The 115,343-nt window shown below is 39.1% G+C and carries 98 protein-coding genes, 4 tRNA genes and 1 other RNA gene (2 of these 103 only partly in view); 74 read left to right on the top strand and 29 right to left on the bottom strand.

Annotation, left to right across the window (positions count from 1 at the left end; translation table 11 throughout):
• Positions 1 to 818 carry the 5' portion of an EAL domain-containing response regulator gene (locus tag IV514_RS08475; RefSeq protein ID WP_206484507.1) on the bottom strand. It extends 346 nt beyond the left edge of the window, so only the first 818 of its 1,164 coding nucleotides appear in the window; it begins with the start codon at positions 816 to 818; its stop codon lies beyond the left edge, outside the window.
• 402 nt (positions 819 to 1,220) lie between these two features.
• Here IV514_RS08475 and IV514_RS08470 point away from each other — a divergent pair, with 402 nt between their 5' ends.
• On the top strand, positions 1,221 to 2,093 hold the full coding sequence (locus tag IV514_RS08470) for an NAD(P)-dependent oxidoreductase (RefSeq protein WP_206484506.1): 873 nt from the start codon (positions 1,221 to 1,223) through the stop codon (positions 2,091 to 2,093).
• 170 nt (positions 2,094 to 2,263) lie between these two features.
• Here IV514_RS08470 and sbcB read toward each other — a convergent pair whose 3' ends face one another.
• Complete coding sequence (gene sbcB / locus IV514_RS08465; protein ID WP_241242256.1) at positions 2,264 to 3,721, bottom strand: exodeoxyribonuclease I; 1,458 nt, start codon at positions 3,719 to 3,721, stop codon at positions 2,264 to 2,266.
• 159 nt (positions 3,722 to 3,880) lie between these two features.
• On the opposite strand from sbcB, the gene IV514_RS08460 reads away from it, so the two are divergent.
• A complete protein-coding gene (locus tag IV514_RS08460) occupies positions 3,881 to 4,627 on the top strand; it encodes a transporter substrate-binding domain-containing protein (RefSeq protein WP_206484505.1) in 747 nt (248 codons plus the stop codon).
• Here IV514_RS08460 and IV514_RS08455 read toward each other — a convergent pair whose 3' ends face one another.
• Positions 4,628 to 5,095, bottom strand: coding sequence for an Lrp/AsnC family transcriptional regulator (locus IV514_RS08455; RefSeq protein WP_206484504.1), 468 nt, complete (start codon positions 5,093 to 5,095; stop codon positions 4,628 to 4,630).
• Positions 5,096 to 5,375: 280 nt separating this feature from the next.
• On the opposite strand from IV514_RS08455, the gene nhaA reads away from it, so the two are divergent.
• The 4 genes from nhaA (at position 5,376) to IV514_RS08435 (ending at position 8,618) form a co-directional block, all read left to right on the top strand.
• Positions 5,376 to 6,551 carry a Na+/H+ antiporter NhaA gene (nhaA, locus tag IV514_RS08450; RefSeq protein ID WP_206484503.1) on the top strand — a complete coding sequence of 392 codons (1,176 nt, stop codon included), beginning with the start codon at positions 5,376 to 5,378 and terminating at the stop codon, positions 6,549 to 6,551.
• A gap of 108 nt (positions 6,552 to 6,659) precedes the next feature.
• Positions 6,660 to 7,211, top strand: a complete 552-nt coding sequence (locus IV514_RS08445; RefSeq protein WP_206484502.1) for an elongation factor P hydroxylase — start codon at positions 6,660 to 6,662, stop codon at positions 7,209 to 7,211.
• A complete protein-coding gene (locus tag IV514_RS08440) occupies positions 7,204 to 8,331 on the top strand; it encodes an ATP-NAD kinase family protein (RefSeq protein WP_206484501.1) in 1,128 nt (375 codons plus the stop codon). The genes IV514_RS08445 and IV514_RS08440 overlap by 8 nt, the downstream gene beginning before the upstream one ends.
• Before the next feature lie 17 nt (positions 8,332 to 8,348).
• Positions 8,349 to 8,618 carry a YfcL family protein gene (locus tag IV514_RS08435; RefSeq protein WP_206484500.1) on the top strand — a complete coding sequence of 90 codons (270 nt, stop codon included), beginning with the start codon at positions 8,349 to 8,351 and terminating at the stop codon, positions 8,616 to 8,618.
• A gap of 23 nt (positions 8,619 to 8,641) precedes the next feature.
• Here IV514_RS08435 and mnmC read toward each other — a convergent pair whose 3' ends face one another.
• Complete coding sequence (gene mnmC / locus IV514_RS08430) at positions 8,642 to 10,648, bottom strand: bifunctional tRNA (5-methylaminomethyl-2-thiouridine)(34)-methyltransferase MnmD/FAD-dependent 5-carboxymethylaminomethyl-2-thiouridine(34) oxidoreductase MnmC (protein ID WP_206484499.1); 2,007 nt, start codon at positions 10,646 to 10,648, stop codon at positions 8,642 to 8,644.
• 175 nt (positions 10,649 to 10,823) lie between these two features.
• Here mnmC and fabB point away from each other — a divergent pair, with 175 nt between their 5' ends.
• The 10 genes from fabB (at position 10,824) to purF (ending at position 23,837) form a co-directional block, all read left to right on the top strand.
• Positions 10,824 to 12,035: a beta-ketoacyl-ACP synthase I gene (gene fabB, locus IV514_RS08425; RefSeq protein WP_206484498.1), complete on the top strand. Its 1,212-nt coding sequence runs from the start codon at positions 10,824 to 10,826 to the stop codon at positions 12,033 to 12,035.
• Between the two features lie 89 nt (positions 12,036 to 12,124).
• Positions 12,125 to 13,258, top strand: a complete 1,134-nt coding sequence (locus IV514_RS08420) for a 4-phosphoerythronate dehydrogenase (RefSeq protein WP_206484497.1) — start codon at positions 12,125 to 12,127, stop codon at positions 13,256 to 13,258.
• 35 nt (positions 13,259 to 13,293) lie between these two features.
• Positions 13,294 to 14,313 carry an aspartate-semialdehyde dehydrogenase gene (locus tag IV514_RS08415; protein WP_206484496.1) on the top strand — a complete coding sequence of 340 codons (1,020 nt, stop codon included), beginning with the start codon at positions 13,294 to 13,296 and terminating at the stop codon, positions 14,311 to 14,313.
• 237 nt (positions 14,314 to 14,550) lie between these two features.
• On the top strand, positions 14,551 to 17,814 hold the full coding sequence (locus IV514_RS08410) for a FimV/HubP family polar landmark protein (protein WP_206484495.1): 3,264 nt from the start codon (positions 14,551 to 14,553) through the stop codon (positions 17,812 to 17,814).
• Between the two features lie 196 nt (positions 17,815 to 18,010).
• Positions 18,011 to 18,793, top strand: a complete 783-nt coding sequence (truA, locus tag IV514_RS08405; RefSeq protein ID WP_206484494.1) for a tRNA pseudouridine(38-40) synthase TruA — start codon at positions 18,011 to 18,013, stop codon at positions 18,791 to 18,793.
• 163 nt (positions 18,794 to 18,956) lie between these two features.
• On the top strand, positions 18,957 to 19,814 hold the full coding sequence (gene accD, locus IV514_RS08400; RefSeq protein WP_206484493.1) for an acetyl-CoA carboxylase, carboxyltransferase subunit beta: 858 nt from the start codon (positions 18,957 to 18,959) through the stop codon (positions 19,812 to 19,814).
• Positions 19,815 to 19,826: 12 nt separating this feature from the next.
• Positions 19,827 to 21,095, top strand: coding sequence for a bifunctional tetrahydrofolate synthase/dihydrofolate synthase (gene folC, locus IV514_RS08395; RefSeq protein WP_206484492.1), 1,269 nt, complete (start codon positions 19,827 to 19,829; stop codon positions 21,093 to 21,095).
• A gap of 8 nt (positions 21,096 to 21,103) precedes the next feature.
• Entirely contained in the window at positions 21,104 to 21,727 is a 624-nt protein-coding gene (locus tag IV514_RS08390; RefSeq protein ID WP_206484491.1) for an SPOR domain-containing protein, read from the top strand.
• A gap of 84 nt (positions 21,728 to 21,811) precedes the next feature.
• Complete coding sequence (locus IV514_RS08385) at positions 21,812 to 22,300, top strand: CvpA family protein (protein ID WP_206484490.1); 489 nt, start codon at positions 21,812 to 21,814, stop codon at positions 22,298 to 22,300.
• 19 nt (positions 22,301 to 22,319) lie between these two features.
• Complete coding sequence (purF, locus tag IV514_RS08380) at positions 22,320 to 23,837, top strand: amidophosphoribosyltransferase (protein ID WP_206484489.1); 1,518 nt, start codon at positions 22,320 to 22,322, stop codon at positions 23,835 to 23,837.
• 73 nt (positions 23,838 to 23,910) lie between these two features.
• Here the strand turns inward: purF and IV514_RS08375 are convergent, their stop codons facing one another.
• On the bottom strand, positions 23,911 to 24,510 hold the full coding sequence (locus IV514_RS08375; protein WP_206484488.1) for a Yip1 family protein: 600 nt from the start codon (positions 24,508 to 24,510) through the stop codon (positions 23,911 to 23,913).
• A 229-nt stretch (positions 24,511 to 24,739) separates the two neighbouring features.
• Complete coding sequence (locus IV514_RS08370; RefSeq protein WP_206484487.1) at positions 24,740 to 25,018, bottom strand: hypothetical protein; 279 nt, start codon at positions 25,016 to 25,018, stop codon at positions 24,740 to 24,742.
• Between the two features lie 150 nt (positions 25,019 to 25,168).
• On the opposite strand from IV514_RS08370, the gene miaE reads away from it, so the two are divergent.
• A complete protein-coding gene (gene miaE / locus IV514_RS08365; protein WP_206484486.1) occupies positions 25,169 to 25,927 on the top strand; it encodes a tRNA isopentenyl-2-thiomethyl-A-37 hydroxylase MiaE in 759 nt (252 codons plus the stop codon).
• A 321-nt stretch (positions 25,928 to 26,248) separates the two neighbouring features.
• Positions 26,249 to 27,937, top strand: coding sequence for an ATP-binding protein (locus tag IV514_RS08360; RefSeq protein ID WP_206484485.1), 1,689 nt, complete (start codon positions 26,249 to 26,251; stop codon positions 27,935 to 27,937).
• A 244-nt stretch (positions 27,938 to 28,181) separates the two neighbouring features.
• Here IV514_RS08360 and IV514_RS08355 read toward each other — a convergent pair whose 3' ends face one another.
• From IV514_RS08355 to IV514_RS08345, 3 genes are all read right to left on the bottom strand, one after another.
• Positions 28,182 to 29,183, bottom strand: a complete 1,002-nt coding sequence (locus IV514_RS08355) for a GGDEF domain-containing protein (RefSeq protein ID WP_206484484.1) — start codon at positions 29,181 to 29,183, stop codon at positions 28,182 to 28,184.
• A gap of 138 nt (positions 29,184 to 29,321) precedes the next feature.
• Entirely contained in the window at positions 29,322 to 30,083 is a 762-nt protein-coding gene (gene lpxH, locus IV514_RS08350; protein ID WP_206484483.1) for a UDP-2,3-diacylglucosamine diphosphatase, read from the bottom strand.
• Positions 30,084 to 30,098: 15 nt separating this feature from the next.
• Positions 30,099 to 30,590, bottom strand: coding sequence for a peptidylprolyl isomerase (locus IV514_RS08345; protein WP_206484482.1), 492 nt, complete (start codon positions 30,588 to 30,590; stop codon positions 30,099 to 30,101).
• Between the two features lie 135 nt (positions 30,591 to 30,725).
• Here IV514_RS08345 and cysS point away from each other — a divergent pair, with 135 nt between their 5' ends.
• Both cysS and IV514_RS08335 read left to right on the top strand, forming a co-directional pair.
• Positions 30,726 to 32,111, top strand: a complete 1,386-nt coding sequence (cysS, locus tag IV514_RS08340) for a cysteine--tRNA ligase (RefSeq protein WP_206484481.1) — start codon at positions 30,726 to 30,728, stop codon at positions 32,109 to 32,111.
• A gap of 208 nt (positions 32,112 to 32,319) precedes the next feature.
• Positions 32,320 to 33,933: an alkaline phosphatase gene (locus tag IV514_RS08335; protein ID WP_206484480.1), complete on the top strand. Its 1,614-nt coding sequence runs from the start codon at positions 32,320 to 32,322 to the stop codon at positions 33,931 to 33,933.
• 92 nt (positions 33,934 to 34,025) lie between these two features.
• Here IV514_RS08335 and folD read toward each other — a convergent pair whose 3' ends face one another.
• Positions 34,026 to 34,880: a bifunctional methylenetetrahydrofolate dehydrogenase/methenyltetrahydrofolate cyclohydrolase FolD gene (gene folD, locus IV514_RS08330; RefSeq protein WP_206484479.1), complete on the bottom strand. Its 855-nt coding sequence runs from the start codon at positions 34,878 to 34,880 to the stop codon at positions 34,026 to 34,028.
• 286 nt (positions 34,881 to 35,166) lie between these two features.
• Here folD and IV514_RS08325 point away from each other — a divergent pair.
• The 10 genes from IV514_RS08325 to IV514_RS08280 all read left to right on the top strand — a co-directional run bounded on the left by IV514_RS08325 (position 35,167) and on the right by IV514_RS08280 (position 45,392).
• Positions 35,167 to 35,243: transfer RNA gene (locus tag IV514_RS08325), tRNA-Pro, on the top strand.
• Positions 35,244 to 35,303: 60 nt separating this feature from the next.
• Positions 35,304 to 35,380, top strand: a tRNA-Arg gene (locus IV514_RS08320).
• 21 nt (positions 35,381 to 35,401) lie between these two features.
• Positions 35,402 to 35,477 (top strand) — tRNA-His (locus IV514_RS08315).
• Positions 35,478 to 35,494: 17 nt separating this feature from the next.
• Positions 35,495 to 35,571, top strand: a tRNA-Pro gene (locus tag IV514_RS08310).
• 741 nt (positions 35,572 to 36,312) lie between these two features.
• Positions 36,313 to 37,620 carry a trigger factor gene (gene tig, locus IV514_RS08305; protein ID WP_206484478.1) on the top strand — a complete coding sequence of 436 codons (1,308 nt, stop codon included), beginning with the start codon at positions 36,313 to 36,315 and terminating at the stop codon, positions 37,618 to 37,620.
• Positions 37,621 to 37,707: 87 nt separating this feature from the next.
• The gene (gene clpP / locus IV514_RS08300) at positions 37,708 to 38,346 is read left to right on the top strand and encodes an ATP-dependent Clp endopeptidase proteolytic subunit ClpP (protein ID WP_206484477.1); all 639 of its coding nucleotides are present in this window, start codon (positions 37,708 to 37,710) and stop codon (positions 38,344 to 38,346) included.
• An 81-nt stretch (positions 38,347 to 38,427) separates the two neighbouring features.
• The gene (gene clpX / locus IV514_RS08295; RefSeq protein ID WP_206484476.1) at positions 38,428 to 39,708 is read left to right on the top strand and encodes an ATP-dependent protease ATP-binding subunit ClpX; all 1,281 of its coding nucleotides are present in this window, start codon (positions 38,428 to 38,430) and stop codon (positions 39,706 to 39,708) included.
• 579 nt (positions 39,709 to 40,287) lie between these two features.
• On the top strand, positions 40,288 to 42,645 hold the full coding sequence (gene lon / locus IV514_RS08290) for an endopeptidase La (RefSeq protein ID WP_206484475.1): 2,358 nt from the start codon (positions 40,288 to 40,290) through the stop codon (positions 42,643 to 42,645).
• 377 nt (positions 42,646 to 43,022) lie between these two features.
• The gene (gene hupB / locus IV514_RS08285) at positions 43,023 to 43,295 is read left to right on the top strand and encodes a nucleoid-associated protein HU-beta (protein WP_085299093.1); all 273 of its coding nucleotides are present in this window, start codon (positions 43,023 to 43,025) and stop codon (positions 43,293 to 43,295) included.
• A 189-nt stretch (positions 43,296 to 43,484) separates the two neighbouring features.
• On the top strand, positions 43,485 to 45,392 hold the full coding sequence (locus IV514_RS08280) for a SurA N-terminal domain-containing protein (protein WP_206484474.1): 1,908 nt from the start codon (positions 43,485 to 43,487) through the stop codon (positions 45,390 to 45,392).
• Positions 45,393 to 45,656: 264 nt separating this feature from the next.
• On the opposite strand, the gene IV514_RS08275 is transcribed toward IV514_RS08280, so the two are convergent.
• From IV514_RS08275 to pspF, 6 genes are read right to left on the bottom strand one after another with little or no spacing between them, the layout of a single operon-like run.
• Positions 45,657 to 46,439 carry an ATP-binding cassette domain-containing protein gene (locus IV514_RS08275; protein WP_206484473.1) on the bottom strand — a complete coding sequence of 261 codons (783 nt, stop codon included), beginning with the start codon at positions 46,437 to 46,439 and terminating at the stop codon, positions 45,657 to 45,659.
• 1 nt (position 46,440) lies between these two features.
• Positions 46,441 to 47,430 carry an oligopeptide/dipeptide ABC transporter ATP-binding protein gene (locus tag IV514_RS08270; RefSeq protein ID WP_206484472.1) on the bottom strand — a complete coding sequence of 330 codons (990 nt, stop codon included), beginning with the start codon at positions 47,428 to 47,430 and terminating at the stop codon, positions 46,441 to 46,443.
• Positions 47,430 to 48,323 (bottom strand): ABC transporter permease subunit, encoded by an 894-nt coding sequence (locus IV514_RS08265; protein ID WP_206484471.1) that lies wholly within the window; start codon positions 48,321 to 48,323, stop codon positions 47,430 to 47,432. The genes IV514_RS08270 and IV514_RS08265 overlap by 1 nt, the downstream gene beginning before the upstream one ends.
• Positions 48,310 to 49,341 carry an ABC transporter permease gene (locus tag IV514_RS08260; RefSeq protein ID WP_206484470.1) on the bottom strand — a complete coding sequence of 344 codons (1,032 nt, stop codon included), beginning with the start codon at positions 49,339 to 49,341 and terminating at the stop codon, positions 48,310 to 48,312. Before IV514_RS08260 ends, IV514_RS08265 begins: the two co-directional genes overlap by 14 nt.
• 1 nt (position 49,342) lies before the next feature.
• A complete protein-coding gene (locus IV514_RS08255) occupies positions 49,343 to 50,968 on the bottom strand; it encodes an ABC transporter substrate-binding protein (RefSeq protein WP_346776906.1) in 1,626 nt (541 codons plus the stop codon).
• Positions 50,969 to 50,977: 9 nt separating this feature from the next.
• Positions 50,978 to 52,069: a phage shock protein operon transcriptional activator gene (gene pspF, locus IV514_RS08250; protein ID WP_206484469.1), complete on the bottom strand. Its 1,092-nt coding sequence runs from the start codon at positions 52,067 to 52,069 to the stop codon at positions 50,978 to 50,980.
• A gap of 188 nt (positions 52,070 to 52,257) precedes the next feature.
• Between pspF and pspA the strand changes: the two genes are divergently transcribed.
• From pspA to IV514_RS08185, 13 genes are all read left to right on the top strand, one after another.
• Complete coding sequence (gene pspA / locus IV514_RS08245) at positions 52,258 to 52,929, top strand: phage shock protein PspA (protein ID WP_206484468.1); 672 nt, start codon at positions 52,258 to 52,260, stop codon at positions 52,927 to 52,929.
• Between the two features lie 47 nt (positions 52,930 to 52,976).
• Positions 52,977 to 53,204, top strand: a complete 228-nt coding sequence (pspB, locus tag IV514_RS08240) for an envelope stress response membrane protein PspB (protein ID WP_206484467.1) — start codon at positions 52,977 to 52,979, stop codon at positions 53,202 to 53,204.
• The gene (pspC, locus tag IV514_RS08235; RefSeq protein WP_206485287.1) at positions 53,204 to 53,647 is read left to right on the top strand and encodes an envelope stress response membrane protein PspC; all 444 of its coding nucleotides are present in this window, start codon (positions 53,204 to 53,206) and stop codon (positions 53,645 to 53,647) included. Before pspB ends, pspC begins: the two co-directional genes overlap by 1 nt.
• Positions 53,648 to 53,790: 143 nt before the next feature.
• Positions 53,791 to 55,245, top strand: a complete 1,455-nt coding sequence (locus IV514_RS08230; protein ID WP_241242310.1) for a YcjX family protein — start codon at positions 53,791 to 53,793, stop codon at positions 55,243 to 55,245.
• On the top strand, positions 55,242 to 56,255 hold the full coding sequence (locus IV514_RS08225; RefSeq protein WP_206484466.1) for a TIGR01620 family protein: 1,014 nt from the start codon (positions 55,242 to 55,244) through the stop codon (positions 56,253 to 56,255). The genes IV514_RS08230 and IV514_RS08225 overlap by 4 nt, the downstream gene beginning before the upstream one ends.
• A gap of 297 nt (positions 56,256 to 56,552) precedes the next feature.
• Positions 56,553 to 57,374: a phenylalanine 4-monooxygenase gene (phhA, locus tag IV514_RS08220; RefSeq protein WP_206484465.1), complete on the top strand. Its 822-nt coding sequence runs from the start codon at positions 56,553 to 56,555 to the stop codon at positions 57,372 to 57,374.
• A 9-nt stretch (positions 57,375 to 57,383) separates the two neighbouring features.
• Positions 57,384 to 57,722 (top strand): 4a-hydroxytetrahydrobiopterin dehydratase, encoded by a 339-nt coding sequence (locus tag IV514_RS08215; RefSeq protein ID WP_206484464.1) that lies wholly within the window; start codon positions 57,384 to 57,386, stop codon positions 57,720 to 57,722.
• Between the two features lie 155 nt (positions 57,723 to 57,877).
• Positions 57,878 to 59,428: a transcriptional regulator TyrR gene (tyrR, locus tag IV514_RS08210; protein ID WP_206484463.1), complete on the top strand. Its 1,551-nt coding sequence runs from the start codon at positions 57,878 to 57,880 to the stop codon at positions 59,426 to 59,428.
• A gap of 129 nt (positions 59,429 to 59,557) precedes the next feature.
• Positions 59,558 to 60,196, top strand: a complete 639-nt coding sequence (gene maiA, locus IV514_RS08205) for a maleylacetoacetate isomerase (RefSeq protein ID WP_206484462.1) — start codon at positions 59,558 to 59,560, stop codon at positions 60,194 to 60,196.
• Between the two features lie 174 nt (positions 60,197 to 60,370).
• Positions 60,371 to 61,240: a DUF3014 domain-containing protein gene (locus IV514_RS08200; protein WP_206484461.1), complete on the top strand. Its 870-nt coding sequence runs from the start codon at positions 60,371 to 60,373 to the stop codon at positions 61,238 to 61,240.
• Positions 61,241 to 61,290: 50 nt separating this feature from the next.
• Positions 61,291 to 61,827 (top strand): lysophospholipid acyltransferase family protein, encoded by a 537-nt coding sequence (locus IV514_RS08195; RefSeq protein WP_346776905.1) that lies wholly within the window; start codon positions 61,291 to 61,293, stop codon positions 61,825 to 61,827.
• An 82-nt stretch (positions 61,828 to 61,909) separates the two neighbouring features.
• Positions 61,910 to 62,006, top strand: an RNA gene (gene ffs / locus IV514_RS08190) — signal recognition particle sRNA small type.
• A 219-nt stretch (positions 62,007 to 62,225) separates the two neighbouring features.
• Entirely contained in the window at positions 62,226 to 62,918 is a 693-nt protein-coding gene (locus tag IV514_RS08185) for a PilZ domain-containing protein (protein ID WP_206484460.1), read from the top strand.
• A gap of 8 nt (positions 62,919 to 62,926) precedes the next feature.
• Here the strand turns inward: IV514_RS08185 and IV514_RS08180 are convergent, their stop codons facing one another.
• The 3 genes from IV514_RS08180 to IV514_RS08170 form a co-directional block, all read right to left on the bottom strand.
• Positions 62,927 to 63,193 carry a late competence development ComFB family protein gene (locus IV514_RS08180; protein ID WP_206484459.1) on the bottom strand — a complete coding sequence of 89 codons (267 nt, stop codon included), beginning with the start codon at positions 63,191 to 63,193 and terminating at the stop codon, positions 62,927 to 62,929.
• A 101-nt stretch (positions 63,194 to 63,294) separates the two neighbouring features.
• The gene (priC, locus tag IV514_RS08175; RefSeq protein WP_206484458.1) at positions 63,295 to 63,897 is read right to left on the bottom strand and encodes a primosomal replication protein PriC; all 603 of its coding nucleotides are present in this window, start codon (positions 63,895 to 63,897) and stop codon (positions 63,295 to 63,297) included.
• A gap of 6 nt (positions 63,898 to 63,903) precedes the next feature.
• The gene (locus IV514_RS08170) at positions 63,904 to 64,680 is read right to left on the bottom strand and encodes a TSUP family transporter (RefSeq protein WP_206484457.1); all 777 of its coding nucleotides are present in this window, start codon (positions 64,678 to 64,680) and stop codon (positions 63,904 to 63,906) included.
• 686 nt (positions 64,681 to 65,366) lie between these two features.
• On the opposite strand from IV514_RS08170, the gene IV514_RS08165 reads away from it, so the two are divergent.
• From IV514_RS08165 to IV514_RS08120, 11 genes are all read left to right on the top strand, one after another.
• Positions 65,367 to 66,146 carry a DUF3450 domain-containing protein gene (locus IV514_RS08165; protein ID WP_206484456.1) on the top strand — a complete coding sequence of 260 codons (780 nt, stop codon included), beginning with the start codon at positions 65,367 to 65,369 and terminating at the stop codon, positions 66,144 to 66,146.
• On the top strand, positions 66,146 to 67,495 hold the full coding sequence (locus IV514_RS08160; protein WP_206484455.1) for a MotA/TolQ/ExbB proton channel family protein: 1,350 nt from the start codon (positions 66,146 to 66,148) through the stop codon (positions 67,493 to 67,495). Before IV514_RS08165 ends, IV514_RS08160 begins: the two co-directional genes overlap by 1 nt.
• Positions 67,495 to 68,019 carry a MotA/TolQ/ExbB proton channel family protein gene (locus tag IV514_RS08155; protein ID WP_206484454.1) on the top strand — a complete coding sequence of 175 codons (525 nt, stop codon included), beginning with the start codon at positions 67,495 to 67,497 and terminating at the stop codon, positions 68,017 to 68,019. The genes IV514_RS08160 and IV514_RS08155 overlap by 1 nt, the downstream gene beginning before the upstream one ends.
• Positions 68,020 to 68,031: 12 nt before the next feature.
• Complete coding sequence (locus IV514_RS08150; RefSeq protein WP_206484453.1) at positions 68,032 to 68,433, top strand: biopolymer transporter ExbD; 402 nt, start codon at positions 68,032 to 68,034, stop codon at positions 68,431 to 68,433.
• Between the two features lie 4 nt (positions 68,434 to 68,437).
• A complete protein-coding gene (locus IV514_RS08145; RefSeq protein ID WP_206484452.1) occupies positions 68,438 to 69,052 on the top strand; it encodes an energy transducer TonB in 615 nt (204 codons plus the stop codon).
• Between the two features lie 2 nt (positions 69,053 to 69,054).
• A complete protein-coding gene (locus IV514_RS08140) occupies positions 69,055 to 70,302 on the top strand; it encodes a hypothetical protein (protein WP_206484451.1) in 1,248 nt (415 codons plus the stop codon).
• 168 nt (positions 70,303 to 70,470) lie between these two features.
• Positions 70,471 to 70,593 carry a hypothetical protein gene (locus IV514_RS17615; RefSeq protein ID WP_277601495.1) on the top strand — a complete coding sequence of 41 codons (123 nt, stop codon included), beginning with the start codon at positions 70,471 to 70,473 and terminating at the stop codon, positions 70,591 to 70,593.
• A gap of 18 nt (positions 70,594 to 70,611) precedes the next feature.
• The gene (locus IV514_RS08135; protein ID WP_206484450.1) at positions 70,612 to 70,995 is read left to right on the top strand and encodes a response regulator; all 384 of its coding nucleotides are present in this window, start codon (positions 70,612 to 70,614) and stop codon (positions 70,993 to 70,995) included.
• Positions 70,996 to 71,050: 55 nt separating this feature from the next.
• On the top strand, positions 71,051 to 71,596 hold the full coding sequence (gene apt, locus IV514_RS08130; RefSeq protein ID WP_206484449.1) for an adenine phosphoribosyltransferase: 546 nt from the start codon (positions 71,051 to 71,053) through the stop codon (positions 71,594 to 71,596).
• Between the two features lie 9 nt (positions 71,597 to 71,605).
• Positions 71,606 to 73,771: a DNA polymerase III subunit gamma/tau gene (gene dnaX, locus IV514_RS08125; RefSeq protein ID WP_206484448.1), complete on the top strand. Its 2,166-nt coding sequence runs from the start codon at positions 71,606 to 71,608 to the stop codon at positions 73,769 to 73,771.
• 63 nt (positions 73,772 to 73,834) lie between these two features.
• The gene (locus IV514_RS08120) at positions 73,835 to 74,164 is read left to right on the top strand and encodes a YbaB/EbfC family nucleoid-associated protein (protein ID WP_206485284.1); all 330 of its coding nucleotides are present in this window, start codon (positions 73,835 to 73,837) and stop codon (positions 74,162 to 74,164) included.
• A gap of 164 nt (positions 74,165 to 74,328) precedes the next feature.
• Here IV514_RS08120 and pgi read toward each other — a convergent pair whose 3' ends face one another.
• The 3 genes from pgi to tal all read right to left on the bottom strand — a co-directional run bounded on the left by pgi (position 74,329) and on the right by tal (position 79,063).
• Positions 74,329 to 75,993, bottom strand: a complete 1,665-nt coding sequence (pgi, locus tag IV514_RS08115; RefSeq protein WP_206484447.1) for a glucose-6-phosphate isomerase — start codon at positions 75,991 to 75,993, stop codon at positions 74,329 to 74,331.
• Between the two features lie 9 nt (positions 75,994 to 76,002).
• Positions 76,003 to 78,021 carry a transketolase gene (tkt, locus tag IV514_RS08110; RefSeq protein WP_206484446.1) on the bottom strand — a complete coding sequence of 673 codons (2,019 nt, stop codon included), beginning with the start codon at positions 78,019 to 78,021 and terminating at the stop codon, positions 76,003 to 76,005.
• Positions 78,022 to 78,109: 88 nt separating this feature from the next.
• On the bottom strand, positions 78,110 to 79,063 hold the full coding sequence (gene tal, locus IV514_RS08105) for a transaldolase (RefSeq protein WP_206484445.1): 954 nt from the start codon (positions 79,061 to 79,063) through the stop codon (positions 78,110 to 78,112).
• Between the two features lie 253 nt (positions 79,064 to 79,316).
• Here tal and IV514_RS08100 point away from each other — a divergent pair, with 253 nt between their 5' ends.
• The 9 genes from IV514_RS08100 to IV514_RS08060 all read left to right on the top strand — a co-directional run bounded on the left by IV514_RS08100 (position 79,317) and on the right by IV514_RS08060 (position 89,694).
• A complete protein-coding gene (locus tag IV514_RS08100; protein WP_206484444.1) occupies positions 79,317 to 80,030 on the top strand; it encodes a FadR/GntR family transcriptional regulator in 714 nt (237 codons plus the stop codon).
• 191 nt (positions 80,031 to 80,221) lie between these two features.
• The gene (locus tag IV514_RS08095; protein WP_206484443.1) at positions 80,222 to 81,955 is read left to right on the top strand and encodes an IlvD/Edd family dehydratase; all 1,734 of its coding nucleotides are present in this window, start codon (positions 80,222 to 80,224) and stop codon (positions 81,953 to 81,955) included.
• A gap of 56 nt (positions 81,956 to 82,011) precedes the next feature.
• Positions 82,012 to 82,782 carry an SDR family oxidoreductase gene (locus IV514_RS08090; protein WP_206484442.1) on the top strand — a complete coding sequence of 257 codons (771 nt, stop codon included), beginning with the start codon at positions 82,012 to 82,014 and terminating at the stop codon, positions 82,780 to 82,782.
• A 42-nt stretch (positions 82,783 to 82,824) separates the two neighbouring features.
• Positions 82,825 to 83,889: an aldose epimerase family protein gene (locus tag IV514_RS08085; RefSeq protein WP_206484441.1), complete on the top strand. Its 1,065-nt coding sequence runs from the start codon at positions 82,825 to 82,827 to the stop codon at positions 83,887 to 83,889.
• Between the two features lie 72 nt (positions 83,890 to 83,961).
• Positions 83,962 to 84,900 carry an ABC transporter substrate-binding protein gene (locus IV514_RS08080; protein ID WP_206484440.1) on the top strand — a complete coding sequence of 313 codons (939 nt, stop codon included), beginning with the start codon at positions 83,962 to 83,964 and terminating at the stop codon, positions 84,898 to 84,900.
• Positions 84,901 to 84,954: 54 nt separating this feature from the next.
• Positions 84,955 to 86,457 (top strand): sugar ABC transporter ATP-binding protein, encoded by a 1,503-nt coding sequence (locus tag IV514_RS08075; RefSeq protein WP_206484439.1) that lies wholly within the window; start codon positions 84,955 to 84,957, stop codon positions 86,455 to 86,457.
• Positions 86,458 to 87,582: an ABC transporter permease gene (locus IV514_RS08070; protein ID WP_206484438.1), complete on the top strand. Its 1,125-nt coding sequence runs from the start codon at positions 86,458 to 86,460 to the stop codon at positions 87,580 to 87,582.
• Positions 87,579 to 88,541 (top strand): galactofuranose ABC transporter, permease protein YjfF, encoded by a 963-nt coding sequence (gene yjfF / locus IV514_RS08065; protein WP_206484437.1) that lies wholly within the window; start codon positions 87,579 to 87,581, stop codon positions 88,539 to 88,541. Before IV514_RS08070 ends, yjfF begins: the two co-directional genes overlap by 4 nt.
• Positions 88,542 to 88,644: 103 nt before the next feature.
• Complete coding sequence (locus tag IV514_RS08060) at positions 88,645 to 89,694, top strand: glycoside hydrolase family 43 protein (protein WP_206484436.1); 1,050 nt, start codon at positions 88,645 to 88,647, stop codon at positions 89,692 to 89,694.
• A 180-nt stretch (positions 89,695 to 89,874) separates the two neighbouring features.
• Here the strand turns inward: IV514_RS08060 and IV514_RS17610 are convergent, their stop codons facing one another.
• From IV514_RS17610 to IV514_RS08040, 4 genes are all read right to left on the bottom strand, one after another.
• The gene (locus IV514_RS17610) at positions 89,875 to 91,266 is read right to left on the bottom strand and encodes a family 43 glycosylhydrolase (protein WP_206484435.1); all 1,392 of its coding nucleotides are present in this window, start codon (positions 91,264 to 91,266) and stop codon (positions 89,875 to 89,877) included.
• Positions 91,267 to 91,568: 302 nt separating this feature from the next.
• Entirely contained in the window at positions 91,569 to 93,914 is a 2,346-nt protein-coding gene (locus tag IV514_RS08050) for a glycoside hydrolase family 127 protein (protein ID WP_206484434.1), read from the bottom strand.
• Positions 93,915 to 94,064: 150 nt separating this feature from the next.
• Positions 94,065 to 95,012, bottom strand: coding sequence for a family 43 glycosylhydrolase (locus tag IV514_RS08045; RefSeq protein ID WP_206484433.1), 948 nt, complete (start codon positions 95,010 to 95,012; stop codon positions 94,065 to 94,067).
• Positions 95,013 to 95,030: 18 nt separating this feature from the next.
• Entirely contained in the window at positions 95,031 to 96,437 is a 1,407-nt protein-coding gene (locus IV514_RS08040) for an MFS transporter (protein ID WP_206484432.1), read from the bottom strand.
• A gap of 207 nt (positions 96,438 to 96,644) precedes the next feature.
• On the opposite strand from IV514_RS08040, the gene IV514_RS08035 reads away from it, so the two are divergent.
• From IV514_RS08035 to IV514_RS08015, 5 genes are all read left to right on the top strand, one after another.
• Positions 96,645 to 97,640 carry an arabinan endo-1,5-alpha-L-arabinosidase gene (locus IV514_RS08035; RefSeq protein WP_206485283.1) on the top strand — a complete coding sequence of 332 codons (996 nt, stop codon included), beginning with the start codon at positions 96,645 to 96,647 and terminating at the stop codon, positions 97,638 to 97,640.
• A gap of 15 nt (positions 97,641 to 97,655) precedes the next feature.
• A complete protein-coding gene (locus IV514_RS08030; RefSeq protein ID WP_206484431.1) occupies positions 97,656 to 99,575 on the top strand; it encodes a family 43 glycosylhydrolase in 1,920 nt (639 codons plus the stop codon).
• A gap of 73 nt (positions 99,576 to 99,648) precedes the next feature.
• Positions 99,649 to 100,617: a glycoside hydrolase family 43 protein gene (locus IV514_RS08025; protein ID WP_206484430.1), complete on the top strand. Its 969-nt coding sequence runs from the start codon at positions 99,649 to 99,651 to the stop codon at positions 100,615 to 100,617.
• Positions 100,618 to 100,669: 52 nt separating this feature from the next.
• Positions 100,670 to 101,641 (top strand): glycoside hydrolase family 43 protein, encoded by a 972-nt coding sequence (locus IV514_RS08020; protein WP_206484429.1) that lies wholly within the window; start codon positions 100,670 to 100,672, stop codon positions 101,639 to 101,641.
• Between the two features lie 48 nt (positions 101,642 to 101,689).
• Entirely contained in the window at positions 101,690 to 103,267 is a 1,578-nt protein-coding gene (locus IV514_RS08015; protein ID WP_206484428.1) for a carboxylesterase family protein, read from the top strand.
• A gap of 134 nt (positions 103,268 to 103,401) precedes the next feature.
• Here the strand turns inward: IV514_RS08015 and IV514_RS08010 are convergent, their stop codons facing one another.
• The gene (locus tag IV514_RS08010) at positions 103,402 to 103,731 is read right to left on the bottom strand and encodes a hypothetical protein (protein ID WP_206484427.1); all 330 of its coding nucleotides are present in this window, start codon (positions 103,729 to 103,731) and stop codon (positions 103,402 to 103,404) included.
• Positions 103,732 to 104,227: 496 nt separating this feature from the next.
• On the opposite strand from IV514_RS08010, the gene IV514_RS08005 reads away from it, so the two are divergent.
• Positions 104,228 to 104,608: an HNH endonuclease signature motif containing protein gene (locus IV514_RS08005; RefSeq protein WP_206484426.1), complete on the top strand. Its 381-nt coding sequence runs from the start codon at positions 104,228 to 104,230 to the stop codon at positions 104,606 to 104,608.
• Between the two features lie 148 nt (positions 104,609 to 104,756).
• Here IV514_RS08005 and IV514_RS08000 read toward each other — a convergent pair whose 3' ends face one another.
• Positions 104,757 to 105,737, bottom strand: coding sequence for an aldo/keto reductase (locus IV514_RS08000; RefSeq protein ID WP_206484425.1), 981 nt, complete (start codon positions 105,735 to 105,737; stop codon positions 104,757 to 104,759).
• Between the two features lie 223 nt (positions 105,738 to 105,960).
• The gene (locus IV514_RS07995; RefSeq protein ID WP_206484424.1) at positions 105,961 to 108,753 is read right to left on the bottom strand and encodes a TonB-dependent receptor; all 2,793 of its coding nucleotides are present in this window, start codon (positions 108,751 to 108,753) and stop codon (positions 105,961 to 105,963) included.
• Between the two features lie 369 nt (positions 108,754 to 109,122).
• Here IV514_RS07995 and IV514_RS07990 point away from each other — a divergent pair, with 369 nt between their 5' ends.
• The 5 genes from IV514_RS07990 to araA all read left to right on the top strand — a co-directional run.
• Entirely contained in the window at positions 109,123 to 111,564 is a 2,442-nt protein-coding gene (locus tag IV514_RS07990; protein ID WP_241242252.1) for a LamG-like jellyroll fold domain-containing protein, read from the top strand.
• Between the two features lie 92 nt (positions 111,565 to 111,656).
• Positions 111,657 to 112,553 (top strand): SMP-30/gluconolactonase/LRE family protein, encoded by an 897-nt coding sequence (locus tag IV514_RS07985; protein ID WP_206484422.1) that lies wholly within the window; start codon positions 111,657 to 111,659, stop codon positions 112,551 to 112,553.
• A 305-nt stretch (positions 112,554 to 112,858) separates the two neighbouring features.
• Positions 112,859 to 114,523, top strand: a complete 1,665-nt coding sequence (locus IV514_RS07980; protein WP_206484421.1) for a ribulokinase — start codon at positions 112,859 to 112,861, stop codon at positions 114,521 to 114,523.
• Positions 114,520 to 115,212, top strand: coding sequence for an L-ribulose-5-phosphate 4-epimerase (locus IV514_RS07975; protein WP_206484420.1), 693 nt, complete (start codon positions 114,520 to 114,522; stop codon positions 115,210 to 115,212). Before IV514_RS07980 ends, IV514_RS07975 begins: the two co-directional genes overlap by 4 nt.
• 45 nt (positions 115,213 to 115,257) lie before the next feature.
• On the top strand, positions 115,258 to 115,343 hold the 5' portion of the coding sequence (gene araA / locus IV514_RS07970) for an L-arabinose isomerase (RefSeq protein WP_206484419.1). Its footprint extends 1,417 nt past the window's final position; the window shows 86 of its 1,503 coding nt (coding positions 1-86); the start codon lies at positions 115,258 to 115,260; its stop codon lies beyond the right edge, outside the window.

The raw sequence follows: 115,343 nt of genomic DNA, 5'->3' as shown, positions 1-115,343 counted from the left end.
AGCTCTCCCATGACCGCACTTTCAGTGAGTTCTAAAGTAATATCTTTACTATGAAGGTTATTAGTGTCTGCGATGCTTTTTAATAGCTCAGGAAATTTTAATGAGATAATATTTTCAGAGGTCACATTGACAGATATCTTGAGTGTCGGATGCTGCGCATGTAATTGCTTTAAGCTATTGCATGCAAGGGTTAAGACAATAGAGGTTAATTGATCAATTAAGTGATGTTCCTCTATTAAACTAATAAATTTGTCTGGGTAGACCAAACCTAATAAGGGATGTTGCCAGCGCACAAGGGCTTCAATACTTGTGACCTTGTTTGAGGCAATACTTATTTGAGGTTGATAATGTAAAACAAACTCGTTGTTGTCTAAAGCATGTTGTAATTCTTTTTTTGTAAAGGTAATGCTATGACCGTGAATAAACTCTTTCTTGGTGTAATTAACTTTTATATCATTTAATAAATTAATAAAACGGCTGATTTCAAAGGGTTTTGTTAATGTTGCGATGACAGGCATATTATGTGCTTCAGCCAGCTGTTGCGCAGAATGTAATACTTTATTATCAAAGCCACTGATCAGAATTAGTGGGCAATAACATTTACGTTTCGCTAAGGCTCTGATCACTTCAATACCATCGACTTCCGGTAAAATGAGATCGAGAATCAAAATGGTCTTTTCACTAATATCTTGCGTGAGAAAATCAATAGGATCACTTGATGCTTCAACCTGCCAGCCTTCTTCTCTGGCAATTGTTGCTAATAACTCCGCAAATTCTGGCTCATCATCCAAGATGACAACGTTATAATCGTCCAACATGAAATAAACTTTTAATGTTCCGTCAAGCAGCTTTAATCTAAATATAGAACATAATATTCAAAATAAAATTTTTGTTAGAAATTGTGCCTTTTTATTAATAGATTAACTGAGAATAAATGCACAAAAGCGATCAAATCATCGGAAAAATTAGGAGGAATCACTCCTATAAATGTCACTATCAGTGATAAAGTCATTAAAACCGTACAAAAGTGCAATATTTGGCTATTGTGTTGTTGAACTATAGGGTGATGAGCCATGTGCAAGAGTTACTTCGTCTGCTGTTAGTTTTTGGATAATATCTTAAGTTATATGATTTTATTCTGGTCATTTATTGCAAGAAGATATCGCCAAGTGAAGGTGATTTTTATACACTTACAACAGGTTGAAATGATAGGAAATACAATGAAAAAAGTTGCTTTTATAGGCCTTGGCGTGATGGGCTACCCAATGGCAGGGCATTTACAAAAAGCAGGGTATGAGGTTTGTGTATATAACCGCACAACTGCTAAAGCACAGCAATGGGTTGATGAGTTTGGTGGTCGACTGGCAGTAACGCCTCAACTTGCCGCTAAAGAATGTGAAATGGTGTTTTGTTGTGTTGGTAACGACGATGATGTTAGGCAGGTAGTGTTAGGAGATGATGGTGTATTATCTGGCTTAGCTCCAGAAAGCATATTGATTGACCATACCACAGCATCCGCAGAACTTGCTCAGGAACTAGCACAGAAAACAAAAGCACAACAGGTTGATTTTATCGATGCGCCTGTTTCGGGCGGACAGGCTGGTGCTGAAAATGGCGTACTTACCATTATGTGTGGTGGTGAACAAACGGTATTTGATAAAGTCGTTCCTGTGATGGATGCCTACGCTCGTTTCAGCCAACTAATGGGAAAAGTTGGTTCTGGACAATTAGCAAAAATGGTTAATCAAATTTGTTTTGTAAATACCGTACAAGGTTTAGCTGAAGGACTTAATTTTGCACAAAGGGCAGGGTTAGATACAGATAAATTACTTGCGACGATTTCAAAAGGTGCTGCAGGTTCATGGCAAATGGATAATCGTGGTAAAACCATGTGTGCAAGAGAGTTTGATTTTGGTTTTGCTGTAGATTGGGTACGAAAAGATTTGGCTATGGCATTTGCTGAGGCAGACAAGTTAGGTGCAGATCTCACTATCACCAAGCAACTTGATAATTATTATCAAGAGGTTCAGAACATGGGAGGGAATCGCTGGGATACCTCTAGTTTAATTGCACGATTTAACAAGCCTGAATAGTTTATTGGCTAGCGATGATGGTTAAACAAAAGCGACATAATAATTAAAGAATTCATGATAAAGGTAACGGATATTTAGTTATTGAACTCGTCTTTATTTGTTAAGTTATACTTGGCCAAACACGAACAGAATAGTCAAAGGCACTATAAGGTGCCTTTTACTTTATTTGATCATTGGTTACTGCCCTGCAAGTACTGGTATAGCGCTTTTAAAATCGACATTTTATGTGGATCACTTTCATGCTCATGTACCAAATTTTCTATTTTGAGCATGTACTCATCAGCGGATAATATGCCTTTGCCGCCATATTGTAATTTGCTTTGACAATAACTTTGCCATTTTTGTTGTTCTTCAGCTGAGAGCGTTAAAGGGTAATTGCGGGCGCGATAGCGAAATAACAATGTTGGTAAGCGTTCATCTTGAAAATTAAATGGATGATCGCCAAGTTTTTCGGGCGCTAATTGATGTAATATTTCCATTTGCGCTTTATCACTGTGCGAGAAAAAGTTACCGCCGTATAAGGCCTGCTCAGCCTCAGGCTGCTCATCTTGATAATCTTCATTAGTGAACACATCAGTGAGTTTTTCTCTAATTTCTGCATGCTGTTTTAATTGTGCTAAATGTTGTAGGCAGAGCTCTCTAGGGATAGCTAATCGTTCAGCGTTTTCAGGTAATAAGGTTTTCGCTGGTGCAACTACTGGACATTTATTAATGTGAATAAGTTTTACCGGAATAGGTAATTCATCATCGGCTAACTCATCATAGCGAGTATACAAACGAGTTTTGATCTCATCGCTGGTAAGATCAAATAATGGCGTTGGATCGCGTGCTAGATCAACAGCAATAACCGCATTCTTATTTACTGGATGATAAGCAACAGGAGCGAACCAGCTGGTGCATCCGTGTATTGAAGGTACTTTACTTGAAGTATGCACGATTGGTGTCATGTTATAGACATCAATTAATTCACTGACCTGCTTTTTATTACGTAAATTAAAAATATAGTGATAGAGTTTTGGCTGCTTTTCTTTGATAAGTTTTGCCATGGCAATGGTGGCGTAAACATCACTCATTGCGTCATGCGCTGCTTCGTGGCTGATGCCATTGGCCTTAGTCAGTAATTCCAAGCGAAAACTGACGACTTCTTCACCTGTTTGTTCATTGGTGACTGTTGGCCAATGTATTCCTTCTGGGCGCAGTGCGTAACAGGCCCGCACCATATCAATAATATCCCAGCGACTATTGCCATTTTGCCACTCTCTGGCATAAGGATCATAAAAATTACGATAGAGCAGGTAACGGGTGACCTCATCATCAAAGCGGATATTGTTATATCCGGCAACACAAGTGTTTGGTTCGGAAAATAATTGATGAATACGTGCAGTAAATTCAGCTTCTGTCAGTCCTTGTTGCTGGGCTTTTTGCGGCGTGATACCCGTGACAAGAGCAGCTTCTGGCTGAGGCAAGTAATCTTGGGGAGGCTGACAATAAAACATTTCAGGTTCACCAATAATATTAAGCTCATGATCGGTACGTATACCTGCAAATTGCGAGGGTTTGTCGTACTTAGGACTAACGCCCCAGGTTTCATAATCGTGCCAGAGGATGGTTGCTTTGCTATTGACCAACTTAATACCTAAATTACTTAATATTCTGTTTGGGCTATGGTATCAGATTACATACTATAACCAAGATAAAATACTGAAATTAAGGGTTTATTAGATCATTAGTAAACTAATTGATAAGGGGCTATACTGACGTTAAATGATTGAGATAACGAGTATAATTTGAATAAATTAAGCTTTATATTCATATTTTTCTTAGTATATACCTTCCAAGTCATTGCAAATGATACATTATTGTTTGTTGTCAATGATCGGGGGGCAGCACCGTATATTTATCATAATAAAACTGATTGGGGCTATTCCGGCTTGATACCTGACGTACTAAAGGAGTTAACCGATACAGGGAAGCTCAGTATTAGGTATGTATCTAACAGTCGTCAGCGAGCTGAAGAGAGCTTATATGAACATAAAGTCGATATGATGATGCTCAGTGAAGCTTGGTTAAAACATCCCGAAAAGGTAATAGTCTCGGAACCCATTCATATGCATCGCAGTTTTTTATATGGTACAACTCCTTTTCCAGAAAATTTTTCGTTGATTGATAATCAAAACAGCGAGTTTGTCTGTACGCGTAAGGGGTATGTATACCCTTATTTACAAGAGTTTCTTGAGAGTAAACGATTGATTCGCGTTGATTCTAATTCGCAAGTTTCAATGATGCGAATGCTGTATAAGCAACGCTGTGATTACCTAGTGATGAATGAATTTAATGCTATTCAAATCATGAATCTCCCTGAATTTAAAAATAAGAAGTTATATCACACCTCAAAGCCCACAAGCTCAGTCCCTTTAAATATTGTTTTACAGAAAGAGCTGTATTCGGTTAAAAAAATGATAGATCGCCATATTCGAAAACTAAAAGCTAACGGGGAGATAACGCGTCTGCTTCATCACCATGTGAGCCAATGATCATTCATCAAAGTTAGGTAATACCCCACTGCGACTATGTTCAAATACTAAAGATGTTTCTACAGTGGTGACTTCGTCTCTTGATGTAATGGCATTAAATACAAACTGACGTAAGTGTTCACTATCTCTTACAGCCATATGAATAAAATAGTCATAGCTGCCACCCATATGATATAAACTGACAATTTCTGGCAGTTTTAATAGATCATCTCTTAGTTGATTAACAATTTCTTCAGAATAGGGTTGCAAACGGATGGCTGCGATAGCTTCAATGTTACCGCCAATATTTTTAAAGTTAATATCAACAAATGCCCCTTTAATGATGCCGTTTGTTTTCATGCGTTTTACGCGCTCTAAACAGGTTGAGGGAGCAATGCCAATTTGGCCAGCGAGTTCTTTGTTGGTAATGTCGGCATTTTTATATAAGATGGTTAAAATACGTAAATCAATGTCATCTAGCTTTTTCATGGTGGAGTTATAAAATTTATCAACAGTCTTTTTCAGCCATACTACACTTACTATTAACAGAAATACTAGTGTTTATCGTAATCGAATAAAATTTTTTTCGAAATTATTTCTATTTTCCGAATTTACTACATAATTAGTCGAGAGTTGAAACAAAATCAAAGATATTATCTCTTTCGATCAACTCGATGAAAAATACCTCTACACTTTTTAGTGTCAGATCTTTGTTATTTAGTTCGCTTTGACATAATATGTCTTTTTTTGATTGAGGAAATGTTCATCTATGCCAATAAAAACGATTCAAGACTTTTTAAAACTAGAGGCTGCTAGCGGTATCATCTTAATGCTTGCGGCAATCGTCGCTTTAATTGTTGCTAATTCCCCGTTATCACCTTACTACGATTTGTTACTTAATGTACCAGTGATGGTAGCAATTGGCAGTTTTGAAATAGCCAAACCTTTATTATTGTGGATTAATGATGGTTTAATGGCACTGTTTTTCTTTTTAGTTGGCTTAGAGTTAAAAAGAGAGTTTTTAGAAGGCGATTTATCGAAGCCTGGGCAGATCACTTTACCTGCTATTGGCGCCGTAGGTGGTATGTTAGTGCCAGCCTTATGTTTTGTCGCATTTAACTATCAAGATCCTGAAGCATTAAATGGTTGGGCTATTCCTACGGCAACTGATATCGCATTTGCTTTAGGCATTTTAGCTCTCCTTGGTTCGAAAGTGCCGTTACAACTGAAAGTATTTTTAACGTCATTGGCCATCTTTGATGACTTAGGTGCCATTATTGTCATCGCCATGTTTTATACCGATCAATTATCTATGGTGTCATTACTCTTTTCATTAGTGATGATCAGTTTGCTGTTTATTTTAAACAGGAGAGGGGTTGTTGATACCGCTCCTTATATTTTTATCGGGATTGCACTTTGGGTGGCCGTGTTAAAGTCTGGGGTACATGCCACCTTAGCTGGCGTAGTGTTGGCCTTGTTTATTCCTATGAAAGGGAAAGCTGGCGAACCTTCACCGTTAAAATCATTAGAGCATAATTTACACTCTCTAGTGGCGTTTATTATTTTACCTATTTTTGCTTTTGCCAATGCCGGTATTAGTTTTAGTGGTATTGGCATGGAGCAGGTGTTATCACCTGTACCGTTTGGGATCATTGTTGGTTTAGTTATCGGTAAACAGCTAGGAGTATTTGGTTTTTGCTTTATTGCGATAAAACTTGGTTTTGCAAAACTGCCGGAACAAGTGAATTGGTCATTATTGTATGGCGTTGCTGCTTTGTGTGGTGTTGGCTTTACCATGAGCTTGTTTATCGGAACGCTGGCGTTTGAGCAAAGTAGTGCATCGCCGTTGTTTCAAGACCGGTTAGGTATTGTCATTGGCTCGTTGATTTCTGGTATTTTAGGCTATTTATTTATTAGGCAAGCATTGAAAAAAATACCCGATTAAAAGCCTGCGTTAATTAGAGCGTGTTGATTTTTATTAATGGCGATGTATTTATCGCCATTATTGGTTAGAATACGCGCCAATATTTTTTGTTGTTCTTTCGTTGTATTAATGTCTCATAATTACCAAGATTTGATCGGGCTATTCGAGCAAACATTTTATGCAAATTATCGCACTAAATTGATAAAAGGTGATGATGAACCTATTTACTTGCCCGCCAACGAGCAGTGCCCCTATCATCAAATAGTATTTGCCCATGGTTATTTTTCCAGTGCATTGCATGAAATTGCGCATTGGTGTATTGCTGGTGCCGAACGTCGATTACAGGAAGATTTTGGTTATTGGTATATACCTGATGGTCGAACGGCTGAGCAGCAGCAAACATTTGAGCAAGTAGAAATTAAACCTCAAGCCATTGAATGGGCATTTTGCCAGGCAGCTAAGAAAAAGTTTTATGTGTCTGCCGATAACCTTCATGGTGCTCAAGCGGATACCACATCATTTAAACACCATGTTTATCAGCAGGTGAAGCAATACCTACAGACAGGGTTTCCACCCAGAGCGCAAATGTTTATTGAAGCACTTGCCCGTTTTTATCATGTTGAACTTCCACTGACGATTGAACAGTTTCAGTTAGATAAGGATTTATGTACCGATGTTTAAATTAGGCTTTATCGTTAATCCGATAGCAGGTATCGGTGGTAGTGTTGCGTTAAAAGGCAGTGACGGTGAAGGTATTGCTGAAAAGGCCCTTGCCTTAGGTGCTGAAGCGAAGGCTAATCAACGGGCAAAGTTAGCTTTAGAAATGCTCGTTCCTTACCAAGAAAATATCACTATTTATTGTGCTAATGGGTTAATGGGGGAGCAAAGTGCTCGTGAATTAGGTTTTAATGTGAAGGTGATTTACCACTGCAATGCCGAACAGACTACAGCGCAAGACACTGAAAATGCAGTTGAGGCGTTAATTGCACAACAGGTGGATATTTTACTCTTTGCGGGCGGTGATGGCACTGCAAGAAACATTTGTCATAAAGTGTCTGATAGTTTTCCAGTGTTAGGTATTCCAGCAGGCTGTAAAATTCATTCAGGCGTGTACGCGGTAACACCGAAGGCGGCTGGGCGAGTTATAGAATTGATGGTGACCAACCAGTTAGTCACTTTAACAGAAGCCAATGTGATGGATATTGACGAATCATTGTTTCGTCAAGGTGTTGTTAAGGCCAAGCGTTTTGGTGAGATGCAAGTGCCAGCTGAGCTACGTTATGTACAAGCGGTCAAATCGGGAGGAAAAGAGTCCGATGAACTGGTGCTACATGATATTGCTGCGGATGTTATCAACCGGATGGATGATGAGCTATTTATCATTGGTTCAGGGTCAACCACGGCATTTGTAATGGAAGAATTAGGCTTAACCAATACCTTGTTGGGCGTAGATTTAGTTAAAGAGCAATCATTATTAGCTAATGATGTAATTGAATCACAACTATGGCAAGCGATTAATGAAAACAAAGCTGATGGTGTGAAATTAGTGATCACTTTAATTGGTGGTCAGGGACATATCTTTGGTCGAGGAAATCAGCAATTAAGCCCTCGGATTATTCGTGCTATTGGTAAGGACAATATCATTATCATTGCGACAAAAACCAAGCTCACCGCATTAAATGCCCGACCTTTAATAGTAGATACCGGTGATAGCGAATTAGATAAAGAACTGACGGGTTATCTGCCTGTCACCACGGGTTACCATGATCAAGTATTATACCCAGTGGCAAGTCCCCAATAAGATAGATGAAGGAAAGTATGAAAAATATTACACAATTATATCAATACTTTGATGATTTAGTGTCACAAGAATGCAGTAATGATGAGTTGTTTGCCAGCAGTTACTTACGAGGATTTATTTCGCTCGCGGCCAGCCAGTTTGGTGATGATTCACAATTACTCACTAAGGCGCTTGCAGAGGATGTTGATGATAAATTGCATGCCGCAAGAACCGAGCTCTCTCCTGAAGATCGAACAGTTGTGAATCAATATTGGCAGAATTTACAGCAATACTTTGTTCATAGTTAACTTATGAAGTTATACCAATGGAATTAATCATTTACTTCAATTTTGCGCTTAATGATATCGCGGATGATAAAACGATTAGGCGCTAAGTTAAATAACATCTCACTATCTACCGGGTAAGGTTTACCGGTTAAATCAGCAGCAAGAATATCGGCTAATAATGGCGCGCTACATAGCCCTCTGGCACCAAGCCCCGTTAGTAAGTATAAATTTTCGATAACAGGTGCTGGCTCATTGACTCGCCAATTTTTATCTTTTGCTAAATGGCCATATAGGGTTTTATGTGCAGCTATATCTGGCATTGCACCGACCATCGGCAAATGATCGGGTGTCATGCATCTCAGCCTTGCTTTGCTCATGGCAATGTTATCTTGTGTCCAAGAAGTAAGATCAGGTAGGCATTTGTGTAACATATCAAGATTGAATTTATCATCTTTATCAGTTGCAGCCACACTTGAATTTTGTTTATCAAAGGTAGCGCCAATGCAATGCATATTGCGATGAGCAGGGGTTAAATAGCCTTTATGACAAAGCACAGTATTGAGTGCTTGCATTGTATTATCTGTATGAACAGAGCTGACTTGTCCTCGTACATATGACAGCGGTAATTGTTTAACATAAGGTAAATCAATCGATTCTGCACCACCACAAAAAATGACTGTAGAAGCATTAAACTTGCTTTTATTGTTATGAAGTAACCAGTGTTTATTTTCAAGTTGCTCTACTTTGCTAATATCAACAGAGGTTTTTATTTTTAATAATTGGGTATCTTGTGCTGCTTTAAATAGCTGTTCGACTAGCTCTGCCGGCGCTATCCAGCCGGCATTTGGCATAAATAATCCGCCATACGCTAAAGGTACTTGAGCTATGGTAGAGGCTTGTTGTTGATTGACACCATGAATGAGGTCTTTAGGCCAAGGTTGCTGTTGTTCGAAAATTTGCTGTCGCTTAACTAAAGCTTCTTTATAGGCGACTTCGAGTAATCCGCACCATTGGTGGCTAAAGTGATAGCCCTGCTTATTGAGTGATTGATACAAGTTGCGGGCATGCCAAAATGCGTGCTGATAAAATTGACTGATGTCATCGACTTGTTGATGCAATAAAGGATACAGAGCGCCAATGGCATTACTGGATGCGCCTTGAGCGACTTGTTTGTCACGGCAATACAAGGTGACTTTAATGCCTTGTTGCGTTAGTGCATAAGCGGTACAGGCAGAGGCGATACCGCCACCGATAATTGCCACATGTTGTGGTTTTACAATAGTAGAACGCAGCTGATAACCTTTGCCCGCTAAAACATTTTGTTGATATTTTCCAACCAAAATCTCTTTTTTCTTTCCCTGATAGCTTTGCTTTGTTAGGCGAAAACCAACTGCTTGCAGTCCTCGCCTGATAAATCCTGCAACGGTAAACGTACTGATGCTTGCTTGGGGCTTTGAGAGCCGCGCTAATTGGGTGAATAATTCATTCGTCCACATTTCAGGATTTTTGGCTGGCGAAAAACCATCAAGGTACCAAGCATTGATCAACCCTGGTGATGTTCTCGCTAAGTTCAATTGACGCAAACTTTCGGTGGCATCACCTATATAGATAGTAAGTGAAGCATTGCCCTCCAATAACGAGATGTCTATCGTACCGTTAACATGCTCTGGGTAATGGGCTAATAATAATGAGACTTCAGATGATAATTGTGGAAAATTTGTCAGCGATTTTGTCAGCTGCTCGCGAGTTAATGGGTACTTTTCTGTACTAATAAAGGCTAATTTTGGCAGTTGGTGATGCAGAGCTAATCTTTGATAACATTTTAGTGTTAGCAGAAAGTTGAGCCCTGTGCCAAAACCTGTCTCACCGATAGTGAAAGTATCGCAAGCGTTAAGTTTTTCAGATAACAGCTGTTCTGCGATGTTATTACCGTTGATAAATACTTGTTCACTTTGTGAAAAGCCTGACTCGGTATCAAAATAGATATCGTCAAACTGTTCAGAGTAAGGGGAGCCATCTGCTTGAAAAGTTATTTTATTGATAGAAGTCACTGATCAGTCTTTTTTTCTAAATTAGCGCTATACATAGTGAATATTTTACCTATACTTGCCTACCATTGTCATGGTTTGAAAAAATCAGTGTACAAGTGTACACTGAGCAGACCAGTATGAGGGGTAAAAATCTGTATGATACGCCCGAATTTTTAAATTTTAGATGGTTAGTTAAATGAAACGAGTAGTGATCACCGGATTAGGTATTGTATCAAGTATCGGTAATAACGCGGAAGAAGTTTTAGCTTCGTTAAAAACAGGGCGTTCAGGAATTACAAAGTCGGAAAGCTTTGAAGAGAAAGGATTACGCAGCCAAGTATGGGGTAATCCAACGTTAAATACAAAAGATCATATCGATCGTAAAGCTATTCGTTTTATGGGTGATGCCGCGGGTTTTGCTTATGTAGCAATGCAAGAAGCTATCGATGATGCTAAGTTAACCGAAGAACAAGTGTCGAACTTCCGTACCGGTATCGTAGCAGGCTCTGGTGGAGCTTCATCTGATAACGTTGTTAAGGCAGCAGACACGTTACGTGAGAAAGGCGTGAAGCGTGTTGGCCCTTATGCGGTACCTAAAACTATGTCTAGTACCTGTTCTGCTTGTTTAGCAACACCGTTTAAAATTAAAGGTGTTAATTACTCTATTAGCTCAGCTTGTGCAACGAGTGCACACTGTATTGGTCATGCGGCAGAGCTTATTCAATTAGGTAAACAAGATATTGTTTTTGCTGGTGGTGGTGAAGAAGTTGATTGGTCATTAGCCATGATGTTTGATGCCATGGGCGCATTATCCACCCAGTATAATGACACACCAGAAAAAGCATCGCGTACTTATGACGCTGACCGTGACGGTTTTGTCATTTCTGGCGGTGGCGGTATGGTAGTTGTTGAAGAGTTAGAGCATGCTTTAGCACGTGGCGCACATATCTATGCGGAAATAGTCGGCTATGGAGCAACTTCTGATGGCTTTGATATGGTAGCACCAAGTGGTGAAGGAGCTGTGCGTTGTATGCAGCAAGCCATGCACGGTGTTGAAGGTGAGGTTGACTATTTAAATACTCATGGAACATCTACACCGGTTGGTGACGTAAAAGAATTAGGCGCCATTCAAGAATTATTCGGTAAAAAATCACCGGCAATTAGTGCGACAAAAGCAATGACAGGCCATGCATTAGGTGCGGCGGGTGTTCACGAAGCGATTTATTCATTATTAATGATGGAAAACAACTTTATCGCTCCATCAATTAATGTAGAAAACTTGGATGAGCAAGCACAAGGATTAGATATTGTTACTGAAACACGTGAAGCTGAATTAGACTTAGTGATGTCAAATAGCTTTGGTTTTGGTGGTACTAACGCTACGTTAGTGATGAAAAAATATAAATAGTCCCGCTAGCGGTGACAATGAGAACCGTTAACCTATGTTAGCGGTTTTTTTATGTCCAAATAACATCAATAGGCAAGGCAAATCACTATATGAATATTTTTTATGATGAAAACATGCCATTTGCGCAAGAATTTTTTGCTGATTTTGGGCAGTTGACCCCTTTTGCCGGCCGCAGTTTAACTGCCAATGAGGTTAGTCAGGCTGACGTTTTGTTGGTTCGCTCGATAACCCAGGTCAATCAAGCGCTGTTAGCACAAAATGATGTGCTTAAGTTTGTCGGCACGGCAACGATAGGCGTTGATCACATTGATCAAGCTTACTTGGCAAATCGCGGCATACCATATCATTCTGCACCAGGGTGTAATGCTGTATCGGTCGCTGAATACGTAATGTCTTGCTTAGTGGTGTTAGCAGAGCGCTATCAATTAAGATTAATGGATCTGACAGTAGGTATTGTTGGAGCAGGTAATACCGGAACACGATTAAGTGAAAAGTTAGATGCTATCGGGGTCAATTACCTGTTGTGTGATCCTTATTTAGCGCAAAGCGGTGAAGATAAACGTGAATTTGTTTCGCTTGAGCAAGCATTAACATGTGATGTGATTTCATTACATGTGCCTAAAACCCAAACAGGGCAACATCCTACTTTTCATATGATCAATGCTAATGTTTTGGCAGAGCTGAAACAACAGCAAATTTTAATTAACGCCTGTCGTGGTGAAGTGATTGATAATCAAGCACTATTAGCTTTAAAGCAGCAAGGTCATGGTGTTAAATTAGTGTTAGACGTTTGGGAAAATGAACCCAATATTTTAACCGCGCTCATTCCATACTGTGAAATAACGACTGCGCATATTGCTGGGTATAGCCTTGAAGGTAAGGCGCGTGGTACGGAAATCTTGTATCAAAAACTTTGTCAATATTTGAATAAACCGGTAGAAAAGTGCTTAGCTGACTTTTTACCTGATTCTGGAATAAGTCATATTGAAATAAACCAAGAATATGATGAAATTTTACTAAACCAACTAGTGAAAATAGTTTACGATGTCAGGCGTGATGATGGACTTTTTCGACAACATATCTGTCATCAACCATCGGTTGCTTTAGCTTTTGATAAACTTCGCAAAAACTACCCCGCTCGCAGGGAGTTTTCTGCGCTTTCGCTAGGCATGGAGCAGTCGATAAAGTCGAAAGAATTATATCGACTTGGCTTTAGTCAGTAACAGTCATTAAATAGAAATTAAATAGAGAGAAGGGTATGGCACAAAAATTTGATGTTTGCGTATTAGGTGCAACTGGATTAGTTGGTAAAACAATTATGGAAATTCTTGAACAACGAGATTTTCCTGTGAATAAACTTTACCCATTGGCAAGTGCACGTTCAGCGGGTGAAACCGTTGAATTTAATGGTGAAACCATTGAAGTAATTGATGCAGATACCTTTGACTTTAGTTTGGCGCAAATTGGTTTCTTCTCAGCTGGTGGCAGCATTTCAGCAAAATTTGCCCCTATTGCCGGTGAAGCAGGCTGTATCGTGATTGATAATACCTCTGAGTTTCGTTATGAACCAGATGTACCTTTAGTAGTGCCAGAAGTTAACCCACAAGCGCTGGCTGATTACCGTAACCGTAATATTATTGCGAACCCTAATTGCTCTACGATTCAGATGATGGTGGCGTTAAAGCCTATTTATGATGCGGTAGGTATTGAACGGGTGAATGTCAGTACTTATCAATCAGTCTCTGGTGCTGGTAAAGAAGCAATGGACGAGCTAGCTAAGCAATGTGCTGATTTATTAAGTGGTAAGCCTGTTGAAGCAAAAGCATTTTCTCGCCAAATTGCCTTTAATGTTATCCCTCAAATAGATGTTTTTATGGAAAATGGGTATACCAAAGAAGAAATGAAAATGGTGTGGGAAACTAAGAAAATTTTAGGTGATGAAAATGTACTAGTGAACCCAACGGCGGTAAGAGTACCAGTTTTCTTCGGCCATGGTGAAGCACTCCATATTGAAACTCGCGATCAAATTTCAGCTGAAGAAGTTAAAGAGTTACTGAAGCAAGCTGATGGTGTTGAAGTCTGTGAAAAAGACGAAGATTTTCCAACACAAATTGGTGAAGCAAGTGGTGTTGATGCTACGTTTGTTGGTCGTATTCGTGAAGATATTAGTCACAATAATGGTATTAACATGTGGATTGTTGCTGATAATGTGCGCAAAGGGGCGGCAACGAATAGTATTCAGATTGCAGAGTTGCTGATCAAAGAGCACTTATCTTAATCATTCGTCATGTCGAGTAAAAGTTTCTAAGCTAAGTGCTCGATATAGTAAAGAAAAATAAAAACTCGTCGTTATAGTTAACGACGAGTTTTTTTGTTATAACTGGATATATTTTTTCAGTGAATATTGCTAGCATTTAGCTGTGATATAATTACTTGGAATATTTTTTGCTTTGTTTTATCTGGGTTTAATGGAGCCAAAAAATTGGCATCAGATAAAAATAATTAGGAAATCTTAATGCAACGACTATTACGCCTGTGCCTGTGGCAGGTAATGATTATCTGTGTTAGCTCAGCCACTACTTTTTCTGTGTCGGCACAAGAAGGTGGTATTCAAATTCGCGGACCTAAGTCGAGCGATGTCTTTCCTTATGAACAATATGGTCCTATTACTTCACAAGATACCCTGTGGAATATTGCGCTGCAGGTGCGTCCAGATCCCGCATTTTCTGTTTATCAAGTGATGCAAGCTCTGTACGAGAAAAATCCTACTGCCTTTAAAGATAATAACTTAAACCACCTCATTAACGGACAATATTTAAAATTACCGACCCCACAAGAAATTGCCAAAATTAACCCGAAAGCGGCGCAGAGTAAATCTGATCAGGACGATAAAGTATGGGAAAGCAAAGTTGCTAAAAAAGTAAAAGCAACGACTGAAGTTGTTAAACCTGTTGAAGAAGCTGTCAATAAAAAGGATCTTGAACAAGCAAAAACTGAAATTAACGATCAGCTGCAAACATATGATGATTCCCAAAAGCAGCGCCTAGAAGTCATTCAAAAAGATGTGTTGGATTCTATCGACGGCTTGCAAGCCATACTGAAAGAAAATCAAGAATTGCGCACTAAATTAACTGACTTTAATGAGAAGCTACTTGAGCTTCAGCAGGAAGTAGCTAAAGGCAAAGAAGTTGAGTTGCAGATGAGCAACACCAATGCCATGCTGCAAGCCTTGTTAGACAAAGCAGAAGCTCGAGAGCAAGAGCGATTACTTGAGAAACAAAAGCAGGAGCTTGCCAACAGTAGCTTTATAAATAGTCCTTGGTTTATTGCATCAACCTTATTTGGTACTTCATCATTAGTTCTCGGTGGTATCTTCTTCTTGTTGAGAAAGAAAAAACAAAAATCAACGGAAGAATTTGAAATTGGTGAAATACCTGAACAAAAGCAACAGAGCGTAAAAGAAGTTCAAACAGAGACAACAGCTAAACAACAACCATCAGCTGCTGACGATGAACTGTCGTTAGACGATGAGCTATCACTTGATGATGAATTAGCGATAGATTTAGCTGAAGATAATGATTCAACATCAACAGATGATTTACTTGACGATGATTCGATCCATCTTGATGACAATTTAGATGATTTGGGTGATCTAGATGACTTAGACGATTTAGATGATTTAGACGACTTAGATGATTTGGGTGATTTAGATGATCTCGAAGAAATTTCATTGGATGATGAAGATAGTGTTGAGCAACAAGAAGAAAGTGAAGAGCTTGAAGGTGGCGAATTAGATCAAGGAGACTTGGACTCTTTATTATCTGATCTTGATGAAGATAGTGATGAGCAACCTCAAGATGAAATCAATGTTGATGATGCTATTGATGAATTGGAAGGTGGAGAATTAGATCAGAGCTCATTAGATGATTTGTTAGAAGAAGAGCATCAAGAAGTCGCTCAAGATGACGACAATGAAGATCTTGTTGAAGTTTCAAACGAAGAAGAATTAAGTGATCCAGACGATATAGATGCATTGATGGATTCAATGGCGGCAGCACCTGATGAAACTGCTGAGCCAGCAGCCGAGTCAAATGAAGAACCAGAAGCTGAAGATGATGGTCAAGCTGAGCTGACCGATCCAGATGATATAGATGCCTTGATGGAGTCAATGGCGGCCGCGCCTGATGAAACAGCTGAGCCTGCAGCCGAGTTAAATGAAGAACCAGAAGCTGTTGATGATGGTCAAGCTGAGCTGACCGATCCGGATGATATAGATGCCTTGATGGATTCAATGGCGGCAGCGCCTGATGAAACAGCTGAGCCAGCAGCCGAGTCAAATGAAGAACCAGAAGCTGTCGATGATGGTCAAGCTGAGCTGACCGATCCAGATGATATAGATGCTTTGATGGAATCAATGGCGGCAGCACCTGATGAAACAGCTGAGCCAGCAGCCGAGTTAAATGAAGAACCAGAAGCTGTCGATAATGGTCAAGCTGAGCTGACCGATCCGGATGACATTGATGCCTTGATGGAGTCAATGGCAGCCGCACCTACAGTTGAAGAAATAGAAAATGAAACTCAGTTGTCAGGTATCGAAAGTGACGATGAAGATAATAATTTAGAAATTTCCGATCCAGATGATATCGATGCGTTATTAGCAACCATGGATGTTGATACTCCAGAAGTGTCTGATGATCGAAGTGAGGACACCCAAGAAGAGGTTTCACTTGATGCCAAAGAACAGCAACAGATTGATGAGATGTTAGCTGATACTTTAGGTGAAACAGAGTTACCAAATGATGTGGAACAAGAGGTTGAAACAGACAATCACCAAGCATTGATCGAAAACCTAGCTGAAGATTATGTTGCACCATTTTTATCTGTCGATTTAAGCGAACTGAATCGTCAGGAGTCGCAAGACAGTGATGATACTGATCAAGTCGCGGAGCAGCAAGAAACAGAAGTCATTAATGATGATTTAGACATTGATGCATTAATTGATGATGTTGCTCAAGGTAACGAGCAGGAAGAAGCTTTAGATATTGGTGACGAAATTCTTGATGCTGAAGAATCTTCTGATGAAGAAAAAGCGGGTGAAGCAGACGTTGACGACAGTATTTTAGCTGATGTTGAGGGAGAGTTTGATGAGTCAACGCTTTCGCAGTTATTGCAAGACGAACAAGATGAGTCTGAGAGTGTCGAGTTATCTCCTGATTTTACCGATAGTAATATCTTGGCTGATTTATTAGCTGAAGAAGATGAAAAGCCGAATTCGGCGACAACTGATACAGAAGCTTCAGAAATTGGTGATATTGAAGAGCTTGATAATTTAGATTTTGATGAGCTATTAGCTAATATTGAAGAAGAAGCGCCACAAAGAGCTGAAGATGCGATTACTGAGACGACAGATAATATAGATGAGCAACCGCAAGTTGAAAACGAAAGCGAAGCGCAAGTTGAGGATGAACGTGATTTTATTTCAGTAGATGATCTGATCTCTGAGACCTTAGATGATAGTGAAGAACAACGAGAACCATATGATCAAACCAATATAGATGTTGGATTAGGAGAGTTTCCTGAGTTCACCAGTGATGGTCAACAAATCGATGTTGATGAAGAAGATGATAACGGAGTTGCTGCTAAGTTGGATTTAGCAAAAGTTTATTTGGAAATCGGTGATATCGATAATGCTCAGGTCATATTAGAAGATGTGGTAAAATTAGGAGATGCTGAGCAACAGCTTGAAGCACAGCAGTTACTGGATAATTTAACTGATTAATTAATACTATATTTCTTGTAGCATTTTAAACCTAACGATAAAGCCAGAGTCACAGACTCTGGCTTTATTTTTTGTCGTCAGTTAAACCGAGATTTGGTGAATAATTTATTTTGAAAATTATTTTGATAGTCGCAAATATCAGCAAAATAGTGGATAATGCGCCGAAAAATAGCAGCACAGCTAAATTGGAGAGTCAATGCGTTACGCTTTAGGTGTTGAATATGATGGTAGCCGTTATTATGGCTGGCAACGTCAAAAAAATGTGGTTAGCGTTCAACAAACATTAGAACAAGCGTTATCGAAAATTGCCGATGAACCTATCGAAGTGGTTTGTGCTGGTCGAACTGATACTGGTGTTAATGCCACTAATCAAATCGTGCATTTTGATACTGAAAAAATACGTAAAGATGTCGCATGGACATTAGGAGTGAACACTAACTTACCTAAAGATATCGCTGTCTCTTGGGTGAAACAAGTGCCGGAAGAGTTTCATGCGAGGTTCAGTGCTACAGCAAGAAACTATCGATATATTATCTATAATAATCCATTACGTTCAGCAATACTGAGTCATGGCTTGAGTTTTTGTCATTATGAATTAGATGAAAACCTGATGCATCAAGCAGCCCAGTATTTAGTTGGTCAGCATGATTTTACTTCTTTTCGTACCGTGCATTGCCAATCTCACTCACCGGTGCGTACGCTATTGCATTGTGATGTAACACGTCAAGGCAATTACCTTATTATTGATGTAAAAGGGAATGCCTTTCTTCATCATATGGTACGTAATATTGCAGGCAGCCTGATGAAAGTAGGGCAACAGCTACAGCCAGTATCATGGATAAAAGAAGTGTTAGCAGCGAAAAATCGTTGTTTAGCAGGGATCACTGCACCTGCAGCTGGTCTGTATTTTGTTGATGTGGATTACCCTGAAGAGTTTAAGATCCCAAAACGACAATTAGGGCCATTATTTTTGGGCTAAAAAATATAATGAAGATAATGACAAAACAGACCAGTTTTTTGTATCAATATTAGGGTTAAATATGGTCTAATTAGCGGTTATATTTGGATATTATTAATATTTTAAGTTTAATGGCCCATTTGTGGCGATTAAATAAATCTCATTCATAGGCAAAAGTGAAATTATGAGCTGGATTGAAAAAATTCTCCCAAAAGCGAAATCGACGCAAAAGCGCAATATCCCAGAAGGTGTGTGGAGTAAATGTACTGCATGTAATGCGGTACTTTACAAAGTTGAATTAGAACGCCAAATGTCGGTTTGTCCTAAGTGTGATCATCATATGCGTGTCACTGCGCGTAAGCGTATTGAAACCTTTTTAGATACGGGTGAACGTGTTGAATTAGGTGCAGAATTTGAACCGCAAGATATCTTAAAGTTCAAAGATTCTAAGCGTTATAAAGATAGGCTTTCGGCTGCTCAAAAGAGTACTGATGAGAAAGATGCTCTTGTGGTTATGAAAGGTGAATTACATGGTATGCCAGTAGTTGCTGCTGCGTTTGAATTCTCGTTCCTTGGTGGTTCTATGGCATCAGTGGTAGGCGCCCGTTTTGTTAAAGGCGTGGAATACTGTTTAGAACATAATCTACCGTTTATTTGTTTTTCCGCCAGTGGTGGTGCTCGAATGCAAGAAGCATTATTTTCTTTAATGCAAATGGCAAAAACGAGTGCGGCATTAGCTAAAATGAGTGAAAAAGGCTTGCCTTATATTTCGGTAATGACTGATCCAACAATGGGTGGAGTATCCGCTAGTTTAGCGATGTTAGGGGATGTGAATGTTGCTGAGCCGAAAGCTTTAATAGGTTTTGCTGGCCCACGAGTTATTGAGCAAACCGTGCGTGAAAAATTACCAGAAGGCTTTCAACGCAGTGAGTTTTTACTAGAGAAGGGTGCCATTGATATGATTGTTGATCGCAGAGAGATGCGCGACACGTTAGCACGTTTACTCGCTAAGTTTACTCACCAAGATTTAAAAGCAAGCTAACTTCTTCCTACCATGAACAATATAAAAAAAAGCCACTCTGAGTGCAATCTCGCTGAGTGGCTTTCTTATTTAGAAAGCATTCATCCGAGTGAAATTGATATGGGGTTAGAGCGTATCAGTGTAGTTGCTCAGCGCTTAGCCATTGATTTGACGTTTGCTCAGATAATTACTGTTGCGGGTACTAATGGCAAAGGTACAACCTGCGCTTTTATCGAGAATGCTTTATTAGCACAAGAACATACGGTTGCCGTTTATTCATCACCTCATATTGAGCGCTTTAATGAGCGTTTGCGTATTGATCTCCATGATGTTGACGATCAGCATTTAATTGACGCTTTCAATCAAATAGAGCAAGCAAGAGCAGAAATTTCACTTACTTATTATGAGTTTACTACGCTAGCAGCTTTGTTAGTACTGATGAAAGTGAAACCTGAATATATTATTTTGGAGGTTGGGCTTGGTGGACGATTGGATGCCACCAATATTATTGATGCCGATATAGCGGTTATCACTACCGTAGATCTTGATCATCAGGCATTTTTAGGGGATACCCGTGAACTAATTGGCGCTGAAAAAGCGGGCATTATGCGCGCTAACCAGTTAGTCGTTATCGGTGATAAATCGCCACCACAATCGGTATTGGCGCATGGTAAACAATTAAATACTCGTTTGTATCTTAGAGGTAGGGATTTTCAAATAACGCATTCATTAACCGACCACCTTTGGCAATGGCAGCATGATGAAAAGAGCTTTCGACAACTGCCACCAGCCCACATTCCTATTGATAATATTGCCACCGCTTTAATGGTTTTGGAGCTGTTATCTATTAATTTGCAAGCTCAGCAGGTTTACAAACTCATTGAGCAAACACAGGTTGCAGGGCGTACAGAATTGCTTAATGATGGGCAACATCAAGTGATGGTTGATGTTGGACATAATCCATTAGCAGCACGGTATCTTGGTGAGAAAATTTCGACGATGAAGGTCAATAACGTGCATGCTGTGATTGGTATGCTAGCGGATAAAGATATTGAAAATACAATCAAACCGCTAATTGAGCAGGTGGGTCATTGGTATTTATGTTCATTGAGTGTTGCTCGCGGTGCTAGCGCTGAAACTCTCGATAATATGTTTCCGGCAAATGATAGTTCGCAGCGATTATCTTTTGACAATGTTAGCGATGGCTTTAGAATGGCAAGATCTCAAGCTGATAAAGACGACCTGATCCTTGTATTTGGCTCTTTTTTCACTGTTGCGGAAGTTAAATCTTTGTATAACTAGGAGTTGTTTTGTCTACACCATTTCAAAATAGATTAGTCGGTACTGTGATTGTCGCAGCTGTTGCTATCATATTTTTACCCGACATACTCGATGGCGATAAGCAAACATATCAAGAGCAATTTCAACAAATTCCCAGCGCACCGTCAGTCGATTTTAAGCCCGAAAATAAACCTTTTCCTAAAGAGAAGCTCACAGAGCTACCGAAGGAAGAGCTGGTTGATGAACAACCAATAGATCAAGTACTTACCGATGATAAGACACAAAATCAGCTGTCAGATTCAGCGATCAAAGTTAACCCAATAGAATCGGGCACTCAAGTTAAGGATGACGTCGAAGAGACTCAACGCAAGGAACAAGTGGCGCTAACTCCTGCCAAAGCACAAGCTAATCAAGCGTGGGTGATCCAATTGGGAACTTTTCGTCACAAAAATAATGTTGATGAGTTGGTGAAAAAATTAAAAAATGCTGGCTATACTGCTTTCACTCGTCCTATTAACACGAAAACGGGTAAATTAACTAAGGTATTTGTTGGGCCTGAATTAATTAAAGCGAGTTTAGAGAAAAAGCTCCCTGCATTGAAGAAGTTAACCAATGTTGAAGGCAAAGTAGCTAAATTTTCACCAACAAAATAACAATATTATTAGTGCTTTTAGTCGGTGTTCTGGTAGAATGCGCGCCTCAAATACGAGTAAATATTAATTGAGAACTCTCGATTTATGGTTTGGATAGACTATGCCATTCTGGCTGTCATAGGTATTTCAACACTAATTAGTCTGGTTCGTGGCTTTGTCAAAGAGGCTGTGTCGCTAGTTGTTTGGATCAGTGCCTTTTTTATTGCCAGTACCTTCTACGCCAAACTCGCCACCTTACTTACCAATATCTCAGATCAGTTTTTACGTAATGGCGCTGCCATTGCCATTTTATTTATCACCACATTAATTTTAGGCGCATTGGTCAACTATGTGATCAGTCAATTAGTCGCTAAAACAGGCCTATCAGGTACTGACCGTGTATTAGGGATTGTCTTTGGCGCATTGCGTGGTGCTTTAATTGTCAGTGCAGTTTTATTTTTTATGGATGCATTTACCCCTTCAGCATCGAGTCAGTGGTGGCAAGATTCACAATTAATTCCAGAATTTAAATTAATAATTGAATGGTTTTTTGAATACCTCAAACAATCATCCAGTTTTCTAAATCAAGCTTAGTTCGGCGGAGAAAAACACCATGTGTGGTATAGTTGGCATTGTAGGTAATAGTCCGGTGAGTCAATCATTATATGATGGCTTAACCGTATTACAACATAGAGGACAAGATGCAGCAGGCATCGTCACTATTAACGATAATACCTTTAGATTAAGAAAAGCCAATGGCTTAGTGAAAGATGTGTTTCATACCCGTCATATGCTGCGTTTGCAGGGCAATATTGGTATTGGTCATATCCGCTATCCAACCGCTGGTACTTCAAGTTCTTCAGAAGCTCAGCCTTTTTATGCTAATTCACCGTTTGGCATTTCATTAGCGCATAATGGTAATTTAACCAATGCGGATGAATTAAAAGATTGGCTATATAAAGAAGCATGTCGTCATGTTAACACTACCTCAGATTCTGAAATTTTATTAAATATTTTAGGTCATGAATTACAGCAAGGTGGTCGATTTGAATTAACACCAGATGATATCTTTTCAGCAATTTCAAATGTGCATAAGCGCGTACGTGGTGCGTATGCAACCGTTGCATTAATTATCGGCAATGGCATGGTTGCATTTAGAGATCCTAATGGTATTCGTCCGTTGGTTTTTGGTAAAAGAGAGACCGAAAACGGGGTAGAGTACATGGTTGCCTCTGAATCGGTTGCGTTAGATGCTTGCGACTTCACTTTTGTGCGTGATGTTTCGCCGGGTGAAGCTATTTACGTGACTGAAGATGGTCAGTTACATACCAAGCAGTGCGCACAGAATCCAAGTTTTAACCCTTGTATTTTTGAGTATGTATATTTTGCACGTCCAGATTCTGCCATCGATAAAATTTCGGTATATGGCTCTCGTGTTGAAATGGGGAAAAAGTTAGGGGAAAAGATTGCACAAGAGTGGGCGGATGAAGATATTGATGTTGTTATCCCTATTCCTGAAACATCGTGTGATAGTGCATTACAAATTGCGCAAACACTTAATATTCCTTATCGTCAAGGCTTTGTGAAAAACCGTTATATTGGTCGCACTTTCATTATGCCTGGGCAAGAAATGCGTAAAAAGTCTGTACGTCGTAAGCTCAATGCTATATCAACAGAGTTTGCCGGTAAAAATGTGTTATTAGTCGATGATTCGATTGTACGTGGTACTACTTCAGAGCAAATTATTGATATGGCGCGAGCAGCGGGAGCTAAAAAGGTTTACTTTGCTTCAGCAGCACCTGAAATTCGTTTTCCAAATGTTTATGGTATTGATATGCCGAGTGCTACAGAGCTAATTGCTCATGGCAGAGAGTTAGATGATATCTGTCAATTGATTGGGGCTGATAAACTAATTTTCCAATCGATTGAAGACTTAGAAGCAGCTGTTGCAGCTGCAAACCCAGATATTAAGCAATTTGAAACTTCAGTGTTCGATGGTCAGTACATTACCAAAGACATTGATCAAAGCTATCTAGAAAAGCTTGATGCGCTTCGTAATAATGAAAGCAAAGAAGCTTCCGACAAAAATGCTGATTCTATTATAGATATGCATAACGAAGGTGCTGAATAAGCGCATTTAGTTAGGATGAATAAATAAAAAACGCTCTCAAATGAGAGCGTTTTTTATGTCTGTAATCAATCAATTAAGAAATATACTCGGCGCCAAAGCCCATGCTAAACATGATGGCGCTGACAGCCATTAATGAAACCAATAATACTAAGCCGCATGTAACAACAGAGCTTGCGTAGATAAAACCTTTTTCTTCAGGAATATTCATCATAATAGGGATCCCTGAGTAAAGTAAATATACTGAGTAGGTTAGTGCAGCTAAACCGGCTAGGGCAACAAACCATAACACAGGATAGAGAGCGGTTAAGCCAACCATTAATAGTGGTGTTGCGGTGTAAGCGGCTAATTCTAACGATTGAGTAAAATCCGGCGATGCGTCAAATGTTTGCGCCATCCATTGGATTAGATAGGCAAGTGCAAATACTCCCGCAACTAAGCCGGCATACATAGCCACAGACATGGCAATCGCGCTGGACTCAGAAATTTTTATCACATCACCTGCGCCAATTGACCACCCGATATGAGCGGCTGCATAATAACTACAAATCGCTGGGATCAATGTGATTGTGAGAATATGTATCAAACTATACATTAAACTTTCGTGACGTTTTTCAATTGTTTGCCACTCTTCTTTTGGATGAGCATAAAGCCCCCAAATATGATTCAATATCATAAACTACCCCTTGCTCTGTCCCCAAAATACGCATTACAGTTATTATTTTTTATTTTCTGCTTGCGAGTACATATCAACGTTATATTTTTATCTGTTGATATTATATTTATGAAATATGTCGACGCATTCGTCAAGAGTTGTTTGAAAAATACTCGCAATAGTGAGCAAATTCTAATTTTTTATATCTAAAATAAATGAAATTTATAAGTGTTTAGAATGAATAGTGCTATCAAGCGACTTTAATTCGCACAACTTTCATTACATCAATAGTAAACCCTGCTACCTCTTCATTGTCTGGATAATAAGTAAGGTTAACTCTTTGACCTTTAAGGGATTGATATAACTTTTTGCGCTTATATTTAAAGGGGACGTCGACACCAGCAATCATCAGGGTATTTAAAATCCAATCACCTTGTTCGCGTTGTACATGTGAACTGACTTTTTTCTCTTCACTATGAATTAAATTTTGGTGTTTGCTGGTCAGTTTCTTGATTGCTCGGTTGCTCATATTCTATCAACTTTTTCGCTATAGGCCTTATTTATCAATGCAAAGTCAGTGTGCATTCGAGCTTGTCATTGATTGAAATAATCTCATGGTTAAGCATCAACTTATGCTATTATTGCCCCAAGTTTATCAGAGTCTTTGTAGTTTTTATTGATGTCTATAGAAAAATTGTTGGCGCCTATTAATGCATTTTTACAATGCGAAACCCCAAGTGCTTGGATAGAAAAAGCGAAACAGCATGAAAATCTAGCCATTATTTTAATTGATCATTTGATTTGTGAGTTAAAGGCAGCGCAATCAGCGATGTTTTTAATTCGAAAGTATGCGGTAGATAAAGAAAGTGGTGATGCGTTATTAGCTTGGCTTAAACCTTTTGAAACCTTGATTTATAAACGTGAAGGAGACTGGCGAGATCTGGTCAATCAAAATAAATTGTCTAAAAATATCATGCCAAAGTCAGACTCACCTTATGGGCAAGATTTAATCGATAAAATGGTGCTATTGATAAAAGAAGAGTTACATCATTTTTATCAAGTGCTGGAGATTATGGATGAGTATGGTGTTGAATATAAAAGTATTACGCCATGTCGTTATGCAAAAGGCATGTTACGTCACGTTAAAACATTTGAACCAGACGCAATGATTGATAAACTCATTATTGGTGCATATATTGAAGCTCGTTCTTGTGAACGGTTTGCAAAGCTGGCACCGCATGTCGATAAGCGTTTAGGTGATTTTTACATCTCATTGCTACGCAGTGAAGCACGTCATTATCAGGACTATTTAACTTTGGCCGAAGAAATCGCAGGTCATGATATTTCTGAGAGAGTCAGTTACTTTGCTAAAGTAGAAGCTGAGCTTATTTCGTCACCTGATTGCGATTTTAAATTTCACTCCGGCCTACCAGCATAAATTTTACTTTCTGTTCTTACCTTTAGTTAATCAGGTTTTTATCGTTAACTGGATAAAGTCATGTATGCATTATTGGTGGTTTGATATGTTGTAATTATTATCATCGTTTTACTAGGATTAATTTAAGATCAAGGGCTGTCACAGCTATATTTTTTGTTAGGGTAGGCGAGCTTATTTACTGTTGTTGTTTGCTATTCATTGTCTTTTTCGAAGCGATTAGCAAGTTGTTTTAATTCAAGCGGATGCTGAAAGGTTTAATTGTACCTTTAAGCCTTGGAGTACTATATTGATATTATTGATTTTAATTAGTAGTGGAAAATAATGCATAAAGCTAAGGTGCCAGCTAATGAATCAGCAAGACTAAAAGCGTTAGCAGATTATGACATTTTAGACACTGATGCTGAAAAATCATTTGATGATATTACGCAATTAACGGCTGAAATCTGTGAAACACCGATTGCACTTGTTAGTTTGGTTGATAAAAATCGGCAATGGTTTAAGTCAAAGGTCGGGCTTGATGTTTGTGAAACACATCGTGACATTGCTTTTTGTTCTCATGCAATATTAGGTGATGATATTTTTGAAGTTCCCGATGCATTAGAAGATAAACGTTTTTACGATAATCCTTTGGTTGTCGATTTCCCTAATATACGTTTTTATGCGGGCGCACCATTAAAAGTTCCCACGGGTGAAAAAATTGGTACCTTGTGCGTTATTAGTGACAAACCGGCTAAGCTAACAGAAAAACAACGTAACGCATTGACACTATTAAGTCGTGAAGTTGTTGCTCAACTAGAACTAAAACTCAACAATAAAAAGCTTCATTTAGCAGTGAGTCAACTACAACAACAACAGTTGCAATTAGAGTTAGCGAAGGAGGAAGCGGAACAAGCGACGAAAGCCAAAAGCCTTTTCTTGGCTAATATGTCTCATGAAATTCGAACGCCATTACATGGAATTTTGAACCTTGCTGAATTAGGCATGGTGGATGATTCACCAACAGAGAAGAATTCATGCTTAAAAGGGATAAAGAGCACAGCAAATGTTTTATCAAATATTGTTAATGACATATTAGACTTTTCAAAAATTGAGGCTGGCAAACTTGAAATTGAAAATATCCCATTTGATTTACGTGAAATTATTTATTCAACGGCTAAATCTATAAAAGTGAGTGTGGATAATAAAGGAGTAAACTTTATTGTTAATATTGACCAACAGATTGAAAAAATAACCTATGGAGACCCTGTCCGAGTTAGTCAAATCATTTTTAATTTGTGTTCAAATGCGATTAAATTTACTGAGATGGGCACGGTTGAACTAAAGGTTAACTTAATCAACAAAGGCAATGAGTACCAAGATATTGTTTTTGAAGTCATTGATACCGGTATTGGCATTGAAGAAAATAAAAAATCAATCCTTTTTCAAGAGTTCCAACAGGAGGAGCTTTCAACCGCTAGAAAGTATGGTGGTACAGGACTTGGCTTAACAATCTGTCAAAATTTGAGTGACTTGATGGGGGGAGAGTTAAGTTTTGAAAGTAAAAAAGGGCAAGGTTCCACTTTCAGGTACAGTCAAAAATTTTTGCTCAGCAAGCTATCAAAACTCAACATTACAGATAATGATATTGTTGATTTAAAGCAGGCAGTCGTACTAGTTGCGGAAGATAATAGAATTAACCAAACTATTATTAAACGTATGCTAGCAAGGCATAATGCTCAAACTGTCCTTGTTGAAAATGGTCAAGATTGTCTTGATTATTTTATTAATAATGACGTTGATATTATTTTGATAGATATCCAAATGCCTGTTATGGATGGTTTCTCGGCTACTCAAGTAATTAGGGCAAGTGAAACCGGCAAAGACGTGCCTATTATTGCCATGACCGCAAATACTCTGAAAAGTGATGTTGAGCAATATTTTGCAGTAGGTATGAATGGCTTTTTAGGTAAACCTTTTGATAAGGAAAAATTGAACTCTTTACTCAATGTTTATAACCCCAAAAAAACTTAATACGACGGAAATTAAGTTAGTACTGTATGTCGGTAAAAGGTAAAAGGTAAAAGGTAAAAGGTAAAAGGTAAAAAGGGGGGGAAGTCTCTTTATCAACACGTGAAACTCGTTATTATCAAGACTAGCTTAAGATATGCTAATAAGGGGATGCAGAGTACATTAAACTTTTCAGGTAAAATAGAAGCGAGCTTATTTCATCACCCGATAAATATTTCAACTTTCATAGCGGCGTGCCCGTATAGGCTTACATGGCTATGCAGCAGTTTCTCCCGGCATTTTTAGCTTGATAGAGCGCAGAATCAGCTTGATCAAAGACGGTCTTCCAGTTGTTGCTATTGCGATACTCTGAGATACCAACAGAAATAGAAATGTTAGGTAGGTAAGTGTTTGATTTTTTTTGCTTCAATCTAAGCTGAGTGATAGCAATTCTAATTTTCTCTGCAACTTTTTGTGCTTCTGGTTTGGTTTTATTTGCCAACACCACAATAAACTCTTCGCCACCATGACGCACAGCAAAGTCGGTATCGGTGATGTGGCTTTTAATGGTAGACGCGACTTTTTGAATTACTTTATCGCCTACGGAATGGCCAAATGCATCATTAATTTTTTTAAAGTGATCTATATCAATGACGAATGAGCTATGAATCTCGTCTTCCGAAAGTGATTGTAGTTTTTCTTCGCAGCCACGACGATTATATAACCCTGTTAGCGCATCAAGCATGGCTTCATCTCTTGAAGCTTTTAATTGGGATTTTAACTGCTTAACTTGCTGATAAGTATCTGCTAATTCTTTATTAAGTTCTTGATGCTGTAACTGTGAGCTGGTTAATGTGCGATTGATAAATTTTATCAGCGGTTCAAGTGTTGATGCAGCTGTTGAGGCAGACAGCACTTTATCTGCTTTTTCTAAATTCGTGGCTATTTCATTACCATTGCTAACTTGCGTAGCCAGTTTTTTCATGGTCTCGGTTAAAGTGAGCTCAAAAGGGGTTAACAACGAGCGCTCTAATTTATCGCTGTGGGAAAAATATTTTAAGAATGCAGACTCGATAAAAACAGCGTCTAAGGCACCATGATAACTGATGTATTCGTCAATATAGTGATTTAACGCTTGATTGTCTTTTGATAAGTAATGATAAATAACAGAAAAATTGATTGGTGTTGGAGCCACTTCGTATTGCGCTAAAAAGGTGATTGTTTGTTCGCTTAATTTTATTGCGCTTGGGTAGTTGTCTTGAGTATTCATATCTTATCCCTAAAACTCATATAACTTTGTATATATTATGCGATATAAAACCATAAAGAAAGTAGGGAGTTATTCGAATTTCTCTACTCAGTAGACTTGCTCTACGACAATGAGGTTATCATATTCATTGATAAGAAATTATTTACTGGGCCCTTGTGATAAATCACGGTTTAGTAATTGAAAGCCTGAACGATCAAATTTCAACCAAGAGCCTTGCTCGTACCAATCTCCAAGCACGATCCGTTTGCCTTCTCTATCGCTTAAATTAACGTAATGGATATTAGGTCTGTGGGTGTGGCCGTGGATCATCAATGAACAATGATGTTCAGTTAAGCTTTTTATCACTTCACTTTCCGTAACATCCATTATTTCTTGGCTTTTCATTGACGTGGCTTCAGCACTTTTTTTGCGATAGTTTTCAGCAATTTTTCGGCGAATAAATAGCGGTAAATTTTTAACCATTGCTTGCCACCACCATGAACGTGATTTTTTACGAAAATCTTGATAGGCGGTATCTCTGGTGCACAAAGTGTCACCATGCATGATCACAACCGATTGACCATACAGATCGATAACATCAATTTCGGGAAGTAAGGTCATCCCTGCTTGTTGAGCGAAACCTTTACCTAATAAAAAGTCACGATTTCCATGGATAAAATAGATAGGAACGCCGCTTTGGCTAAGTGCTTTCAGCCCTTGGGCAATTGCTAAGACAAAAGGGGAGTTATCATCATCACCAATCCAATACTCAAATAAGTCACCCAAAATATAGAGTGCATCTGCTGCTACTGCATCATTTTGTAAAAACGATAAAAAACAGGCCGTTATATCAGGCCTGTTTTGCGCTAGATGTAAGTCAGCAATAAAATAGGTGAATGCTGCGCTTTTTTCTGAGTTCATTGACAATACGAGTTGTTATTCAACAATAGTGTCTTCAATGATAATTTCTTCTTTTGGTACATCATCATGAAAACCCATACGTCCCGTATCCACTAAGGTCATTTTATCGACAATATCCATGCCTTCAACTACTTTACCAAACACACAGTAGCCCCAGCCTTGTACTGACTCATTTTTAAAATCTAAGAAATCATTATCGGTTAGGTTAATAAAAAACTGTGCAGAAGCTGAATGAGGGTCTTGGGTACGAGCCATAGCTAAGGTGCCACGGTTATTGCTTAAACCATTATTGGCTTCATTTTGAATGCTTGCTCGTGTTTCTTTTTCACCCATGCCAGAAGTAAAACCGCCACCTTGAGCCATAAATCCTTTGATCACACGATGAAAAATCGTGTCATTATAAAAACCATCTTTTGCATATTGTTCAAAGTTTTTTGCGGTAATTGGCGCATTATCAAAGTCTAGTTCGATTTTAATGTCGCCCAATGTTGTCTTAAATGTGATCATAATCATTTCTCATAGTAAATAATGAGAGAATTGTAACCTAAAGGCAGATTCTGTAAAGGGAAGTGATGACCATAATGTAATGTTAAGGTACAATTAGCGCGAATTTAACCTCATAAATTGGAAGCAATTAGTCTCATGTTACAAATATACAATACTTTAACCCGTAAAAAGGAAACCTTTACACCGATCAACGAAGGTAAAGTGGGGTTGTATGTTTGTGGGTGTACCGTATATGACTTGTGCCATATTGGTCATGCTCGTACCTATATTAGCTTTGATAATATTGCCCGTTACTTACGTTTTTCAGGTTATGACGTTAATTATGTACGTAATATTACTGACGTTGAAGATAAAATTATTAACCGAGCGCTTGAGAATAATGAAACGCCAGATGCTTTAACAGCTCGCACTATTGCCGCTATGCATGAAGATTTTGACGCACTTAATATGATGCGTCCTGATTTCGAGCCTCGAGTGACCACGCATATGCCTGAAATTATCGAGATGATCGAAACGTTAGTGTCGAAGTCCCATGCTTATGTGGCTGATAGCGGTGATGTACTTTTTGATGTTTCCAGCTTTGCTGATTATGGTCAATTAAGTGGTCAAAATTTAGAACAACTTCAAGCAGGTTCTCGTGTTGATGTTGATGAAACTAAACGTAACCCATTAGATTTTGTCTTATGGAAGTCTGGTAAACCAGAAGAACCAAGCTGGGATTCACCATGGGGGCCAGGGCGTCCAGGTTGGCATATAGAATGTTCAGCCATGAATGCTAAGGTACTGGGCAAACACTTTGACATTCATGGTGGTGGTTCAGACTTACAATTTCCGCATCATGAAAACGAGGTTGCGCAGAGTTGTTGTGCCCTAGATACGCCATATGTTAATTACTGGATCCACACTGGCATGGTGCAAGTTGATCAGGAAAAAATGTCAAAATCATTAGGTAACTTCTTTACTATTCGAGAAGTGCTGGCGAACTATGATGCCGAGACGACACGCTTTTTCTTAACCACAGGGCAATACCGTAGTCAGTTAAATTACTCGACTGATAACTTAGAGCAAGCGAAAGCGTCACTTGAGCGTATTTATACCGCGTTACGTGATGTTGATATTAGTGAAAACTATTCTCTTGATAAAGAGAATGAGCATGTCAAAGCATTCTGTCAGGCAATGGATGATGACTTTAATACCCCTCAAGCCTTATCTGTGTTATTTGATATTGCCAAACAGCTCAATGTGGCTAAGCAAAGTGACCCTGCACAAGCGAAAGAATTAGCATCAATCTTGAAAGCTTTAGGTGGTTTATTAGGCTTATTACAGCTTGCCCCTGAAAGCTATCTACAAGGCGATGGCAATGATGATGAAGTTGCTGAAATTGAAGCGCTTATTGCGCAGCGTAATCAAGCCCGTGCGGATAAAAATTGGGCATTGGCGGATGAAGCGCGAGATAAGCTTAATGCGATGAATATTGTCTTAGAAGATAGCGCTGGCAAAACGACTTGGCGTAAAGGCTAGTTGTTAACTAATTAATGATTGATAAAGCACTCTGCGGAGTGCTTTTTTATTGCCTGTAAATCTATATAGGCTATTGGAAAGCAAACAGCGCTAACTCGGCTTGTCATTGTTTTGTCTTAAAGCTGTCGATTAACTTTCAACTTTTTGTCATCACTTGTTCATCTTATCAGTAGAAACTCTGGAGTAACTCAATTGCTCAGGAGGCACTATGAAAATTAAAAAAATGGTATTGTTAATTTCCGCTGCATTGGCTGTCAGCATTCCTGCTTATGCTAAACAAGCTCAAGGTAATAAAAGTAAAAATAAAGAACTATTACCAAGCTATCAAACAGCTAGCCCTTGGTTTGTCGAAGGACAACAACGCTTAAATGAAAAGGGCAAGTTATTCGGCCGCCCTGCTAAAAATGTTATTCTTTTTGTCGGCGATGGTATGGGGATGTCTACCGTTACTGCTGCGCGCATTTTAGAAGGACAGTTAAAAGGCATGGCGGGAGAAGAGAATAATTTGAGCTTTGATTTGTTCCCTTATACTGGCTTAGCTAAAACCTATAATGTTGATGCTCAAACACCAGATTCAGCTGGCACCATGACTGCAATGATGACAGGGGTTAAAACGGATGTTGGTGTGATAGGTGTGAATGAAAATATTGTACGAGGTGATTGCTCAACGGTTGCTGGTAATGAGCTAGTTACAGCGTTAGAGCTTGCTGAAGCGAAAGGTAAATCGACAGGTATACTGTCTACCGCACGTATTACTCATGCAACCCCAGCCGCCACTTATGCCAAATCAGCGGATCGTAATTGGGAAGATATTTCAGATATGCCTGCTCAAGCGGTAGAAGCAGGGTGTAAAGATATTGCGTTGCAACTTGTTGAGTTTGAACAAAATACCAAAGCGCGTTTTCCTTCTGCAAAACTAGTAGATGGTATTGATGTGGTGATGGGAGGAGGCCGTCGTCACTTTTTACCCAAAAATGCAGCTTATAATTCAATTGATGCGGCAAGTGCTATTGAAGGGGATCGAACAGATGGACGTGATCTTACTGCTGAGTGGCAAGCGCAGTATCCACAAGGACAATATATTATCGATCAAGCCGGTTTTAATGCCATTGATGCAGATAGTACCGAAAAGCTATTTGCATTATTCAATGAGTCGCATATGGCTTATGAAGCTGACCGTCAAAATGATATTGCTGGCGAACCCTCATTATCAGAAATGACCAGTAAAGCGATTGATATTTTAGATAACAATAGAAAAGGTTTCTTTCTAATGGTGGAATCTGGACGAATTGACCATGGCCATCATGCCGGTAGTGCTTATAATGCGCTTACAGATACCATCGAATTTTCTAACGCAGTCAAAACGGCGGTTGATGCTGTTGATTTGAAAGAGACATTAATTATTGTCACAGCTGATCATAGCCATGTGTTAACTATTGGTGGCTACCCTAAACGTGGTAACCCTATTTTAGGTAAAACTGTATCGGTAGGTAAAGATGAGCCAGCGCTTGCTGCAGATGGTATGCCATATACAACATTATCTTATGCTAACGGGAATGGCTTTAAAGAGCTCGGTGATGAAACAAATGCGGATAAGAGTTATTACATGCCAATTAGTGCTGGTCGACATGATTTGACTGATGTAGATACTGAATCGTCAGGTTATCATCAAGAATCACTTGTACCGCTTTCATCAGAGAGCCATGCGGGGGAAGATGTTGCTATATATGGTAAAGGCGCAGGAGCACATTTAGTTTCTGGTACCAATGAGCAATCAATTATTTTTCACGTGATCAATAAAGCGGCTCGTTTAGATAAATAAGTTTATCAATCCATTTTTATTAGCTGACAAAAAAGCCGCAATGTATTGCTACAATGCGGCTTTTTTTGATTAAGTTAATTGTATTTTACTACTTAATTATGAAACTGCTCACAGGCGATTAAGGTATTCTCGATTAAGCTAGCCACAGTCATCGGGCCGACTCCGCCAGGAACAGGAGTTATATATGCTGCTCTTTCTTTTGCCACATCAAACTCAACATCACCGACTAATGTACCATTGTCTAAGCGATTAATACCTACATCGATAACGATAGCGCCTTCTTTAATCCAATCGCCAGGAATAAACTCTGGCTTACCAACCGCGACAACAATAAGATCTGCGTTTCTGACTTTCTCTTCAAGGTTTTTGGTAAAGCGATGTGTCGTGGTAATAGTACACCCTGCTAGTAATAACTCTAAAGTCATTGGGCGACCAACAATATTTGATGCGCCAACGACTAAGGCATCTAAGCCATGAGGTTTTACACCAGTTGATTCAATGAGCGTCATTATGCCTTTTGGTGTACATGGACGAAGACCCGGTTGACGCAAGGCAAGTTTACCGACATTGGATGGGTGGAAGCCATCAACATCTTTTTTTGGCGCTATGGTTTCAATCACTAAATTGGCGTCAAGCCCTGCTGGTAGCGGCAATTGCACTAATATACCGTCGATCTCATCATCGTGGTTTAGCGCCTCGACCAAGTCAAGTAATTCTTGTTCTGTCGTTGTATCAGGTAAATCATATGAACGAGATACAAAACCAACTTCCTCACAGGCTCTACGTTTACTACCAACATAAACTTCAGAGGCAGGATCGTTACCAACAAGGATAACCGCTAAGCCAGGAGCTCGTTTACCTTGTGCGATACGTTGAGAAACTTTTTCTTTGACAGAAGATCGTAGTTGCTGGGCAATTGCTTTGCCATCGATAAGTGATGCAGTCATAATTCCTAAGGCGTTAAATTAAAGACGCGACATTTTCGCATAATTTATGATTAAGTAGTAGGTGAAAATCACAATATATTGTATATATAGACGTTAAAAGATAAATGGTAATAATTTACTTATTTTTGTTGTTTTTGTGTTAAAACTGAGCAAATAGTCTATTCTTTGGCTCGGCTTGCTGTAAAAGTGAGCGAACACAACATTTTTTATAAAAAACGTTTGACGAAGAACAGTCAACTAGGTAATATCCGCACCCGTTGAAAGCAAGCAGCTTTTTAACAATTGTCGGTGATTAGCGCAGCTTGGTAGCGCACTTGGTTTGGGTCCAAGGGGTCGCAAGTTCGAATCTTGCATCACCGACCACTTTCTTAAAGTAATAACTAGTTTTTTTCTTCAAGAAAGTGTAGTTTCTGTAGGTAATGTGCGCCCTTAGCTCAGCTGGATAGAGCAACGCCCTTCTAAGGCGTGGGTCGTAGGTTCGAATCCTACAGGGCGTGCCATGCATCCTTGATGCAACAGTGGTGGCTATAGCTCAGTTGGTAGAGCCCCGGATTGTGATTCCGGTTGTCGTGGGTTCAAGTCCCATTAGCCACCCCATCTTTACAAAGTTATATCGGTGATTAGCGCAGCTTGGTAGCGCACTTGGTTTGGGTCCAAGGGGTCGCAAGTTCGAATCTTGCATCACCGACCACTTTCTTTCATTTAAATCCACAACTTCCTCATTAGTAGTTAGCTAAAACATTTAGATGAGAACTTGCGAAGCAAGTCAACAAAATTGTTGGGAACAATTTTGCTCGCACTTGTGCGACCCGTAGGGTGGAGTATAGGGATGTACGGAATCATCTTGCATCACCGACCACTTTCTTTCATTTAAATCCACAACTTCCTCATTAGTAGTTAGCTAAAACATTTAGATGAGAACTTGCGAAGCAAGTCAACAAAATTATTGGGAACAATTTTGCTCGCACTAGTGCGACCCGTAGGGTGGAGTATAGGGATGTACGGAATCATCTTGCATCACCGACCACTTTCTTATTGTATCGTCTTATTAAATCATCCTTATAGTTAGCATTAGTTAGTCGCTTGTTAGTTCATCGTTGATAATGAAAATTTACAGGTAACTAATCAATTCGTTATTAGTCGAACTTCTTTATAGCAATATATTTTAACCCCTTATTTTCTTGATTTTCCGTGATATAGCGCAGATTTTGACCGTTGTCATAAAATTAATTGATTTCACCCCTCGACTCTTGAGAAAAGCACCGCTATAATTTCGCGTCATTATTTTTAATCTGAACATCATTTATTCGGGTATTCCGAGCTTTAAGGCATGTGCTAAGGGGCTGAGAGCAATTAAACGGAGAGTTATTTGCTCACTATAGATAGATGCGTTATTGAAAGCGTAAAAAGCGCTAAGTATTGAGGTATGTAAATGCAAGTTTCAGTAGAGACTACACAAGGTTTGGAACGTAAGTTAACTATTTCAGTTCCTGCAGAAAAAGTAGATGTTGAAGTAAAGAACCGTCTTCGCCAAATCGCAAAAACACAGCGTATTAACGGTTTCCGTCCAGGTAAAGTGCCACCGTCAGTGATCCAAAAACGTTACGGCAAGTCTGTACGTCAAGAAATTGCTGGTGAAGTAATGCAACGTAATTTTGTAGAAGCAATTGTTGCTGAGAAAATCAACCCAGCTGGACGTCCTCAATTTGTCGCTAAAAGTAATGAAGATGGCAAAGATTTAGAGTTTGAAGCGACTTTTGAAGTGTATCCAGAAGTTGAATTAAAAGACATTGAAAAAATCAAAGTAGAGCGTCCAGCAGTTGAAGTGACAGACAAAGATTTAGATGAAATGTTTGTAACACTACAAAAACAACACCAAACGTGGAAAGAAAATAAGCGTAAAACTAAGAAAGGCGATAAGTTAACGATTGATTTCTTAGGCCGTGTTGATGGTGAAGAGTTTGAAGGTGGCAAAGCGGAAGGTTTTGAACTTGAACTTGGTTCAGGTCGTATGATCCCTGGTTTTGAAAAAGAAATCACAGGCATGAAAGTGGGTGAAGAAAAAACGATCACTGTAACTTTCCCTGAAGATTACCATGCGGAAAACTTAAAAGGTAAAGACGCTGAATTCGACATTAAAGTACACAAAACTGAAGGTCCAGTATTACCTGAAGTAGATGAAGATTTTGCTAAGTTATTTGGTGTAGAAGAAGGTGGTGTTGAAGCACTTCGTGAAGAAGTACGTAAAAACATGACTCGTGAATTAAGCCAAGCAGTTAAATCGAAAGTGAAAGAGCAAGTGATCGAAGGCTTATTAGAAGCAAATGATGTTGACTTGCCAAGTGCTTTAGTTGCACAAGAGGTTGATGTACTTCGTCAACAAGCAATGCAACGCTTTGCGGGACAAATGGATCCTAAGAATATGCCTGAGCTTCCAGCTGATATGTTTGAAGAGCAAGCTAAACGTCGTGTAAAAGTTGGTTTATTACTTGGTGAAGTTATCAAGCAAAATGAATTAAAAGTAGACGAAGCTAAAGTTGATGAGTTAATTGAGACAGCTGCATCTGCTTATGAAGATCCTCAAGAAGTGATCGAATACTACAAGTCAAACAAAGAAATGCATCAACAAATGCAAAATGTTGCACTTGAAGAGCAAGCTGTTGACGTATTAGTTGCGGCTGCAAAAGTAAAAGATACGAAAGCTAGCTTCCAAGAAATCATGAATCCTGAAGGTAAATAGGCTTTTTGATTGACAATAGCTTTAGCAATCGCTTAAATGGCTTGTATGGAAACATATAAGCCATTTTTTTATATTAAGGAAAAATAGTTGTTTACTTCTCAAAATAATTCTCACGATTTAACCAGTATTACTGAAAGTGCATTAGTCCCTATGGTAGTTGAGCAAACTGCTAAAGGTGAGCGTTCCTATGATATCTATTCAAGGTTATTAAAAGAGCGTGTTATTTTCTTGTGTGGTCAAGTTGAAGATCATATGGCCAATTTAATTATTGCTCAGTTGCTGTTCTTAGAGTCAGAAAGTCCAGAAAAAGATATCTATCTTTATATTAATTCTCCAGGTGGTTCGGTAACTGCTGGCATGGCAATTTATGACACCATGAAATTTATTAAGCCGAATGTAAGTACGGTTTGTATTGGCCAAGCAGCGAGCATGGGCGCATTTTTATTATCTGGTGGTGAAAAAGGTAAACGTTACTGTTTGCCTAATGCTCGAGTGATGATCCATCAACCTTTAGGTGGCTTCCAAGGTCAGGCGTCTGACTTTGAAATTCATGCTAAAGAGATATTATATATCAAAGATAAGCTGAACCGTTTGATGGCAGAGCATACTGGTCAGTCACTAGAGAAAGTATCGGAAGATACTGATAGAGATAACTTCTTAAGTGCAGAAAGTGCGGTTGAATATGGCTTAGTTGACTCCATATTATCTCAACGACTAGATAAATAATTGCACGGATTTGTTATCTACATAATTTATGAAATACTTACTAGTATTGATGTTTAAGATTTTTAAGTTTAGAGGTACCGTATGACCGATATGAATAAAGGTGACGGTGATAATGGAAAGTTACTGTATTGCTCTTTCTGTGGCAAAAGCCAACATGAGGTGCGTAAGTTAATCGCAGGGCCTTCCGTATTTATTTGTGATGAGTGCGTTGAGCTGTGTAACGACATCATCCGAGAAGAAATTAAAGAGATTGCGCCAAAGCAAGAACAAGAAAGTCTTCCATCACCCATTGAGATCAGAACAAGTTTAGATGACTACGTGATTGGTCAAGAACACGCGAAAAAAGTGTTATCTGTTGCGGTTTATAATCACTATAAACGCTTACGTAATGGAGATTCACACAACGGTGTTGAATTAAGTAAAAGTAACATTTTGTTAATAGGTCCTACGGGCAGTGGTAAAACGCTGCTGGCAGAAACGTTAGCGCGGTTACTGGATGTACCATTTACCATGGCTGATGCCACGACATTAACCGAAGCAGGTTATGTTGGTGAAGATGTTGAAAACATCATTCAAAAGTTATTGCAAAAGTGTGATTACGACGTCGAAAAAGCGCAGCGCGGTATCGTTTACATTGATGAAATTGATAAGATTTCACGTAAGTCTGATAACCCGTCAATCACTCGCGATGTCTCTGGTGAAGGTGTTCAGCAGGCATTATTAAAACTCATTGAAGGCACAATTGCTTCTGTCCCTCCTCAAGGTGGTCGTAAGCATCCTCAACAAGAGTTTTTACAAGTAGATACCTCTAAAATCCTATTTATTTGTGGTGGTGCGTTTGCTGGTCTAGATAAGGTTGTAGAGCAACGTTGTAATACGGGCACAGGCATTGGTTTTGGCGCGGAAGTTAAAGACAGTGATCAAGGCAAATCGTTAACCGAACGCTTCCAAGAAGTTGAGCCTGAAGATCTAGTAAAATATGGTTTGATCCCTGAGTTTATTGGCCGCTTACCTGTTGTCGCGACCTTAAGTGAGTTAGACGAAGATGCATTGATCCAAATTCTACAAGAGCCTAAGAATGCGTTGACTAAGCAATTTGTCGCGTTATTTGATATGGAAGATGTTGAGTTAGAGTTTAGAGAAGACGCATTAAAAGCTATCGCCAATAAAGCCATGATACGTAAAACTGGGGCACGTGGTTTGCGCTCCATTGTTGAAGGGGTATTGCTTGATACTATGTATGAATTACCTTCGATGGAAAATGTGTCGAAAGTGGTACTTGATGAAACGGTAATAAAAGGTGAATCAAAACCGATTATTATCTATGAAACACCACAAGAAAAAGCGGCATCTGATAACTAGTTGATGTCCTATAGCACGGTATAAGAGCAGCAAATAGCCCTTATACCGTGAATATATTTATCACTTCTTTTGTTTTTATCTTAGTAGTTATTTGAAATTCCCCCAAGCTGATTTAGCTAGACCTTGATAACTAGCGTCATTCTCATTTTTTCACGTCGACTCAGCTAAAAAATTTTATATTTTCTCAGTGTTGAGATGATAATATCTTCATTCAGTGGCATTTTTTCCTATTATTTGTTGAAAGCAACATGAATAACCCCATATAGTTTAAATACCAATTGAAATAGCTATTTAACCCATTCAGAGCGGTGTCAGGATCGTGTGAACAAAGCAAATTGATGCAGGTGTAGTCATTCTCCATCAAAGCAATTTGTAAAGTGATCACTATCCTGACAAGCTCCCAAAGGGCGAGTTTAAAAGGCTCATATGCTGCGTTACTGATTTTGCTAAGGAAATAACCATTAGCTGCAATCAAAGCCTGCCTATAAGCCTTTTAATTCTCGCTGAACGATTAAATAGTTAATTCAATTGGTATAATTGTCTCGAATGTTTTATTCATATTAATGAAGAGAGTTTCTAATGTCAGAAGAATTAGCTGATGTAGCAAAAGTCACAGAAATCCCCGTACTTGCCTTACGTGATGTGGTGGTTTATCCACAAATGGTGATCCCATTATTTGTTGGTCGAGAAAAATCGATTCGTTGTTTAGATATCGCGATGGAAAGTGATAAACAAGTCTTTCTAGTGGCACAAAAAGATGCTGCAATAGATGATCCCACTGCTGAAGATGTCTACCAAACAGGTACCGTTGCCACCATTTTACAAATGCTTAAATTACCTGATGGTACTGTTAAGGTTTTAGTTGAAGGGGTTAAGCGCGCGAGTATTGAACAATTTATTGAAACAGAAGAATATTTTACAGCGGACATTGCCTATTTGAATGTAGAAGATGATGCGGTTGAAAATCTTGAGATTCTAGTGCGTTCGGCTATTTCACAGTTTGAAGGCTACGTTAAACTGAACAAGAAGATTCCACCAGAGGTGCTAACCTCTGTTTCTGGTATTGATGATGCTGAGCAGCTTGCCGATACTATGGCTGCTCATATGCCTTTAAAATTAGTTGAAAAGCAAAAAATATTAGAAATTACTCATGTTGCTGAACGTCTTGAACACTTAATGGCGTTGATGGAAGGCGAAATGGATCTTTTACAAGTTGAGAAAAAGATCCGTAGTCGTGTGAAAAAGCAAATGGAAAAAAGTCAGCGCGAATATTATTTGAATGAGCAAATGAAGGCAATTCAAAAAGAATTAGGCGAAGATGAAGAAGGGGTTAATGAGCATGAGCAACTAGAACGAAAAATTAATGATGCTCAAATGCCAAAAGAGGCAAAAGAAAAAACATTAGCCGAACTTAAAAAATTAAAAATGATGTCGTCAATGTCAGCAGAAGCAACTGTTGTTAGAAGCTATATTGATTGGATGATCAGTGTACCGTGGAAAAAACGCAGTAAGTTAAAGCGTAATTTAGCATTGGCAGAAGAAGTCTTAGAAAAAGATCATTATGGTTTAGAAAAGGTAAAAGAACGCATTATTGAGTATCTTGCGGTACAGCAGCGCATTAGCAAATTAAAAGGGCCTATTTTATGTCTAGTAGGGCCTCCTGGCGTTGGTAAAACTTCATTAGGGCAGTCTATTGCTAAATCTACTGGGCGCAAATATGTGCGTATGGCGTTAGGCGGCGTAAGAGATGAAGCTGAGATCCGTGGTCATCGTCGTACTTATATTGGTTCTTTACCAGGCAAGCTTATTCAAAAAATAGCCAAAGCAGGGGTGAAAAACCCGTTATTCCTTTTGGATGAAATTGATAAAATGGCCTCGGATATGCGTGGTGATCCTGCCTCTGCATTGCTTGAAGTGTTAGATCCTGAACAGAACTCAAGCTTTAACGATCATTATTTAGAAGTTGATTATGATTTATCAGATGTCATGTTTGTTGCAACATCAAATAGTATGGATATTCCAGGACCGTTGCTTGACCGGATGGAAGTGATCCGCTTATCTGGTTATACCGAAGATGAAAAGCTTAATATTGCTAAGCGTCATTTGTTAACCAAACAAATTGAACGTAATGGCCTTAAAGCGAAAGAAATTGAAATTGATGATAGCGCCATTATTGGTATTATCCGCTATTACACTCGCGAGGCGGGGGTACGTAACTTAGAACGTGAAATTTCTAAATTATGTCGTAAAGCAGTCAAAGCGATATTGCTAGACAAGTCATTGAAAAAAATAGTGATTAATCAAGATAATCTTGCTGACTACTTAGGCGTGCAACGCTTTGATTATGGCAGGGCAGATGATGAAAACCGTGTTGGCTTAGTTACAGGACTTGCATGGACTTCGGTTGGTGGTGAACTATTAACCATAGAAACGGCATCAGTGCCAGGTAAAGGAAAATTATCATATACCGGCTCATTAGGCGATGTGATGCAAGAATCAATACAAGCAGCGATGACGGTAGTGCGCAGTAGAACCGAGCACTTGCGCATAAATGAAGATTTTCATGAGAAACGTGATATCCATGTACATGTTCCTGAAGGAGCTACGCCAAAAGATGGTCCTAGTGCAGGGATTGGCATGTGTACTGCGCTTGTATCAAGTTTGACTGGCAATCCGGTCAAATCTGAAGTGGCCATGACGGGTGAAATTACCCTTAGAGGTGAAGTACTCCCTATCGGTGGTTTAAAAGAAAAATTACTTGCTGCTCACCGTGGTGGCATAAAAACGGTGGTTATTCCGAAAGATAACGAGCGAGATCTAAAAGAAATCCCTGATAATGTGAAAGCCGATCTAAGCATTCACCCAGTAAAATGGATTGAAGAAGTGTTAGAAATCGCTCTGGAACATCCAGTTGAAAAATGGAAAATGGATAGTTAGCCATAGTTAATTTTTCATTTAAACCGCTATGCTAGGTTTTTAAAAAAGACAATGGCCAAGCGAAAAATGGAAAATAAATCTGCTCTACACCCTGAAAAATGGTGTTTTTTTGAGTAAATTGGCAAAAAAAGTGTAAAAAACTTAAAAAAATTGCAATTAGGGCTTTCCAAAGTTTGAAACTGTGGTAAGTTAATGAAGCTTAAAGCGCTAGACCCCTTATTTATATTGGGGTCTAGATGAGATAAAAATAATTGTCTTAATTTTGAATTTCTTTAACTCAGTGCTTGATGTTCAAAAAGAAGCTTGATATAAAAGTTTCTGCAGGACGCTAAAACAAAAGATGGCGCTGAATAATAACAATCGAAGGGGAATATACTGTGAATAAATCTCAATTAATCGAGAAAATTGCTGCTGGTGCTGACATTTCTAAAGCTGCAGCTGGACGTGCATTAGATTCATTTATTGAAGCTGTTACTGAAGAGTTAAAAGGTGGTGAGCAAGTTGCGTTAGTTGGTTTTGGTACTTTCTCTGTACGTGATCGTGCTGCACGTACTGGCCGTAACCCACAAACAGGTGCAACTATTGAAATTGCAGCTGCTAAAATCCCATCATTCAAAGCAGGTAAAGCTTTAAAAGATGCATGTAACTAATCACAGTTACGTTTAATTATTTTAAAAAGACCACCTTAGGGTGGTCTTTTGTTTTGCATCACGAAAAAGTTTTTTATCGAATATTGCCGTCTGTTACTTCAAGGATGTGAGCGCTTCTGATAGAATCGCGCGTAGTATTATCAGTAGATATAAATATTTAAAAAATACACTGAGTGTAAAGAGAAAACAATGTTAGAAAATATTAGAGAAAATTCTCAAGGGCTAGTCGCAAAGATCATCCTTGGTTTTATTATTTTAACTTTTGCCGTTGCAGGAATTGGAAGTTACACCAACAGTGTTGATACTTCAGTAGCAGAAGTTAACGGTGAAAAAATTTCACAGGCTGATTTTGAAAAAGCATACCAAACTCAGCGTAATCGTATGGCGCAGCAATTTGGTGAAATGTTTGATACGTTAGCGAATGATGCTAATTATATGGCACAGCTTCGTGATAATGTCGTCGATAGTTTGATTAATCAATTGCTTGTTGATCAAGCGTCAAGAGAAATGGCAATTCGCGTCTCTGATGACAGAATTAAAAAGACTATTCGTGAGATGAAAGAATTTCAAGTTGAAGGTCAGTTTGACAATAATCGCTATTTAGCTTTGATCAATCAAGCAGGCTTTTATCAGTCAGTAGATTTTCGTGATTACTTACGTACGGAAATGACGCGTCGTCAATTGACACAAGCTTTAGTTGCGACAGAGTTTACCGTTCCATATCAAGAGTCGTTAGTGAGCTCATTACAAAATCAACAACGTGATATTCGTTATGCAACGATTACTGCTTCGCAGTTCCTAGAAGGTATCGAGATCACAGATGAGCAAGTTAATGATTACTATATCGCCAATCAAGCACGCTTTGAAAATCAAGAAAAAGTGAAGGTAGATTATATCGCGTTAGATGTGAACGAGATTGCCAAAGAGATTGACGTTTCAGATGCAGATATCGAAAGCTACTACCAACAAAATATCATTAATTTCCGTCAGGAAGCGCAACGTCGTATAGCGCATATCTTAATTGAATTTGGTGAAGATAAAGCGCAAGCGAAAGAGAAAGTTGCCGCGATTAAACAGCGAATTAATGCGGGTGAAGACTTTGCCCAATTAGCGCAAGAACTATCTGATGATACCTTTAGTGGCGAAAATGGTGGCGATCTTGATTGGTTTGAAGCGGATATTAACGGCGAAGCTTTTGACAGTGCCGTGCTTGCATTGACAGAAGTAAACCAAGTGTCAGACATTGTAGAATCTGATGTTGGCTTTCATTTGATCAAACTTACAGAGTTTAAAGCTGAGCAAGTACAAGCGTTGGCTGATGTAAAAGAAGAATTAGCGCTTGCAGTCAGTAAGCAAAAAGCAGAGGATAAGTTTTTTGAATTACAACAACAAGCAGCGCAATTGAGCTTCGAGTTTCCTGATAGCCTTGAAGATGCCGCGAATGCGACGGGTGTTAAAGTTCAAACTTCAAATTGGTTATCTCGCGCAGGTAATGCTGCACCGTTTGATAGTGCCCAGTTAATTGATGTTGCTTTCTCGGATATGATCATTCATGAGCAATTAAACTCTGATATTATCGAAGTGAGTGATTCTTTGGCTGTTGTACTGCGTATCAACCAATATCAACCAGCCAATACTAAGCCATTAGCTGAGGTTTCTGAGCAAATTAAAACCATTTTGGTACAACAAAAAGCGAATGAAAAAGCGCAAGCTGTTGCTGATGAACTATTGACGGCTTATAAAGCGGGCGACAATATTAGTGAGAAGTTGACAGAAAATGGCTCAGCGTTTGAAGAAAAAGCGGCTGTTGCTCGATACGGTGCTGATATAGATGCAGCCATTGCGCGTGAAGCATTTAAGTTACCTCATCCAAGCAGTGAGAGTATTTCCGCGTCTACCGTCAGTTTGGCAAATGGTGATATTGCTTTAGTTGAAGTGACAGCTGTTAAGGCTGGTGAAACTCAAGCGCCAGAAAGCTTTACTGAGCAATATACGCAACAGTTAGCACAGTCGGCTTATCAAAGCTATGTTGAAGCATTACGTGGCGAAGCTACTATCACTAAGCGTCAAAATGTGACGAGTACAAGCCAGTTATAATAGTAAAACTTGTATAAAAAAGGCTGCATTATGCAGCCTTTTTTATGTACAGGAAGTACGGTATGACGAAATTGCAGGAGCATAATTTCGTGTATGTACAGGAAGTACGGTATGTCGAAATTGCAGGAGCATCATTTCGTGTATGTACAGGAAGTACGGTATGACGAAATTGCAGGAGCATCATTTCGTGACGTACCGGATGTACGGTATGCCGTGGGCTATGGATGTACAGGAACGGCGATATCGGCTGTGATAAGTATTTTACTATCGGTTTAACAGTTGAAAGTGTTGACTCATAATGAGCTTTTTGGTGTATTTGTGTTGAGGTTTTTTTAAAATATCTAAGGTATTTCCCATTTCAACTACCTGACCTTTACTCATGACCATCATATAATCCGTAAAGTGGCGGATAATACCAAGGTTGTGCGAAATTAACACAAAAGCTAAGCCCATTTGTTGTTGTAAATCGAGCAGTAAGTTGATCATTTGTGAACGTAGTGAAGGATCTAATGCAGCTAATGCCTCATCAAGAATGATCACTTGTGGTTTTAAGATAATAGCGCGGGCAAGTGAGACACGTTGTTTCTGTCCTCCAGAAAGCATGTGAGGGTAAAAGTTCATATGATCAGCAAGTAAACCTACCTTTTGTAACGTTTCTCTTATTAATAAAGCTCGTTGGTTCTCATCTAGATCTGTGTTTAACAGTAAAGGCTCATCAAGTAATTGACTGATAGTCAAACTTGGATTTAGTGTGGTTCCTGAGTCTTGAAATATCATTCTGATATGCTGGCAACGCTGTTTAAAATTACCATGATTCAATGTTTGTCCATTGAGTTTTACTTTCCCTGTTGTTGGCTTCTCAGCACCAACCAGTAGCTTTGCTAGCGTCGATTTGCCAGAGCCAGTTTCGCCTACTATTGCTAACGTTTTATGTGCAGGGACTTCGAATGAAATAGGCTCGAGTGCGTTGATTACTCTACGCTTAAAGGGGAAACCACCAACATGGTATGATTTACTTAAATTACTCACTTCTAATAAACTAGTCATATTAGTAATTGTCCTTTAGTGAATAATGACAACTGACTTGATGACCATGATAATTTTTCACTTTAGGTGCCTTTACACAAGCGCGTTGTGCTTTAGGGCAGCGAGGTCCTAGCCTACAGCCAATAGGTAAATGTTGAAGGATCGGAATACTTCCTGGTAAGGTCATTAAGCGTGATTTGACGGGAATATGCATATTCGCCTTTGGACTGCTATCAACCAAGGCACGGGTATAGGGATGATACGGGCAGTTAAAAATTTGCTCGGTGGTGCCAGCTTCAACAAATTGTCCGCTATACATCACAGTAATCGTATTGGTCCAGTGAGTGACGTTTTCTAAATCGTGACTGATCAATAATATTGACATGTTTTTTAATTGATTCAAGCTGGCAAGCAGTCGAAATATTTGACCTTGATTGGTACTTTCCATTGCCGCTGTTGGCTCATCAGCAATTAATAGTAAGGGCTTTCTTGCTAACGCCATAGCAATCATTACCCGTTGACATAGGGCGTCTGTTAGTTGGTGAGGATAGCTTTTCAAGCACTTTTGATGATTTTTAATTCCCACTTTATGAAGTAAGTTAATCGCAGCCAATTGTCTTTGTTGATGCTTTTGCCAAAAGAAACCAGTGAACTCTTCACTATAAACAGCTTCAGCTAATTGTTCGCCGATGGTGGTTGTAGGATCTAAACAAGCCATGGGCTCTTGAAATATCATGGCAACATCTTTTGCGATCACGGACTTTCTTTCTTCCGGTGAAAGGCGCATAAGGTCATTACCTCGCCAATGAAAGCGATCAGCATCTACCTGCCATTTATCATCGAGTACTCCCATAATAGCTTGTGCTAGCAGTGATTTTCCGGAACCTGATTCACCCACTAAACCGCGTACTTCACCTTCTTTCATGGTTAAGCTGACCCGATCAACAGCTAAAATGGCTTTTTCGCCCGTTAATAGCTTTATTGATAAATTTCTTACATCAAGCAAATTCATTAGTTCACCTTACGCTGCTTAATTGCATGGCGCATACCTTCACCAACTAAGTTAGTGGCAACCACTGAAAATAAAATGGCTAATCCAGGCAAGTAGACGGTCCAAGGGGCGATATAAAAAAGATCAATACCATTGGCTAGCATTGCACCCCATTCGGGCATAGGAATGGGAGCACCAAGACCTAAAAAACCGAGGGTGGCAATATCTAAAATGGCAGCTGATTGAGCAAGTGTTGCTTGACTGATTAATTTCTCTATGATGTTAGGAAATATTGAATAAGACAAAATTCTGATCGAGCTAGCACCATCAAGCCGAGAGGCTAACACATAATCTTTTTGAAATTCTTCTTCAACGGCATTTCGAGTGATATGGATAAATTGCGGAATTAATACCATGACAATCGCCCACAAGGTATTGTTTAAACCTGGGCCAAGAATGGCAACGATCACTATGGCAAGTAAAAGCGATGGGATTGATAAGATAACGTCTAAGAAATGGTTGAGAAAACTAGACTTTAACCCCTTTGTTAGTGCAGATAATGAACCAATAAAAACCCCCACCACCAGTGAAATAATAACCACAACAAAACTTAAGCCAAAAGTTAATGACGCTCCATGCATTAACCTTGATAACATATCTCTGCCAAGATTATCGGTGCCTAATAAAAAGCTAACATCTCCATCTTCATGCCAGGCAGGAGGAAGTAACAAATGATCTAAATGGTTGTTGATGGGGGAATAAGGAGAAATTATTGGTGAAAAAATGGCGAGAACACACAAAAAGATAAAGCAGCCAAAACCTATCATTACCACCGGAGAATGACGAAAGTTATGCCATAGCTGAAGTAATGGTGAAGGAAATTCTTCCTCTAAATATATTTTATCGCGAGCCATGATGTACTTCTCGAGCTAGAGGGTTTAATGATGCATAAATAAAATCTGTCAGGATATGGACAATAAATATAAAGCTGGATAATGCCAATAACCCGCCTTGAATCGCAGTATAATCTCGCTGATAAATACTTTCTATAAGCCAACTGCCGATACCCGGCCAACTAAAAATCACCTCAGTGACCATGGCTAGCGTGACTAGATTGGCAAATTGTAAACCAACATCACGAATAACCCCAACCAGAGAATTTCTTATCCCGTGACGAAATATAATTTGTCGGTAATTCAAACCTTTTGCCATCGCAGCCTTGATATAATGTGTTTCAAGTACATTGAGCATTGCGGTGCGAGCTAGTCGAATAAAAATTGTTGCTGGTGCGAGAGCGACGACACAAGCCGGTAGTAAAATATGAGCACTGGCATTTTGAAATGCTTGCCATTTATAAGGGCTATCACTTAATAAAATATCAAAAAATTGAAAGCCGGTACGTTGTTCAATTTCATAAACTAAACTGATTTGGCCTGCTGAGGGTAACCAACCTAGTTGAATGGAGAAAATTAAAATAGCTAACAACCCCAACCAAAAAATAGGGATTGAATAGCCGATCATGGCAAAAGATAAAATAATATTGTCAGTTACTTTGCGATGGTGGATAGCAGCGATAAAGCCAATAGGGATCCCAACTAACATTGCAATTAATAATGCGACGCTACTTAGTTCTATGGTAGCGGGTAAATGATTTAATACCTCTTCACTAATAGGAAGTTGGCTTGCCATTGAAATACCAAAGTCACCTTGGAATAGGTGCGTTAAATAACGCCAATATTGGATGAAAATAGATTCATGCTTACCATATTGTGCTGCTACCATTTCAAGGTGTTCAGGGCTGGCATTTAATTGTCCTGAAATATTGGTAACTTGATCGCCTGGAAATAAAAAGCTTAAGCTAAATGATAAAAGAGTCAGTAATAGTAAGGTGAAGACAAATAAACTGAGTCGTCGTAAGGTAAATATCAGCATATTAATTCTTGGTTACCCCATTAAAATCAATACCACCAAATGAGTTTAATAATTTTCCTTTGATTTTATTGGTTCTAGCCTGAAAGCGTTTTGAATGAGCAATCGGAAACAATGGCAGCTCCTGATATAAAATATTTAACGCTTGGCGATATAGTGTTTTACGTTCTTGAATATCAGTGGTAATTAGTGCCTGTTGTATGATTTGGTCAAAGGCTTTATTACACCAAAAGGTGCGATTAGTACCAGTGATGGCTGATGAACAACTTAATAATGGGGTGAAAAAATTATCGGGATCGGGATGATCTGCACTCCACCCGAGTAATACAGCATGATGTTCACCCAAAGCTAATCGACGTAAAAATTCCTGCCATTTATAACTGATGATATTAACCTTGATACCTATTTGGTTGAGATCTGCTTGGATTAACTTAGCCATAGTGACTGCGTCAGGATTATATGCTCGTTGCACTGGCATGGCCCATAAGTCAATGGTAAAGCCTTTTTCTACCCCAGCTTGTTCGAGTAATTCTCGTGCTTTTGCTACAGAGTACTCTATTTCCTTAATACTGTTGTCATATGCCCAAGAAGAAGGTGGAATAATGGTTTTGGCTGATTCACCTTCAGCATCTCCAAAATAGACTGTATCGAGTATGGCTTGCTTATTAATAGCGTGGGCGACCGCTTTTCGTACCAGTTTATTATTAAAAGGAAACCTAGTGGTATTAAAGCCTAAGTAGCCAATGTTAAAAGCGGTGACTTGATCAAGTGATAAGTTTTTTACTTGCCTGATTTTCTCTTGAGCGATCGGGTAGGCGATGATATCACACTCACCAGCGAGCATCTTGGTTAAGCGCCCCGTATTGCTGGGGGTGATATCAAATAACAATTGGCTTAGTGTTGTTTTTTCATCCCAATATTGCTCATGCGGAACAAAGCGAATAAAGGAACCGGTACGATACTCTTTTAATTTAAAAGGGCCGGTACCTATGGGGTAATTATCGATTAATTCAGGTTGATTAGATTTTATCAATTGCTCTGCATATTCTTTGGAAAGTATCACTGAAAAATCTGTGGCTAAATTCGCAAGAAAGGAGCTATCTGCTCGTTTTAAATTAAAACGTACCGTGTAATCGTTAATTTTTTCGATGGAGTCAATCAAGTTTGAAAAACCAACACTCTGAAAAAATGGGTATTTGCCTCCTGACACTTGGTGAAAGGCATGCTTAGTATCTAAAATTCGATTAAAGCTAAACAGCACATCATCCGCATTTAATTCTCGGGTCGGACTAAAGTATTGGGTATGATGAAAGTTTACTCCTTTACGCAAATAAAAAGTAATGCGTTTGTTATCTCGGGTGACATGCCATGATTTCGCTAATGAGGGAGAGACGGCATTATCTATGGCATTAAATGTTATTAGTTGATTGTATAATTGCTTTGATGTTGCATCAACGGTGACACCGGAAGTGATCAGCTGAGGGTTAAATGTTTCTGGCGAACCTTCACTACAATAGATAATGCTGTTTTCACTTAACGATGTTTCGCTGCCAGAATCACAGCCTATCAACATGCTTGATACCATGACAGTGATTAACAATACATTGATGTAACTTGTGAACTTAGTCACCGTGTACCCTTATTCTTCAGCTGCGTTACTTTCGAGTAGGTTATATTTTTTTAAATAGCCTCTTAATTGATGATAGGTTAATTCTAACGCATCAGCAGTTTTCTTTTGATTATACTGGCAATTTTCGAGGGCAGTCTTAATTAAGTCAATCTCATATTCTTGTGATAATGATTTCAATGAAAGCGGGAATTCGAATGATTGCTTCACCGCTAGCGAAGGAGGAGGTGTAGTTTCGCTCGCTTCTACAGTATGTTCTTGCGTATTGATATGGGTATTACTTACTACACGATCATGTGTTTTAATACGCTTTGAAGGTCGATAAGGAGATTCAAATGGATCGATGACCAAATCATGTACGGGTAAATGTGGATTGTTACAGCGATAAACGCTGCGCTCAACCACATTTTTTAATTCTCGAATATTACCTGGCCAATGATATTCCAACATTGCTCTTTTGGCTTTCTCGGTAAAACCACTAAATAATTCAAACTCTAATTCACGCGCCATACTAATCGCAAAGTGTTCGGCGAGGATTAAAATATCTTCAACCCGTTCACGTAATGGCGGGAGCGTGATCACATCAAATGCTAGTCTATCGAGTAAATCGGCTCTAAATTCGCCAGAGTCAGCCATTGAAGGTAAATCTTCATTGGTGGCTGCGATAAGGCGAGCGTTGGTTTTGATGGTTCTTGAACCACCAACGCGCTCAAATTCGCCATACTCAACCACACGGAGTAATTTCTCTTGAATTAATCCTGAGGTGTTTGCAACTTCATCTAAAAATAAGGTGCCTTTGTCAGCACGTTCGAACCGGCCTTCATGGCGCTTATTGGCGCCAGTAAAAGCACCGCTTTCGTAGCCAAATAATTCACTTTCTAATAAGTTTTCATTTAACGCCGCACAATTAAGTTTTAAGTAGTTTTGGTCCCAACGTTTTGACAGGTAATGAAGGCGTGCTGCGACAAGTTCTTTACCTGTACCGCGTTCGCCAATAATTAACACGGGTTTACTGAGTGGGGCTACTTGTGAAATTTGCTCTAAAACTTCTAAAAAGCTATTTGATTGTCCAATGAGGTTGTCTTGTTGATTAAAGCGTGACATTGTCGACCTAATTATTGGTTTATTTGGCTAACAAATAGTGTATTTTATTAATTGATATGATGAAAGGATTTTTTAACAATTAAATAAAATTAGTTAAAACAATAGATTAACTAAATAAATAAAATTGGCGTGAAACATGAATACTAGTACAGCAAGTTGAAAAAATTTATTTGAATGAGGAAGTAGTTATGGGTGTTTTTTCAAGATTTACAGATATCATCAATTCTAATATCAATAGTTTATTAGATAAAGCGGAAGATCCAGCAAAAATGGTACGCTTAATTATTCAAGAAATGGAAGACACTTTAGTGGAAGTTCGTTCATCGTCAGCGAAAACACTAGCAGATAAAAAGGAAATTTCCCGTCAAGTAGCGCGTTTTGAGCAAGACGCTGAACTTTGGCAAGAAAAAGCTGAACTTGCTATCAGTAAAGATAGAGAAGATTTAGCACGTGCCGCCTTAGTTGAGAAGAAAAAGTGTTCAGAAAGTGCTCAAGCATTAATTGATGAGTTATCACATGTTGATGAACATATTGCCAAGCTTCAGGATGAAATTTCTCAACTACAAGAGAAATTAGCCGATGCCAAAGCAAGACAAAAAGCCATTATTATGCGTGAAAAGACCGCTAGCTCTCGTTTGAAAGTTAAACAGAATATTGACAGTGACCGTGTAAATGATGCGTTAAGTCGTTTTGATAGATATGAGCGTAAAATTGATGATATTGAAGCGCAAGTAGAATCTTATGATTTGGGAAGCAAGTCATTAGCCGACGAAATTGCAGAGTTAGAATCGGATGAAAATATTGATGATGAATTAGCACAATTAAAGACTAAAATTAAAACAACAAAAAAATCTAAATAAGTTGTGCAGAACAAATATCAATATTGACTGAATTAAGGAGAGTTAGTGTGGAAGAAATTATTGTAGCCCCCGTAATAATATTTATGTTGGTTGTTGCGCCGATTTGGTTGATTCTTCATTACCGTAGTAAACGCCAAATTAGCCAAGGCTTTAGCGAAGAAGAATATATTCAATTGGCAGAGTTATCAGAATTAGCGGATAAAATGGCTGATAGGATCAAAACATTAGAAGCTATTTTAGATGCTGAAACTCCAGATTGGAGGAATAAAGTATGATAGATAAGCGCCGGGGTGAATTATATCGTAACCCAAGCGAAGGTAAAATTGCTGGAGTCTGTGCTGGATTGGCAGACTACTTCGGTTGGGAAACTTGGCTAGTTAGGATCTTAGTTGTTTCTGGTGTGTTGCTTGGCATGGGGTGGTTCGTCGTTATTTACATTGCAGCTTGGTTTATTTTAGACAAAAAAGCGGGGACAGAGGAAGTTTGCGCAAAGAAATTTAAACGTAAAGCAAAACAGCAAAATGACTGTCATGAAGAAGATATAGCAAACGAGTCAATCAAGGTGAAATCTCGGATTTGGCAGGCAGGGGAGCCACCTAAACAAGCATTTCATGATATTAGACGTAAGTTTAAAACACTAGAAAAAGAGTTACAAAAAATCGAGCGATATGTGACCTCACCTGAATTTACTGTGTCACGTGAAATCAATAAGTTATAAGTAACCTTTGACTTATTTGACCTATTAAAAGCGACGTTTGTCGCTTTTTTTGTGCATATTATTATTTTGCAGGCTGATTAGTTAAAACACTGTAAAATTTAGAAAATAATCGTTAATATGGCGATTAGATTTGTCTTTTGGCAATGGTAACAGAGCAAGTATTATTTATGGCGTTGATCAATAAAGAAACCATTGAACGGCTTAAACAGAAAACCAATGATTTGGTAAATAGAACCTTAGATAAACATATCAACCTCGCGGTTACGGGTTTAAGCCGCAGTGGAAAAACGGCCTTTATTACTTCATTCGTTAATCAGTTAGTCAATGAGAACAGCCAATCGCAATTAGATTTTTTCTCCGCTATTCATCAAGGGCGATTTATTGCGGCCAAACGCGTACCTCAGAAAAATTTACATATCGCGCGTTTTGAATATGACAAGGCCATGGCAGCTTTTAGCAATGAACCTCCAAGTTGGCCAGAGCCAACTCAAGGGATAAGTGAACTTCGATTGGCGATACGATATCAGCCAGAAAATTCATTGCTCAAGTATGCCACTGATACCGTTACTTTATATGTTGATATTACTGATTATCCAGGCGAGTGGTTACTTGATTTGCCTTTATTAGATCAAACGTTTGAGCAATGGAGCGAGGCGACTACTGAACTTTTGCAGCAACCACTTCGTGCCAAGCAAGCGCAAGGATTTTTAACAAAAGTTGCTGAGTTAGACCCTTTTGAGCCAGTAGATGAAGAGAAACTGGCAAGTTTGTCGCAAGAATATACACAATTACTGTTACATTATCGGCATGAATTAGGCTTGTCCGTTATCCAACCGGGGCGGTTTATTTTACCCGGAGATTTAGCTGGAGCACCGATATTACAGTTCTTTCCATTTACAGAATTTGCTCAGATCAATATTGATGATTATCAAAGTGCCGGAGATGATACCTTAATTGGTATGCTGCGTGCGCGATACCTTGAATATAAAGAGCGTGTGGTTAAAGCATTTTATAAACAGCATTTTGTTAACTTTGATCGGCAAATCATCTTGGCTGATTGCTTAACGCCGCTAAATGCAGGACAAGATAGTTTTAATGATTTGCAACAAGCGCTCAACTTAATCATGAAAAGCTTTGATTACGGGAAGTCTGATATGTTAACGCGCCTTTTTTCCCCGAAAATTGACAAATTGTTATTTGCAGCTACTAAAGCCGATCATGTCACGCCAGAGCAACACCAACATTTAATGTCGTTATTGGATCAACTCGTTCATCAAACTAAACATCAACTCAGTTTTGATGAAATTAAGATGTCGACTCAGGCCATTGCCTCGGTAAAAGCAACTAAAGCAGGGCAGGGGAAATATCAGGGTAAAAATATTCCTGTGATACAAGGCAAAGCACTCGCTGATAACAAATTAGTTACCTTATTTCCTGGTGCTGTACCATCGACTATTCCTAAGGCAAGCTATTGGCAAGAGAAGTCTTTTAACTATCTGTCTTTTGCCCCCTTAGAGACAGTTTCAACACATCATACGTTACCTCACCTAAGAATGGATCAGGTGTTTGAGTTTTTGTTGGGAGATAAAATGACATGAGTGATTTAAAAGACAAGCCCGAGCAACAAATATTATTTGATGAGCTAAATACACTTGACTCAGATCAGCAACCAGTGGTGATAGAAGAACAAGTTTTTATTGAAAATGATGAGTTGAATGAAGTTGAACCGCAAGTCCCTGCTGATGTCGACATGCCGAACAAACCGTCGTGGTTATGGCGTATTGCCATCAGTTTGTTAGCTGTTTTAGTGATCATCGAAACGGTTGAATTTTTTATCTTAGGCTTTAATCAAGAACCTATCATTGCGAGCTTATACGGCGCGTTATTATTGATACTTTCCTTGATAGTAGGCAGTAGTGCACTACGAGAGTATCAAGGGCTAAGGCAATTAAAACGTCGAGAAAAATTAAAACAACAGGTCAATGAAAATGCGACTATAACTAGTCAACGTAGCGCAGAAACCTTATGTCGTGAGATCGCAGCACAACTACCCGTTGATTTATTATCTGAGCAGGAAAAACAGTGGCAACAAACGGTTCAAAAAGAGCTCTCTAATGAGGAAGTATTGCAGCTGTTTTCCAAGCAAGTATTGTCGAAGGTTGACAAAAAAGCACTTGAAAAAGTGAGTAAATATTCCACTGAATCGGTGGTGATAGTCGCGTTAAGCCCTATTGCCATTATTGACATGTTATTAATGTTTTGGCGCAACCTTAAAATGATCGACGAGATTGCGCATTTATATGGTTTGCGATTGAGCTATTGGTCTCGAATAAAGCTGATCAAGCAAGTATTTATTAACATGCTCTATGCTGGTGCTAGTGAACTTATCGCTGATCTGGGGAGTGATTTACTTGGTGCAGATTTACTTGGCAAGTTGTCAGCCAGACTTGCTCAAGGGCTTGGTGCAGGTATGTTGACTGCTCGATTAGGATTAAAAGCGATGACCCTTTGTCGTCCTATCCCTTTTGATCAGCAATCGCCTAAGTTAAAAGATGTTCGAAAACAAATTATTGGGCAAATTAAGCAGCTAGCGAATAAAAATCAGTGATTTAATGCTGAATATCCCAAGTAAATTAGCTAATAGTCTTAACTAAGTTATTAAATTTAAAAGTTTTTGTGTTTTTTGTAAAATTTAATGGAAATATATTTATACAAAAAATCATGCTGTTCATAAAGTGACCAAATTTTGTTTGGTGTTATTGCCTCACGCTTAGCTTATTATGAAGTTATCAAGGTAGCAGTGCTACACAGAGTTTTAGTTGTTAACGCTTATCACATTTTACATAAATGATAATAATTTAAGTGATCAAGTGTTATTAGCTGAGTAGTTTATAAGGTTAACAGCATGGCAAAAGCGACAAAATATGTATCAAGAGTGCCAAATGAAAATGGCATTATTGATTGGTCTGAAGAAGAAAATCAGATATGGCAAGAGTTGATCACCCGTCAGCTTTCCTGTATTCAGGGGACGGCTTGTGATGAGTACATTGAGGGGTTAGAAAAGCTAAACCTTCCAGTAGATAGAATTCCGCAATTAGAGGAAGTGAGTGAAGTTTTACGTAAAACCACTGGATGGCAATGTGAGCCAGTACCAGCACTTATTGGCTTTGGTGAATTTTTCAGGTTACTCTCAGAAAAGAAATTTCCCGTGGCAACCTTCATTCGTACTCGGGAAGAATTTGATTATTTGCAAGAGCCGGATATTTTTCATGAAATATTTGGTCATTGCCCATTATTAACTAACCCTTCATTTGCTAATTACACCGAAGCCTATGGCAAAATGGGGCTTCACGCTAGCAAAGAACAACGGGTATTTTTAGCGCGTTTATATTGGTTTACTGTCGAATTTGGTTTATTAGATACGCCACAAGGCTTACGAGTTTATGGCGGAGGCATATTATCATCACCCAGTGAAACTGACTACGCCTTGAATGACCCTACGGTTGAAAGAAAATCATTGGATGTGTCAAATCCAATAGATGTATTAAGAACACCTTATCGTATCGATATTATGCAACCGATATACTATACATTAACCAAAGTCAGTGATTTAGATCTCATTAGAGAGCATGAAATCGAAGAGATCATGGCGATGGTTGAACAAGCAAAATCGCTTGGATTATTTGAAGCCAAGTTTCCTCCAAAAGAATCAAAAATAGCAAGTTAAGGAAGTATTATGAGTTCTCAATTATCAGGGCAACAGTGTGAAGCATGTCATGCGGACGCACCGAAAGTCACAGAAGAAGAGTTACAACAATTAATGGCGCAAATACCTGATTGGGTACCTGAAGTCCGTGATGGTATTATGATGCTTGAACGTGTCTACAAGTTTAAGAATTATAAGCAGGCATGGGCCTTTGCTAATAAAGTGTCTGAATTGGCTGAAGCCGAATTTCATCATCCGGCAATTTTATTAGAGTGGGGTAAAGTCACGGTCACTTGGTGGTCGCATGCAATTAAAGGCTTACATAAGAATGACTTTATTTGTGCCGCTAAAACAGATGAGCTGTTGTAGTTAAACAAAGCTCCCATCTTCTAAAAGCGTACAAGCTTAGCGTTACATTTTATTACATTTATTAACTAAAACCTCCTACCACTAGGGGGTTTTTTTTGTTGTAAAATATAGTTTACAATAGAGTGTTGGTTATAAAATGAAAAGGTTAACAATAAATGCGTTTAGAAATAGGTTGTCATGACCGAGTAGGGATTGCCCAAGATGTATTAAGTATTTTTGTTGAACGAGCGATAGATCTCAGAGGGATTGAGCTCAAACAGCCGGGTAAAATTTTTATAAATATTCCTGATTTGGACTTTTCTGAACTGCAAAGCTTTATGCCAAAGTTGCGTTTGATTGAAGGGGTATTCGATGTAAAAACCACGCCTTATATGCCTTCAGAGCGTGAACAAAATGAGTTGTCGACCTTAATTAAAACCTTCCCCGATCCCTTTGTTTCTATCGATGCTAAAGGTCAAATACGTATCGTTAATAATGTTAGTGCCAATTTGATTGGTTGTGACGAAGAATCTATTGTTGGTGAGCATGTCGGTCAGTGGCTAAAAGGGTTTAACTTTAATCGTTGGCTGGAAGGGGATGAAGTCTTAGCGCAAACTCGCCGTATTAAGTTTGTTGATGATGATTATGTTGCAGATATTTTGCCGATTCATGTCAATGATGCTTCTGGAAAAGCAATTTTAGCGGGTGCGGTACTGATTTTGAAATCAGAAGCAAGGCTTGGGCAACAGATCAGTGCCTTTAAGCAAGCCAATGAAAATAACTTTGCTGGCATCCATGCCAATAGCGGCGCAATGCGTAAAGTGATCCGGGAAGCTAAGCGTATGGCACAACTTGATTCGTCCATGTTATTAGTTGGCGAAACTGGCACTGGCAAAGAGCTTATTGCTCATGCTTGTCATGCTGCAAGTGATCGAGCGAAAGCCCCTTTCATGACATTAAACTGTGCATCATTGCCCGATGAAGCTGCTGAAACCGAGTTATTTGGCTCAGGTGCAGAGAATAGCCCCAATAGTAAAAAAGGCCTATTTGAATTGGCAAATGGCGGCACTATTTTTCTTGATGAAGTGGGGGAAATGTCGCCAAAATTGCAAACTAAATTATTACGAGTAATTCAAGACGGTAATTTTAGGCGCGTTGATGATGAACGCGAGATCACGGTTAATGTCAGGATCATTGGTTCGACTAATCATGATCTGTTGGCCATGGTTTCTCAAGGAGAGTTTAGAGAAGATCTCTATTATCGTTTGAACGTACTGGGATTAAATATTCCCTCATTACGTGAGAGAAGAACCGATATTATCCCATTAGCTGAATTTTTCATTGCCAAATATGGACAGCGAATTGGTAAGTCAGCGATACATATGTCAGATGATTGTCGCGATTTTATTGAGCATTACCCATGGCCGGGCAATGTTAGGCAATTAGAAAATGTTTTACTTAGAGCAGTCTCTTTAATGGAAGGGAATGAAATAGCAACAAGTCATTTGCAGTTACCTGCTTATACCCGAGAACATGGTTATTTAGAACAAGAATTTGAAGGCACTTTAGATGCTGCTGTTAAAGGCTTCGAGGCGGATCTATTGAGAAAATTATATCCTGCTTATCCGAGTACTCGACAATTAGCGAAAAAGTTAGGGTTAAGTCATACCGCTATTGCCAATAAATTACGGGAATACGACATCAATAAGAAAACCGTTAAAATTTAGTAAGAAAGAATAAAAAGCGTGACGTAAACAATCAATAACACGCTACTTGTTAGTTAATTTGACTGGGCTGTTGGTGTTTACTCATACTTGTTTTAGCATTTGCATACTTTTAAATTTTAGAGAAATTTTATGAAACTATATGGTTATTGGCGCTCATCTGCTGCATATCGAGTACGTATTGCTTTACACCTTAAAGCGCTTGAATTTGACTCTGTTGCGGTGCATTTAGTCAAAGATGGTGGAGAACAGCACTCATTAGCATACACTCAACTGAATCCCACACATCTAGTGCCAACTTTAGTTGATGGTGATGTCACATTAAATCAATCGCTCGCAATTATTGATTATTTGGAAGCTAAATACCCAAGTATTTCGTTATATCCCGAGACAATTGAAGAAAAAGCTCAGGTACAAGCATTGGCTTTAGATCTTGCTTGTGAAGTCCATCCTGTCAATAACTTGCGAGTTCAGCAATATCTAACCAATGAATTAAATGTTTCAGATGATAAAAAGCTTACTTGGATTCACCACTGGATGGATAAAGGCTTTACTGCATTTGAACAAAAGCTGGTGCATACAAGTGGCCAATATTGCTTTGGTGATACAGTAACGTTAGCGGATATTTGTTTGGTTGCTCAAGTGTATAATGCAAACCGCTTTAAGTTGGATATGAGACCTTATCCATTAATTACCGCCATCGTTGAACGTTGTAACCAGTTGCCCGCATTTATCAAAGCGTTGCCAGAAAATCAAAGTGATGCGGTATAATGACTACTTTTCATACCCCGTTTCAGGAGATAAACGGGGAATATGATGTCGCACAATAAATTGTATCAAATGATAAATTCTCACTTGCAACTGAGCTGAAAAAGCGTTGCAATAGAGTTATAGCTTTTAAGGTGTAAAGTTTTTCTTTCCTCGTGTTGTTAAATTAAGGTTAGTATGGAAAATAATCAGTCTACTTCAACTTCTTGGTGGTTAATCGCTGGCATTATTGTCCTAGCCATTGCTGGTATTGTTGCTTATTACATTATGCAAGAGCCGCCTAAAAAGCCAACCATTGAGGAACCTAAAGTTGTTGAATATATTGATCCTGCACCGGTTGAACCAGAGCCTCTACCTGAACCTGCTGAGCCAGAGGTTGACCTTGACCAACTGCCGGATGCACGATTACCAGAAACAGAGACAACCACAGAGCCAGAGCCATTACTGCCAACCTTAGATGAAAGTGATGATTGGTTAAAAGAGAAGTTGCCTTCAATCACTTGGCGAAAAGAATTGTTAAAGTTGGTCATTGATGACGATATGATCCGCCGTTTTGTCGTTTTTACGGATAACTTTTCGCAAGGCATTGTCGCCTATGAACATAGCCCGTTAATTAAGCCTAATAGTGCTTTTAGCGCGAAAGAAATAAATGAAAATGATGAAGTCGTACTCAAATGGGATGAAACATCATCTCGTCGTTTTAGTTTATACGTTGATTTATTACGTTCAGTAGATAGTGAAACTCTGGTGAGTTGGTATTATGAGTTGAAACCTCTAGTGGATGAAGCATATCGGGAATTAGGTTATCCAGATGAAGATTTCACTGACATATTGCAAGACGCTATCACTAAGGTACTTGATATGGAAATACCAAAAGAGCGTTTAGAGTTAGTCCGTCCAAGTGTTATGTATCAGTATAAAGATCAAGACATTGAAAACTTGGATGATGCGGATAAATTAATGCTGAGACTAGGCAAAGAGAATTTATTGGTTATTAAATCCGTGCTTCTCGAACTTAATGAAAAAATATCCAGAGAACGGGATTAACCTTATTGTTGCCTTACGTACCTGAACAGCTGCCTAGAAATAATTTTGTTGTGCTGAATTGGTGTGCAAAAAAGTTATTATCGCTTTCTCATTGGCAGATAAAAGGGCAATTGCCTAAACAAAGCAAATTTGTGATTATTGTTGCTCCCCATACTTCTAATTGGGATTTTATTATTGGCTTGTTAGTGATGTTTTCCTTGAATATTAGGGTAACTTTTTTGGGTAAGAAAAGTATTTTTATCGGCCCATTTAAGTGGTTGCTGGAAAAGCTTGGTGGAGTTGGTATCGATCGTTCGCACCCACATGGTATTGTTGGGCAAATGGTGACCTTATTCAATCGTAGCGACAAAATGATATTAGGTCTTGCTCCAGAAGGAACACGAAGTAAAACGGTGGAATGGAAAAAGGGCTTCTTACACATTGCTCAACAAGCTAAGGTGCCAGTTGTACCCATCAGCTTAGATTTTAGTAAAAAAGAAGTGACTATTATGAGTGCTCAGCAAGTCAGTGATGATATTGACGGTTCTCTGAGCCAAATTAAGTCATTATATGCTGGGGTTTGTGCAAAAAATCCTCACTTGGTTTGATTTGTGTGGGAACTACTTGCATCGCCTCTACCGATTAGCGATAATCACGCCGCTAGAAGATTTAGCATCATTATGGTGACCCCTTCGGTCCCTTCGCAATGATACTCTGTGAACTCGGCCAGGTCCGGAAGGAAGCAACCGCAGCAGACGACTCATGTGCCGGAGTGTGGCTGATTGGGTTACCACCACAACTTATTCCTACCCCCTTTTATTCGTCAACCTAAGTGATACAGTATTCAGCTAAATATTTGATATATTTTGTTATTCATACTTATTTTTATAGAGAAAAGCTTTCTTTGTAACTATTGTGAATGGTCTAAGGTTGGTTTGTTTAATAGATGTTGTTATATTTTTTTCTCTTGTTAATATGGTGAGGTAGCCATAATTAAGGAATGCAGATGTCTGATATTGCATTGCAACCATTATCACAAGCAGAAAAGGTTCAGGACCTTTTTGAGCTAATGCCCGGTCAAACAGTTGATTTACAAATCAATCATCCAGTTCAAGTTCGATTAAAGCTAGTGTTAGTGGGTTATGAGCAGGGCAAGTATATTATTTTGAAATATCCCAATGTGGTAACTCCTAAACAATACAATGATGTATTAGTGGAAGGGAATGTTGCTGTTGTGCGCTATTTGCTTGAAGGAGATAAAGGCTGTTGCTTTGCTTTTAAGTCAAGTATTCGTCATATTACGTTAGCGCCTGAGAAATTTATCATATTATCTTATCCTGAAAAAATTGAAAACAGGCAACTGAGAACACATCAACGTATTACCACGCATTTACCGGCAGCAATCTCTTTAGATGAACCAGCTAAAAGTAATGTTAAAATTAACGGCATTATTGCAGACTTATCGTTAAAAGGATGTGGCTTTACCTTTAAAGCAGAAAATGCATCAACGTTAGTCAAACAACGTGAAGTGTTTGTCTGTATCTCTCATTATGCAATCGGTGAGATGCGCATCCCTGCTGTGGTTTGTAATAGCCGTAATATTAAAGGGCGAGTCAACGTAGGAATTAGCTTTAAAGATAGTGATAAACAAGTAGCTAGCTTACTTGAGCACTTGTTTATCGATACTAGTTTAATTTAAGAACCGTATTACTCTTCGTTATGCAGTTTCATAAATTCGAGTGACTTGCTTACTGCTACTTTAACTTTACTTTCCATTTCAAAGCGTTCAGATGCTGGTAAATAGAAAGCCATATCAACTTCATGACGTATATAACGTGTTGGTAGTTGATTGAGTACAACGCACGTAAGATCGGCGATAAAATTAGCATCATATTTACTGTCTAGCTTTAACGCTTCAAAATGCTCTATTACCAGCTTTTCATAATAATTATGAATATCGTCAGATATTTTCATTTTTTAGCCTCTATAAAAGTCATTATTTTTCTTTAAGCGTACCGTCAGATGCATAAAAAAGCGAATACTTTTATGTCGATTTTCTTACATATAAGAGTACGTTATCGCTTCTCACTCATTTCGATTTGCCGTTCAAGTTTAGATATTGCTTGACGGCAGCGACCTAATCGCTGGTGTAAGACTAATATCTCATTCGTTATGGTTTGTTGATGCTTTGTCGTTAACAATTGTTTTTGCTTTTCATCTAACATCACTTGAAGTCGACGCTCAAATTCAAAGGTTTCAGCTAGTTTTTGGTGTAATGCTTGTGAGGAGGCAATGACAGATTGTGCTGCTAATTTATATTTTCTTTGTTGATTGATAGCGAATTGTTTGGCTGAAGTTTTATTAAGGGTTTGATTCGATTTAATCGCATTAATAATTGCCGAGATTTGCTGCTCAACCTTTTGTAAGCGCTCTATTGAGAATTGATGTTGATGCTGCTCTAATAATAGAGCAAGCTCTGCAACTTTGTTTTTTACTTCGTTGACATAGGGCACGAAATACTCACTATGACTGTGAAATAAAGCTTCTGAAAAAAGCGGCGTATCTTTGCGAAAAGAAAAGGCTTTATTCTGCTTGTTTTGTTGATCAATTTCGTTGGCTTGGCTATGCAAGTTCTCCAGAACTTGATGAAGTCGTGCTATCGTGTGTTGTGTGATCATAATAGGTTAACTCAGCCATGCTTGGTAAGTTAAATTGACTGACATGACAATAACGATGATAACGAAAGCAGGCCTGATAAACTTATTACCTAACTTGATTGCCCAGTGAGCCCCAACCCAAGCACCTAGCATAATAAAAACTCCCATCGCTAGCCCTAATAGTACATTAACATACCCAAGGTAGATAAAAGTAACTAAACTGCAAAAGTTACTGATAAAGTTATTACAGCGGGCGACACCGCAACTATACAGTAAGTTTATTTTATATAGTGCACTGGATGAAGCTGTCCAAAAGGCACCTGTTCCTGGGCCAGCCACGCCATCATAAAAACCAAGTAGGGTGCCTTGTACTGCTTGTTTGCCATGTAGCGCTTTTGAAGAGCTTGGCAGTGTACTTTGGTAATGGACAACAGTTTTTGTCAGCAAGGTATAGACTGCTGTTGAGATAATTAAAATAGGCAAATATCTGTCTAAAAACTCCACCGATAAAAATTGAACCGTTAATGCACCAATGGTTGCGCCTATTGCTGTAAATATAAGTGATGTGCGCCAAAAAACTATATTAAATAGCTTTTTCCGATAGAAGGTCACAGATGCGGTAAACGAGCCAAAAGTAGCGGCTAGTTTATTAGTACCCAGTGCAATATGTGGCGGGAGCCCTGCAGTGAGTAGGGTAGGAACGGTTAACATACCACCACCACCAGCAATAGCGTCAATTAACCCAGCTAAAAAGCCAACACTGCAAAGTGTTATCCATAAATTAAGATCAAGAACAACTTCCATCGAATAGGGCAAAACCTGAAAGTGAAATGTAAACGCGGCAGTCTATCATAGAATACGGTAAATGGACGAATAAAACTGCGCTGTTTGCACTTGATTAGCGTAAGTTGCCTTCATTTATAAAAAGAAATGTTGTTAAACCGAATTCAAATAAATTGTTGTTTCAAAACCTTTGATATGGGAACAATGAATTTATCTTTCTTTGGGGAACTGATTTGTCAAACCATGAATATTGCGAAATTTTTACATTTTGAATCAAGAGAATGGCGATAAGTTGTAAGTTATTGATTTTTATTTGTTTGATTGTGTTTTTTGGCGTATTTTATTCTCTGAGTTGACCATATGAACAGTATATTTATTAAAGATAATTGTAATTAAATTTGACTTACTACGAATGAATTAGTAAAACATAAACAGCATATATTCTCATAGTATTAAGAGGTGGTATTACTGTTTATGATAATAACAAGATAAAATCTTGTTGTTTTATTGTTACAATGAAAGTTAATTTATTCATTTATATTTAAATTAACTGTCTTTTTACTATGTTCAGTTGACATCAACTATGTCGTCTGGGAATATTGCATGGTTTTATTCTAGAGAAATAAAAACTTAAAAAATGGCAGATTATTAAATTTGCGTTAACAATATTATTTGTTATCAAAATTCAATAGCAATGGTTGGGAACTATGTCCAAATTAAGCAAAAAAAGCCTAATCGCATCGACGATTATTGGCTCATTAGCATTAACAGCAAGCAACTTCGCTTCTGCAGATGCATTAACTGAACTACACAAAGCTGAAGCAAAGAATTTTACTGCTTCTCAAAGATCGCAAAAGAAGATCGATAATATTTACGATCAAACGCTCGATTTGTTAGTAGAGTATCGTCAAACAGTAGATGAAGCGGAAATTTTATCTCAATACAATGATCATGTTCAGCTGATGGTTGATGATCAAAATGCCAACATCAAGTCATTGCAAAAGCAAATTGATGGTATTGATAAAACTAAGCAAGGTGTTGTTCCTCTAATGTACAAGATGATTGATACATTAGAAAAGTTTGTTGAATTAGATGTACCAATGAACATTGAAGCACGTCGTGAGCGTATTCTAGGCTTACGTGATGTAATGGGTAACTCAAATGTTTCTGTTTCTGAGCAATTCCGTTTGGTGTTAGAAGCGTATGAGATTGAAGCTAACTACGGTACTATTTTCGGTGTGTATCAAGGTGAAATCGATTTAGGTGGCCAAAAATTAACGGCTGATTTCTTACACATGGGCCGTGTATCTTTTGTTGCTCAGTCACTTGATATGAAAAACTCTTGGGTATGGAATAATGAAACGCGTTCATGGGAAGAGTTAGGTGATGAATATACTAAGCCTATCACTGACGGTATCCGCATGGCACGTAAACAATTACCATTAGATTTAACTAAATTACCAGTATTTGCTGCAGGAGCCCAATAATGAAAAAAGTAATTAATTCTGTATTGCTTGCAGCTTCAATGACAGCAGGTATGACTGCTTCAGCGAGTGCAAACGATTTAAATGAACTACTAAAGCAAGTAAAGTCGGATCGTCTTTCTGAAGCTAAAATTGATAAAAAACGTGAAGCAGAATTTATGTCTGCTCGTGCTGATAAGCAAGCGTTATTAAACAAAGCGAAAAAACAGTTAGCTGATGAGCAAGCGCGTAACAAGCGTTTAACCAAAGAATATGCTGACAACGAAATTAAGTTAGCGCAAAAAGAAGTTGAATTAGACAACGCTAAAGGTACCTTAGGTGAAATGTTCGGTGTAAGCCGTGCTGCAGCCGCTGATGCTTATGGCCAAATTGCTACTTCAATTGTTAGTGCTCAGTACCCAGGTCGTGGTGAAGCATTAGACGCTATCGCAAATGCAAAAGCAATTCCTGAATTAGAGCAACTAGAAGAGTTATGGTTTGCTTTACAAACAGAAATGACGCAATCAGGTGAAATTTCACAGTTCTCTGCTGAAGTGACTAACTTAGACGGCACTAAATCAACAGAAACAATCACGCGTATCGGTACATTTAACCTTGTTTCTGCAAATGGTTATTTGAACTACAACGATGAAGTTGGTCAAATTCAGCCGCTAGCGAAACAACCTGCAGGCTATATTGCTGACACTGCTTCTGACTTCTTTGGTGAAACGTCTGGTTATGCTCCGGTATATCTTGATCCTTCTCGTGGCGCTATCTTAACGTTAGAAACGCGTAAGAAAACATTGGAAGAATTCTATCATCAAGGTGGTACAGTTGGTTATGCAATCACTGTATTGTTGATTATTGGTCTATTAATTGCCTTAGAGCGTGTCATTGTTTTAAGTGCTGTTTCTTCGAAAATGAAAGCTCAACAGAAGAATATGGATCAGCCTAATACAAACAACCCATTAGGTCGTTTATTAACGGTATATCAAGAAAACAAAGACGCTGATGCTGAAACATTAGAATTAAAACTTGATGAAGCGATTTTACGTGAAACACCAACTGTTGATCGTGGTATTAGCTTAATTAAGATGTTTGCTGCAATCGCACCACTTATGGGTCTATTAGGTACGGTTATCGGTATGATTTTAACTTTCCAAACGATCACATTGTTTGGTACAGGTGACCCGAAAATCATGGCAGGTAATATCTCATTAGCGCTTGTAACTACTGCGTTAGGTCTAATTGCTGCTTTACCATTAATCTTAGTACACAGCATTGTTGCTGGTCGTAGTAAGTCTGTGCTTCACAAGTTAGACGAGCAAAGTGCTGGTTTAATTGCTGAAATCGCAGAGAAGGAGTCTAAGTAATGTTATTCCTGATAGAGCTTGTAGAATCTGTCAGGAGTTTTATTGCAACTGGCGGTAACGTACTTTACTTTGTCGCCTTTGCTCTCTTATTGATGTGGATTATGATGGTAGAGCGTTATTGGTTCTTAGCATCTGTTTACCCAAAAATGCGCGATGATATTATCGCCAAATGGGACGCTAGAACTGATACTACATCATGGTATGCACATCGTATTAGAGATACATGGATCTCCGAAACGGCAGAATTACTTGAACGTAACATGATTACGATTAAAACCTTAGTGGCAATGTGCCCACTAATTGGCTTACTGGGTACAGTAACGGGCATGATTTCAGTATTTGAAACCATGGCTCAACAAGGTACAGGTAACCCTCGTCTAATGGCATCTGGTATTTCAATGGCAACAATCCCAACGATGGCGGGTATGGTTGCGGCATTATCAGGGGTATTTTTTAGTTCAAGATTAGACGCGAAAGTTAAACTAGCAAAGGCTAAACTGGTTGACAGTTTACCTCATCACTAGAGAGAGATTAGAATGGCACGTAAACGTATTCGTGAAGAGGAAGAAGCGGCAATTGATATGACGCCGATGCTAGACATCGTATTTATCATGCTTATATTCTTTATCGTAACCACTTCTTTTGTTAAAGAAGCAGGTATTGAAGTTAATAAACCTAAAGCGGCAAATCAGTCTAAACAAAAGTCAGCAAACATTTTCATCGCGGTGAAAGACACTGGTGAAATTTGGTTAGACAAGCGTCGCGTTGATATTGAGCGTGTAGCTGCAAATATTGAGAAGTTACTTGCTGAACAACCAAGTGAAGTTGTTATTGTTCAGGCTGACAAAGACGCTAAACATGGTGTAGTTGTTAAAGTAATGGATGCAATTAAAGAAGCGGGCATCGACCGAATCTCTATCGCTGCAGCTAAGGGGTAGTTATATGGTTCGCTTATTAGTATCAATACTACTAGGCGCAGCTGTTACTTTTGCACTGTTTTCCTTTATGGCTTTTCTTATCTCTAGCGGTGATCGTCGAGAAGAAGAAAAACTAGAAAACATTATTGTAGAAGTAAACACTACGCCGCCTAAATCAGCAGCTGAGCAAAGACGTCGTGTGCCGCCACCGCCGCCACCGCCGCCTAAAACGCCGCCTAAGCCTCAAGCGCCAGAGCCTGAAACAAACGCTGATACCGGTGGGTTAACGTTTAATATGCCAGGTGTGCAGTTAGCTGGTGCTAATGCGGGTATTTCAGCACCAGGTGCGGGATTTGGACGAGACGGCGATGCAACACCGATTGTACGTATTGAGCCAAAATACCCAATACAAGCAGCACGTGATGGTAAAGAGGGCTGGGTAAAACTGTCGTTTACTATCAATGAAATTGGTGGTGTAGAAGATGTTGAAGTAATCGACTCGCAACCAAAACGTGTGTTTGATCGTGAAGCTAAACGTGCGCTACGTAAGTGGAAGTACAAGCCAAAAGTTGTTGATGGAAAAGCTATGCGTCAACCTGGTTTAACGGTTCAATTAGACTTTAAGATGGGGGAAAATTAAAAATGAATAAGATATTTACATCTTTTACATTAATAGCTTCTTTAGCTTTAGTTAATTTACCTGCATCGGCAAATACTGATACCAGTTGTGCTGATAAACCTAAACGTAAAACCCAGATCATGGGGCCGTCAGTTGGTAAAAAAGTGGGTAAGGCTTTCGAGCTTTACTCTGCTGATGATGTAAAAGGTGCCTTAGCTTTATTGTTAGAAATCACTGCCAAAGGTGAATACGATAAAGCTATCCTTGCGCGTTATATTGCTGTTATGTATGCCACATTAGGCGATGAAGCCAATGCTATTCGCTATTTAAAGCAAGCTGTTGCTCCTGATATGCTTAATGAAGGAGACCAAGGTGAGTCAATCAAGCTATTAGCTGATCTTCAAATGCAAACTAAAGCTTATGAAGGTGCGTTGAAAAACTATTATGCTTGGATGGACTTCACTTGTAAGTCAGATGGTGATACTTGGGTTAAAATTGCAAATGCCAATTATGAACTTAAGCGTCTAGATAAGATGATCACACCAGCTGATAAGGCAATTGCAGCTTATGGCGACAAGCATAATAAAAACCCATACATACTTAAATTAACCTCATATTATGAGCGTAAACAGTATAAGAATGCGGTTGATGTGCTTGAAATTGCTGTGCAATTGTTTCCAGAAGAAAAAGCATTTTGGAAACAATTAGGTAACTTCTATCTATTGATTGAAGATTATAAGCGCGGTATGGCAACCTTAGAGTTAGCTTATAAGCAAGGATATCTTGAGAAAGAGTCAGAGATAAGAACATTAGCGAGTTTATATGCACAAAGTGAAATGCCATATAAATCTGCAATGTTGCTAGAGAAGCATATTGATTCAGGTTTAGTTAAGCCTGATGATAAAAATATCGCATCACTGGCAAATGCTTGGCATGCTGCGAAAAATATTGATAAAGCAGCAAAATACTATGGTCAGTTAGCTAAAATGACAAATGAAGCTAAACACTATGGTAAGCAAGGTTCTTTACTGGCACAAGACGAGCAGTTTAAGAAGGCCGTTGTTGCACTTAACAAAGCGATTGAGCTTGGTGTTAAAAACAAAGGTAGAACTTACATGGCAATTGCTGAGTCTAATTTCTACTTAGGTAACTATAAAGCCGCCTATGCAGCGATTCAAAAAGCAATGAAAGACCCTAAAACTCGTAAAAGTGCACGGGGTTGGGTGAGCTATATAAAAGATACTGCACAGCGTAAAGGAAAAGCTATTTAGTTAGATTTCCTCAACTAAAAAAACCAGTCGAATGACTGGTTTTTTTATATCCACTAATTTTGTCATATGAAAAATAATTGATCTAGATCAAAAATCACTATCTATAACTGCCTAAATAAGCTAGAATCCGCGCCGTTCATTTTGTAGTTTATTAGGAAGTAGTAAAAGATGTCACATCATGATAATTTTAAAGATAGCTCATCAAAACGTCATTTGTTTGCAGCATTAGCCGCATTATTTGCAGCACCTTTATTACCAATGTTGATGGGCTGGTTAACAGTTTTAAACTAATAAATAAGAAGAATAATAATGCATGCTTTGGTAGTTGATGATAAATCTCCTGTATTAACTCTGTTAACAGAGTTACTAGGTAAATGGGGGATCACTGTGCAAACAGCCTCGAATGGTTTAGATGCTTTTACCAAAGCGCAATCAGCTGCATTTGATCTTTACGTTGTTGATCACTTGATGCCATTGATGAATGGTGTGCAATTGACTAAGAACTTGAAATCAAAAGTTGAAACCAAACAAACCCCGTTAATTTTTATGTCCACTCAAGATTTATCTGATGTGGAAGCGCTTGCGGAATACCCATTGTTTGATGCGGTTATTGCAAAACCAATCGAACAAGAATTGTTCTATCAAACATTAAAAACCTTACTTCCTGCAAATACTCTTCGCCAGTCACTATAATCTTTGCCCGTTTTCTTATATTCTTAACAATAAAATAGTTATTACATTGTTAAATATGAAAACAAGTCAAATTTCCTTTTTAAAAAGTGCGGTTCACACCATTAAAGATTATCCCAAACCAGGGATCTTATTTCGTGACGTTACTGGCATTCTCGATGATGCTGAAGCCTTTCAATTAACCATTGAATTACTGGCTGATAAATTCAAAGATCAAGGTTTTACTAAAATAGTTGGTACAGAGGCAAGGGGCTTTCTATTTGGTGCGCCATTAGCGATTAAAATGGGCTTAGGTTTTGTTCCTGTACGAAAACCAGGTAAGTTACCTCGTGATACATTTGCTCAAGATTATCAATTAGAGTATGGCTCTGATGTACTGGAAATACATGTGGACGCATTAACTGAAAATGACAAAGTGTTGATAATTGATGATCTACTGGCAACAGGTGGTACTATTGAAGCTACCAGTAAACTTATTAGACGTTTAGGTGCTGAAACGACAGATGCAGCATTTGTTATCTCGTTGCCTGATTTAGGCGGTGAAAAACGTTTAAAAGAGTTAGGGCTTAATGTTACAGCGTTATTAGCATATGAAGGTGAGTAATTAATCTCGATGAGTTATCAAGTTTTAGCTAGAAAGTGGCGTCCGAAAAATTTTCAGGAATTAATGGGGCAAGAGCATGTTGTTACCGTATTAACCAATGCGATACAGCAACAGCGACTTCATCATGCCTATTTATTTACTGGAACAAGAGGGGTGGGAAAAACCACCATCGCTCGTATTTTTGCTAAAAGCTTGAACTGTCATCAAGGAGTCACTGCAACGCCTTGCGGTCAATGTGATGCTTGTGTCGATATTGATCATGGCCGCTTCGTTGATTTGTTAGAAATCGATGCCGCCTCTCGCACTAAGGTCGATGATACCAGAGAAATATTAGATAATGTGCAGTATAAACCAACGCGGGGACGCTATAAGGTTTATCTTATTGATGAAGTACATATGCTATCGCGTAGTAGTTTCAATGCACTATTAAAAACTTTGGAAGAGCCTCCTGAACACGTTAAGTTTATTTTAGCGACGACAGATCCGCAGAAATTACCTGTGACCGTGTTATCACGCTGTTTACAGTTTCACTTAAAAGCCTTATCAATACCGCAGATCACCAAACAACTTGAGCATATATTAAATGCGGAACAGGTAGAGTTTGACGCCATGGCACTTAGCTTATTGGCAAAGGCTGCTCGAGGCAGTATGCGTGATTGTTTAAGCCTAACTGACCAAGCCATCGCCCAAGGGCAAGGTTTTATTAACCTTGCTAATGTTCAGCAAATGTTAGGTGGCGTAGATCATCACTGGGTGTATAAGATACTGATTGCGCTAATTAAACAAGATGCGCAAGAGTTAATGACTTTATCACAAGAAATCGCAAGCTATGCTCCTAATTACGGGCGACTATTAGCAGAGCTGATACAGCTATTGCATCAAGTGGCAATGGTTCAGGTGGTTGATACTCACTTTGATTTATCCCCTGAGCACAACACGTTACTGAAAAAATTCAGTCAAAGTATGTCGCCTGAAGATGTGCAGTTATACTATCAGATTGCGCTAAAGGGCCGTAAAGACCTGCCTTATGCAGCAGATGAACAAGCCGCATTCGATATGGTGCTATTACGGCTGTTAGCATTTAAGCCTCAAATCGCACCACAAGCTAATAATCAGCATAATGAGCAAACTATAGATAATCATTCACCTGTTAGTGAATTCGACGATGTTCAGCTTGCTGAGACTGAAATAACTGCAGCGGCTTCTTTTGTTGATAGTGCTCCCGAAGCTTTGAATGCACCCTCGACATCAGAAGCTGATCTCGACAAATCGCAACATTCTTCTCAGCCGTTGGCGCCTCAAGTAAATGAAGCTGCGACTGAGACTTCAACAGAAGTCGCAATTGAAGCCAACTTAGCCCAAGAAATGCTGTCATTGGAGCAACAGGCTCAGCAAGAATTTTCAGATGCCGTTGAGCCAGTTAGTCATGATGAACATAAACCAACAGCAGCACACACACTTTCGAGTGAGTTACCTTTAGAATCACCTGAAAGAGCAAACCAGCCAAGTATTTCCCAAGATCGACTTGAGCAATCATCAAGCAATGAAACGCCTGCTGAGGAGCCGTCAAAGGCTTCCCCAATTGATGCTATTTTAGCAAATCGCAATATGTTGCGTAGTCGAAAAAAAGCACTGGAGACAAAGGGAAAAAAGTCTAAAGACGCAGATGAGCGTCAACAAACCACACAAATTAAACAGAAAAAGCCAGCAGAAGATGTACCTGACATTACCTCAATACCTGATCAGCCCTTTACTCCAGAGATCATAGATCCGAGTAAGGTAAAAAAAGCGAATCAAGTCGATAAATGGGCGAATATGATTGATGCTATGGCGCTTAATGGTCGTTTAAGGCAATTAGCATTAAATGCGACTATTGAAGCCGAATCATCTGCTGATTCATTAGTATTATCGTTAAATCAATCGACAAAACATTTAAAAACAGAAGTAGCACACCAACAATTGCAACAGTTTGTTTCTGAGTATTTTGAACGGCCAATGCATGTTGAAATACGTATTGTTGAACAAACGGTTGATGATCCGACACAAATTCAAGAACATATCAATGATAAGCGATATGATTATGCCAAAGCCTTATTGTTAGAAGACGATGTAGTGATCGCTTTGCAAGAGCAATTTCAAGCACAGCTCGATGAAAAAACTATCATTGCACGTTAACTGTGACTTGATATTTACCTCGTTAAGCTCTATCTTTGGCGGCAACAGAACTTTGGAGTAAACATTATGATGAAAGGTGGCATGGGCAACTTAATGAAACAAGCCCAACAGATGCAAGCAAAAATGGCAAAGGCACAAGAAGAAATTGCCAAAATGGAAGTAACCGGTGAAGCGGGTGCTGGTATGGTTAAAGTTACGATGACAGGTAGCCATAGTGTGCGTCGCGTTGATATTGACGAAAGCTTGATGGAAGATGATAAAGAAATGGTTGAAGACCTAGTCGCCGCTGCGTTTAACGATGCAGTGCGTAGAGTTGAAGAAGCCAACAAAGAGAAAATGAGTTCAGTCACTGGTGGTATGCAAATGCCTCCAGGCATGAAAATGCCGTTTTAATATAGAATCCTATACAAATAGCGCCTTGTGGCGCTATTTTTTTGCTTGAAATATAGTGATGCCAAATAGATACAAAAAGCGAGAAATAAAAAAGCCCAAATGAGTTCATTTGGGCTTTGTGTCTGTGCTAATACAATTTAAGAAAAGTTAATAAAAATTCCTGATTAAGAAGCGTTGTGTACTGTTTCTTTTGATAAGGTTTTAAAATAGTTAATCAGGCCAAGAGTAGAGCTGTCATGATTTTGAGTAACTTCTCCAGATTCAATTTCCTTTTGTATTTCATTGGCTAGACCTTTACCTAACTCCACGCCCCACTGATCGAATGAACAAATCTGTAGCAAAATTCCCTGAACAAAGATTTTATGCTCATATAAGGCAATTAAGCTTCCTAGTGAACGAGGGGAAATACGTTTCATTAAAATGGTATTCGTTGGGCGATTACCTTTGTGTATTTTATGTGGTGAAACTTTATCTATGTAATCTTGTGTACGGCCTTTGGCTTTTAAATCGGCACGTACTTGCTCCTCGTTTACGCCAGCCATTAAGGCTTGTGTTTGCGCAAAAAAGTTGGCCATTAATGTCTCATGATGGCCTTGAACAGGCGTTACACTTTCAACAGAGCCGATAAAATCAGCGGGTACTACGTTATTGCTTTGATGCAAATATTGATAAAAGGCGTGCTGTCCATTAATGCCTAACTCGCCCCAAATTGACGGAACAGTCGGGTAAGTTATTTCATCACCATCCCAAGTGACTGATTTGCCATTACTTTCCATTTCAGCTTGTTGTAAATATGCTGATAACATATGCAATGATTGATCATAAGGCAGAATAGCTTGTGATTGAGCACCTAAGAAGGTGCAATTCCAAAGGCTAAGCAAGGCTAAAATAACAGGGGCATTTTGCTCAAGAGGAGCACGACAAAAATGCTCGTCAATTTCAAACGCGCCTTCTAATAATTCGATAAAGTTATCGAACCCTAAGTCGATAGCAATCGGTAAGCCAATAGCAGACCATAAAGAAAAACGTCCACCGACCCAATCCCACATATCGAAAATGTTTTCTTTATCTATGCCAAATTCCATGGCATTTTTTTTATTAGATGATACCGCTACAAAATGTTTGGCGATTGCTGACTCATCAAATGAAGCAGAAACTAACCATTTCATCGCTGTTCGCGCATTCGTCATGGTTTCTGTTGTGGTAAAGGTTTTGCTAGAGATAATGAATAACACTTTTTCTGGGTTTAACGGACGTAAAACATTTGCGATTTGTGTACCGTCAACGTTTGAAACATAGTGCACATTAATACTGTTATCACTATATTGTTGTAACGCTTCTGTGACCATTTGAGGTCCAAGGTTGGAGCCGCCAACGCCAATGTTGACGACATCAGTAATGCGCTTACCTGAATAACCTTTCCAATAGCCCTGGCGAATTTTGTCTGAGAATGCTTTGATGTGATTTAATGATTGTTGTACTTCTTCAGTAACATTTACTCCATCAAGCATTATCGGTTTTTGTGAGCGATTGCGCAGTGCAGTATGTAGGACCGCACGATCTTCGGTGCTATTAATACGTTCGCCAGAGAACATTTTGTCGCGCCACGCTTCAACCTCACATTCTTTTGCGAGTTCAGTGAGTAAGGTTAATGTTTTACTATCGATTAAATTTTTTGAGTAATCGAGTAGAAATGGTGGTAATTGTATTGAAAACTGAGCGAAACGTTCACTATTTTTGTCGAACAAGTCACGCATATGAGTGTGTTTCATCTCTTGTGCATGCTTAGTTAACGCTTGCCAACTTGCTAGGGATGTTCTTGATTCCACGGTGCTCTCCTAAAGTGTGTCGTTTTCTTTTTTCAGTGCGATGGCAGTATTGACAATGTTTTCAGTCGTAAAACCAAAATATTGTAATAACTGATCACCAGGGGCTGACTCGCCAAATTGGTTCATGGCAATTATTTTTCCGTAACTACCAACATATTTATGCCAAAAATCTGCATGGGCGGTTTCAATGGCAATGATTGATTTAACTTCTTTGGGTAAAATGCTCTGTTTATATGATGCTGATTGTTGATCAAAAATATTAGTACAAGGCATTGATACCACACGCACGTTATGTCCTGCATTATTTAATGCTGTTGCTGCATCAATGGTAATAGCAACTTCAGAGCCCGTGGCAATCAGTATGATGTCAGGAGTGCCTTGGCAGTCTTTTAAGATATAACCACCTTTGGCTATGTCATTGACTTGCGATTGAGAGCGAGTTTGATGAACAAGGCTTTGGCGACTAAATATTAGGGCACTTGGGCCATCGTTACGCACCACTGCCGATTTCCAGGCGACAGCAGATTCAACCGCATCACAAGGACGCCATGTCTGTAAGTTAGGTGTCATACGTAAATTGGCAATTTGTTCAATAGGTTGGTGAGTTGGGCCATCTTCTCCTTGTCCAATAGAGTCGTGGGTATAAACAAAAATGTTTTGTATGCCCATTAATGCAGACATACGCACTGCATTACGAGCGTATTCCATGAACATTAAGAATGTGGCGCCATAATTAATAAAGCCGCCATGTAATGATAAGCCATTCATTATCCCACTCATACCGAACTCTCGTACTCCGTAAAATAAATAATTGCCGTCGGCATCATCAGCAGTTACACCTTTAGAACCAGACCATAAGGTGAGGTTAGATCCGGCTAAATCAGCTGAGCCACCAAGCAGTTCAGGGAGTAATGAGCCAAAAACTTCTATCGTATTTTGCGACGCTTTGCGTGAAGCAATGTTTTGTCCTTGCTGTTGAGTAAGTTTGATAAATTGATCTGCTTTTTCTTCAAAGTGCTCAGGAAGCTTTTTATCTAATACTCTACGGCGATATTCTTGCGCTAATTCAGGATATGACTTTTGATATTCAGCAAATTCAGTTTGCCACGCTAGTTCAAGTGCTTGGCCTTTTTCAACACTGTTCCACCCTTGATATACATCTTGAGGTATTTCAAATGGCGCATGTGGCCAATTTAAAAATTCACGTGCCGCGCTAATTTCATCTTGCCCTAATGGCGCGCCATGGCAGTCATGAGAACCGGATTTATTTGGCGAACCAAAGCCAATAATTGTTTTACAGCATATCATGGTTGGTTTGTCGGTAATCGCTTTGGCTTGTTCGATGGCTTTGTTAATGGCTTCTGGATCGTGACCATCGACGCTATCAATAACATGCCAGCCATATGATTCAAAGCGTGCTGGCGTATTATCCGTGAACCACCCCTCAACATGACCGTCGATAGAAATACCGTTGTCGTCCCAAAAAGCAATGAGTTTACCTAAACCTAGGGTGCCAGCTAACGAACATACTTCGTGTGAAATACCTTCCATTAAACAACCATCACCTAAAAAGCAATAGGTGTAATGATCAACGATGTTGAATCCTTCTCGGTTAAAATGAGCTGCTAACGTTTTTTCTGCTATCGCCATTCCAACAGCGTTAGAAATGCCTGCGCCAAGTGGACCGGTTGTGGTTTCAACACCGGGGGTGTAATTATATTCAGGGTGGCCAGGCGTTTTTGAGTGTAATTGACGAAATCGTTTCAGTTCATCAATGGGTAAATCATAACCTGTTAAATGTAAAAGTGCGTAAATTAACATTGAGCCATGACCGTTACTGAGTACAAAGCGATCTCTGTCAACCCACTTTGGATTTTTTGGGTTATGTTTTAGATGGTCATTCCATAGCACTTCAGCAATATCTGCCATCCCCATTGGGGCGCCAGGGTGGCCAGAATTAGCTTGTTGAACAGCGTCCATACTTAAAGCACGAATGGCGTTTGCCAAATTTTTTCTAGGAGAAGTCATTATATTTTCCTTACCATATTCATTTATTCGTCCTTTACATGCTAATTAGGAGCGGTATGGACGCATTGATAAAACAATTAACCGTTTTTTATTTGCTCAGAGAACGAACAAGCTCCTCTAAGATCAACTGATCTTTAGCAAAATTACGAATACCTTCAGATAGTTTTTCTGTTGCCATCGCATTCTCGTTCAGTTGCCAATCAAAGGTTTTTTGATCTAACGGCGCTTGTTTGCTAGGTGGATTCGTTGATGGATTTTCTGGGGATAACTTAATGGTTAGTTTGCCGGTTGTTGCTTGCAATTCGCTTAATAATGCCGGTGATATCGTTAACAGATCACAACCAGCAAGCTCTATAATCTCAGAAGTGTTTCTAAAGCTTGCGCCCATCACAACAGTGTTATAGTTATTTTGTTTGAAGTAATCATATATCGCGGTTACCGATTGAACGCCAGGGTCATCGCTACCTTCAAAGTCACGTCCTTCGGTTTTCTTATACCAATCCAAGATGCGACCAACAAAGGGAGAAATCAAGGTAATGTTTGCTTCAGCACAAGCAATGGCTTGCGTCATACTAAATAACAGCGTTAGGTTACAGGCAATGCCTTCTTTTTCTAACTGCTCTGCCGCTTTAATTCCTTGCCAAGTCGCAGCGAGTTTAATTAACACACGTTCTTTTTTTATTCCCGCTTCTTGATAGAGTGAAATTAATTTACGGCCTTTTTCTATGCTTGCTTGAGTATCAAAAGATAATCTGGCATCAACTTCTGATGAGATGCGACCCGGAACATGTTTCAATATTTCGCAGCCAAAATTGACAATTAACTGATCGCAAATGTCGTCAATAGTAGCGTTATCCTTATCAGCAAACCGAGCGATAGCATCATTAATTAGGTGTTGGTATTGTGGTAGTTTTGCTGCTTGCAAAATTAACGAAGGGTTTGTTGTCGCATCGACAGGATTCAATGCTTTTATCGAGTCCACATCGCCACTATCGGCAACAACCGTGGTTACCTGTTTCAATTGTTCAAGTAAGTTCATCATCAGTATCATCTCAAATAAAAATTTATTTGTAGTATGATAACACTAATATTTGCTATACTTAAAGCCTGAAAACAGGAATTTTAATAAAATTATCTTTGCGCCAGCCATAAAGGGCATGTGTAAAAATTATTTTTTCTTTATAATCTCCACATTTAAATAAGTGACTCAAATATTATTAGTGTTATTATAGTAGAATTGTTTTTTAATTGATTTGCTTGCACAAGCAGTAACAGGAATAACTAACGAGGGCAATATGGCTATTTCGGAAGGTAATCGACCATTAAGTATTCATAAATGGGTTGCGGGTGAGCTAGGAGCTCGTATTGTTAGTGGTGTTTATCAGCCAGGAGAATATATTCCTAATGAAACAAATTTAGGAGAGGAGCTAGGTGTATCTCGTACCGCATTAAGAGAGGCTTTTAAAACACTTACTGCTAAAGGTTTGATTGAATCAAGACCAAAGCTTGGCACTCGTATTACTGAAAAAAAACAATGGAATATGTTTGATGCTGAAATATTAGAATGGATTTTCAAAACCAAGCCTTCAATTGAGTTTTATACCTCATTATTTGCCGTTCGTAGTATTTTTGAGCCAGCTGCGGCGAAACTGGCTGCTCAGAATCGTACTGAAGAGCAAGTGGCGCTAATTGCGCAAGCCTATGACAAAATGGAACATGCCTCTATTGGATCTGATGATGTATTTTCGAGTGACTTAGAGTTTCACATGGCCATTTTAGATGCGACAAATAATGAATTTATTATTTCGCTTGGTAAAACCATCCAGACAGCACTTGCTGGCATATTTCGATTAAGTAGTTCAACCGAGCAAGAGTACATTGATGCATTGCCTGGCCATAAGGCTATTTATAAAGCAATTGAAAACCAAGATGACATTGGTGCTGAAGCACAAATGTTAGTGTTACTCAAAGAGTCTGAAAAATCTGTTGCTGAAGCAATTAAACGATAACGATATTCAACAAAGTTTTATATCAAACCAGTGTTATTAACACTGGTTTTTTTATGCCTTTAATTTTTATCTCTTAAATAGGGCATACCAATCATAAAAATCTAACATCAAAGTAAATTTTAGTGTTGTATTATTGCAATAAATATTTAATTGGTGTTATTGTATTATCAATAGGTTGGGTTGGTGATGATATGAAACAGAATAAAAAAGTCAAATTACGTTCAGCAAGTTGGTTTGGCAACAATGACAAAAATAGTTTTATGTATCGTAGCTGGATGAAAAATCAAGGAATCCCTGATCATCACTTTGATAATAGACCCATCATTGGTATCTGTAATACTTGGTCAGATTTAACCCCATGCAATGGGCATTTTCGAGAATTAGCAGATAAAGTGAAAAATGGTATTCGTGAGGCTGGTGGGATTCCAGTTGAATTCCCTGTATTTTCCAATGGTGAATCAAATCTGCGGCCAACGGCGATGCTAACACGAAATTTGGCAGCAATGGATACTGAAGAATCTATCCGAGGTAATCCTATTGATGGTGTGGTTTTATTAGTTGGTTGTGACAAAACAACACCAGCACTATTAATGGGAGCAGCAAGTTGTAATTTACCCACTATTGTTGTTACTGGTGGTCCCATGCTAAATGGTAAACATCAAGGTAAAGATGTCGGCTCGGGCACCTTAGTATGGAAAATGAGTGAAGATTATCAGGCAGGTAGGATAAACCTTGATGAATTTATGAGTGCAGAGGCTGGAATGTCTCGTTCAACTGGCACATGTAATACCATGGGAACCGCTTCAACCATGGCGTGTATGGTGGAAAGTTTAGGCGTTAGTTTGCCTCATAATGCTGCTATTCCTGCCGTTGATTCTCGCCGATATGTGCTGGCTCATATGTCAGGTATGCGCATTGTCGATATGGTGAAAGAGCAATTGAATCTCTCGCAGATATTAACCAAAGATGCTTTTATTAACGCAATAAAAACGAATGCTGCGATTGGTGGTTCGACAAATGCGGTGATCCATTTGAAAGCCATTGCTGGTCGCATTGGCGTTGATTTAACGCTGGATGATTGGTCTTATGGCCATGATGTGCCGACCATTGTAAATTTACAGCCATCGGGTCAGTATTTAATGGAAGATTTCTATTATGCGGGAGGATTACCTGCGGTATTAAGAACGCTTGGCGAGCAAGAAGTGTTAATTAAGGATACGTTAACGGTTAATGGTAAAACCTTGTGGCAAAACGTGAAAAACGCTGCTTTATACAATGATGATGTAATTTTTCCTTTTGATAAGCCATTAATTCACAGTGGCGGTATCCGTATTCTTAAAGGCAACTTAGCGCCAAGAGGTGCGGTCATAAAACCCTCGGCAGCCAGTAAACATTTAATGAAACATCGTGGAAAAGCGGTCGTTTTCCAGAACTTAGATCACTACAAAAAGCGGATTGATGATCCCGCACTTGATATTGATGAAAACAGCGTCATGGTGTTAAAAAATTGTGGTCCAAAAGGTTATCCAGGCATGGCCGAAGTTGGCAATATGGGCTTACCGCCAAAATTATTAAAAAAAGGTATTACGGATATGGTGCGAATATCAGATGCTCGAATGAGCGGTACCGCATTCGGTACCGTGGTGTTACATGTTGCACCTGAAGCGATGGAGTTTGGTCCTTTAGCGGCAGTAGAAGACGGTGATTATATTGAGCTTGATGTCCAAAAAGGCGTTCTAAATTTAGAAATTAGCGAACAAGCGTTACACCAACGTTTAGAAAAATTAAAAAGCAATCAAGTGATTGTCAAAACTGGTGGCTATTTAGAAATTTATCGAGAACGTGTTTTACAGGCTGATGAAGGCTGTGATTTTGATTTTTTAGTAGGATGCCGTGGTGCTGATGTTCCAGCGCATTCACATTAGCAACTATCAGATTATTCTTTATAATAAACGCAGTGCTAATTGTAAAAGGTTAAATTATGAACTTGAGTAATCGTTATCCAAGTTTGTGTGGAAAAATTGTTTTTATTACTGGTGGTGCCACTGGAATAGGTAGTTGTTTTGTTGAGTGCTTCGTTATGCAAGGGGCAAAAGTTGTTTTTGTTGATTTGTTAGAAACGGAATCTTTGACGCTAATTGATTCGATAATTGCAAAAAAACCAGATGCCGATGTACGCTTTTTTCAATGTGATTTACTTGATATAGAAAAACTTAAACAGATTATTAACACCGTTGAAGTAGAAGTTGGCAATATTTCGGTATTAATCAATAGCGCAGCAAATGATACCAGACACAATTTTAAAGAGGTGAGTGTCAAAGATTGGGACTGCTGCATTAATATTAATTTACGCCATTATTTTTTTGCGATTCAAGCTGTACAACAGCAGATGGTCAAAAATGGTGGTGGATCCATTATCAATATGGGCTCAATGAGCTGGCATGATCATCAAGGTGGTATGCCAGGCTATACGGCAGCAAAGGCAGGAGTTGTGGGTTTAACTCGTGGTTTTGCCAGTGAATTAGGTAAAGATAAAATTCGAATAAATACGATTACGCCAGGTTGGGTGATGACTAAACGCCAGCTCACTCACTGGGTAAATGAAAATACTGTGAATAAAATTGAAGAAAACCAATGTATTAAAGATTATGTCATGCCAGAAGATATCGCGGCTATGGCATTATTTTTAGCGTCAGATGACAGTAAATTGTGCACAGCGCAAGATTTTGTTGTTGATGGTGGTTGGATTTAATACAAGTGAAAACATAACTAAAAAGAGATTATTGAGAACTATATGACCACTTCGCACCGATTAACACTTTCTAAAAAGCAGCTGGTTGATTGTGCTCTGGCAGCACCATTAGAAATTATAACCTTGACTAATTGCCATGGTTTATCCGTCTCTTTATCTAATTTAGGTGCAAGTATTTGGTCGGTAACCGTGCCAGAAAAAAACGATAAACAAGTTACCACTGAATTGGTGTTAAATTATCAAAATGTCGCTGATTGGGCGAATAACCCATACTATTTTGGCGTAACGGCTGGGCGAGTCGCTAATCGAATTGGCAATGCTTGCTTTGAATTAAATGGTAAAACAATTAATTTAACTGCTAATGAAGGGGTGAACCAGTTACATGGCGGCCCTGGTGGGTTAAGCCAATGTTTTTGGTCATCTGAAACACATCAGGAACAAGATGCTGTTGTCGTTGTTTACCGTTACCATAGTCCCGATGGTGATCAAGGATTCCCTGGAAATATGGACATTGAGGTAACTTATCGCTTGAATAATGACAATGAGCTAACACTGAGTTATCAGGCAGTCGCTGATCAAACTACCCCTATTTGTTTAACCAATCATGCCTACTGGAACATTGCGGGAACCTCATCTGAAGATGTGTTAGCACAGACGCTTGAATTATCTGCCGATCATGTTTTAGCGCTTAATGAGCAACAAATACCAACAGGCGAATTAATCTCGGTCACAGACACGGCATTTGATTTTCGACAACGTAAAGCGGTGGGTCAAGATATTCAACAATTAGCCAATGGCTATGATCACTACTTTGTTGTTAATCGTGATAGTGATGAACTGATGCCAGTGGCAAAATTAATGGATCCTAAATCAGGTCGTGTTATGGAAATATTATCAACTGAATTGGGGGTTCAATTTTACAGTGGTAATTTTCTCGATGGTAGTCACACGGGGAGCGATGGCAAACCGTTGACCAAGTTTAAGGGCTTATGCCTAGAAACACATGGTTATCCCGATGCAGTAAATCATTCGCTTTTTCCAAGTGTCATTGTCAAAGCAGGCGATGTTTACAGACAAACTACTCAATACCGTTTTTGTCACGTTTAAGTCTTTTATTCCTTTAATAATATAAATATAAACAGGGGGACGTATTTCCCCTAATAACAGAGGTCATAAGTTATGAATATTCGTAGTATGATAATACTTATATTGGTGTCAATAGCGCCTAATGCTTTCTCAACGACTATCGGATTTTCCCAAGTAGGGTCTGAAAGTGGCTGGAGAACAAGCTTTAGTGAGTCGGTTAAAGCCGAAGCAGCTAAACGTGGCATCAATTTAAAATTCAGTGACGCACAGCAAAAACAAGAAAACCAAATTAAAGCAGTTCGAAGCTTTATCGCTCAAGGGGTCGACGGTATTGTGATCGCTCCTGTGGTTGAAACCGGCTGGAAACCTGTGCTTAAAGAGGCAAAACGCGCGCGTATACCCGTGGTTATTGTTGATCGAAATGTAAATGTTAAAAATAAAAAGCTATTTCTAACTCGTATTGCATCTGATTTTTCAGAAGAAGGTCGTAAAATTGCCCGCTGGCTAGTGAAAGCCACGAATGAAAAATGTGCGATTGCTGAGCTTCAAGGAACGGTTGGTGCTACAGCCGCTATTGACCGTGCTAAAGGGTTTAATGAGGTTATTGCTAATTATCCTGATGTAAAAATTGTCCGTAGCCAAACGGGTGAATTTACCCGCACTAAAGGAAAAGAAGTGATGGAGAGCTTCTTAAAAGCAGAACAAGGCGGTAAGTCGCTTTGTGCTGTGTGGGCGCATAACGATGAAATGGCGTTAGGTGCTATTCAAGCGATCAAAGAAGCTGGCTTAAAACCCGCAAAAGATATTTTAGTGGTGTCAGTTGATGGCGTCCCTGATTACTTTAAAGCGATGGCTGACGGTGAAGCAAATGCAACGGTAGAGCTGAGTCCTCATTTAGGTGCACCCGCATTTGACGCAATTGAAGCGTATTTAAAAGGTGAACGAAATGTACCTAAGTTGATCAGTACAACAGGTGACTTATTCACTCAAGAAACTGCCGCAAAAGAATATGAAAAAAGACGGACGAACTAAAGTAACTATAACGATGATTAAAAAATTAGTATTCGTTTATCGAGGAGATATGCAATGCCTGTCGTCTTAGAACTAAAAAATATCAGTAAAACTTACCCTGGTGTTAAGGCGTTAGATGATGTTGATCTAACGCTCTATCAAGGTGAAATACATGCTTTACTAGGCGAGAATGGAGCAGGAAAATCAACACTGGTTAAAGTGATGACGGGCGCTCAACGTAAAGACGAGGGTATTGGCCAAGTTTTATTTAACAATCAATCTTACGATTTTAAAACCCCTGCTGAGGCACAGTTAGCGGGTATTAGTACTGTTTATCAAGAAGTTAATTTATTGCCTAATTTAACGGTTGCTCAAAATTTGTTTTTAGGCCATGAACCGCGAAAGTACGGCTTGATAGACTATAAAAATATGTTGGTGCAATCGGAACAATTACTCTCTCGCTTTAAGTTATCGATTGATGTTAATGCGCAGTTATCTTCATTTTCTGTAGCAGTGCAGCAGCTTATTGCTATTGCTCGTGGCGTGGCAATGTCAGCGCAAGTATTGGTGCTTGATGAACCAACCGCTAGTTTAGATGCTGACGAAGTGCAAACATTATTTGCAGTACTCAATCAATTAAAAGCTGAAGGCGTAGCTATTGTTTTTATTACTCATTTTCTTGATCAAGTTTATCAAATAAGTGACCGTATTACGGTATTGCGTAATGGTAAACAAGTGGGGCAATTTCTTACTTCAGAATTACCTCAAGCAAAATTAATCGAAGCAATGTTAGGTAAAGAATTACAGCATTTAACCGGGCATCAGCGAGAGTGTGAAAGTCCAACAAATAGTCAGGAAGCGATACTTAGTTTAAGCAATGTATCAGCGAAAGGCTCTATCCAATCAATGAATTTAACCGTTGGCAAGGGGCAAGCTGTCGGTTTAGCAGGGTTATTAGGTTCAGGCAGAACAGAGGTGTGTAAAGCTATTTTTGGCTTAGATCAGCTAACCCAAGGAGATATCACCTTCACAAATAATAGATTAACAATATCACAACCTGCTGACGCAATTAATGCTGGTATTGCGTTATGCCCAGAGGACAGAAAAACCGACGGTATCATTGGTCCATTATCTATTCGCGAAAATATTGCCTTAGCGTTGCAAGCTCGACTAGGTTGGTGGCGATATATTTCTAAAGCTCAACAAGAAGAGCTTGCACAGTTTTATATCGACAAATTACAAATCGCTACTCCCGATGCAGATAAACCCATTGAGCAATTAAGTGGCGGTAATCAGCAGAAAGTTATTTTGGCACGATGGTTAGCAATTGAGCCAATGTTATTAATATTAGATGAGCCAACTCGGGGTATTGATATCGGTGCTCATGCTGAAATATTAACGTTAATTAGATCCTTATGTGAAGAGGGGATGTCATTATTGGTGACCTCTTCTGAATTAGATGAGTTAGTGGCTTTGGCCAATAAAGTAGTGGTTATGCGAGATCGTCACAAAGTCACTGAACTAAGTGGTTCAGAGTTAACATCGCAGCATGTTATGCAAGCTATTGCGGAGGGGTAAATGAAATCTATAAGTAATCATCAGAAACCAGCTGTTTCTGATTCACCAGTCAGCGCACGGTTATCAGAACAAGAACTCAATGCTGCTAAAAATGCACGTTATCAAGCGGGCGCGAGCAATAATTGGGGGCGTTATTTATGGCCTGTGTGTGCATTAATTATATTATTGGTAGTTAATCTAGTGCTAGATCCAAGCTTTTTTAGTTTGTCTTACCAAGATGGTCGTGTCTATGGATCATTAATTGATGTGCTCAATCGTTGCGCCCCCGTCGCATTATTAGCGATTGGTATGAGTGTAGTTATTGCTACCGGCGGTATAGATTTGTCTGTTGGCGCGGTTATGGCTATTTCAGGTGCTGTTTGCGCTAACTTATTACTGACACCTGATGTTGCATTAATTACCGTGCTATTTGTTGGTATTTTAGTTGGGATTATTGCGGGTTTAGTTAATGGTTCATTAGTCAGTTACCTTGGTATTCAACCGATTGTCGCAACACTTCTGTTAATGGTTGCCGGACGTGGAATCGCTCAATTAATTAACCAAGGCCAAATAGTTACTTTTCAAAGTGACAGTTTCGCGTTTATTGGTGTGGGCAATTGGCTAGGTTTACCAATGCCAATCTGGATTGTTGTCGGTATGTTGGTGGTTACTCAGCTCCTATTGCGTAAAACGGCGCTTGGTTTATTTATTGAGTCAGTGGGCTGTAACGCCAGTGCTAGTCGATATTTGGGTATTAATGATAAAGCGGTGAAGTTGTTTGCTTATATTATTGCTGGTGTTTGTGCCGCTTTAGCCGGCATGATCAGCGCTGCTAATATTCAAGGGGCAGACGCCAACAATGCAGGGTTATGGTTAGAGTTAGATGCCATATTAGCCGTCGTTATTGGCGGAGCTTCATTAGTTGGTGGTCGTTTTTCTTTGCTGCTGTCTGTGCTTGGTGCACTGATCATTCAAACATTAGCAACCACCATTATCGTCAGTGGTTTACCTGCAAAATTTAATTTATTAATCAAGGCATTAGTAATTTTGATGGTGTTATTATTGCAATCTGAAAAATTCAGAAAACAACTTAACGGGTTATTTTCCACCAAAACTAGTAACAACAAGTTTGGAGAAGCGCAATGATGGCTAAACGCTTTCTTCCTTTATGGATCACTACCGGTTTATTAATCGTATTATTTATTATTGGCTCTGCTCAATTTGAAGGCTTTGGTAGTCTGCGTGTTATCACGAATTTATTTAGTGATAATGCCTTTTTATTAATCACGGCATTAGGGATGACGTTGGTGATTATTTCTGGCGGTATTGACTTATCCGTTGGCTCTGTTATTGCCTTAAGTGGTGTGGTGTGCAGTGTATTAATTACTCAATATCAGTGGCACCCAGTTGCGGTATTCGCCTTAGTCTTACCCTTAGGTACCTTGTTTGGTGCGTTAATGGGAGTACTTATACATGAATATCGTTTGCAGCCTTTTATTGTCACACTTGCCGGTATGTTTCTAGCGCGTGGCTTAGCGACAACGATTAGCGAAAAATCGGTAGAAATCGATCATCCGTTTTATGACGCAGTCTCAGATTTTGGCTTGTTGCTGCCTGGGAATGCGTGGCTAGATGCAAGTTCAATGCTCTTTGCATTATTGCTTATTGTGATTGTAGTTATTATGCATTTTACTCGTTTGGGGACCAATATTTATGCCCTAGGTGGTAATGAGCAATCAGCAGTATTAATGGGGGTTCCAGTGAAAAAAACCACCATTTCTATTTACGCTGCCAGTAGCTTTTTGGCAACATTTGCAGGCATTGTTTTTACCTTTTATACCTTTTCTGGTTATGCATTAGCTGGCGTTGGCGTTGAACTTGATGCTATTGCTGCGGTCGTGATCGGTGGCACGCTGTTAACCGGTGGTAGTGGCTTTGTTATTGGTAGTGTATTAGGCGTACTGTTAATGGGGATCATTCAAACATATATTACTTTTGATGGCACGTTAAGTAGCTGGTGGACAAAAATTGTGATCGGTTTGTTATTGTTCTTCTTTATTGTTTTGCAAAAATTACTCAATAGAAATAATAAGTTACATGCTTAGGTTTGGGGCGTATTTTATAAAAGTTTGCCCGTATTAATAGATAAGAGCCGATGCTGACATCGGCTTTTTTATCGCAAAATTATCATAATAAAAAGGAGCGATTATGCTGACTAAGCCATTTAAATTAATTATCAAGACTTCACTAATAATGACACTGCTTTGTGGCGCGTTTTTTGTAAAAGCTAACATAGCACCAGAAAAGAGTGTGCAACAAGTCTATAAGATAGCACCATTTATCGCTAATCGTGCGGATCCATGGATATATCGCACGGACGAGGGAGATTATTACTTTACTGGCTCTGTACCAGAATATGACCGCATAGAGTTACGTCACGCCACCACATTAAATGGGCTAAAAACAGCAGCTAAAAAGGTAGTGTGGCGTAAAAAAGATACAGGGCCAATGAGCGTTAATATTTGGGCGCCAGAGTTACATCATATTGATGGGGTTTGGTACATCTACTTTGCCGCGGGAGACATTAATAAACCGTTTAATATTCGTATGTATGCCCTTAAAAATACCGCGAAAGATCCGATGCAAGGACAATGGCTAGAAGCGGGCAAGGTCAAGGTCTCTCGCGACACCTTTTCGTTAGATGCCACCAGTTTTACCCATAAAGGTCAGCGCTATTTAGTGTGGGCTCAGCAAGATGATGCACAAAGTTATAATACTGGCTTAGTGATCGGTAAAATGAAAAATGCGCTAGAGGTTGAGCAACCTGAAACTTATATTACTGAGCCGTTACTTGATTGGGAACGTTTAGGTTTTAAAGTCAACGAAGGGGCTGCGGTACTTAAACGAAATGGGAAAATTTTTATTACTTATTCAGCAAGTGCCACCGATCATCGTTATGCGATGGGTTTGTTATGGGCTGACGAAAACGCTGACTTATTAAAGGCTGAGAGTTGGCATAAGCTAGCCGAACCTGTTTTTACTACCCAAGAGTCATTGTATCGATTTGGCCCTGGTCACAATAGTTTTACGCTATCTGAAGACGGTAAAAAAGATCTAATGATTTATCATGCAAGGGATTATTTAACATTGCGAGGCACACCATTAACTGATGGTAATCGTCATACAAGAATACGTGAAATCACTTGGTCTAAAGAGGGTTTTCCAGTCTTTAATAATGCATCAGATGATGAATATTAGCTTAATTAATCCTATTAACATTGAGTACTGTAGTTATAAGGAATTAACGGTAGCCTAGAAAAGTTAGAACTTTTGGCTGATGAAAGCTTATCTATTATTTTCAGATATTTAAATGTTTTTAAACGAGAAGTACAGTCACTTAGGACTCTACTTCTCTTTTTTATATATTAGTCAGCTATTTTAATATTTAGGCCAACCGTTGGCATCCCAATTTAATTTACTGATCATTAATTTAGGTGTGCCATTATCGTTTGCGTCATAAGCATGACGTACTATGGTATTATTACCGATAATATCTTGTCCTCCTGGACCAACCCAATCAGCATTGCCAGCATCTAAAACACTACCGCCACCGTTCAGCATATCAACTCCATTTTTATCTAAATAAGGGCCTGTGATATTCGTTGAACGACCATATTCAATTTTATAGGTGCTATTGACACCAGCACAACACTTGCCAGTAGAAACAAATAGATAGTAGTAACCATTTCGGTAAGTAAGACTTGGTGCTTCAATACCGCCAGAACGAGCAGCAATAGAATATAAACTGCCCGTTGGTTTCATGGTGGTTCCGTTCAGGCGAGTTACTTTGATGCCACTAAACCAGGAGCCATAAACTAACCAAGGTTTATTGTTATTATCAATAAATAATTCAGGGTCAAGTGCATTATGAGCGCTTGAAGTTGTAGTGTAAGTTACCATTCCTTTATCTTGCCAATTACCTGATGCGATGTCGGTTGTTGATAATAAGCCGATAACTGATTGATTTGAGCCAAAAGTAGAAATGGTGTAATACATATAAGTCGTGCCATTATAGGCTTTAATATCCGGTGCCCAAACATCCATTCCGTCGTGATCAGGGACATAATCTTTCCACCAACTCAAACCATTAGGCAATACGGAAGCTAACGGCAACCAGTGAATACCGTCGTACGACATTTTTCCGTAAATACCTTGGCCTGTTTGATATTCGTAATAAGTACCATTGCTATTAATCATTGTTGGATCATGGGTAACAATATCGCCCGTTATTGGCCAGTGGTAGGCTGGGCCGGTGTCTACAGATTCAAAAGCCCATTGCTGTGAATCTCCACCCCAATAAGTCCATTGTGATATGTTTGCCCCATTTGATGTTGACCAATCAAATACTTCGGCACCTTTGTTCGTGTATGAATTAATTAAACTGAAATGACCATTACCTTGATCGGACAATAACCATTTTTGGTTTTCACCTCCCCAATAACTGTATTGAGCAATATCAGCACCGTCTGTGGTATCCCAGTTATACACTTCAATTGCTTTACCTGTAGCCACTGAAATAATTGAGTATTTGCCGCTTCCTAAATAATTAACGTTCCAAAGTTGATTATCTGCGCCATTGTTACTGTATTGAATAATGGTTGTACCGTCTGCATTTGACGCATTTTTTACATCGAGTACCTTGCCACTGTATTTGTTTTTGATGACATAGGTGCCATTGTCAATTTGTTGAGCGTTAGCTGTCGTTGCTATTAAGGATATGCCAATAAAGAGATTGGATAGCCATTTAACTGTTGTGATTAATAATTTCATCTGTTTCTCTGCGTTATTTTTGTTTTGATTAATTGTTATTACTTGTCAAAGTTGGTTGAATATCAACCAACTTAATATATTGTAGTATTATACTAAAATAATAACAATGACTGTTTTTTGACCGGTGGAACAAGGCGGATGATAATGCTGAAAAATAAAGACAGAAGACAAATAAGAATGTAAATCAACGCTTTGAATAAAGCGTTGATAATGAATTAGCGAGCGTTGGCGGCTGTGCGCTATTGAATAAAAAACAAAATCTTGTTCACTTGATAGCGATATTCACGGTCTTGATAAAACATTTACTTTTTGAGTAAACGAATACCGTAAATACCGCCAGCAATTGAGTTTTCTTTTGCTTTGAATGTTAATCTAAATGGTTTAGTTGGATCTGTTATCAGATGGGCGGGAATATCAATATTCTCATGATAAAAAACCGCGCCTTTTGTCCCTGTTAAACTAATCGTTGATAACAATTTGTCATCAATGAATACATCAAAGTTGCGATCTTTGTCCAAACCATAAAAAGTTAGCTGTAAGGTCACTGATTGCTCGCCTTTAACCTGCATTAAGTAGCTGAACCAACCTCGGGCATGGCGCCAATGTTTGGTACCATTTAATCCCGCTTCACTTTGTTGTGCTTGAAAAAAATGGTCTGATTCGGGTTGTTGTTGACCAGGTTGAACATGATCTAAGGTACGTTCAGCTAACGCTATTTCTGCTTGTGCTTCTAAGACGAGTTTTTGTTTTTCTTTTTGCCATTGTGCCGGCGAACTTTGTGGGAAATAAAGGGTATAGCGACTGTCATGCAGTCTAAAAAAAGGGATCAAGGTTAACGGAGATTCTTGATTCGTAGCGGCTTGTCCTGTAGTGAAAGTTAACGGAGAATCAACAACAGGTTTAATTTTATTGATAAAGCTATCAGCATTACTTAAAAATACTGGCACTTTATCTGTTGGACAAACAGGGCCTTGAGCAATATGCCCCATTCTGCTGCTATCTGCGATAAAATTTAGTTTTTCATTGTCAAAAGGCGTTGTTTTGGCCGCTAAAACAATGGGACCATGTAAAATGGAGTAGTAATTTGATTGATCGGGTAGCGGCTCTACACTGGTGTGCATTGGTAAATGAATTGAGACAACATCGCCCTGACTCCATGTTCTATTAATTTGTATATATTCACCCGGGCTAGCGGTCATATCAACTGCTTGATCATTAACAGAAATGGACAGTTGCCCTGCCGTTACCCACGCAGGGTAGCGAATGTTTAGTGAAAATTTACCTGCGTTATGAATGTGTACGGTACTGTTTTCATTATCTGGGAACTGGGTACGTTGCGAAAGCTTGATGTTTTTATTGCGCCAATACACCTCTGAGTCGACAAAGAGATTAATATAAAAATCATCCTCCCGACTCGCATAAATCATCGCGCCATATTTTGAGTGGTTTTCAATACCAGAACCGACACAGCACCACATGCCTTGTTCAGGTGCAGAATAGACGCGATAGTGATTGGGGCGCATTGGAGTAAAATAGACTAAGCCACCATGAACAGGGTGCTGCGATGACAGAATATGATTGTAAAGAGCGCGCTCGTAATAGTCGATATACTGTAGGTCATGTTTGTTTTCATACAATAGTTTTGAAAGTTTTAACATGTTGTAGGTGTTACATGTTTCAGGTCCTTCAACCTCTTTTATCATGCTGGTAAAATCTTCGCTTGGGTGAAAATGTTCACGAACACTATTGCCGCCAATAGACACGCTGCGTTTAGCTACCACTTGTTGCCAAAAATAATCGGCGCTGTCTAACCAGGTTGCATTATTATTTAATTGCGCAATGCGAGCGACACCAACAATTTTAGGTATTTGGGTGTTGGCATGTAAGCCCGTTAATTGGTCATGCTTTTTCAATAACGGATTTAATAAATCTAAGTCGGTATAGCGTTTAGCCAATTGTAAATATTGTTCTTCTCCGGTAATCGCATAAACGTCTGCTAAGGTTTCGTTTATCCCGCCATATTCCGTTCGTAACATGTGTTGTATTTGTTGATCGGTTAACTTACTGCTTAGTGTTAATATCCAGTCACTAAAAGCAATTAACATCGCTTTTGCTTGCGTATTATTGGTATATAAAAACGCATCACGTAAGCCGGCAAACACTTTATGTACGTTGTACCAAGGAACCCAGCCGTTATTTAAGGTAAATAAATCAGCTTCAATCTCACCATTAGCAATTTGTTGCCAAATTTTTGTTCCATTGGGTATGGCACCTAAGTAGCCATTGCCATGGGCTTTCTGACATTTGTCTAATTCGTTGACCATATAAGTTAACCGACGAAGTACTTCTTTATCACCGGTGGCAGCGTAGGCGAGTGATAATGCCGATAAGTAATGACCGCCAATATGACCATCTAATCCGGTATTTTCCCAATTAGGGTAACTTTCAACCGTTGAAGGCAATCCGGCTTCACGACGGTAAGGTGCTAATAACCTTTCAGGATCCATTTTAAGTAAGTAGTTTATATTGGTCTGTTGTGCCCGAAAAAACGGCCCTCCCGTAATTTTTACATCGGTTAATGGCACAGTGGTAATTGCTGTCGAACGAGTGTTTTCTTGTGAAAAGCAGGGGAAACAGAGCGTGATCATGATGAAACTTGCTAAATAAGTTATCGAGAACTTGCTCACAACATTTGTTCTAAACATTAATGGCATACTAGACCTTCGCCTTGAAAATAGTGAAACGCTACCGCAAATGATCCCCCGACTTTTATAATCGGGGGACTCATTACTAGGGGGTTATTCTTGCAGTGACGGCTTACCGAATAGTGGTAAACCATTTTCATCCCAACGGAGAATTTTTACATAAGTATGACGATTTGGATCCCAAAGTGGGTCGCCTTCAATCTCTGTGTAGGTACGAGCGTGATAAACTAAAATGTCATCGTTACCGTCTTCTGATACGGTAAAGCTGTTGTGTCCAGCACCGTAGACATCATGTTCAAAACAACTTTTTAATACTGGCTCTTGTGATTTTGACCAGCTTGAGGGATCTAACAAGTCAGCATCATCATCTGCGGTTAATAAGCCCATGCTATAGTTTTCATCGGTGGCACTGGCAGAATAGGTAATAAATACTTTGCCGTTACGCTGTAACACGGCAGGCCCTTCATTTACCCAAAAGCCAATGATTTCCCATGGTAATTCGGGTTTAGTTAACATCACAGGTGTTGAGCTTATGCGATCTGGTGTATCCATTTTGGCAATATACAGGTTACTATTTCCTTGAATACCTGTTTCTTTTTGTGCCCACAAGTAATAAAGCTGGCCTTTATGGGTAAAGGTTGTTGCATCTAAACAAAAGGTGTCCATGCCGGTATCTAGCTGACCTAAAAACTCCCAGTGACCCGTTAGCGGATTATCGTCAGTACAACGCAATACATACATTCTATGCTGGAATAAGTCGTCCTTTATTTCACGGCTTGGGGCAATAGCAACATAAATATACCAAGCACCTTGATTAAAATGGATCTCTGGTGCCCATACCAGGTCGGAATAGGGGCCTGTTTCTGGCTTTTGCCAGACATTTACTGTTTGTGCATCTGCTAAACCTGCAATAGTTTTAGCGCGGCGTAATTCAATGTGATCATAAGCAGGAACTGAGGCGGTAAAATAATAATAACCATCAGTGTGTTTATAAATAAACGGATCTGCACGTTGTTCAATTAATGGGGTGAGTAATGTCACAATCGACTCCAATTAAAGTTAAATAATAGCTGATGGTGCTGAACCATCAGTCTTGATTGAGGGAGGCGCGGTTTCTATGTCAGTTTCAGAACGTGTCGCCAAATCATTTTTAATTTGCTCATATTTTTGGTTGGTAATTTTGTATTTAAACATTAGCAACCCCATGAGCGTGTGAAACACACCAGGTATTATAGAAAGCATTAACGCGATACCAGTTAAGGTAAACGCACTTTGCTCTTGATCAGCTTGATAATTAAAATAGGTTAATAGTAAACCAACAATAAAACCGGCTAAGCCCATACCTGCTTTTTGAGCAAATGAAATGCCACCAAAGGCTAAACCTGAAACGCGTTGCCCTGTTTTTTGTGTGCCGTAATCCACGGATTCTGAAATAATTGACCAGAAAATAGGGGCGTGTAAATCCACAACAAATGACAAGGCGAAGTAGAGGATAAAGGCCAACATAACATCACCTGGTTGTACGGCAAAATACATCACTACACTTAATACGCCTACGGCTAACTGACTGTATCTAAATAGTTTTAGCTTACAATAGCGTTTCGTGATCCATGTTGATGCAACCATGGCAATTATTGCTGCAGCAACCCCTGTTGATAAAAATGCAGATAACATTGCTGCATTACCACCTAGATAATATTTCGCATAATAAGCTGCAACTGAACCACGAATAACATAGCCAATAGTACCTACGACGCAAATCGCGCAGAGTATGAGCCATTGGTCATTACGTAATAATAATTTGACTTGTTGAATAAATGTTTTGCTTTCAACTTTATACGCGACACGTTCAGTGGTAGTAAAAAAGCAGAAAATAAACAATAAAGACGCCATTGCTGCCATCAAACCCATCGCGAATTGATAGCCAGAGGCAATATCATCACCGCCCCAATATTCGGCTAGCATTGGGACAATAATTGTCACTAAAAATGCTGCAACTTTAGCAAAAAACAAACGATAACCATTGGCCGACAATCGTTCTTTTGGACAATCAGTTAACACTCCAATAATAGAAATATAAGGGATGGTTACTACAGTAAACATAACCGTCACTAGAATGTATGTTGCGTAAGCCCATACTAGCTTGCTGTTGTAATCCCAATCAGGCGTACTAAAGGTAAGAAATACAGCGATACCAAAAGGAATAGCCATAATTAAAAAGTAAGGACGATATCTGCCCCATCGGGTGGTATATTTATCGGTTATCACTCCCATAAGTGGGTCGGTAATTGCATCCACTAGGCGAACAGATAAAAGTAACATACCTAAGTCGGCAGGATGTAAACCAAATACATCAGTATAAAAGAAAGTGATGATTAACATCATCGATGACATCACAACATTGACTGCCATATCTCCCGATCCGAAACCGACTTTTTCTAGCACTGAAAGTTTATGCGCGCTCATCTACATACCTTTTTAATATATTGTTTAGCGGCACTAATAGTCATTTTAATAAATACTGGACAGTGCCTTTTAATGATAATAATATGCTAGATATAATCATCATACAATAGTACTTTAAGTGAAATGTTTAAATTTTTAGGGGATAGCGATTTGATTTTATCTATATTTACTCAGTGGAAAGTAAGCGTTAAGCGATTAATTACCTTAATGCTCTTTTCTGTTAGCACCTTTGGTTGTCAAGCCGAAACCTTGCCGCAATTAGATATTCATGATCCAGTGATTGCTCAAGAAAATGGACAGTATTATCTATTTAGTACTGGCCCAGGTATTACTATCTACCAATCGAGTGATTTGGTGAATTGGCATTATTCAGATCAAGCATTTAAATCAGAACCAGAATGGGCAAAAACTGTCTCCTCAAGTTTTAATGGGCATTTATGGGCGCCAGACGTTATTGAACACGATGGCTTATTTTACCTTTATTATTCAGTTTCAGCGTTTGGTAAAAATACTTCAGCTATCGGCGTAACAGTTAATAAAACCTTAGATACCAATTCGCCCGATTACCAGTGGCAAGATAAAGGGATAGTGTTGCAATCGATACCTCACCGTGACTCATTTAATGCAATTGACCCTAATATCATATTTGATCAACAAGGCACTCCTTGGATGAGCTTTGGTTCTTTTTGGGGAGGGCTAAAAATAGTCAAACTCAGTGATGATTTACTGTCTATTGCCGAGCCACAACAGTGGGCGACTATTGCAAAATTAGCACGTGACCCTTTTACTGACGAAGCTGAGCCTGGCAACGCACAAATAGAAGCGCCTTTTATTTATAAAAAGGATGACTATTACTATTTGTTTGTTTCATATGGTTTATGTTGTCGAGCAGATGATAGTACTTACCATTTAGCTATGGGGCGCTCAAAATCCGTTACTGGCCCTTATTTAGACAAAGATGGTCGAGATTTATCTGCTGGTGGCGGTTCTATTTTATTAAAAGGAACAAAAGCTTGGCCTGGTTTAGGACATAACAGTGCCTATCAAATCAACGGTAAAGATTATCTTGTCTTTCATGCGTATGAGTCGGCAGATAAAGGATTACAAAAATTAAAAATAGCTGAGATGACTTGGACAGACTCAGGCTGGCCGCAAGTTGATCCTAATGTATTAAATACGTACATCAGTACGGTAAAAAAATAAAATAGAGAAGATAAAATGAATAGAGACTCATCTTTTACAGCTAATAACTATCTAGCACTGCTATTGATAGCACTTAGTGTGTTGCTGACGGCATGCCAACAAAATACAAACTTGGTGAAACCAAGTGCTCCTGAGAACATAAAAATAGCAAGTGATACCTTTGCCAACCCATTATTTCGTAATGGCGCTGATCCATGGATGCATTACTTCAATGGTAATTATTATTTAACCACGACAACGTGGACATCAGAATTAGTGATGAGAAAGTCACCCACAATTGAAGGGTTAGCATCTGCGCCTGCGCATAATATTTGGACCGGCGATCAAGCGGATCGTTGTTGTAATTTTTGGGCGTTTGAATTCTTTCCATTACAGCGTCCTGAAGGTTTACGTTGGTATGTTATTTATACCGCCGGTGTGGCTGAAAACTTTGATGGCCAACGTAACCATATTTTAGAAAGTGCTGGTTCGGATCCTATGGGTCCGTATCAATATAAAGGCACGCCAATGAAAGATCATTGGAACATTGATGGCAGCTACTTTGAGCATGATGATGGTTTGTATTTTTTATGGTCTGAATGGCATGGTGATGACCAAGTTAACTTAATTTCAAAAATGACCAATCCTTGGACTTTAGAAGGTGAGCGTAGTGTTATTACGCGGCCAACATATGATTGGGAAAAATCAGGATTAAATGTTAACGAAGGCCCTGAAATTATTAAGCATAATGAGCGCACCTTTATTGTACATTCAGCGAGCTTTTGTAATACCGAAGATTATAAGTTAGCGGTTGTTGAATTAACCGGTGATGACCCATTAAAAGTTGAGTCATGGACTAAATATGATAAGCCGTTTTTTAGCAAAGGCAATGGGGTTTATGGCCCAGGCCATCATGGTTTCTTTAGCTCACCAGATGGCAGTGAAGAGTGGTTAATTTACCATGGTAATTCATCGCCAACCGATGGTTGTAGTGGAACCCGTGCCGCCCGCGCTCAACCCTTTACTTGGAATGAAGACACTGGTTTACCTAATTTTGGCGAGCCAGCCGCTGATAAAAAACAAATCAATGTACCTAGTGGTGAAAGTGGGCCATTAACCGCTCAGGTTGAAGGTGTTAAGTATCGCATTGTTGATCGTCAATCATCGTTATGTTTATTAACTGATTTGCAAGGCAATACCATCACAGGTGCTTGTGAAAGTGATAATAGTGAATGGGTGATTGATCCTGCTAACGATGGTTATTATCGATTAGTTAATCACTCGGGTAACTTTTTAACTGAGCAAGCTTGCTTAGCTGAGCAAGGTGGCGCGGTGGTATCGCAACCATGGCAGGCCAATACTTGTCAGCGCTGGTCAATTGATGCGTCAAATAATGGCTGGGTGCGTTTTGCTAACGAACAATCGATTCGTAATTTACAAGTGAATAACTGTGCTAGCCAAGAAAATAGCGTGGTGACCGGCGAAAATAAAATTCATGCCTGTACTGATTGGCGTTTGGAGCCAGTATCTACCTTTGCCATGATTAATGCGTTAAGCGGTAAAGTCATTTCAGTAGAAGGCTGTAGCTCAGAAGTTAACGCCAATATCAATCAACATGCATTTACCAATTCAGCGTGTCAAAAATGGCAGGCTACACCAACAAATAATGGCTATTACCAGTTTAAATCACTTAACTCGGGTTATTGTTTAGCCGTACAAAATGTTAATGAGGGTAAAGTAGAAATTGCTGGCAATATTGCTCAAGATGATTGCCAAAAACCTGAAAGTGAATGGCGTTTTGAGTTATTGAAAAATGGCGCATTGCGTATGGTGTCTAGAATTCACGGTTTATCATTAAAAGTGGCCGGTCAGTCGATTGACAATAATGACAATATTATCCAAGAAGTTTGGAAAGATACGATTTATCAACAGTTTTATTTTCGTGTTGCTAACTAATCCATTTGAGTTTCGTTAAAAGTTATAAGTGCTAATAATTCATTAGCACTTTTTTATAGATAAAGGATGCTTTATGAAAAGTATAATTACCGCTCTTTTATGTGGCTGTTTAAGCTATAGCGCTTTGAGTGTCGCTAAAAATCCTATTATAGATACGGTCTTTACCGCTGATCCTGCAGCTATCGTATATAAAGACACGGTTTACTTATATACCGGTCATGATGAGCAAGAAGCGGGAAAAGCCGGTTTTGTTATGAACGATTGGTTGCTCTTCTCTTCTAAGGATATGGTTAATTGGCAAGCCCATGGGGCAATCTTAAAAGTAACTGACTTTAAATGGGCACAACATTCAGCATGGGCGGCCCATATGATCGAGCGTGATAATAAGTTCTACTTTTATACCTCGGTCTATTACGATAAAGGCGATAAGCCTGGCTTTGCTATTGGTGTTGCGGTTGCCGATAGCCCAACAGGGCCTTTTAAAGATGCGCGTGGCAGTGCGTTATTAACCAATGATATGACCACGCAAAGTCCAATTAACTGGGATGATATCGACCCCGCCATTTTTATTGAAGAAAATGGTGATGCCTATATGTTCTTTGGCAATTCTGTACCCAAGTACGTGAAGTTAAAAGACAATATGATTGAGCTTGACGGTGAAATTAAAGTGATTGATCTGCCAAACTTTACCGAAGCGTTATGGGTACATAAGAAAGATGATAATTATTATTTAAGTTATGCTAGCGGATTACCTGAAACCATTCATTATGCCATGAGTAAAAGCATTCACGGCCCGTGGCAATATAAAGGCCTGTTAAATGAAGTTGCTGGTAACAGCAATACCAATCATCAATCTATTATTGCTTTTAAAGAAAAAAGTTATTTTATTTATCACACTGGCGCCACCCAACATAATTCACCAATAGGTATCGGTGGTGAATTTCGCCGTGCAGTTGCGGTAGATGAATTGAAATATAACCCTGACGGTACCATTGAGCCGATTATCATGACGTCTAAAGGCATCGTTGAGCCGGTTAACTAATCCTTTAATACTAATTAATGAGCGTTCATCTTAGCGCAAGTAAGGTAACAATATGAAAAAGCTACTTGGCCACTTTCTGTGTGCTACGTTAATCACAGGTGTTGCTTTTAATACACCGGCATTAGCAAAAAATCCGATCACAGATAAGGTATTCACAGCAGATCCTGCCGCTATTGTGCACAATGGTACCGTTTATTTATACACCGGACATGACGAAGATACCGACAATACATTTTATAAAATGAATGATTGGTTATTGTTTACGTCAACCGACATGGTGAATTGGCAAGCCCATGGGCCGATCATGAAAGTGACAGATTTTAAATGGGCAAAACAACATGCATGGGCGGCTCATATGGTTGAGCGCGATGGAAAATTCTACTTTTATACCTCGGTATATCAGCACGATAAAAAAGGTTTTGCCATTGGTGTTGCCACCGCAGATACACCGTTTGGTCCGTTTAAAGACGCTCGTGGCAGTGCGTTAATTACTAATGATATGACCACGCACACTAAGAACGATTGGGACGATATTGATCCGGCTGTTTTCATTGAAGAAAACGGTGAAGCATATCTGTTTTTTGGTAATTTAGTACCTAAATACGTTAAGTTAAAAGACAATATGATTGAGCTTGATGGTGAGATAAAAGTGCTTGATTTACCTCACTTTACCGAAGCCCTTTGGCTACATAAAAAAGGGGAATATTATTATCTCTCATATGCCAGTGGCTTTCCTGAAACCATTCATTATGCCATGAGCAAAAGTATTCATGGGCCTTGGGAGTACAAAGGTTTATTAAATGAAATCGCGGGTAATAGCGAAACTAACCACCAATCAATCATAACGTTTAAAGGCAAAGATTATTTTATTTATCACAATGGAGCAATTCAACATGATTCGGCGATTGGTGCTGGTGGCCGATATCGCCGTTCTGTTGCCGTTGATAAATTAGAATACAATCCCGATGGCAGTATTAAGCGAATTATTATGACCTCTGAAGGGATCACACAAGCGGCTAAATAGGAGCAAAATACTGATGAATGACAACTCCGCCAAACTTAGGAGTGTTTCATGAAGACGTTAACTAAGTTAATGGTTAGCACCTTTATGGTTATTTCGTTTTATGCGTTCGCTGTAGAAGCTAACAACATGGAAATTGTGAACGTTGAACAGGGGATAATTCAAGGACAAACGATAGATAATTTAACGGTATTTAAAGGTGTTCCTTTTGCTAAACCTCCCGTAGGAGAACTACGTTGGAAAGCGCCACAACCAGCTGAAAAATGGCAAGGTATAAAACAAGCATTTGAATATGCACCAGCACCTATTCAAGCCGGTAATCCTGTTTCAGGGATCAGTGAAGACTGTTTGTATCTTAATATTTGGACGCCAGCGCAATCGTCTGATGAGAAGGTTCCGGTATTCGTATGGATTTATGGCGGAGGTTTTAGTTTTGGATCTTCATCAGATCCTATTTTTGATGGACGCCACTTAGCAAATAAAGGGGTAGTCGTTGTCACTATTGCTTATCGAGTAGGGCAGCTAGGATTTTTGGCGCACCCAGAGTTAAGTGCTGAAAGTCCCCATCATGTGTCTGGCAATTATGGTCTTTTAGATCAGATTGCCGCGTTGCAATGGGTTAAACAAAATATTACCGCGTTTGGTGGCGATGCCAATAAAGTGACCATTGCGGGTGAATCGGCGGGTGGCATTTCAGTAAGTCTGTTGACCGCATCGCCATTGGCTAAAGGGCTATTTCATGGCGCTATTTCGCAAAGCGGAGGGTCATTTGGTCCTATCCGTAGCACGGGTTACCCTGGCGAAAACATGATTTCAATCGAACAGGCTGAAACAGAAGGGGTAGCGTATGTAAAACAGTTTGGTGTGTCATCAATTGCTGAATTGCGTAAGCTGGAAGCAGAAAAGTTTATTCCTACTGGTTGGTCTTTACCTGGCGGCTGGCCAATTGTTGACGGCGTTGTGATTCCTGATGATCAATATGAACTATATGAACAAGGAAAGTTTAACGATACCCCTGTGTTAGTTGGTTATAATTCTGATGAAGGTGCCAGCTTTCTTTGGAATGATAATGTCACATCATTTGTTAATGGTATAAATACACGTTTTGGCCCCTATGCTGAAAAGCTACTTGATGTTTATCCAATTGCTGAAAATAAAATAACGCGAATGGGGCGAAATCTTATTCGAGATGCTGCTTTTGGTTGGCACACTTGGAGCTGGGCGAAACTACAAGCAGAAAATGGTAACTCACCTGCTTATCTATATTTATTCGACCAACACCCTGAATACCCAAAAGATTCTCTAAAATTCAACTACGGTTCTCCGCATGGGCAAGATATCGCCTACGTATTTCAACATATCGATAGTCAACATCCTGAGATAACTCAAGCCGATTTAAAATTATCAGACGCAATATCAAGTTACTGGACAAACTTCACAAAGTTCGGCAACCCTAATGGTAAAAACCTGCTGAAATGGCCAGCGTTTTCTGATAAAGATCAAAAAGTGATGTATTTTCAAAAAGAGCCTAAAATTGGTGATGTACCTGATAGACAGTCACTTGAAGTGCTTGATCAATATTTTCAATGGCGCCGTACTGAAGAAGGTAAAACGTGGGCGAATAAATAGCGCTATTTAGAAATAGTATGTTAACTAGCTTGAGTAATTCTTTAGCTAGTTAACGAATTACTCATAAGTTGTAGTAGCTCATATCTGATGTTACCGTTTTAACGAATAGGTTTTTTATTTCATCTGACAGGCAGTTATGGCTGTGAGAGCAACAGACGCTCACTCTCTAGTAAATCTAGGAGTGCTTTTTTAATTCCTATTAAAATATTGCTCCATCCAATACGCTTTTTCCAAAGCTTTCTATCGACAAGGACTTTATAGCAGTCAATGCGATCTGACTTATATAACTCAAGTTTATGAGTAATAGGTTCTCCACTATCGTAATCAGTGATTTCGATCACTCTCCTAAGCTCTGGAATTTCCTGAGGAGCTACAAAGTCTTTATGTTGTTGTGATCTACCACTATTTCGATTAGTGTATGATTTAGGATAAATTTTTGAAGCTTTATTAGTTCGTCTATACATAGGTGATCTCCTACCTTACAAGGTAGCATACCTTGCAAGGTCTCACTAATAAGCTGTTATGTGTAAAGGATTATGCTTCTAACCTTCGTTATATTATTTTTCATTACATCAAGTGTTCTTGAGTTTATTCTTATTAAAAGGCTTAAGAATCATTATCCTGATATTTTGCAACGCGAAGGGAATCCAAAGTTTTATTGGAACGACACCAATAAATGGAGCTTTTTCATCGGTTACATTGGGCTCAGAAGATATAAACTGGATAAATTAGATCAAACTACTGAAAAATGGTGTTTTTATAATTGGTGTTTAACTTGGGTAGGTGTTGTTATTTATTGTTACTTTGTATACTGGATGGTAAATAGAGCGCTATACACATAACAAGCGCATTAAGCACGGGACTGCTAACAGTTTGCTCGGTTCCGCTTCGCTTCACATTTTAGCAAACTATTATCAGCCCCTTATGCGGGCGTTATCTGTATTCAAACGGATGGAGTATATGAGTAAAATAAAAGATGAGTTGATAGCAACTGGGGATTGGTCAGAAGAACAAGCACAATTAGCGGTAGAATTTAATTTTGAGTGTGCTTATTGCGATAAAAATCTTATTTCTTCTGTGGATAGTCACAGAGAGTGGCAAACAGACCATATTGTTCCGTCTTCTGCTAACGGAAAAGATATCCCGGAAAATTATGCTTTATCTTGTCGTACTTGTAACACAATAAAACACATCTGGAACCCATTGGAGGCATACACAGGAAAGGGAGCGCCAAGTAAGAATGAACTAATCAAAATTGCTCGTTCATATGTGCACACGGTTAGAGCTAAAGAGCAAAGTGACTTAGATAAGTACCTAAAAATCATTGCACAATACAGCTAACAAGAGACTACGGTGGTGAACGGCCGAGTTTGGCACAGAAGCAATGTCAGATTTGATTGAGTCCTGTTAGTCGAATCTGACTGATCTAGTTACGATTTATTCACATAAGTATTATTCACATAAGTAGCGTTTTAAATAAGCATTGTGACTAAATACCACCGCGAATGTTTTGCCTTACATTCTCATAATAAAAGTCATGAAGTTGTTGATGTAATTCAGCTGACAGTTCAGGGAAGCTGGATATCTGAGCATTGGCAATGACTTGCTCTTTTTTCGTGGTGCCGGCAATAATTGTACTCACTTGCGGCTGATCTAAAATCCATCGCATGGCTACCTGATGTAAACTCAGATCACTTGGTAATAGAGTTTTTAATCTTTCGGCTAGTTCCACTCCTTTAGTTAAAGGTAAACCATTGAAGGTTTCGCCTACGTGGAAGTGTTCGCCATTTTTATTGTAGTTTCGGTGATCATTGGCACTAAATTCACGCTCAGAAGACATTTTACCCGACAGTAAACCGCTTGCTAACGGTAACCTGACAATAATGCCGACATTATTGTTAGCCGCTTTTTCAAACAGCTTTTCTGTTGCGTCTTGGCGGAAAATATTAAAAATAATTTGTAAGCTTGCAATGTCGGATTGCGTTAAACAAAACTCTGCTTCTTGTAAACTTTCGACACTGGCGCCAAAATGTTTAATTAATCCTTGCTGTTGAAAGTCGGACATCCAAGCAAGTAAATCGCCAGCGTATAAAACTTCTGGAGGCACACAATGTAATTGTACTAAATCTAATGCTTCCACTTGTAAGCGTTTGATTGAAGAAATTAAATTTTGTTTTACTTTTTCTTTAGTGTAGCCATCAGGATATAGCGCAGCATCTCTACCCACTTTAGTGATGACAAGTGGTTTTTTATCGTGTTGTTTTAACCAAAGCCCGATTCTTTGTTCACTAAGGCCTGCTCCGTAAACGTCAGCGGTGTCCCATAAAGTAATGTTATTTTCTGACGCGGTATCTAAAATATCAGTCGCTTGGTTTTCGGTGAGTTCACCAAAATCATTGCCTAATTGCCAACAACCTAAGCCAATCTCAGACACTTTAAACCCTGTTTTACCTAGTGTTCTCATTTTCATTTGTTCTATTTCCTATACTTGCTTATTTGGTCACGCTGCTTTATCCGTGTTTATTTTAAAAAAGGATCTATGGCTTAGTGTTCGCTTGAGCCAGCTTCCCTTTATCTCTTGTTAATCTATCGTCATAAAAAACATTGCAGCTTTTTAAGGGCGTAGCTGAAATTTTTTAATGTAAAAAAAAGCCCGTTGTGAGCAACGGGCTTTGATAAATCAATGGGTTAACTTACATTGAATAACGGACACCTAAAGCAAAGGTGCGGCTAAGTATTGCGTTACCAAAATTATGAGTATTTTGGTTACCTTTACCGTAGTAACTCTGTGTTAACTCATCGGTTAAGTTTGTCGCATCAAAGGTAACAGTCATGTTTTCTGAAACATCGTAACTTAGCTGAAAATCGACACTGGTTTCAGGACGACGCCAAACTTGTAATGGGTTAGCAAATAATGCAGCTTCATTATTATTAAAGAAGGCTTCACGATAAACGTAAGATAATCGCATATCAAAATCTTCTTTTTCGTAAATAAATACTGTGCTGTACGAAGTGTCAGATACACCTGGTAAGTCAGATTCGGTTTCACCTACGACATTACCTGAATCATCCGTTAATGCTAACGTCTGTGATGAAGACAAAGAGGTATAACTTGCTTGAATACCAAAGCCATCAAGATATTCTGGTAAGTTTTCAGGGAAGTAAACCATACCTACTTCAAAACCTTTTAACTCACCGTCAGACGCATTATCTGGTTGGCTAACAACATAATCACCTGCATCAATATCTGCATCACCAGCATAGTACTGACGATTACGGAAACCAATCACAAAACCATCGATATCACGTTTGAAAATTGTCCCGTAAATTGAGCTAGTATCAGCAAAGTACCATTCAGCAGCTAAATCAATATTGGTTGATTCTGTTGGTTTAAGGTTTGGATTACCGCCAGAGCCTGTACCGTAACCAATGTTTGTGACGTCTTCAAAATAGGTAATATTAGAGTTTAAGTCAGCAAAGCCTGGACGACGTAATGTTTCACCGTAAGTAAAACGTAGGTTAATGTCATCAGTGATGCCGTAGCGAATTGCTAAACTAGGTAACACTGAGCTCACACTAGCATCATCATAACTTGTTGAATCATCGGATTTCTTATTGAAGGTCATGTCAGTTTTAGCATTAACATAACGAACACCGATTTGACCATCTAAAGGCTGACCGTTAATTTCGGTTGCAAAGTCGGTCATCACATAGAGGGAGGTTTGTTTCTCATCTATTTCAAAGTTTTTGTATAATGCCTGTTCTGTTAGACCATAGGTATTACGAACATCGGCTGTGTTGCCAAACAAGTAGTCAGCATCAGCTACAATCCATGAGTCATTAAAGTTACTCGCTTCGCTGAAGAAGCCTGATGATGTCATTAACAAGTCTTCACCAAATGTACCATCAGCAATGTGTTGGGCTAAATTACCACCTAACCAACTGTCTTGGCCACGGCTTGATTCATATGCTTTACGGTTGTCAATGTTGATACCGAATTTGACGTTTTGTAACCAACCCATATCTTCGAAAAGATACTCGCCATCTAAGGTCCACGTAAGTGCACTACCTTGACGTTCTGAGCCGTTATCCCACATTTGAGCAACATTCCATAGTTCAGGGTTGGTAATATCGCTCTCGTCAATTTCTGTCGCTGGATTGTCAATATAGGTTAATGCAGGTAAGCCATCAGAGTCGTTAAAATCAACGTCAATTTGATGATGAACACGATCAAAGCGCATCGCTAAAAATTCGTCTTCAAATGTTGATTTTTGATACACCAGTTCAGAGTTTAAGGTTAAATTATTACTAATTTCCCAGTTACCCCCAAGTGCGTATACATAGCTGTCTGTTTTACCTACAAGGCTATCGCCGCTGGTGAAAGCGTATGGGTTATTGACTAAGCGCTCTTTAATAATGTTAGTGCCTGGAAATAATACAGGGGCAGGCAAACTACCAGCATCACCCCACCAGTCAGCAAATGAAAACTGTAATGAAGTGGTTTGTTCGTTGCGATAACCATTATAAAATGCTTCAAAGATATACTCTGACTGATCATTAGGTGCAAATTGTAAGGCAACGTTTGCTGCTGGACGTTTACGTTCGCCGGTAACATCAGCACCAAAAATAGCATCACGAGCTAAATAATATTCTACCTCTTCGCCATTTAGTGGCATTGTAGAACCTGCTGCTGAAGGTAAACCCGCTTCAGTACCTGCTTGCCAACCACTAAATAAACGTTCTAATGGACCAAAGCCGCCGCCGCCAGCTTGTGTAACGAAAGGCACCATTGCGCCAGGAGTAATTGATTGATCACGATAGTTAGTTTTCGCGTAAGAAACGTTAACTAAAGCACCAAATTCACCACTGTTATTGAGTTGCCAACGATCACTTAATAACATGCTGATATTAGGATCACTTTTTCCTGCTTCTTCTTGACGAATTGCTCGAGCAGCTACCACAACTTTACTGTCATCAAAATCAAAAGGACGTTGGGTGTGAATGTCGATTACACCAGCAATACCACTTTCAATTAAGTTAGCAGAGCGAGTTTTGTATATATCTACACCGCGCAATAAACTTGCAGGGATGTCTTGTAAAGCAACACTACGACCAGAAGCTGTAAAGATATTACGACCATTAATTGTCGTTGTAACATCATTTAAACCTCGGATAGAAACCGTAGATACTTCACCTGCACCACGATCTGTGACTTGAACACCAGTGACGCGTTGCAAAGCTTCTACAACATTATTATCAGGAAATTTGCCAATATCTTCAGAAACAATAGCATCAACGAGTTGTAAATTCTGACGCTTAATATTTAGTGCTTTATTTAAACTGTATCGAAGGCCTTTAACTTCAATAACTTCAATAACTTCCTTTTCTGCTTTTGAATCTTTTTCATTTTCTATTTCTTCAGCTTGTACTGATTGGCAAGCTAGCGCGCAACAAATTGCTGTAGCTAGATAGTTTTTATTAAACATATTAAATTCCCCTGTGTTTCTCAATTATCCCGTAATTATTGTTATAAGCAGTTGCAGCGGGATGGCTATTACATCAGTTTTATTGCTGTTGATATACAGTGAAAGTCGTATTATTTCATCATACAATAATATTGATGTAGTATGATGTTATTGTATGATGAATAGCCTTGTCAATATAATTAGTGAAAATATATTTGATTAATATTATTGTATTATTAATTTTTAATAATGGTAAGTGTTGCTTAATAAATATTATTGGTGTTATCGTATGATGAATAGTGGTATTAATATAATTCATGTAAAAAGTATGCTTTTCATCTTTGTGTGTAAGCGATGGAACAGCATCATAATGTTATTAAGGAAAGGTTAATGATAAAGCCTAGAATATTAGAAATGATGGTAATTTGTGTTTTCACGCTATCCGCTTGTGGGGGCGGAGGAAGTGATTCTACAACAACAGAACAACCAGTTGTGCCTGTAAAACCAAGTGAGCCAACTGACCCTATTAAATATACTCCCGTTGAAGATCCAACAGTTGATGAGCAGGCGTTATATTACAATGATTTAGCTGTACATGATCCTTCAATCATCAAGACTAATGATACTTATTATGTGTTTGGATCTCATCTTGCAGCAGCAAAATCAACAGATTTAATGCAATGGCAATATATGAATGAAGGAGACAATTTTTCTAATGGTATTTTATTTTCTCCTTCCTACGCCGAAGCGCTTCCCGAGGCGATCAGTTGGACAGGTGGTCATGTAGGTTCATGGGCATCAGACGTTATTCAACTATCAGATAATAAATATTATTTCTATTATAACCATTGTGCAAACCCTGCATCGGGTGAATGTAATATGCCACATTCATACTTAGGTGTGGCGGTATCCGATAATATCGAAGGGCCATATACTGACAAGGGTGTTTTCCTTAAATCGGGTACGCTAGATAGTGTCACTGCTGATGATTTACCCGAAGGCATTGATAATTATATTGATGGTCAAATGCCAAATGTTATCGATCCAGATGTTTTTTACGATAAAAATGGTGGTTTATGGATGACATATGGTTCTCATTTTGGTGGCATCTGGTTGTTAGAAATGGATGAGGCTACGGCGAAACCTAAGCCTGGACAAGGCTATGGTACTCGATTGACTGGTGGAGGTTTTCATGCCAATGAAGGCTCATATGTTTTATATAGTCCGGTGAGTGATTATTATTACTTGTTTACTTCATTAGCCGGTTTTAATGCCAATGGCGGTTACAATATTCGTATTTCACGATCGCGGACACCTGAAGGCCCTTACCTTGATGCTGCTGGTAATAATATGGCAAATTTTGGAGGTAATGATCCAACGCCCTACGGTGTGAAATTAATGGGGGGCTTTACTTTTGTTGCCAAGCAGGGAGATGAAGGAACGAATGAAGGGTATTTATCTCCTGGTCATAACTCCGCTTATTATGATGAAGAGTTAGGTAAACACTTATTAATCACTCATACGCGCTTTCCAAACCGAGGAGAGCAGCATTCAATTCGCGTACATGAAATGTTTATTACCGATGATGGTTGGTTAACGGCTTCTCCTCATCGTTATGCGCCAATCGAAGGTGATAATATTGTTGATGCAGGGGACCTTTTCGGTCATTACCGTTTTATTCATCATGGTAATGATTCAAATACAACGGGTCATCAATCGGTTTATCTCACGCTTAACAATGATGGCACTATTACAGGGAGCCATACCGGGACTTTCACCTTAGATGAAGTGAATACAGACCGTATTAAACTAATGGTCGATGGTATTGGTGATTTTGATGGTGTAATGAAATGGCAATGGGATAGTAACTTCAAGATTTTAACACCTACATTTAGCGCAGTATCAGTGAATAACTCTGTTATTTGGGGCTCAAAGTTAGTGGGTGAATCGAGTACAGACTTTTTAAATAAAATCGCTGACAGCATAGAGTTACCGGTTGAAATCATTGAGGGTTCATTAGATTTACCAACCGAAGGTACTCTTAACGCGACGATTAGTTGGACATCGGATAACCCAGATATCATTAGTGCTACTGGAGTTGTCACGCCAATATCCTCCGGTGAGCAAACGGTGACATTAACAGCAACGATCACACTCGATGGACAACAATTAGTTAAGAGCTATGCAATCAAGGTTGTTGAGCCGCAAGTTGGTGTGTTAAGTGCGCATTATCGTTTTGACGATGATTTAACTGAAGCTACGGGGAATTTCACCACAGCATCGGTAATAGGTGCAAAAATTGGTGAGCAAGGAGGAAGTGTAAACTATGTGCAAGGCATTCACGGTCAAGCATTATGGCTAGATGGCACTTCCGGTATCTTATTGCCAGATGGCCTGATTAATAGTTATCAATATTCGGTGGCTTTTTGGGTTAACCCAGAAGCAACAACTGTTCATACACCAGTGTTTTTTGGCGCACTGAGTGGCAGTGAATTTGTTAGCTTTTTACTTCAAAACTGGTGGAATGAGGAAACCACCGTGTGGAGTAACAATAATGATGTTTGGTTCGATGCTCAAGTGGCAAAGGTACCGTTAGACCAGTGGACTCACTTAGCATTTACCGTTGATAATGGCTCGGTGAAAATTTATGTCAATGGTATTGAGCAGGCGTCAGGTTCCGGTCTTAATGATTTCTTCTCCGTTAATGAAGGCACCTTTACCTTAGGAGTTAATTATTGGGATGACGCGCCATTTAACGGGTTAATCGACGAATTGAGAATTTACTCAAGTGCTATTTCCTCGGTTGAAGTCAGTGAATTAGTGAATCAATAACTCGTAATGACATTAAACCAGTTGATCTAAGGTGCCAATTAAGGCACCTTTTTTATATCTGAATAACAATACGTTAAATAGCATAGAAATGTATGAGTACAATTAGTGTTGGCGATTTACTTTTTAGGATACCTGTGAGCAATGTACTAGGTGAAGGTGTTCAATGGCATATTGAAAGCCAGTCGATTTGGTGGACAGACATTCAAACAGCAACCTTATTTAATTTTTCTATTGCAGATAAAAAGCTCAAAACATTTGCGATGCCTGATCGTGTTGGCTGTTTTGGCTTTAGCAATAGTGAGCATGAATTGATTGTCGCATTTGCTAAAGGTATTGCACGTTATAACCTCCAAACTCAGGAAATGACCTGGATATCTCAACCAGAACGCGATATCCGAGGTAATCGTTTTAATGATGGTCGTGTTGACCGACAGGGGCGTTTTTGGGCTGGCACTATGGTTGAAGAAAAATATACCAGTGAACAAAGTGGTGCGCTTTATATGTTGAACTCGGCGCAAAACATTCAACCAATGATTGAGGAGATAAACATTTCTAATAGCTTATGTTGGAGTCCTGATGGCCTGACTATGTATCATTGTGATTCACCGTTACGCACAATTTATCAGTACAATTTTGATCCGCAAACGTCGAAAATTAGTCATAAAAAAGTATTTGCAAAAACACCTGATAATAGCTTTCCTGATGGTGCTACCGTTGATCATTTAGGCGGTGTTTGGAGTGCACATTGGGGAGGTGGAAAAATAGTACGATATACCGCTCAGGGTGATAAAAGTCTTGAGTTAGCATTGCCTGTTTCACAACCTACATGTGTTGCTATCGGTGGAAAGCACTTAGATTGGTTAATTATCACTACGGCAAAAGAGTCACTCAGTGATGCAACGATTACAAAAGAACCTTACGCTGGCGATGTTTTTGTCTATCAACTCCACGGGGTTAAAGGGATCGCTGAACCCCAATGTGTTATTTGAACGTGTTGTTGCTAATTAACAGGATGCCGTTTTTTAAGCCATCTATAAGCGTTAACCTGATCTTATAGTTACTCTTCTTATTAACCTCATTATTTTTCTACACCAGATTCATTGGTGATTTCACTTTTCAACTCTCTGTATCTTAATGATTTTTTATGATTTTTGTAAAAAAGTATAAAAAAGGTCGAATTCAAATTTTATTCATACTACAATAACACAAGTTGAATAATCATATTGTAGTATTAATTGGTTTCTGTGATGCCAATGTAAAGGTTGACTGCAAAACTTTGCTTAAAGGTATTTAGATGTTTTCTTATGTTTTAGGAATAGACTATGGCTCCGATTCCGTTAGAGCGTTATTAGTTGATACGGATACAGGTTCGGAAGTAGCAACGAGTGTTGCATATTATCCTCGTTGGAAAGCGGGATTATTTTGTGATGCAAGTAAAGATCAATTTAGACAACATCCTCTGGATTATATCGAAAGTCTAGAACAGGTTATGGCTGATTTATGGCAACGAGCTCCCACCGATTCAGCTAAACATGTACATGCTATTAGCTTTGATACAACAGGCTCTACACCTGTAGCAGTTGATGAAAATGGTACGGCTTTAGCGTTAAAAGAAGAGTTCGCCACTAACCCAAATGCGATGTTTGTCTTGTGGAAAGATCATAGTGCGATTAAAGAAGCAAATGAGATCACCCTAGCGGCCAAGCAAGCTCCTGAAGATTACCTTAAATATGAAGGTGGTATTTATTCATCAGAATGGTTTTGGGCGAAAGTATTATTTGTATTACGCCAAGATATTGCCGTTAAAAATTCAGCGCATAGCTGGGTTGAACACTGTGATTGGATGTCAGCGCTGTTAACTGGTACAACCCACCCAGATAAATTCCGTGCGAGTCGTTGTGCCGCTGGACATAAGGTGATGTGGCATGAAAGTTGGGGAGGCTATCCACCCAATGACTTTTTTGTTGGTATTGATCCGTTATTAGACGGTCTACGCGATCGTTTACCTGCAGATACCTTTACGGCAGATCAAGTATGCGGCCAACTTACTCAAGAATGGGCTGAAAAATTAGGTTTACCAGTAGGTATCACAGTGTCATTTAGTGCCTTTGATTGTCATGCTGGTGCCGTTGCTGCCAATGTTAAACCGGGTGTGTTGACGAAAGTGATGGGCACATCAACGTGTGATATTACGGTGGCTGAATATGACAATATTGGTGATAAATGTATTAAAGGGATTTGTGGCCAAGTAGATGGTTCTGTGATGCCAGGGCTTATAGGTTTAGAAGCCGGTCAGTCAGCGTTTGGTGACTTATATGCGTGGTTTAAAAACTTGATTAATTGGCCATTAAATCAAATTGATACCAGCGACATACTTGATTCTGCAACAAAAGCAAAACTCGTAGAAGAAGTTGAAAATAATACCTTAATTCAGCTTGGTGAGTTCGCATCGCAACTGCCAATAGGCACTACCGGCATTACCGCATTAGATTGGGTAAATGGTCGTCGTACACCAGATGCTAATCAAGCGGTTTCCATGGCGATTACTGGTTTAAAAATGGGTAGCCATGCGCCTGAAATTTTCAAAGCGTTAGTCGAAGCAACAGCATTTGGTGCGCGCGCCATTATCGAGCGTTTTAAAGAAGAAGGTATCGCCATTGATCATGTTGTAACGATTGGCGGTATTTCAAAAAAATCAGACTATATCATGCAGACCTGTGCAGATGTTTGGCACTGTTCCATAGATGTTTTAGAAAGTGAGCAAAGTTGTGCGTTAGGTGCAGCAATTTATGCCGCAACCGCCGCTGGTTTATATCCAAGCGTTGTTGAAGCGCAAAAAGTGATGAACTCGCCAGTTGCAAAATCATATCAACCCAATTTAGTCAATGCAGCTAAATATGATGAGCTGTATCAGCAATATCAAGCACTGGGCAACTTTGTTGATGGTGATAAATTATGAGTTATTTAGAGTTAAAGCGTGAAGTATACGAAGCGAATATGGAGTTAGAGAAACGAAATCTAGTCACTTATACCTTCGGCAATGTCTCGCAAATTGATCGTCAAAAAGGCATCGTGGCAATAAAGCCAAGTGGTGTGCCATATGAAGACTTAACTGTCGACGATATCGTGATTGTTGATTTACAAAATAATATTGTTGAAGGCAAATTAAACCCGTCTTCAGACACGAAAACACATACGTATTTGTATCGTCAATGGTCTGATATTGGTGGAGTTACACATACTCATTCTACTTATGCTACTGCATGGGCTCAGGCGCAAGTTGCCATTCCATGTTTAGGTACGACACAAGCGGATTATGTATACGGCGAAATACCTTGCGCACCGGTAATGACTGATGCGCGTATTGCTGGTGATTATGAAGAGGAAACTGGCGCGCAAATCGTCGATTGTTTTAAAGAGCGTTCACCTAGCGAGTCACCCATGGTTATTGTTGCGGGTCATGCACCATTTACTTGGGGGAAGGATGCAGCAAAATCGGTTTATCACGCGGTGTTACTAGAAGAAATAGCTAAGATGGCTTACTTAACTAAAACATTAGCTCCTAGTATAGCGAGCTTAAAGCAAGGGTTAGTTGATAAGCACTATTTACGCAAGCACGGTAAAAACGCGTACTACGGTCAACAATAGTTAAATTGATATTTAGCAAAACCTATTTATTAGTGAGAAAAAATTATGAAAGTATTTGGTAAAAAACAGGTTTGGTTTATTACAGGTTCACAAGACTTATATGGCCCGAGAGTGCTTGAAGAAGTTGCCAA

Source organism: Thalassotalea sp. G2M2-11, assembly GCF_017168195.1.
In the GTDB taxonomy this organism is placed as follows: Bacteria; Pseudomonadota; Gammaproteobacteria; order Enterobacterales; family Alteromonadaceae; genus Thalassotalea_E.
Note: the sequence above shows the minus strand (reverse complement) of the source record. Positions and strands in the feature narration are given on the sequence as shown.

Coding starts and splice junctions, on each gene's coding strand:
- maiA (WP_206484462.1), top strand. CDS start 59,558: ATGAAACTATATGGTTATTGGCGCTCATCTGCTGCATATCGAGTACGT.
- IV514_RS08280 (WP_206484474.1), top strand. CDS start 43,485: ATGTTAGAAAATATTAGAGAAAATTCTCAAGGGCTAGTCGCAAAGATC.
- IV514_RS08040 (WP_206484432.1), bottom strand. CDS start 96,437: ATGAGCGCGCATAAACTTTCAGTGCTAGAAAAAGTCGGTTTCGGATCG.
- pspF (WP_206484469.1), bottom strand. CDS start 52,069: ATGTCACGCTTTAATCAACAAGACAACCTCATTGGACAATCAAATAGC.
- IV514_RS08160 (WP_206484455.1), top strand. CDS start 66,146: ATGAAAAAAGTAATTAATTCTGTATTGCTTGCAGCTTCAATGACAGCA.
- IV514_RS08370 (WP_206484487.1), bottom strand. CDS start 25,018: ATGAGCAACCGAGCAATCAAGAAACTGACCAGCAAACACCAAAATTTA.
- dnaX (WP_206484448.1), top strand. CDS start 71,606: ATGAGTTATCAAGTTTTAGCTAGAAAGTGGCGTCCGAAAAATTTTCAG.
- IV514_RS08445 (WP_206484502.1), top strand. CDS start 6,660: ATGTCTCATAATTACCAAGATTTGATCGGGCTATTCGAGCAAACATTT.
- IV514_RS08135 (WP_206484450.1), top strand. CDS start 70,612: ATGCATGCTTTGGTAGTTGATGATAAATCTCCTGTATTAACTCTGTTA.
- IV514_RS08180 (WP_206484459.1), bottom strand. CDS start 63,193: ATGAAAATATCTGACGATATTCATAATTATTATGAAAAGCTGGTAATA.
- IV514_RS08415 (WP_206484496.1), top strand. CDS start 13,294: ATGGCACAAAAATTTGATGTTTGCGTATTAGGTGCAACTGGATTAGTT.
- IV514_RS08025 (WP_206484430.1), top strand. CDS start 99,649: ATGAAAAGTATAATTACCGCTCTTTTATGTGGCTGTTTAAGCTATAGC.
- IV514_RS17610 (WP_206484435.1), bottom strand. CDS start 91,266: ATGAAATTATTAATCACAACAGTTAAATGGCTATCCAATCTCTTTATT.
- accD (WP_206484493.1), top strand. CDS start 18,957: ATGAGCTGGATTGAAAAAATTCTCCCAAAAGCGAAATCGACGCAAAAG.
- IV514_RS08060 (WP_206484436.1), top strand. CDS start 88,645: ATGCTGACTAAGCCATTTAAATTAATTATCAAGACTTCACTAATAATG.
- IV514_RS08100 (WP_206484444.1), top strand. CDS start 79,317: ATGGCTATTTCGGAAGGTAATCGACCATTAAGTATTCATAAATGGGTT.
- IV514_RS08085 (WP_206484441.1), top strand. CDS start 82,825: ATGACCACTTCGCACCGATTAACACTTTCTAAAAAGCAGCTGGTTGAT.
- IV514_RS08035 (WP_206485283.1), top strand. CDS start 96,645: ATGCTCTTTTCTGTTAGCACCTTTGGTTGTCAAGCCGAAACCTTGCCG.
- IV514_RS08200 (WP_206484461.1), top strand. CDS start 60,371: ATGGAAAATAATCAGTCTACTTCAACTTCTTGGTGGTTAATCGCTGGC.
- IV514_RS08030 (WP_206484431.1), top strand. CDS start 97,656: ATGAATAGAGACTCATCTTTTACAGCTAATAACTATCTAGCACTGCTA.
- IV514_RS08185 (WP_206484460.1), top strand. CDS start 62,226: ATGTCTGATATTGCATTGCAACCATTATCACAAGCAGAAAAGGTTCAG.
- priC (WP_206484458.1), bottom strand. CDS start 63,897: ATGATCACACAACACACGATAGCACGACTTCATCAAGTTCTGGAGAAC.
- IV514_RS08150 (WP_206484453.1), top strand. CDS start 68,032: ATGGCACGTAAACGTATTCGTGAAGAGGAAGAAGCGGCAATTGATATG.
- phhA (WP_206484465.1), top strand. CDS start 56,553: ATGGCAAAAGCGACAAAATATGTATCAAGAGTGCCAAATGAAAATGGC.
- IV514_RS08375 (WP_206484488.1), bottom strand. CDS start 24,510: ATGATATTGAATCATATTTGGGGGCTTTATGCTCATCCAAAAGAAGAG.
- IV514_RS08440 (WP_206484501.1), top strand. CDS start 7,204: ATGTTTAAATTAGGCTTTATCGTTAATCCGATAGCAGGTATCGGTGGT.
- miaE (WP_206484486.1), top strand. CDS start 25,169: ATGTCTATAGAAAAATTGTTGGCGCCTATTAATGCATTTTTACAATGC.
- IV514_RS08360 (WP_206484485.1), top strand. CDS start 26,249: ATGCATAAAGCTAAGGTGCCAGCTAATGAATCAGCAAGACTAAAAGCG.
- IV514_RS08155 (WP_206484454.1), top strand. CDS start 67,495: ATGTTATTCCTGATAGAGCTTGTAGAATCTGTCAGGAGTTTTATTGCA.
- fabB (WP_206484498.1), top strand. CDS start 10,824: ATGAAACGAGTAGTGATCACCGGATTAGGTATTGTATCAAGTATCGGT.
- IV514_RS08225 (WP_206484466.1), top strand. CDS start 55,242: ATGAGTGATTTAAAAGACAAGCCCGAGCAACAAATATTATTTGATGAG.
- yjfF (WP_206484437.1), top strand. CDS start 87,579: ATGATGGCTAAACGCTTTCTTCCTTTATGGATCACTACCGGTTTATTA.
- IV514_RS08145 (WP_206484452.1), top strand. CDS start 68,438: ATGGTTCGCTTATTAGTATCAATACTACTAGGCGCAGCTGTTACTTTT.
- IV514_RS08215 (WP_206484464.1), top strand. CDS start 57,384: ATGAGTTCTCAATTATCAGGGCAACAGTGTGAAGCATGTCATGCGGAC.
- IV514_RS08090 (WP_206484442.1), top strand. CDS start 82,012: ATGAACTTGAGTAATCGTTATCCAAGTTTGTGTGGAAAAATTGTTTTT.
- IV514_RS17615 (WP_277601495.1), top strand. CDS start 70,471: ATGTCACATCATGATAATTTTAAAGATAGCTCATCAAAACGTCATTTG.
- IV514_RS08455 (WP_206484504.1), bottom strand. CDS start 5,095: ATGAAAAAGCTAGATGACATTGATTTACGTATTTTAACCATCTTATAT.
- IV514_RS08050 (WP_206484434.1), bottom strand. CDS start 93,914: ATGATCACGCTCTGTTTCCCCTGCTTTTCACAAGAAAACACTCGTTCG.
- clpX (WP_206484476.1), top strand. CDS start 38,428: ATGACCGATATGAATAAAGGTGACGGTGATAATGGAAAGTTACTGTAT.
- IV514_RS08230 (WP_241242310.1), top strand. CDS start 53,791: ATGGTAACAGAGCAAGTATTATTTATGGCGTTGATCAATAAAGAAACC.
- folC (WP_206484492.1), top strand. CDS start 19,827: ATGAACAATATAAAAAAAAGCCACTCTGAGTGCAATCTCGCTGAGTGG.
- IV514_RS08345 (WP_206484482.1), bottom strand. CDS start 30,590: ATGATCACATTTAAGACAACATTGGGCGACATTAAAATCGAACTAGAC.
- IV514_RS08470 (WP_206484506.1), top strand. CDS start 1,221: ATGAAAAAAGTTGCTTTTATAGGCCTTGGCGTGATGGGCTACCCAATG.
- IV514_RS07985 (WP_206484422.1), top strand. CDS start 111,657: ATGAGTACAATTAGTGTTGGCGATTTACTTTTTAGGATACCTGTGAGC.
- pspA (WP_206484468.1), top strand. CDS start 52,258: ATGGGTGTTTTTTCAAGATTTACAGATATCATCAATTCTAATATCAAT.
- IV514_RS08260 (WP_206484470.1), bottom strand. CDS start 49,341: ATGCTGATATTTACCTTACGACGACTCAGTTTATTTGTCTTCACCTTA.
- IV514_RS08355 (WP_206484484.1), bottom strand. CDS start 29,183: ATGAATACTCAAGACAACTACCCAAGCGCAATAAAATTAAGCGAACAA.
- IV514_RS08005 (WP_206484426.1), top strand. CDS start 104,228: ATGAGTAAAATAAAAGATGAGTTGATAGCAACTGGGGATTGGTCAGAA.
- tkt (WP_206484446.1), bottom strand. CDS start 78,021: ATGACTTCTCCTAGAAAAAATTTGGCAAACGCCATTCGTGCTTTAAGT.
- IV514_RS08015 (WP_206484428.1), top strand. CDS start 101,690: ATGAAGACGTTAACTAAGTTAATGGTTAGCACCTTTATGGTTATTTCG.
- IV514_RS08080 (WP_206484440.1), top strand. CDS start 83,962: ATGAATATTCGTAGTATGATAATACTTATATTGGTGTCAATAGCGCCT.
- IV514_RS07995 (WP_206484424.1), bottom strand. CDS start 108,753: ATGTTTAATAAAAACTATCTAGCTACAGCAATTTGTTGCGCGCTAGCT.
- IV514_RS08385 (WP_206484490.1), top strand. CDS start 21,812: ATGGTTTGGATAGACTATGCCATTCTGGCTGTCATAGGTATTTCAACA.
- IV514_RS07980 (WP_206484421.1), top strand. CDS start 112,859: ATGTTTTCTTATGTTTTAGGAATAGACTATGGCTCCGATTCCGTTAGA.
- tyrR (WP_206484463.1), top strand. CDS start 57,878: ATGCGTTTAGAAATAGGTTGTCATGACCGAGTAGGGATTGCCCAAGAT.
- nhaA (WP_206484503.1), top strand. CDS start 5,376: ATGCCAATAAAAACGATTCAAGACTTTTTAAAACTAGAGGCTGCTAGC.
- cysS (WP_206484481.1), top strand. CDS start 30,726: ATGTTACAAATATACAATACTTTAACCCGTAAAAAGGAAACCTTTACA.
- IV514_RS08140 (WP_206484451.1), top strand. CDS start 69,055: ATGAATAAGATATTTACATCTTTTACATTAATAGCTTCTTTAGCTTTA.
- tal (WP_206484445.1), bottom strand. CDS start 79,063: ATGATGAACTTACTTGAACAATTGAAACAGGTAACCACGGTTGTTGCC.
- IV514_RS08010 (WP_206484427.1), bottom strand. CDS start 103,731: ATGTATAGACGAACTAATAAAGCTTCAAAAATTTATCCTAAATCATAC.
- folD (WP_206484479.1), bottom strand. CDS start 34,880: ATGACTGCATCACTTATCGATGGCAAAGCAATTGCCCAGCAACTACGA.
- IV514_RS08075 (WP_206484439.1), top strand. CDS start 84,955: ATGCCTGTCGTCTTAGAACTAAAAAATATCAGTAAAACTTACCCTGGT.
- IV514_RS08095 (WP_206484443.1), top strand. CDS start 80,222: ATGAAACAGAATAAAAAAGTCAAATTACGTTCAGCAAGTTGGTTTGGC.
- lpxH (WP_206484483.1), bottom strand. CDS start 30,083: ATGAACTCAGAAAAAAGCGCAGCATTCACCTATTTTATTGCTGACTTA.
- IV514_RS08020 (WP_206484429.1), top strand. CDS start 100,670: ATGAAAAAGCTACTTGGCCACTTTCTGTGTGCTACGTTAATCACAGGT.
- IV514_RS08335 (WP_206484480.1), top strand. CDS start 32,320: ATGAAAATTAAAAAAATGGTATTGTTAATTTCCGCTGCATTGGCTGTC.
- IV514_RS07975 (WP_206484420.1), top strand. CDS start 114,520: ATGAGTTATTTAGAGTTAAAGCGTGAAGTATACGAAGCGAATATGGAG.
- IV514_RS08170 (WP_206484457.1), bottom strand. CDS start 64,680: ATGGAAGTTGTTCTTGATCTTAATTTATGGATAACACTTTGCAGTGTT.
- IV514_RS08265 (WP_206484471.1), bottom strand. CDS start 48,323: ATGGCTCGCGATAAAATATATTTAGAGGAAGAATTTCCTTCACCATTA.
- IV514_RS08420 (WP_206484497.1), top strand. CDS start 12,125: ATGAATATTTTTTATGATGAAAACATGCCATTTGCGCAAGAATTTTTT.
- IV514_RS08435 (WP_206484500.1), top strand. CDS start 8,349: ATGAAAAATATTACACAATTATATCAATACTTTGATGATTTAGTGTCA.
- IV514_RS08070 (WP_206484438.1), top strand. CDS start 86,458: ATGAAATCTATAAGTAATCATCAGAAACCAGCTGTTTCTGATTCACCA.
- IV514_RS08270 (WP_206484472.1), bottom strand. CDS start 47,430: ATGAATTTGCTTGATGTAAGAAATTTATCAATAAAGCTATTAACGGGC.
- IV514_RS08410 (WP_206484495.1), top strand. CDS start 14,551: ATGCAACGACTATTACGCCTGTGCCTGTGGCAGGTAATGATTATCTGT.
- purF (WP_206484489.1), top strand. CDS start 22,320: ATGTGTGGTATAGTTGGCATTGTAGGTAATAGTCCGGTGAGTCAATCA.
- truA (WP_206484494.1), top strand. CDS start 18,011: ATGCGTTACGCTTTAGGTGTTGAATATGATGGTAGCCGTTATTATGGC.
- apt (WP_206484449.1), top strand. CDS start 71,051: ATGAAAACAAGTCAAATTTCCTTTTTAAAAAGTGCGGTTCACACCATT.
- tig (WP_206484478.1), top strand. CDS start 36,313: ATGCAAGTTTCAGTAGAGACTACACAAGGTTTGGAACGTAAGTTAACT.
- IV514_RS08000 (WP_206484425.1), bottom strand. CDS start 105,737: ATGAAAATGAGAACACTAGGTAAAACAGGGTTTAAAGTGTCTGAGATT.
- IV514_RS08165 (WP_206484456.1), top strand. CDS start 65,367: ATGTCCAAATTAAGCAAAAAAAGCCTAATCGCATCGACGATTATTGGC.
- IV514_RS07990 (WP_241242252.1), top strand. CDS start 109,123: ATGATAAAGCCTAGAATATTAGAAATGATGGTAATTTGTGTTTTCACG.
- IV514_RS08275 (WP_206484473.1), bottom strand. CDS start 46,439: ATGACTAGTTTATTAGAAGTGAGTAATTTAAGTAAATCATACCATGTT.
- lon (WP_206484475.1), top strand. CDS start 40,288: ATGTCAGAAGAATTAGCTGATGTAGCAAAAGTCACAGAAATCCCCGTA.